Here is a 109691-nt window from a genome sequence, read left to right as displayed (position 1 = left end):
ATCCATCATCGCCGAGTAAAAGATGATGAAATTTGTTGCTTTTGAACAGAGTATCTACATTTGAATGTCGTGTTAAGGTTGATGCCACCAAGTGCATCTAAATTCCGGGATGGTTTTGTCCCGTATGCCGCGCCGAGCACCGGAGTTTTTATCGAGAATTGCCCGAAGGGGTGCGGCATGGATGCCGCACGTCGGCGGAGGGGCTGGGAAGCCCCTTCTGCCGACCCTCGATAAAAACTTCGGCGCGCAGGATCAAAGCGGCATCCGGGTGTCTTTTCTTTTGGGTACTTTTCTTTGGACAAGCAAAGAAAAGTACCTCGGCTGTCGGGCCGAGACCCGACACCCAAAAAATCCGTCGCGATAGCGACACAAATTTCAGGTCTTAATTAGGTTAAACAAATGGCAGTAGGACAAATCGACTTCCCCACCATGCATGCCGTTCCCGGCATCAAACTCGGCACCTGCAATGCCGGCATCAAACAAACCGTCCGCGACGATATTTTAGTAATAGAAATGGCGGAAGGCGGCAGTTGCGCGGCGGTGTTTACCCAAAATGCCTTTTGCGCGGCGCCGGTACATATCGCCAAAGCGCACTTATCGCAAAATCCGCGCTGGTTGCTGGTCAATTCCGGCAACGCCAATGCCGGCACCGGTAAACAAGGTCTGCAAGATGCGTTTGCCTGCTGCGCCAATCTGGCCGGCGAAGTCGAGGCCTTGGCACAACAGGTTTTGCCCTTCTCCACTGGCGTCATCGGCGAACCGCTGCCGGTGGAAAAGCTCACGGCAGCGTTGCCGAGCGCCGTCGCGAATTTGGCCGAAGCGCATTGGGACAAAGCCGCGCGCGCCATCATGACCACCGACACCTTCCCCAAGGGCGCTTCGATCATCATCAATATCGCCGGCCATCCGGTGACGATCACCGGCATTTCCAAGGGTGCCGGCATGATTCAACCCAATATGGCTACCATGCTGGGTTTTGTCGCCACCGATGCCCGTATCGAGCAATCCCTGTTGCAACAATGTTTGTCTGCGGCAGCGGAAAAATCCTTTAATCGTATTACCGTAGACGGCGATACCTCGACTAACGATGCTTGCGTACTATTGGCCAGCGGCAGTAGCGCAGCCCCGGAAATTTTGGCCGACAGCGCGGAGTATGCGACCTTCGCCGAAGCCGTGATGACGGTTTGCAAACGCCTGGCTGAACTGATTATTCGCGACGGAGAAGGTGCGACCAAGCTGATGCGCATCGTCGTCGAGCAAGCCCGCGATAGCGCGGAGGCGGTGCAAGTCGCCAAAACCATCGCCCATTCGCCCTTGGTGAAAACCGCCTTTTTCGCCAGCGACCCTAACTGGGGGCGGATTCTGGCCGCGGTTGGTCGGGCCGGGGTCGAAAACATGGACTTGGATAAAATCGAAATTTATCTGGGCACGGTGTGTATCGTCGAAAATGGAGGCCGAGCCCGCTCTTACACGGAACAAGACGGCCAGCGCGTGATGAATCAGGAGGAAATCGTCGTCACCGTCAGACTGGGACGCGGCGTGATTAGCGAGGAAGTGCTGACTTGCGATTTTTCCTACGATTACGTAAAAATCAACGCTGAATACCGTACCTAAGCGCGGAAAAAACATGTCCATCCCTAACCAGCGCCTGCATGTCGCGGTCGGTGTAATCCGCGACGGCGACGGCAGGATTTTGATTACCCAACGCGCCAAACACGCGCATCAAGGCGGCTTGTGGGAATTTCCGGGCGGTAAACTGGAAGCCGATGAACCGGTACAGCAAGCACTAGCCCGTGAGCTGGCGGAAGAAGTTGGTATTCAGGTAGAAACCGCAACACCGCTGATCAAAATCAACCACGATTATGGCGACAGGCATGTGTTGCTGGATGTTTGGAATGTCAGCGCCTTTGCCGGCCAAGCCAGAGGCTGCGAAGGTCAGGCGATGCGCTGGATTGATGCCGAGCAACTAAAGGAGTTTACCTTTCCGGCCGCCAACATCCCCATCATCGCCGCCGCGCAACTTCCGCATTATTACGCCATCCTGGAAGGCCGCAGCGCGACGGAAGCGCTAGACAATTGCCAACGGATTTTGGCAAACGGTGTCAAGCTGCTGCAATTTCGCGTCAAGTCTTTACCTATTGCCGATTTGCAAACTGTCTTCGAGCAGGTTTCTCAGCTTTGCCGGCAGCAACAGGTTAGCTTGCTGGTCAACGCCGATTTGCCTGTCGATACCACCAATGCGCGAGGCCTGCACCTGAGCAGCCGCGCCTTGCTGGCCTGTCATGAACGGCCAAACGGCTATCGCTGGGTAGCGGCATCGTGTCATAACCTTGATGAACTGAAACACGCGGAAGCGCTGGGCCTGGACTTTGCGGTTTTAGCGCCGATCCAAGCGACCGCATCCCATCCAGACGCCACGCCGCTAGGCTGGCAGGCTTTGAGCGAACTGCTCGAGTACATCAATTTACCGGTGTTTGCTTTGGGCGGTTTGGGTAGGCACGACCTGAACCGAGCCCTTGCCGCCGGCGCTCAGGGCATAGCCGGCATCAGCACCTTTTTAGCGACAGATTAGCCGGATAAAACCCGGCTTAGTAGGATTCGAAATCCGAATATTCGCCGTCTTCGTCAAGCAGTGGCGGACCGGGGATTTTATGGGCTTCGGTAGCCCAATCGCCCAAATCGATCATTTTGCAGCGCTCCGAACAGAACGGCTTGAATAGTTCGGCGGCTATCCAGGCGACCGGCTTGCGACAAGTGGGGCATGCCACCATAGTCGGGGTATTCGTGGTCATCAGAACATGCAGCGGGTCAAAGAAAATTCAATATCGTCCAACGTCTGGCTGGGCCGGTTTTCGTCCACCGATGGATTCATAAACCGGATGCTGAACCGATGCTTGCCGCCGCTGATTTCGGCAAAACACGGGGTGTCAGCCGCTAAGCCAACTCGAAGCAATTGCACCGGATGGTTTTTATTGTCCAGCGCCAATTGGAAAAATCCGGCCTTGGCAAGTTCCTGGGTGGGCACGCTGCTTTGCCGAATAAAACCCAGGATCAAATCGATCGCTACCCGAATGTCCACGAACGGTTGAGTCCAGCGTTCCAGATCTTTTTGTTGCTCGGCCTCATGCTGCTCCAGCCAGTAATGAAAGGCCGGCAAATCGAAGGAACAGCTGCCACCGGGGATGGAGTTGCGCTGCGAGATACTTTGAAACAAATCGCTTTCCATCACGCTGATGCCAATTTTGCCGTTCGCGCTATACAAATTACGGCTGGCTTGATTCAGCTCGAGCAGTATTTCCTGCAATTTCTCATCATCGACGCCATGGCTATGCGCCAGTTGATTCAGTACTTTGGTGTGCCTATCCAGCTCTTTGATCAACTCGGATTTCAAGTCGCTGCGGCTGAAGATCATCAAGATGTCGAGTAAAACCGAAATAGCGGCGCGTTTATCGAAAACCGAAGCGCCCAACATGAAGTGACTGAGCTGTTGAAAGAGTTGCTCCAAGCGCATAAACACCCGAATTCGTTCATTGAGAGGGAATTCGTAGATAGTTTGTGTATTCAAGCCGATTGTGTCCTGACGGTGGCTAATAAAGTGTAGGAATTGTGCAGTCTTTTAACCTGTTCTGCAAGTTGCTCCGGGCCCGCGATATTCTCGATGACATCGTCCGCTTTGCTTAAACGTTCTGGCCGCGACATCTGACTGTCGATGATGGCTTGCACTTGCTGGCGAGTGAGTTTATCGCGCGCGGTAACCCGTGCTATTTGCAAATCCACCGGGCAATCGATCAATAAAACCCGATCCACGACATAAGGATTTTTCGACTCGAGCAGCAGCGGCACGGCAATAATGCAATAGTCGGCCGTTAACTCGCGGACATCCTCCGCGATCTTCCCGTACACCAAGGGATGCATGATGCCATCCAATTCACGCTTTTTGTCCGCATCAGTGAATACCGCATCGCGCAGTCTGGCGCGATTCAAGCTACCGTCCTGGTTAAGCATCTGTTGCCCAAAAGATTTAGCGATCAGCGACAGAACAGGCTGCCCCGGCTCGACCAACTGTCGGGCAATCAGATCTGCATCGACAATAGGAACGCCAAATTCGGCAAACAACCGGCAAACCGTGGATTTACCGCTGCCTATGCCGCCCGTCAGACCAATCTTCAGCATCGCCTACAAACCGGCAGTATGCAGATATAAGGCATTCAGCTCCGGTCCGAACAACATTGCCAACCAGCCGGCCATGGCCAGATAAGGCCCGAAGGGTATCGGTTTGCCGGCATCGCGCTTGCCGAATACGATCATCGCGATACCGATGACCGCACCCACCAAAGATGACAGAAGAATGATCAGCGGCAGATATTGCCAGCCCAGCCAGGCCCCGAATAGTGCCAGCAGTTTGAAATCGCCGTAGCCCATCCCTTCCTTGCCGGTCAGCAATTTAAAAAGTTGATAAACGCTCCACAGGCTCAAATAGCCTGCCACCGCGCCGATGATCGCGTCGTGGCTATTCGTGTATATATCAAACAGGCTTAACAACAGGCCCAGCCACAGCATCGGCAGCGTGATCGAATCCGGTAATAATTGCTGATCGATGTCGATAAAACTCAATGCGATCAAACACCAAGTCAGAGGTAATGCAAACGCTAAAGCCCAACCGTAACCGAAATGCCAAGCCACCACGGCCGAACATAAACCGGTAAACGCTTCGATAAGCGGGTAACGGATGGCGATTTTCACCCCACAATGTGCGCATTTGCCGCCCAACAACAGGTAACTGATGACCGGAATGTTTTGATAGGCTTTGATTTCGGTTTTGCACGACGGGCAATGCGAGGCCGGCAACATCAGGTTGAACACTTCGCTTGCTTCATCCTGCGGGAGCTGCAAATATTCTCGGCATTCGCGCCGCCAACCCGTCTGCATCATGACCGGCAAACGGTAGATAACCACGTTTAGGAAGCTGCCGACCAGAAGGCCCAGCACGCAAACGACGCTGATCAGAAACAGCGGATAGTGTTGTAGAGTGGCAAAAACCATGGGGAAGAGAGAATATCCGTAATTCGGCCCCGGCACTCGGCGCAACGATAAAGAGTACCGGGGAGTAGCAAAACTAAATAGCCGCGCCCAGCTTGAAGATAGGCAGATACATCGCGACGATCAAACCGCCGACCAAAATGCCCAGGATCACCATGATGATAGGCTCCATCAAACTGCTCAAGTTATCGACCAGGTTATCCACTTCTTCTTCGTAAAAGTCGGCTACTTTGTCCAGCATCGCATCAATGGAACCAGACTCCTCGCCGATTGCCACCATTTGCACCACCATATTCGGAAACATGCCGGTGGTCTCCAAAGCAAACTTCAATTGCTGGCCGGTGGAAACGTCGTCGCGCACAGCCATCACCGCTTCGTAAAATAAAATATTGCCGCAAGCCCCGGCCACCGAAACCAGTGCTTCAACCAAGGGTACGCCAGCCGCAGACATGGTGGACAGTGTTCTGGCAAAACGAGCGATGGCCGATTTTTCCAGAATCATCCCGACAACCGGGATTTTCAGCAAAGTTTTATCGAGAAAATGGTTAAACGCCTTCGAGCGCTTTTTAAAATAATTGAACACGTAAGCGGTAATGGCGATCACGCCAATCACCGCCCACCACCATTCCTGCACCCACGCCGACAATTCAATTACAAATTGGGTAAATGCCGGTAGGTCGGCACCAAAGCCTTTAAACAAATCCTCAAACACCGGCACCACGAAAATCAGCAAAATCGCGGTGACGATAAACGCTACGACCAGCACAGCAACCGGGTAGGTTAACGCTTTTTTGACCTTCTTCTTGATCGATTCGGTTTTTTCTTTGTAGGTGGCAATTTTGTCCAGCAGTGTTTCCAGTACACCAGCATGTTCGCCGGCCTCGACCAGATTACAGAACAGGGCATCGAAATACAGTGGCTTACGGTTCAAGGCCTGCGCCAAGGTGTCGCCGCCCTCCACGTCGGCCTTTATCGATAACAGCATTTCCGACATGCTTGCGTTGTCGTGCCCCTTGCCGATAATGTCGAATGACTGCACCAACGGCACCCCGGCCTCCAGCATAGTCGCCAACTGCCTGGCGAACACCGCGATGTCGCCGGGCGTGATTTTCTGCACTCTGGCACCGAACAAGGGCTTGGACTTGGCTTTGATACCGATGACCCGAATGCCCATCCGCCTTAATTCGGTGCGCGCAATGACCTCGCTCTTGGCGCTGATGGTGCCTTTGGTTTTCTTGTTTTGCCTATCGAAACCGTCCCAATTGAACTCGATTTGTTCGTCTTGCTTTGCCATGATTATTCCTTGGTGACCCGGTCAATTTCTTGCAGCGAGGTGACGCCTTGCTTAATTTTTAACAGCCCCGACATTCTTAAATCGTTGATTCCTTCACTTTTCGACAATTCCGCCATTTGCATGGAATTACCGCCGTTCAAAATCAGCGCACGCATTTTTTCGGTGATAGGCATTACCTGGTAGATCCCTACCCTGCCCTTGTAACCGTTATTGCAATGTTCGCAACCCACCGGACCGTAGACTTTAAACGTACCGATTTCCTCCTGCTTAAACCCGGCCGACAGCAAGGTGCTTTCCGGATAATCAACTTCTTGCTTACAATGCTCGCATAAGCGCCGCGCCAGCCGTTGCGCCATGATCAAAATCACCGCCGAAACAATATTGAACGGTTCTATGCCCATTTGCACCAAACGGTTGATGGTTTGCGGCGCATCATTGGTATGCAAGGTAGACAACACCATGTGACCGGTTTGCGCCGCCTTGACCGCGATACTGGCGGTTTCCAGGTCGCGAATCTCGCCAACCATGATGATGTCCGGGTCTTGCCGCAAAAACGCCCGTAGCGCTTCGGCAAAGGTCAGGCCGGCCTTGGGATTGACATTGACTTGGTTGATGCCTTCCACGGTGATCTCTACGGGATCTTCGGCGGTGGAAATATTGGTTTCGATGCTGTTCAGAATATTCAGCCCGGTATACAGCGACACGGTTTTACCGCTACCGGTCGGCCCGGTAACCAGCACCATACCGTAAGGCTTGTGGATCGCCTCCAGAAAATTTTTCTGCTGCTCGGGTTCGAAGCCGAGTTTCTCGATACCAATTTGCGCACTGGTCGGATCGAGAATCCGCATTACCACTTTTTCACCGAACAACGTCGGGCAGGTGTTTACCCGAAAATCGATGGCCCGGTTCTTGGAAATCTGCATTTTGATCCGGCCGTCCTGCGGCACCCGCCGTTCGGCAATGTCCATTTTCGACATGACTTTCAGCCGAGAAATAATCCGGTTGGCAATGCCCACCGGCGGACTAGCCACCTCCGATAAAATACCGTCGGCCCGAAAACGGATACGAAACTTTTTCTCGAAAGGCTCCAGGTGTATATCCGAAACGCCGCGTTTGATCGAGTCCAGCAGGATTTTGTTCACAAAACGGACGATAGGCGCGTCATCAATATCCGAGCCTATTGCTTCGTCGGCCGGTTTGCTGTCGTCGCCTGCGGAAATATCGATATTGTCCAGATCGTCGTCCAACAGATCCTTCATCGACGTATCGGCAGCCTCCAGCGCCGTGTCTATCATGCGGATCAGCTTGTCTTCTTCAACCAGAATATTTTCGGTATTGTGCCGGGTATGAAACTTGATCTCGTCCAGCGCCTGAAAATTGGTCGGATCGGCGGTGGCGACAAACAAGCGGTTGCCGCGCTTGAATAAAGGTAAGGCATGATGCTGGCGAATCAATTTCTCGCTGACTAGTTTGATCGGCAAGAATGAAGGGTCTATGGCATCCAGATCGAAAAACGGCACACCAAACTCCGCCGAAGCCAGCGTAGCCACGGTTTTGCTGTCCGCATACTTATGTTCCACCAAATAGCTGATAAACGCTTGTTTACGCTTCTGCGCCTCCTGCAAACAGGTCGCCGCCGATTCCTCGGTCAACAAACCTTTCTGAATCAGGCATTTGACCAAGCCGCTGAAATGGATGTTAGAGGGTGCTGTCGCCATGAAAAAAAGTCTGGATTGGTTTTACTGCAACTAAGTGCTGCAACTATAGATGAAGTAAGGATTTTATCCAAACTCATCAAGCCATGCCCAAGACTTTAACATGGTTATATTGGCATGCCGCCAAGCGCTGTTTTTAAGCTAGCGATCATTTGGAACGGCCGGCGGTGCCAAGAACAGCACCGCCGACGAATAGGACAAGAATCAGATTTCGTGATAAATCGCAGCACCTTCTTCCAGGAACTGCTTGGATTTTTCTTCCATACCAATTTTCAAGGCCTCGGCTTCTTCCAGACCTTTTTGCTCGGCGTAATTGCGCACGTCCTGGGTGATTTTCATCGAGCAGAAATGCGGACCACACATCGAGCAAAAATGCGCGACTTTTGCGGAATCTTTCGGCAAAGTTTCATCATGGAAAGAGCGGGCTTTTTCGGGATCGAGCGCCAAGTTGAACTGGTCTTCCCAGCGGAATTCGAAGCGCGCCTTGGACATGGCGTTATCGCGGATCTGCGCGCCGGGGTGGCCTTTGGCCAAGTCGGCGGCGTGGGCGGCGATCTTGTAAGTGACGATGCCTTCGCGCACATCCTGCTTGTTCGGCAGACCCAAGTGTTCTTTTTGGGTCACGTAGCATAGCATTGCGCAGCCATACCAACCGATGTTGGCGGCGCCGATCGCCGAGGTGATGTGGTCGTAGCCGGGGGCGATGTCGGTGGTCAGTGGGCCCAGGGTGTAGAACGGCGCTTCGTAACAATCTTCCAATTGCTTGTCCATGTTAACCTTGATCATTTGCAACGGCACATGTCCGGGGCCTTCGATCATGGTTTGTACGTCATGTTTCCAGGCGATTTGCGTGAGTTCTCCCAGGGTTTCCAGTTCGCCGAATTGCGCTTCGTCGTTGGCGTCGTAAATCGAGCCCGGACGAAGACCGTCACCCAATGAGAACGACACGTCGTAAGCCTTCATGATTTCGCAGATTTCCTCAAAGTTGGTGTAAAGGAAACTTTCGGTATGGTGAGCTAGACACCATTTGGCCATGATGGAGCCGCCACGCGAAACAATGCCGGTGAGACGCTTGGCGGTTAAAGGCACGTGATGTAGGCGTACCCCGGCATGGATGGTGAAGTAATCCACGCCCTGCTCAGCTTGTTCAATCAGCGTGTCGCGGAAGATTTCCCAAGTCAGTTCCTCGGCTTTACCATCGACTTTTTCCAGGGCTTGGTAAATCGGCACCGTGCCGATAGGCACCGGCGAATTGCGCAAGATCCATTCGCGGGTTTCGTGAATGTTCTTGCCGGTCGATAAGTCCATGATGGTGTCAGCACCCCAACGGATGCCCCACAGCATTTTCTCGACCTCTTCTTCGATAGAAGACGTCACGGCAGAGTTACCTAGGTTACCGTTAATCTTGACCAGGAAGTTGCGGCCGATAATCATCGGCTCTAATTCGGGATGGTTGATGTTGGCCGGGATAATCGCACGGCCTCTGGCAACTTCGGAACGGACAAATTCTGGCGTGATAAACGACTGAATGTTCGCGCCGTAGGAAAAACCGGGATGCTGACCTTGGTAACGGTCGCGCATTGCTTCGAGATTTTGGTTTTCGCGGATAGCGATGTATTCCATTTCCGGGGTAATGATGCCTTTGCGGGCGTAATGCATCTGGCTGACATTGTGACCGGACTGGGCGCGGCGCGGGTTTCGGGTCAATTCGAAACGCAGGTGCGCGGTTTTCGGGTCGTGTAAACGCTCGTGACCATACTTTGAGGTCGGACCTTTCAATAATTCTGTGTCACCGCGCTCCGCAATCCAGTTACCACGAATCGAACCCAAGCCTTTATGTAAATTCACATCCACATTCGGATCAGTGTAAACCCCGGAGGTGTCGTAAACATAAATCGGTGGGTTTTTTTCCGCACCGAAGTGGGCCGGCGTATCCGACATGCTGATCTTACGCATCGGCACTTGAATATCCGCACGACTGCCCTGGATATAAATTTTCTCGGAAGCGGGGTAGGAATCGATTCTTACACTACTACCGGTGTCGGTAGTAATCTCATTGCGGACAGCGCTCATGCTTATCTCCAAAATCTCAATAAATCGCAAGCGCAGGGAAGATAGGGCTTTCCTACGCCGGTGTTAACCGGTTCAGGTTCGAAGGGTTTTTCTCAGCTTTCCGGGCTTGCATACAGCGGAAAGCACCCCTAGCCTTTCAGGTGACTTGCTAAGTTAAATGATAATCGAGCCAATTGCAAGCGCAGCGCCAAGCTCCCAAGGCGCAAAAAGCTTATAAAACAATGGGTTTTAAAGCTCATCAATCCCTCCCGGCGCTCTTGCTATCATAAGCATTCACAGCCAAACCAGAGCATATGCCGCCGCAGCAATCAACGCACTAAAAAACAGGAGAAAACATGGCATCCCAAAAAAAGCAAAGCAAACGCCTGCTCAACGACATAGAGGACTCAGTAAATCAGTTAGTATTTTTGACCAGCGATTTAAGCTTGCTTGCAGACACAAACAAACTGGCGCTAAACCTAAAAACAAACATCGAGACATTAAACCGCCAATTAGCCGGCTTAAAAAAGGCAGAATTTAACGCCACCCTGGCAGAATCGGAGATACTGGAGATATTGGACGAGCTAATCGATAGCGATCCGATCAGCACACTGGAACAACGACTGTTTGCAGCTCATGCTGATCAAGAATCGGGCGAAGTAGGCGAGTTTTTCCAACAGTTGCTCGATAAAATCGAAAAACTGTATTCGCCGCTACTATCGTCCATCCAGCAACTAACTGCGATGCCGGATAAGCTGTAAACGCTCAGTGACTGCGCTGCACCGAGAAGCGCGCCAACTCTTCAAGAGCCTGTTTGTAATCGGAATCAGGCAGGCATTGTAGTGCGGCAATCGCCTTCGCAGCGGCCCTGTCCGCACATTGCTCTGTGTATTCTATGGCGTTGGTGGCCTTAACTACTTCATAGACATCGTTAAACGCCTCGCGCGAACCTTGCCGGATCGCATCGACCACAATTTTAGCCTGCTGCTCGTTCCCGTGCTGGATGGCATAGATCAACGGCAAGGTAGGCTTACCTTCAGCCAGGTCGTCACCCAAGTTTTTACCCAGTTCTTCGCTATTGGCTTTGTAATCCAATGCATCATCTATCAACTGAAACGCCACACCCAATTGCTGACCATAAACCGCCAACGCTTCTTCCGTAGCCGAGTCTGTCGCTGAAACGACTGCCGCCAAGCGCGTGGCGGTACTGAACAAAATGGCAGTTTTGCGAGCAATAACTTCCAAATACCGGGCTTCGCTGGTCTCCGGATTGTTGCAATTTAACAATTGCAACACCTCACCCTCGGCAATCGCGGTGGTGGTTTTGGACATAATGGCCATCACCCGCATGTTATCGGTGCGGACCATCATTTCGAAGGCACTGGAGTACAAATAATCACCTACCAGCACGCTAGCCGCGTTGCCCCACACCGCATTCGCCGACTCCTTGCCGCGCCGCAGAGCCGATTCGTCGACCACATCGTCGTGCAACAACGTCGCGGTATGGATGAATTCGATCACTGCTGCCAAAATCAGATGATGGTCATCAACCTTGCCCAAGGCTTTTGCCGCCAACAGCAAAAGCATCGGTCGTAATCTTTTTCCGCCATTACCGATTATGTAATGCCCAATTTGATTAATCAGCACAACATCGGAACTCAGTTCCTCTAAAATCAACCGGTCGACGGCTTGAGTTTCCGCACTGGTTAAATTTTTGATGGAATCGAAGTCTATAGTGACTGACGCTGGCGTTGAAACTTTAGCTATCATGTGATGTTGTGAACTTGTCGCTCGTTAGCGTATAACGTGAATAACCGGTCATGCTATGAAGAATACTGATTAGTGTCAATAGTACTCCCCGCATAGACCTGTTAGACAGCAGGCTTCCCCTGGAATTTTAGTTTGACTGTGACTTAAATAAAAAATATAATCCTCTGTTCACTATTAACAGATTATGCTTGATGGAGCTTACGCTGATGTATGCGGTAATTCAAACAGGTGGTAAACAGTATCGGGTCGCAGAGGGTACTACCTTAAAAATAGAAAAACTTGAGTTGGGCGCAGGCGACAGCGTAGAGTTCGACAAAGTACTGATGGTCCAATCCGGCGACTCCGTAAAAGTAGGTCAGCCATTTGTCGAAGGCGGCAAAGTGACTGCAACCGTGGTTTCCCAGGGCAGACACAAAAAAGTCAGAATCATTAAATTCAGAAGACGTAAGCACCACATGAAACAAATGGGGCATCGTCAATACTACACAGAAATCCAGATTACTGGCATTTCTGCTTAATATAACGAGGATAAGAAATGGCTCATAAGAAGGCAGGTGGTAGTACTCGTAACGGCCGCGACTCTCAGGCTCAGCGCCTCGGTGTCAAACGTTTCGGTGGTCAAGTGGTTAAAGCCGGCAACATTCTGGTCCGTCAACGCGGCACCCAGTTTCACCCTGGCACCAATGTCGGTATCGGCAAAGACCACACCTTGTTTGCAACAGTCGATGGCAAAGTGGTTTTTGAAGAAAAAGGTCCTAAAAACCGCAAATACGTCAGCATTGCAGCAGCGTAAATTTCTTGGCTGTGCTGATTGGCACAACTGAAAAGAAAAGCCTCGTTTTCAGCGGGGCTTTTTTGTTTATACCGGTAGATTATGAGATTTGTTGACGAAGCGGAAATCCGCGTAGAAGCAGGCGACGGCGGCAATGGCAAAGCCTCATTTCGCCGTGAAAAGTATATTCCCTTGGGCGGCCCGGACGGCGGCGACGGCGGCGACGGCGGCAGCGTTTATCTGGTAGCTACCGAGAACGTTAACACTTTGGTGGATTTTCGCTATCACTCGGTACATCGAGCCCAACGCGGACAGAACGGCGGCAGCCGCGATTGCACCGGCAAGAAAGGCGACGACTGCTTCGTCCCGGTCCCACCCGGCACCATTGTTTACGAAGCCGAAACCGGCGAAAAAATCGGCGATCTAACCAAACCCGGTCAGCAACTATTAGTCGCCAAAGGCGGATTCCACGGCCTCGGCAACACCCGCTTCAAAAGCAGCGTCAATCGCGCGCCCCAACAAACCAGCAAAGGCTCTGCAGGCGAGCACCGGATGTTGCGCCTGGAATTAATGGTCATCGCCGATGTTGGCTTGCTAGGCATGCCCAATGCCGGCAAATCCAGCCTGATTCGCACGGTCTCTTCCGCACGCCCCAAAGTCGCGGACTACCCATTCACAACCTTACACCCCAACCTGGGCGTCGTGCGTGTCGATGATTTACGCAGCTTCGTCATCGCCGATATCCCCGGCGTCATCGAAGGCGCTGCAGAAGGTGCAGGCCTTGGCTTGCAGTTTTTAAAACATCTATCCAGAACCGGCTTGTTGTTACACATCGTCGACATCGCCCCCTACGAAAGCGACGAAACGCCAGTGAGCGCTGCGCGCAAAATCATCCACGAAGTGGAAAAATGGAGCGATGACCTGTCCAGCAAGCCACGCTGGCTGGTATTGAATAAGATCGACAATGTGCCTGACGACGAAGTCGAGCAACATTGCCAAGCCATCGTCGAAGAACTTGATTGGACCGGTCCGGTATTCCTGATTTCCGCCTTAAAAAATCAAGGCACGCAGGCACTGATGTACGCCATCATGGACTTTCTCGACCAACAAAAGGCCGAGCAGGATCAGCAAGCACAGGAGCCGCGCCATGAGCCGTTCTGAGTTTTCGCAAGCCCAGCGCATTGTCGTCAAAATCGGCAGCTCACTGCTAACCGACGGCGGGCGCGGCCTCAATAAACAGGCCATCGCCGGCTGGGTCGCGCAAATGGCCGCCCTCAAACGCCAAGGCGTCGACGTGGTATTGGTATCGTCCGGCTCCGTTGCGGAAGGCATGTCCCGCTTAAAGCTAAAAACCCGCCCGAAAACTCTGCATGAATTGCAAGCCGCCGCATCAGTAGGGCAAATGGGCTTGGTCAGACGCTTTGAAGATGAATTTCAAATACACGGTCTGCTGGCCGCTCAAGTATTGCTGACCCATGACGACCTTTCAGACCGCCAGCGTTACCTGAATGCCCGCAGCACTTTACTCACGCTGCTGGATTTCGGTGTCGTGCCGGTCATCAATGAGAACGATGCCGTCGCTACCGAAGAAATCCGCTTCGGCGACAACGATACCTTGGGCGCGCTGGTTGCCAATTTGGTAGAAGCCGATTTGCTGATCATTCTTACCGACCAAACCGGCTTATTCGACGCCAACCCTAGCCTGAACCCAAACGCTCGGCTGATTTCCAGCATTAGCGTCAACGAAAACCTGCTTGACGAAGTTGCCGGCGGCAGCATCAGCGGCCTGGGACGTGGCGGCATGTACACCAAAGTCCGGGCCGCCAGACTGGCCGCGCGCTCTGGAGCAGCGACAGTGATCGTATCCGGCAAAATTGACAACGTCATCCACGCGGTATTCGACGGCAATGATTTAGGTACTTATTTAATACCCAACATTGCACCACTGGTGGCGCGCAAACAATGGCTGGCAGGGCAATTGCAACTGAAAGGCCGTGTGGTATTGGACGATGGCGCGGTAAAAATCCTGAAAGATGCCGGCAAAAGCCTGCTGGCAGTCGGCGTAAAGGCCGTACACGGTTCGTTTAAACGTGGCGACCTGGTGTCTTGCCTGGATTTACAAGGCAACGAAATCGCCCGCGGCTTAATCAATTACGGCGCGGACGACACCAATAAAATCGCCGGCAAACCCAGCAGCGAATTCGAAACCTTGCTGGGCTACGCCGACGAAGACGAACTTATCCATCGAGATAATTTAGTGTTGGTCTGAAACCAGGCGACTTAGCTGCTCGCCAAGTCGCCTGCCATCAAGCTCAAGTATTCTGGATAACAATATTCGGAAACCGGCCGCTGTAATCCCGCGCGCGCATCGCCAACTTGGCGGCCATTTTCCGGGCAATCGCTTTGTAGATTTGCGCCGGCCGGCCATCCGGATCGGCCACCACTGTAGGCCTGCCGCTATCGGCGTACTCGCGAATCCGTATATCCAACGGCAAAGACCCCAGCAAATCCAGCTTATTCTTGACCGCCATCGCCACGCCACCACCTTGGCCGAAAATCGCTTCTTCATGCCCGCAATTACTGCAAATATGCACACTCATATTCTCCACTAGCCCCAATATCGGCACGTTGACCTTTTCGAACATCCCCAAGCCGCGTTGTGCATCGATTAGCGCAATATCCTGTGGCGTGGTCACGATCACCGCGCCGCTGACCGGAATCTGTTGCGCCAGCGTTAGCTGAATATCGCCGGTACCGGGCGGCAGATCGATAATCAGATAATCCACATCCTGCCATTGCGTTTGATTCAACAATTGTTGCAATGCCCCGGTAACCATCGGGCCACGCCAGATCATAGGCTGGTCCGGGTCAATCAAATAGCCTATGGAAATGGTCTGCACACCGAACGAGATTTTCGGCAACATGCTTTTGCCGTCCGGGCTATCGGGCTTACCGGACAAGCCCAGCATGGTCGGAATGCTGGGGCCGTAAATATCGGCATCCAGAATACCGACATTGGCGCCTTCCGCCGCCAAGGCCAGAGCAAGATTCACGGAAGTGGTGGACTTGCCCACCCCGCCCTTGCCGGAGGCCACCGCGATGATGTTTTTCACATTCGGCAAGGTTTTCAGCGCCTTTTGCACCGAGTGCGAAACGATATTGAAACTGACCGACACATCCAGTTTGCCAACGTCCGGCAAAGTTTGCAGACGCTGTGTTACCGCCCCCTTCAGTTCTTCAAGATAACTTTTAGCGGGGTAACCCAACTCGATAACGACGCTGACATCATTGCCATCCACACTGATTTTCTTAACGGATTTTGCCGACACCAAATCGGTTTCCACATTCGGATCGATAAAGTGTTTAAGTAAATTTTCGACAGCCGTTTTGTCAATGCTCGCCATGCGGAACTCCGAAGTAAGGGGAAATAATAACCAAGCAAAATAGTGTGAATATGATAACACCTTAAAAGGACGCCATTAAATCCGCCCCATTATTAAAAAATAGTTTTCTCTTGCAGAATAATGCTTTATCGTAACGACTTAACAATTAGCCTTAATAGTTAATTCTTAATTAAGACTTAATGCCGCCTTCATCTGATTTTAATTTGGATCGCTTACCTTCAACCATCCGCTCCGTCACTATCTGCGCCTATCATAAACATGTCAGCAGTCATTCAAAACCGTACTGTTTTACCGATACCGCTAGTCTTCGTTGTGGCAGTCGTCAGCGCCTTGCTTAGCGGTTGCCAAAGCATACCGTTGTTTTCCGACAACCAACCGGAACACATAGTCTGGAACTCCAAACCGGACAGTATTGCCAGTCATGAGTTTAACCTGAGCAGCGGCCAAGGCATGGTCGGTACGCTAGCCAGTATCAACAGCCGCGAAAACGATACGCTGTCCGACATCGGCCGCCATTACGGCTTGGGTTACAACGACATTACCATCGCCAATGCCCATCTCGATCCATGGACCTTGCCCGCCGAGCAAACAGTGTTGCTGCCATTGCGTTTCGTACTCCCAGACGCTCCGCGCAAAGGCATCGTGTTGAATCTGGCGAATATGCGCATGTTCTATTACCCCAAAAATCAAGCCAATACCGTACTGACTTATCCAGTCGGCATTGGCCGCCAAGGCTGGAACACGCCGTTAGGACAAACCCAAATTGTCGCAAAAAAGGCCAATCCGGACTGGACGGTGCCGGAATCGATTCACCGCGAACATCAGGCATTAGGGGACCCTCTACCAAAAGTGATACGTTCCGGCCCGGACAACCCTTTGGGCAGCTACGCCATGCCCTTGGGTTTCAGCGGCTATTTGATCCACGGCACCAACAAGCCTTACGGGATTGGTTTACAAGTCAGTCACGGCTGCGTGCAGCTATATCCTGAAGATATAGAAGTCCTATTCAACAAAGTAGAAGTCGGCACCCCGGTTCGTATCGTCCACCAGCCCTACATGGCAACCTGGCAAGATGACATGCTTTATCTGGAAGCCCATCGACCCCTAGACAAATGGGAAAAACAACAAAAACAGCTGCAAAAAGACATTCGGAAAAAATTGCAACAACTAGCATCCGAAAAGCAAGCAACGGTTGATTGGAGTAAAGTTGAGCGCATCTTGCAACGTGCCGACGGCGTCCCCACTCCAGTACTACCCGGCAGTGCGGATCTACCCGAATTAACAGCGGATGCGGTGCAACTTGCCCATCCTGAGCAATTCTACGGCCAACCGGTCATCAACGAATTGAGCGACAGCGACTGGTCCATTCTGGCCGCCAGCTTCGAAAATGAGACCGACGCCCAAAAGCTGGCAGCCATGCTCAATCACCAAGGACCGCCGATTCCTGCCCGAAAAATTGCCAAAGATGGTGGCTTTCAAGTGGTTGCCGGACCGTTTAAGAACAAGAAAGAAGCCAAAACCGTAGCGCAACGCATCAAGCAGAATTTCGACATGGACGTTAAAGCCATCGATCCGAAACAGGCTGCAAGAAACTAAGTGCGGCCAGGACTTATTGCCGGCCCAGCAAGGACTGCCGCAACAAGGCCGACGCCTGCTCGGCCGGCACGGGTTTGCTGAAAAAATACCCTTGTCCGTAATTGCACTGCTGTCCACCCAAAAAATCCAACTGACTCTGATCTTCGACGCCTTCGGCCACCAGTTCCAGCTTCAACTGGCCCGCCATGGCCGAAATAGCCGACACAATCGCTCTATCGTTGGCGTCGGTGCAAATATCCTTCACGAACGATTTATCGATTTTTAAGGTATCGAGCGGAAAACGTTTCAAATAACTGAGCGAAGAATAACCGGTACCGAAATCATCCACCGAAATCCGCACTCCCAGCTGCTTGATCTGATTCAGCGTGTCCAGCGTCGTATCCAGCTTATGCATCAAGATGCTTTCGGTAATCTCTAACTCCAACAACTCCGGCGAAAGCTCGGTTTCTTTCAGCACATCCAACACTACATCCAGCAGCTGACGCTGATCTTGGAAACGGTGAAACTGCCGTCCGGACAAATTGACCGCAATTCGAATCGGCATACCGGCCAACTGCCAGGCCCGTGCCTGTTTGCATGCAGTTCGCAATACCCAAGCCCCAATTGGCACGATCAGCCCGGTTTCTTCAGCCAAGCCGATGAATTGATCCGGCATGACGATACCCATGGCGTGATTGTGCCAACGAATCAAGGCCTCCATACCGATGATGCAACCGTTATCGATTTTCACCTGCGGCTGATAGTGCAATACAAGTTCGCCCAACTCCAAGGCCTGACGCAAATGATGCTCGAGCTTCAGATAATGCTGAGCGGCGCTGTTCATTTCCGGGGTAAAAAACTGATAATTATTTTTGCCCAATTTTTTGGCGTGATACAAAGCAGAGTCGGCCTGCGCCAGCAATTCGTCGAACGAAAGCGAATTATCCGGATAAATACTGATACCAATACTGGCCCTTGAATAGATTTGATGCTGTTGAACCTGTAAAGGCTCGTTCAAGGCATGTAATATCTTGATGGCCACTTTGGCGGCATCCAGACTATCTGCAATATTGGGCAGCATAATAATAAACTCATCCCCGCCCATCCTGGAGGGCGTATCGCCTTCCCTCAAACAACCGGAAATTCGCTTGGCAACAGCTCTGAGTAATTCATCACCCACGGCATGCCCAAAGGTATCGTTGATCGCCTTGAAATTATCCAGATCGAGAAATAGAAACGCGATAATGCCTTGCCTGCGCTGCGCTTGCGTAATGAACTGCAACGCTCTATCGGTTAACAAAGTCCGGTTCGGCAACTCGGTAAGCGCATCGAAATGGGCAATATAATCCAGGCGTTGCCGTGCGCGTTTCACTTCCTCAATTTCACGGGCATTATCGATTACTAGCGACAACGAATGCGCAAAACTCAACGCCAACTCTTCATCGTTCTTGGTAAACAGCTCACCACTGTATTTATCGCTGAGATAGATACGCCCATACACCCGGCCTTGATGAGAAATAGGCACCGCCAATAAGGATGTCATCTGCGGATGATGCGGTGGAAAGCCGGCGCTGCGCGAGTCCTTGCCCATATCCGCAAGCCTCAAGGAGACGTTTTCCTCAATGACTACCCCCAACAAGCCCCTCCCCTCAGGTAAATGACCTATTTGCTGAGCTTGCTCGTCGCTGATACCGGCATAAATAAACTCCGTCAACGCGCCGCCGTTGTCAACTATCCCAATAGCACCATAACGAGCATCCAACAAATTACAAAGCGCATCAATGCCGGCCTGCAATAACTCGGTTTCGATTGATGTATGGGCCAACACCCCCAGCAAGCTGCGCGCAGCGTCGTTCAATGCGGCCAGACGCCCAACCCAAACCACCGTTTGCTCGTGGTTGGTTTCCGCCGCAATTTTAAGGCGCATAGTCTCTTTCAGCAGCAGTCGCTCACGGTTCAGCAGAACTTCCAAAATACTTTGCCGGGTAACCACGCCGACGAATTGACCTTTGTTGAGCACAGCCAAGGCTCCCAGCTGATTTTCATCCATCAGACATAGCGCTTTGCGGACGCCAAGCTTGGGAGCGACACTAAGCATAGGCCGATGCTCGACCAAATCTGCAAAAATCCAATTGGGATGTTTTGATATATCGTGATCGGTGGCCAAACCGCAAAACTCTTCCACCGGTGCTTCCCGAAAAACGGCAAAAACGATATTGCGCTCAACGCTGCAAGGCCGCTCCTCCTCCATAACCCGACGAACGTGCGGCCATAAACAATCGCCAACCGCCAGTTGTTTCATAACTTGGTATTTAGCTGAACGGAAATATCCATCTCCGCATGCAATATTTCATCGGCACTCATCAAGGGCTTTATCTGAGTCAACACGAAATCGATTAACGCAGCCTTGCTGATACGTTTTAGCAAGCTCTGTCTTACCAAAAGATCACTGATCACATCGTCATCAAACTCAATATGCTCAAACGGCGCTTTTACCAATAGTTCGATTGCCCGGCGCATGGCGATGCAGCCAATCGGAGACTCCTTGCCTAACACCAACATATCTTTTAACGGCGGAATAGCGTATTCGCCCAAGTTGGCAGAAATATGAATTTGATTTTGGCTGGCTTTGTACATGGTCTAATGGCCGAATTATCTGACAAATTGAAAGGTTAATTTAGCAGATTTTCAGTTTTGAGAATTATTTCAGTAGCAGCCGACGCTAGCTCAGAGACTTCACTTGCCGCTCGACCACGTGCTATGGAAATGAAGAAAGGAAGGACTTAAAAGTTACCGCTAAAATCATGCGCTTTAGCGACTATTCATCCGCAGCGACTAAAGAAAGCACTCGGAAAGAGGGAATTTGCATTGCGTTTGCCGGCTTGCCTAATTAGACGACAGCTGTCAACTAAGCACGCCGGTAAACGCTATCCGGACAATCGATTAAAGGAGGTTGCCCGGTCACAAAACAGGCGGCAGTGACCGCCAAAAACAATTATCTCGGTTCAAACCAAACCGCTCAAAACCTCTATCAAACCGACTCTTAAACTCCCTGGATTCGTCATTCCCGAGAAGGTCGCAACCGTTAAAGAATTCTCAGCGAATCCGGGATAGCCGCTGGGCTCCCGCCTTGGCGGGAGCGACGATATGTAAGAATTGGATTAATCGTTTCGTAAAGTCTTGGCCGGCAAGTTGTCGAACCGAATAGGTTCAACGGGTATCAGTTGCCACCTTTGAAGGTAATTTCCAGCGCGTGCAAGGCATTAGCGCAATTAGCGCTGCCTTGAATAGCCGGATCATCGTGACAAGCTTGGTTTTGGGTACGCGCCTCTTTAATGTTGGCCACATACCAAGCGACGGTTTTGACATCCTCGCCAGCCGCTTCATTAGCATTAGTAACATTCAACGCCGTGGTCAAACCCAGCGCGGCAACGGCAGCGGCTATTATCATCATGTGTGCTTTTTTCATAAAAACTCCTTGGCTTCTCGATTATCGGGGGGAACGATTAACGCCCATGCAAACCCGCATGAGCTGGCGATAATCTAGCAAAGAATCCTAACGTTTAAAATGTGGCCGATTGCCGCGCGACAATATGTCTCTACAGTGCGGCATATCACACAATTTTGCACAAAAAGCCCTAAATGCGGCTGACAAAAAGCGTTAATAACAAATGGCCGCAAAACACAGCGGGACAGCCCAGGCAGGTTTGTTGGAGAAAAGACGGCGCAATAAGCCAAAGCCATTGCGCCAGGGATTTATTTGATTTTGACCAGTTCCTTACCATTGCTGGAGAAACTGCAGATACCGGCTGCGAAATAAGTACATTCGTCCGATTGCTCCAGCTTGGCACCGTTAGGCGTCAGATGAATTTTCACGGAGCAAGAGCGCGCTTCGCCCTCAATGTGCTTTTTCAAGACCAATTCGTTTTCACCAACACTTTTAGCCTCATCGGATACCGTTGCGGAACAGGCGTGCTTGCCGGCCTCATCGGGATTGGGTTCGAAATCCACATCCACCGTGGCGTTAATGTCTTTACCCAAGGTCGTAATCTTCAAATGCTGTACATGATTGCCGTCGCGCAACAGATAATGGTCAGTAGCCGCCGCCGCAGTACCGGAAGCCAGCATCGCGATGGCCAGAAACAACGTTTTTCTCATGATGTTACCTCTTCTTATAAGTTTAAGTGATTCAAAAAGGGCTAAGGCCGATCCGACTTTAAGTATGCCATGCCGGACGGTATAGCTCTTAAGCTGGAGGCTTGGTTGGGATTGTACCTTACTGATCCCTATTACCAAACATCCCTAGCCCCCGCATCAGAGTAACGCGCCGGCAATCGGCAAACCGCTGCCCAAACCATGAAAGCCCTGGCGATTTATGCCATAATCCGCCCTCATTTTCCCAGGCTGTTTTAACCCCATGTCTAACCGAAAAATCCTTGTTACCAGCGCCTTACCGTATGCCAACGGCCCTATCCACTTGGGCCACCTTGTCGAATACATTCAAACCGACATCTGGGTGCGGTTCCAGAAACAACGCGGGCACAATTGCTACTACGTCTGCGCCGACGACACCCACGGCACGCCGATCATGCTTAGAGCCGACAAGGAAGGCATTACCCCGGAACAACTGATCGCCGACGTGGAAAAACAACATCGCGCCGATTTCCAGGAATTTGGTGTTGCTTTCGATCAGTACCACAGCACCCATTCGCCGGAAAATAAAGAATACTCCGCGCTGATCTACAAACGTCTGCGCGCCGGCGGCCATATCAGCCAACGCAGCATCACCCAGGCTTACGATCCGGTGAAAAATATGTTCCTACCGGACCGTTTCATCAAGGGCGAATGCCCGAAATGCGGCGCGGCCGACCAATACGGCGACAGCTGCGAAGCCTGCGGCGCCACCTATTCGCCCACAGAACTGAAAAACGCCGTCTCCGCCATTTCCGGCGAGCGCCCCATCGAAAAAGATTCCGAGCATTACTTTTTCGAACTGGGCCATTTCGCCGAGATGCTGCGCGATTGGACCACCGCAGGCCACTTGCAACCGGAAGTCAGCAACAAGATGGCGGAATGGCTGGAGAACGGCCTGCAGCAATGGGACATTTCCCGCGATGCGCCGTATTTCGGCTTCGAAATTCCGGACGCGCCAGGCAAGTATTTCTACGTTTGGCTGGATGCACCGATCGGTTACATGGCCAGCTTCAAGCACTTCTGCGACCGCCAAGGCCTGGACTTCGACCAGTTTTGGCAAAAAGACAGCACCACCGAGCTGTACCATTTCATCGGCAAGGACATCATTTACTTCCACGCCCTGTTCTGGCCGGCCATGCTGCACGGCGCAGACTTTAGAACACCCAGCGCGATCTTCGCCCACGGCTTTTTAACCGTCAACGGCGAGAAAATGTCCAAATCGCGCGGCACCTTCATCAAGGCCCGCACCTACCTGGACCATCTGAACCCGGAATATCTGCGCTATTACTTCGCCGCAAAACTCAGCGCCGGCGTCGATGACATCGACTTGAACTTCGACGATTTCAGCCAGCGTGTCAATTCCGACTTGGTCGGCAAAGTGGTTAATATCGCCAGCCGTTGCAGCGGCTTCATCGCCAAGCGTTTCGACGGCCTGCTTTCGGCGGAATGCGCCGAACCGGCACTATTCCAACAGTTTGTCGACGCTAACAGCACGATTGCCGATTTATACGAAAGCCGCGAGTTCGGCAAAGCGATGCGGGAAATCATGGCGCTGGCCGACAAGGCCAACCAATATATCGACGAGAAAAAACCCTGGCTAATCGCCAAGGAAGAAGGCAAAGACGCCGAGTTACATGCCGTGTGCAGCATGGGCGTGAATCTGTTTCGGATGCTGGTAGCTTATCTGCGCCCGGTGATTCCGACGCTGGCAAACAACGCCGAAAGCTTTTTGAACATCCCGGCGCAAAGCTGGCCGAGCGATGCTCAACCGCTGCTCGACCATAAAATCAACAGCTTCGTACCGTTGATGACCCGCGTAGAGCCGGACAAAATCGCCGCGATTGTGGAAGCCTCCAAAGAAAATCTGGAAAAGACGCCACCGGTTGTAGCCAAGCCAGGCAAACAAGCTGCCGCAGTGGAAAACAATCCCGAGCAAGTAGCAAAAGCGATAGCCGAGCCGATTGCTGAAGCGATAGAGATCGAAGACTTTGCCAAAATTGATTTGCGCATCGGTCGCATCGTCAAAGCCGAATCGGTGGAAGGCGCCGAAAAGCTGCTGCAACTGACGGTGGATTTGGGGACCGAAACCCGCAATATCTTCGCCGGCATTAAATCGGCCTACGCCCCGGAAGAACTGGAAGGCAAATTGACTGTGGTAGTGGCCAATCTAAAGCCGCGCAAAATGCGCTTCGGCACCTCCGAAGGCATGGTGTTGGCGGCTGGACCCGGCGGCAAAAACATCTGGGTGCTGTCGCCGGACCAAGGCGCGCAACCGGGCATGCGGGTTAAATAAAGCAAGAGGCCGCAAGACAGCTTATTGGTCATGAGCGAGCAACACGAGGCATCTCTAGCCGTACAGATCGACGCGCTGCTACCGCAAACCCAGTGCCGCAAATGCGGTTACCAGGGATGCCGGCCGTATGCGCAAGCTATCGCAAACGGTGAAGCCGACATAAACCAGTGTCCGCCGGGCGGTGACCAGGGTGTCCGTCTACTGGCGGATTTCCTGAACGTCCCCGCCAAACCGTTGAATCCGGCGTTCGGTATGACGCAGCCTTTGCAAGTGGCCGTAATCGACGAGGCAAATTGCATAGGCTGCACCAAATGCCTGCCGCCTTGCCCCACCGACGCCATTCTCGGTGCATCTAAGCAGATGCATACCGTCATCGCCACCTTATGCACCGGTTGCGAATTATGCATCGCCCCCTGCCCGGTCAACTGCATCAGCATGATCCCGGCAAACGCCCAATGGACCGCCGCTAATGCGGACCAATCCAGACAGCGCCACCAAGCCAAAAACCGGCGGCAAGCCAAAGCGGAAGCGGAAAAGTCCGAACGGCTGAATCGGCAAAAACAGCTGCTGGCGAAACTTAATAAAGGAACAACCGCTGTTTAAGCCAGGATTGGCAATGACTTTAACGGCATTTAATCTTATAATGACGCGCTTACCCGATTCGGCCCAGTGGCCGATACGTATCCTGAAAAGAAATCCTCTTAGGTTTTCAGGATTAAGGTAAAAAGCCTAAACCGCTTGAATGCAAATCACATAGCGCCCGTAGCTCAGCTGGATAGAGCGCAGCCCTCCGGAGGCTGAGGCCAGAGGTTCGAATCCTCTCGGGCGCGCCATTTGACATGTTTCCCACCCTATCTTGACTCTGCGTGCGATGGTGCTGAGAGGCCTCTAGTAGCAAATAGTCTTTTGCCATGCCCGGCAAATCCGCTTCCGAAACCCTGATCAAATGGGCATTTAATATTAGGGGCTGTTGCCGTTTTACATGGGTAACCAAATAAAAGCGCAGGCCAAAGCGACAACGCCTTCAAAATTGCGTTTCAATTTGTCATATCGCGTCGCGATGGCTCTGAAATGTTTCAATCGCGCAAAGACATTTTCAACGAGGTGGCGATATTGGTAGAGGCACCAATCCATTCCGTCATTCCCGACGATTGAATTTTGTTTTCTAGGAATGATAGGGACACTCCCTTTCTCTCGAATTTGAATCCGTAGAGGTTCACTGTCATAGCCTTTGTCAGCGACCGTGTAGTCAGCCAAAGGCAGTTTAGCCACTAATTCCGGCGCTTCTTTGCAGTCATGGACTTCACCACCGGTGATCGAGAAATGAATAGGCAGCCCACAGGCATCAACGGCCATATGGATTTTCGTGGTGTTACCCGCAACGGATTTCCCAATCGCGGCATCCTGTTCATGAGCCGCACCACTACTATGCTGATGCGCTTTCACGATACTGCCGTCAATAAAGGTCCATTCCAAATCCGGTGCCACAACCAGGCCTCGAAAGATGCCCATCAGTTTTTCTTGCAGTGACCACGCATTAAACCGTTTGTAGACTGCATTCCACTTACCAAACGTGGCAGGCAGGTCTCGCCAGGGGCAGCCGACTCGCATGCGATAAAAAATCCCTTCTACCGTTTGCCTGAGCGAAGGCTTGTCATAAATCCCCAGGCTTAACAGGATGGCTTTGAATTTATTCCAGTATGCATCCGTAAACATTTGTCGCGGCATAGCTCACTTGTCTTCTGATTGAAAAATCAATCAATGAGGCAGAGCCGTTCGATTTCAAGGCTATCGTTTCAAAATGGCAACAACCCCTAGCCTGCCCCTTAACGTCTCTGGAGTCGCCATACCCGCGAAAGCAGAAATCCAAAAAGCTGCTGGGCTATGGTCATAGCTGGAAAATCGATACTTAAAGACTAATAAACAGGCTAATCCGGATTGAAGTCACTCAAGGCGTTTTCAAGTTCCTCCAACAGGGTCTTTAACACTTCGGCTTCTTGAAGCAAATGGCTATTTTCTTGGCGGACGGCTGGCCCCGGAACGGTTTCCGCCTTAATGCTTGATTTATCCGCTGCCGATTTAGCCGGCATATCGGTTAACAATGCTTCAAGCCCGCGGCCCAGGCCGCGTTTGGGTGGAATATTATTCATATCAATTTAATGACAACAACAAATCCGCAGCACTTGCGGCCGCTTAAGGCCATCATCTCCAGCGCATAGACCCTGGTAACTTCGGCGAAGTGTTGCTGCAACATCAAATAAACTCCTCTTCTAATCACGGGGAACCGAGCCAATACAAACTGGGGCAACGAATACCGGAGAACCTCCATTTCGCCGGCGAACAAGGCATTTTAGCAATTTCCCTGCCGGCAAGCCGATCAGAAATAGCGGTTTTAACAGAATACGCCCCGCATTCCATGCCTCGACACTTGCACCAAAGCCACGAGTCGATATGAGGAAGGTCAACAACAAGTCATTCATCCCCGCGGGCGCGGGGAACACCAGGCCAAGCTGGTGGTCTCTGCCGATGCGGACGGTTCATCCCCGCGGGTGCGGGGAACACGCCCCGGGCGTTATATCCAGGGCTTTTGCCAGCGGTTCATCCCCGCGGGTGCGGGGAACACTAAGTGCCATCCGTCATCAGCAAAATTTTTGCCGGTTCATCCCCGCGGGTGCGGGGAACACCGCAAACACAATATCCACCTTCTCATCACCGCCGGTTCATCCCCGCGGGTGCGGGGAACACCCCGTTTAGGCCGCTTTTCCGTGCCAGAATCCCGGTTCATCCCCGCGGGTGCGGGGAACACTGCCGGTTCTTATCAAGTCAAGGCGGCGTGTGCGGTTCATCCCCGCGGGTGCGGGGAACACACCTGATTATTCGGCGCGCGCGTGTTGTGATTCGGTTCATCCCCGCGGGTGCGGGGAACACTAATTACGCTACATTTTGCGGGTCAAACAGTACGGTTCATCCCCGCGGGTGCGGGGAACACGTCATGGCTGCTCTCGCCGGTGTATTTATTGTCGGTTCATCCCCGCGGGTGCGGGGAACACTTGAGACCAGATAGGCAACCATATGTCTATTTCGGTTCATCCCCGCGGGTGCGGGGAACACTAGCGGAATTAATTGCCGAATCACACGGCCTTCGGTTCATCCCCGCGGGTGCGGGGAACACCGAATCTAGTTTGAGCGCGTAACTTTTGTTTTCGGTTCATCCCCGCGGGTGCGGGGAACACTTAACACCAGACCCATTGCAAGACGGACACAACGGTTCATCCCCGCGGGTGCGGGGAACACAAACGCCAGCAGAAACACCGGGCGCGTGGAGTGCGGTTCATCCCCGCGGGTGCGGGGAACACCGACATGCCAACCCCGGCTGCCAATGCCAAATCGGTTCATCCCCGCGGGTGCGGGGAACACGAATTTGTCTAGCGCGGCAATTTCCCAATAATCGGTTCATCCCCGCGGGTGCGGGGAACACCCCTTGCGAGTAGGGTAGGTGCAGCATGGACGCGGTTCATCCCCGCGGGTGCGGGGAACACGGTCACGCGGCCGAATTCGCCGTCGAACAGGTCGGTTCATCCCCGCGGGTGCGGGGAACACACTAATCGTAACTTATTGTTACGCATATAAAAATAACCTGGCTAAATTTCCACCAAATTTTTCGGTATTTTCCAAGTTGTTAAAAAGCTGGCGACTACCCTTACAGCGCCCTATACCCCAACAGGAATTTAGTGCACCTTCACCCCGGCCCTCTCCCGGAGGGCGAGCGAGACAAATCGGCCTCTTCCGGCGGAAAAAACGACACCAGTTTCAAGCCGTCCAACTCTACCGGTAGCCGTCTATTCTTTCCTAAAGTCATAAAATCAAAACCGGATTCGGTATTGGTGGACCAGGCCATCACGGCGTTGCCCTCCTCCAAGCCCTGCTCGACTTGCGACCAGATCATCTCCCGCACCTTGGCCGACAAGTCGCCGACGTAAACCCCGGCGCGGATTTCGATCAGCCACACCGCCAAGCGTCCGCGCAGCCTGGGCGGCACGTTTTCAACTACGATGACCAACATCGCCGATGCCCTCCGCATTGGGAATGGCCGGGGCAATGTTTTCCTCGGCGGGTTTAGGCACTTCCAGTTCGCCGGCCGCCAGCACGTCTTCGATGGTGGGGATGATCTTGCGCAGGATTTTGGATTGGCGAAACACATCGCGGCACATCAGCCGCACTTCGCGTTCCGGGTTGGAGTAGTTTTTGGCGGCGATTTTGAAGGCGTGCGGGACGATGTCGTCGAATTTGAACAGGTCGGCGATGTCGTAAACGAAAGACAACGGCTTGCCGGTATGGATAAAGCCGATGGCCGGCGCGTAACCGGCGGCCAGCACGGCCGCTTCGCAAATGCCGTATAGGCAGGCGGTGGCGGCACTGAGACAGCGGTTGGCGGTATCGCTGTTGTCCCACGCCGTATAATCGTAATTGCGGCCCTTCCAGTCCACGCCGGCCTGCTTGGCCAGCAACTGGTACAACTTCCTGACTCTGGCGCCTTCGATGCCGCGCAGTTGTTCGACGCTACGGCGCTCGGGCGGTTTTTCGCCGAAACGGATTTCGTACATTTTGCGCACCACCTTCAAACGAGCGTCGTCGTCCAGCGCCAGTTTGGCCTGGTAAAGCAAGCGGTCGGAACGCGCGCCGCCGGGTTGGCCGGCTGCGTATAACCTGACACCGGCTTCGCCAACCCAGACCAGCAAAGTCCCTGCTCGGGCCGCCAGGGCGGCGGCGTGATGGGAGACGCGGGTGCCGGGTTCCAGCATGATGCAGGCAATGGAGCCGACCGGAATGTGGGTGCGGATGCCGGTTTCGTCGATGACGACGAAGGCGCCGTCCTTGACATCTATCTGGCCTTTTTCGATAAAGACCAGCGAGACACGTTCTTTCATGGCAATGGGTTTTAGGGGTGGGAGCATGGGTAAAATCATCCTTAATTTTGGGGATCGTTCGGCTAGAGAGCGCCTATCAATCGCTGGGTTAACAGCGTTTGCATATCCCGGCGCCCATCCAGAATGGCATGGACGACCACTTGTTCAGGCATGCGTTGATAGACGATGCGATAGGGTTTTACGATGAGTTGTCGATATTGGCGAATGCCCAAACCCAGTAACCCTTTAGGTACGGTTCCACGCTCGTTCAAATCCGCGAGGCTATTGACGGCTGTTTCGAGGGCGTCGATGATTTTTGCCGCCACCTTATCACTGACTTCCACTAAGAAATAATCATTGATAGCCAGCAAATCGGCCAAGGCCGGTTCGGTCAGCCTTACCGGAACACTCATGCCAAGCCGCGCCGCTTACGTAAACGACTAAACGCCTCTGCGCTGGACACCGTTTTGCCTTCCGCTAGCGCTTGCTGACTTTGCGCCAACATTTTCAGCAAGGCCAGGGTTTCCTGAGTTTGCTCGTAATCGGCAACCGACTGAACTACCATCGCCGCCTCGCCGTTTTGGGTGATGACCATAGGCTGGTGATCGGTTTTTAATTTTTCGATCACCTCAGCGGCGTTGGCTTTTAAGTAACTGATGGGTTTTATGTTTTCGGATAGTTTCATTTGGTTTTGCTCGCAATGAAATAAATTCAGACTGAATTAAGTCCGAATTATAACCGCCGCACCATCAGCAAACCACAACCAAATGCCTTGGCCCGGCCCAGGCCGGTGAACAGGGTTTGGCGAAATTTTTCGGCGTCGGTGATTTGCAGTTCGCCGGTGAAATCGACCGAGCTAAAGCCGGATTTTTCGCCTTTTTTGACAGCCTTTTGCTGCAAGCCGTGCCATGCGTAAGTGCTGTTTTGCAACTTGGGTAAACCGTCATCGCCGCTCAGTAACGTAAATCCGCAACGCTCGCCTTGCTTGATCATCCAACTAGTCAGTGCCTGATCGACGCAGGCTTTGATCGCCCATTCCAACTTATCAGCCAAGCCGGAAATTTGCCCCAAACGCTCGGCGTAGTAACGATCCCCAGCCAATAATTCGGATAATTCAGCCTCCAACGCCGCCCCGCCCTTTTCCAGTAACAGCCTTTTGTAAATACCTTTATCGGTTTTGGCGGGCAAAGAAACATCCAGGCCATGCGATTTGATCAACGACGCCCAAAACTGCAATTGCGCATCCATCGCCACATCATGCTTTTTGCCTTGCCGACTGACCACTGGGTTGACCCGGCAATCGAATTGCAGGCATAGGCCGTTCGCCAATCGTGGGTCGTATTCTTTACTCTCGACCTTGAACAACGATCCTTCAAGCTCAATAGGCTTATTTTGCGAAACGACGTAATACAAGGGCTCGCCGCGTACCGCCGGCGACGGACCAATCTGTTCGCGGGCAATTTCTTCGCGATAGAGAAAAGTCCGTTTGTCCTGTTCCGGGAACAAATCCCATAACAATTGATGACAACCGTAAACGTTGCCTTCCAATTCCCTCGCCAACTGCGACGATTTGTAAATATCCGGCCGTATCCTGACCCTGGAAAAATACATCACTCGCCTCCCTGATAAAAATAATGTTCCTGACGCGGCGCGAATTGCCACCGTTTGCGCGATAAGGGTTGATCGTGGCGAACGCGGGTTTGCCGGAGCTGCAAATCGATGTCTTTGGCAAAGTCATCAGGCTCGCCTTCCCAGTAATAATGGCGCTCACCACCGGCATTCAGCCAATAAGCATCTTGCTTATCGGGTTGGCCCAGTGCGCCATCTGCCTCCTTGTGCGGCAATAACGGTTTATGCAGATAGGCTTTGAACGCCGACAACAGATCGGCTTGCTCGGTCAGCAATTGCGGATGCAACGGCGCGGCCAGCGGACAAGATTTGCGCCCCAAATACAAATGGAACACCGGCTTGCGCAGTTTTTCCTCGATTTGTATCAGACTGAACGGCGCATCCGGTAAAGCGCGCAAAGCCACGACGGCCAGGGCATCGCTACGGTATTCGCGGCTGGACAATATCGTGCCCAAGCGCTCCTTGCCCAACACCAATTCGTCGCGGCGGGTACGGTAAACAAACTTGCCGGCCGAGTCCGGCACTTGCGCAGTATGGTAATCGCGCAGCAATTGGCCGGTGCTGAACACTTCGACGGCCACTTGGTAACCATTCTGCAAGCCGGCTTGTTGCGCTTCGTCGCTTCGCTCTATACCCAGCGCCGCGCCGACCAATCCCAATATCGCCGACTTGCTCGGATAATTGGCGCTATGCCGGCTTTCGCCAACGGCGATTTCACCCCAACTCGCCATCGGCCCGTATAAACGGAATAACAATAGGTCCATTGCCGGCTCCTATTGGCCGACGAAGTCGAGTAATCCGGCCAGTGAAACTGGCGCTATTTGTGACTCTACAGATTGCTCTTGCTGGCGTTTTTTCAATTTTTCAATCACGTCTTTTTGCTGCTCTTGAGTCAAAGCCGACAACAATCGACGATCTTCGGCACATTCGCCATAAACACTATCAAAGGTAAAGCACTGGTCGAGCAAAGCGGCAACGGCTTTAACACTATAATCTTCGTGCGAACGATCAACTGGCTTTAGATACGCTACCGACAAGGAACGCGGCTGCTGATCGCCCTTTTCCGCCAACACGAACGACGCATAAGCCCTGGACGCGAAGCTGTTTTGCTTGCCTTCCGGCGCAACTTTGACGGCGGCTTCGGTCAAGGCGCGAATGGCTTTATTCGCAAGCTCGGCGTTGCCATCCAGGTTTTTGATCAGCAACTCGCGGTTGATGCAGATGTAGGCGTAAAACAAACCGGCTGCGAAGCGGGTTTCGCCGATGTGGGCGGCACCCATGTCGTCCTGGCCGTTGTTTAGATCGTCGACGGCGGTGAAATAATCGTCTTCGATCACCACCGGATGCACGCTGATGGCGTGCGCCACTTGGCAAGCAGCTTCGATGTTGAAGGCCGGGCTGGATGCCAGCATACGGCCGAACAAGGCAATGTCCACCGCCTGTTCCTTGACTCGCAGCAAATTCAATTCGTCTTTTTCCGGCGCTCGCTGTTCGGCAATCAATTTTGCGGTCAGCACATCCAATGCCGACCGTTCCGCAGGACTGACATGCACCAATTGTTCGATTTCCATTTCCGCCAGCGGGTCGCTTTTGTCGGTTTTTTTCAACGCGCCGAATACCTTGGCAATGTCCTTGGTCCATTCCTTGGCGTCTTTTTCTTTAACCCCGCCTGCCAACAGCTTGTTATAAATCTCCAGGCCAAGCAATTTGGTCCGGGTGCCCAAATGGCCGGCAACCGCCGCCTGGAACATGTCCGAGGTCCGCCAGGTTCTTTTCAGGCATTGCGACGACACCCGCAAGCGGTCGTAACCTCCCATCTTCGCGGTTTTCGGGCTGCCTTGATCGTCGCGGTTCAGGTTGGCGGGCGGGTAAGCGGTCAGCAAATGCAGTTGAATGAAACGGCTCATGTGTCTCTCCTTGAAATTAATTTTTGGGTAAGGCGGTGAAATAGTCGGTGGCCCAACGCACAGCAAGGCGGTCTTTGGGATAGCGGCCCAGCGGCTGATTAAACTCCTTATGCCAATGAATGATGTCGTTGGTGAGCGACACAACATTGGCGGTTTTGCCAAGCAAACGAATCGCGCGCAGCATGCGCCGATAAAAGTCTTCGACGGTTGGGCTTTTTTGCAGTTGCTGAAAGCGCAACTCGCTCATTGGCGGCTTGGCTTTATCTTTGGCCGTACCCAACTGAGCGGCAAAACGGGCAGTGGCATCGTTGGTTTCGACATGCGCCAGCAAACCAACAATAGATGCGGCGACCAACAAGCGCTGCTCGGGCGACACCTTTTGCGGAAAATCGTCCGGCATTTGCCGTAAGAAATGGAAAAAGGCGTCGGTCAACAAAATGTCTTCCGGCGCTTCGGCGCGGCGTAAACGGGCGCGGGCGCCACGATTACCACCCCGGTCGCCGTCGTCGCCGTTCAACCAGCGATGCCAGGCCAGCAAAGCCGGTAATTCCTCAGAAGTTAAAAAATAGTTCTCGCTCATTTAGGCAGCCTCCTCCGTTTTGGCATGGGTTTTCAATTGCTTGACGATTTTGTTGCCGTGAAAACGGCCTAACATGGATTTCCGGGCGTTGATAATCCGTTTTAAATCGAGGTCTTCCGGGGTAGTGCTTAAAGTTGCAACTTCAAAAACCTCGATCATTTTCGATCTCAACGCTGCAAACCAATCAGCGTAAATGTCAGCCGGGGCCATACCACCGCCGTCCGACAAGGTAGCCAAGCGTTCCAAGAGGCGGAAAAACTCCGCTTCGCTGGCTTGCCAAAATTGCGCGTCGATTTGGCTCATGTCGCCTTTGGCATCTTCTGGGCGTCGAAACCAGGCGGCTTTGACTTCGCTACGCAAAATCTTCACGGTTTCCCGTGCCGCGGCTATCAATTCGCCAGCCCAACCGACAAGGTTGCGTTGCTGCTGTGCGGACAGATAAAACACCGGAAACCTCGCTTCGTACCAGCAACGCGCCTTCATGTTGTCCATGTCGTAACCGAAGCACCACAATGCCGCTCCGCCCCGGTCGGCCAACTTGCGACCGCGCTCCTGGTTGTATTGGCAAACAATTTTGGCGGCTTTGTCGCCGTTGCTATCGTCCTGCAAGGCCAAGCCCAACCAATGCCGGTAACCCAAACCGCCTTGCTGGCCTTTCAAAGACAACGGTGGATTGACCTTTTTCGGATCGTGACGGTACGGCGTTAACGGATGTTGCCAAGCGCCATCGTAATTGGTGCCATAGTTTTTAGTACGGTATTCGCGGAACAACGTCTTGGCATCGCATCCGCATACATCGCAAATACCCGGCTCAGGAGTTTCGCTCAAGCGAATCCGGCGCGGCATGCCCCAATAAGCGTGCAACGGATGAACGTCGACCGGCGTGGTGATTTGGCCTTTTTCAGAAGTGCGGGTTTTGTCCAACCAGGGCATGATGGATAGTTCCAGTTTGTCCAAAGGTTGCAGGTCTTCCTGATTGAACACGTTCAACCAAAGCTTTTGCCACAACGTGGTTTGGCTAGCCTTAGGAAGCACCAAGGTCGTCAAAGGCCCGCCGCCGCGCAAGCCGACCCGATGTCCGACACCGCCGGATGGCGCGTTGGTTTGCAAGGTAAACAATGCGCTAGCCGCACAGCTTGGGCATAGCTGGTTCGCCGAGCCGCGTTTAATGAAGTGGTCGAGATTGTCTTTCAGCGTTTTACCGCCGGGCGCTTCGATCAGCAACGCCGCGATAGGCTTGGCTTCACCGTCCGGCAGTGCCAAATCCTGCAAAAATGCCGGGCCGTTATCGCCAGTCAGTTCGAACGCTGGCGAAAGTGATGACAAACGACCTTGCAAATCTGTGGAGTCAGGCGCCTCTTCCCAGTATTCCAACCATTGATCTTCGTCTTCGGGTGCAAATCCGGTTTGCAGCAGACCGATCAGGAACTGATACAACGCCCCATGAAAATCCGGCCTCGGCGCGTTGATTTCGATTACCGGGTTTTCGGTCTCGGCGATTTGCCAGGGCGCGGCCAAATCGTGTAAGCCATTTTGGCGAATGACCGGTATCCAGCGATCCGTTATTAAATTCATCTTGTCTCCCTGCTTGAACTTGAAATTACAATTCGGCTTCGCCGATGTCGGCCATCTTCATGATCTGCTTTTGCAAGCCGATCTTTAACGCACTATCGCCATGCACCGGCACGGAGATCCTGGTGATGCTGCCCGCTTTGGCGTAAATATGATGGCTGCCGTTGATTCGTTTTAAATCCCAACCGCGCATCTCCAGCAATCGGCACATGCGCTTGCCGCTGATAGCCTTCACACGGCAATCTCCATGATTCGGTCGTTACTGCCAACGCTGGCCTCATCTATATCCACCGATAAACACCCTTCCACGGCTTCATAAATATTGCTTAGCAACTCGTCAAAGCTTTCGCCTTGGGTTACACAGCCCGGAATCGACGGCACTTCAGCCCAGTAACCGCCTTCTTCGGCTTCGTGAATGATGACTTTTAATTTCATACCAGACCCTCGTAAATGGAATTGAACAATTCATTTTAAACACTCTTTTCAGTCTGCCGGCGTATAGCCAGCAAATCCATCCGTCGCCGAATACAGATTTTGCCCATCGAGCAAAGGCAACACTTCCAGCCAACGCAAGGCTTTTTGTTCGTTTTTCAAGGTTTCGACTTGCTGCTTCAGTTCGTCGGGAAGTTGTTGGCTAACCTTTTTCCATTCGCGTTCCGGCAATTTGATGGTGCTCATCGCCCAGGCGTAACGCTCGACATCGGCGTAAGGTTTAAGCTGACCGTCAACCAGCACAGCCAACGCCACCGAAATACTTTCCTCTTCGGTAAGACGTGTGGGGATTCGGGTTTCCTCATCCCACTCGCCGCTTTTCCGGGTATAGCCTTTGTCCAGCTTCAAGACATTCAAGTCGGCCATGCTCCGCTGTACCATGGTTTTGCCTTCCGCGTCGAAGGAAGCTTCTTGCAATGCAAGCGGTATCCGAGCCTGCGCTTCGTCGGCATACACGCCTTCAATCAATTCCCGCGCATCGTCCGGCATGGCGAAACCGCTTTTATCCTCCAATAATCGGGCCGACAGCCATAGCTGGCCGACATGCGGATAAACCGCCTGGGTACCGGCGTGATCCGGCTTCAGCCAAACGGCGTTTGCATCTTCCGACGGCGCCGGTGCATGCAGATAAAACACCGGTTCGCCGCGGCCATCATCCGCGCCTTGTTCCCGCAAGCGATTGCCTAGCGCATCGCGGACATGGCGGCGCAAGCGGCCGGCGCGTTGAATCAGTAGATCGATGGGTGCCAAGTCGCTGATCAGTACATCGAAATCCAAATCCAGCGATTGCTCGACCACTTGAGTGGCGATCAGAATTTGGCCTTTGCGGGTGTCATGGTCAGATTGCTCGCCGAATGTCTGCAAGGTGCGGTTTTCGATGGCTTGCCGGTCTATCATCGCAAAACGGCTATGGAACAGCGCCACTCGATCGGCAGGAAAGCCTTGGCTGAGCAATGTTTGATAAGCCTGCCGAGCCGATTTGACGGTATTGCGTATCCAACAAACGCAGAGGCCTTGCTCGGCGCTTTGGCGAATTTTGGCAATGATTTGTTCTTCGCTGTCGAGGCGTTGAACGTGAACCGTGCGTTTGACTTCGGATCGGGTATCGATGGGCGTTTCCACAGTTGCCGGAAGTTGTCGCAAAAGTCCCTCACCCTGCCCTCTCCCGGCGGGAGAGGGTTCTGTTTTGACTGTCAGACTACTTTTTGCTGCCGGCGTGTGAGTCGCCAACGGGTAAGCTGCCGGATAGGCCAAACTCGGCGTGTCCAACCCGAGTCCACGATGAAAAGACGCGGTCAGATTTTCGCGCATGGTTTGCGGCAAGGTGGCGGACAGCAATATCGCGCTGCCACCCTGCCGCGCATGAACTTCCAATAATGTCGAAAGTAGTTCTCGCATATAGCTGTCGTAGGCGTGAACCTCGTCCACCAATAGTACTTTGCGGCCCAATCCCAGCAAACGCAAGGATTGATGCCGCGCCGGCAATACCGCCAATAAAGCTTGGTCGAGCGTGCCGACGCCGACATCCGCCAGTAAGGCTTTTTTGCGACTGTCCGCCAGCCAGGCGTTGCAGTAAGCGGTAGCGCTCAGTTCCTGATCTTCCTCGAGTCGGCCGTTCTGATAATCGGTATCTAGATTTGCTTGCTCGGCCAGTAGCACCGAATCACGAAAGGCTTGCGACAATTCCCGAGCACCATGCGCCAGTACCAACGATGGCTGTTCGCCGACTTCATAAAAGCTGCGGTAGACCTTACCCAAGCGCTGGTACATGGCGTTGGCGGTCGCCATGGTCGGCAAGCCGATGTACAGACCGTCAGCCAAACCTTTTGCAATCAAGCGTTGCGTCAAAATCAACGCCGCTTCGGTTTTGCCGGCACCGGTGACGTCTTCGAGGATGAAGAACTGCGGTTGATCGGTCAACGGCTCTTCGGCAGCGTATCGTTGTAACGGCGTAGGCTGCTGGATAAAGGGAAACAGGGTTTGCACGGCTTCGAATTTTCCGGCTACAGGCGGTTTAGGCAAACCGGCAAGCACTTGTTTGGCCTTGGGTAACGCAAAGTTTTGCCAATATTCGGAAAGCAGCATCGGCTTGGCGCAATAAGTGAAATGCTCCTGATTCGAACCCAACCAGTCGGCCAACACGGCTATACCGGCGAATTGCCAGGACAACGGCTTCAGGCGTTTATAAGGGTTCTTGTCCGCTAGGGGCTGAAAGTCGAAATCGGCCAGAAAGCAATCCAGCAAATGCTGCACGAAGACGAACGCGGCCAGCTCGTCGTCGGCCTCGAAGAAATTACCAAGCCGAAAGCTATCCAATTTCGGCGGCATGCCGTGGTGGCCGGTGACGATTTCCAGCCAGGGATCGATTTTGTTGATCCAAGCAGTTTGACCCGCCGGAAGGTGTTGCACCAATTTTTCTTGCAAAACGTCCCGCCAAAGCGCAAATCCTAGGCTATCGTGACGTTCAGAATAAGTCATTCTCGGATTCGTCTTGACCAAATCGCCCGGCATACCAGTTCGCAAGCCTTGGAATGCACGAGCGAATTTGCCCAGATCGTGCAGGATAAGACAAAAGGTAAACCAACGTTGCAGCCATTCCGGCTCGACTTGCAGGCGCATTGCTAGTTGCTTACAAACCGCTGTATTCGGAGCAAGCCAGAGCGATCCTACCGCCGCCACATCCAAACAATGGTAAGGCAATAAATGATAAGCCAGACCGTCATCGGCTTCTGGCTCGGCTTTACCCCAATATTGGAAATACGATGCTGTCACGCTCAGTCCTTGATTTGATTGAAACCCATATCCGACAGATATGTTACGCCGCCAGGTAGTGTAGTCGTTTGCAGGTATTCATAAATGCTGAGTCGATCCGGCACAGCAAGAGTTCGGCGTTTGTTAAGTGCTACGCCGCTGGTGATGCTTACACGCCAATGTTAAAAACCGATGGCCGGTTAAAATCGTTTAGCTTTTGTCAGCGCCAATCATCCTAAAACCAACTTGGCGATGTCACACCATGCCCTGCTCTTGCAGCATGGCGTAGGCGGCGTTGATTTGTCGGGTTTCTTCCTCGGCGAGTTGTTTGATTTTTTCGCCAAACACGCCGACTCGGTCCGGGTGGTATTCGGAAATTTTCTTTTTGTACGCCGCTTTGATGTCTATCGGTATGGCATCAGCAGTTAGACCAAGAATTAAATAACAATCCGCTAACGATTTGATGTGTTGACCCTCTTCAGGCAGTTTTATTTCGGTTATATACACATTCCGATGCTCATCGGTATCCAGTTTGAACTGAGCTTGACAGCGTCGGCATCGCGCTTTGTTACCCTCGATGGGCAACGTAAATTTAATGCGTTGCGCACAGGATGGACAGGAAATTGTCCTTACGTTCGCAGGCGTTCTAAGGGTGGGCTGTTTCTGATTTTGATTTTTTCGTCGAATTTTTCTGGCATTTAAGACCAGCAGCCCGACCAGAATAATGTTTAATATTAGCGATGCGAGCAACGCAATAGTGGTTATCATCCCGGCTAATTGACTGATCGACGAAGTTTAAAATGAAGGGGGTTAAACAGGCGGAGCCCCGTACTCGTTTGCACGGTCATCGCCTTTTGACACCATCCAGATGAAATACGGAATGATGCCGATGATGGTCAGAATAATCAGATACCACCAGCCGCTATGCCCGGTATCGTGTAATCGGCGGATATTAACGGCCAGCGAAGGAAATAGAATAACCAAGTTGGTGATCGCCGTGACGGTAGCCGGCTCGCCGTAGGACGATTGATCAATGACTCCCGCCATCATCGATACCAATAGCGTGAACAGCGCAAACCACCAGTATTCAGCGCGTGATGCTCTACCTGTAAAAACAAATGCCTTTGCAAAACAGCCGGACACCGATTCGGTAAACGTCATATTCCGTCCGTTAGCCACTGGCCCGCGATAGCCGTTATTCACTTGCATGGCTGCGCCACACTCAAGGCAGAAATTTGCATTGTCCGGGTTTTGTTTTCCACAGTTTGGGCAGTACATTTTGCGCTCCGACAGACTCTTTAAGTGACGATATTACTGCGATATGGAAAAATGTGTAGTCCGTGCGCACATTTTTATGCCGTTTCGTTAGTCGCCTTGACGATAGAGATGCAACGCTTTACGAACCTGACCAGCCACCGTGCTTACACTGTACGCCAGTAACTAAACCAATCCCGGCAAATAGCGAACGCACCCTCTCGCCAAGTTTATCGCTGCTTTCAACGACACGGCAGGTCCAGAAAAATCAGGTGGAACCTTGCCTGAATGCGTTTACACAAAACCGCTGGCAGTCCTCCGCGAAAAGGCGGCGTAACACGACTAAACCGCGTTGCACGGTTTACCCGGGTTAACTATTTATTCTGCTCGTCCGCCGCATCGTTGTTGTCTTTCGGCGCGGCATCGACAACGCGCTTTTTCGGCTTCTTAATAGCGGTCTGCTGATTGATCCGTTCAAGCTGGGCTAGAAAGTACGAGTCGTAATTCCAGTTTGGTTTTGCTGCGATGGGTTCGGGCTTGATATCTCTGATGTCGCTCATAGTATTTTCGTTGATTACACTCGTTTGTGGGCAGATTAACTGCATTGACATAAATTAGCGCGCATCGCCAGTCACCCAGAATCGCATAGGCTCTTCGCCTAAAACATAAAGTTTGATTCAGTGGGTTATTTAAACAACTCGCGCTGGACGTATTAAACAGTCGCCGGCTTCAGCATTGAGGTTTTGCCTACCATAATATCCGCGGCTTTCAGCATGCGTTTAAATACCGATTCCTGGCAGTAAGGAATATTATGTTTTTCGCACAGCGCTTTCACTTGCGGCTGCAATTTTTGGTATTGGCTTAGCGGCAAATCCGGCCATAAATGGTGCTCAATTTGATAATTCAACCAACCGTAGAAAAAATCATTGAAATTAGACCCGGTTGGATAATTGACCGAACCCAAAATCTGCCGCAGATAAAACTCGCCTTTACTATGCGATTTTTCATCGAACATCATCACGTCATCGCCGGCATGATTGGGGATCATCACCAGAAAGCTATGCATATTGGTGAAAATTTCCGCCAGAATCGAATTGATCAATACACTGACAGCGGCAAACCCGCCCAGCGGTAAGAATAGCAGCGGTATTAATACAAAACGATACGCGCTATAAGGCAATACGCTTTGCAGCCATAGCGCCTTACCTTGCGGGGTAAACAAGCTCCAGGCACCGATACGTGTGGTCTCGGGCTTGGGTTTACCTTGCAGGCGGGCGGCATTTAAAACCAATTCTTTATGCGTGCGCGGGGTGTAATAAATGATTTTCCAGATACCGGAAAACAACGCCACGATGGCATAGCGTTGCCACATCGGCAGTTTGGATTGCCGCAACCATTCCATATTGTGCTGGGCATTGTTGGGATCGGTCTCCTCACCCAGGTTGTAATGATGCAATAAATCGTGTTCGTGATGCCAACCGGCCGGGGTCATCCAATCCGGCCAATCCAAAAACCGCCGCCAGCCCTTTGCAAACTTCTTGCTGGTGTAGTTTTTGTCCACATCCCGCATTTTATCGAAGGCTTTATGCACGATGGGGTGGCCTACCCCGGTCCAGCGGGAAAAACTACCCTGACTGATCAACAACGCGGAAATCGGGTTGGGAAAAATCCAGGCGGTCGCGTAACCCACGAGAGAGCAAACCTTGCCCCAACGTTCGACTTTTTTTAAATGTTCGAAATCGGCAGGACCAATATCGGCTAACGCTTGTTTGTGAATTTGGCTGATGTCTTTGGCTAATTGTTCGCGATCAACCGACTGGTAACTATTTAAACTCAAAATGTGTTGTCTCTGTAAAGTGCAAGGAAAGGATTTGAATACCTTCGGATAAAAAGTCAGGATTTAAAGCGTCCGGACGGCGCTTAAAATTAGCGGTTGCGGCCTATAGGGTCGGAACTAACCAAAACTGGCCGGCCAAAACGGTATAAGTCTATAGACCATCCGCATCTTTGCACGCGCTATCAAACTCCCCGACATCCCGCGCGCGAGTATAACGAAGCAACTTTTGCAAATGTCTAAAAAGGATAGAGTGTTGATTTAAATGGTGCCGGCAATAGGAATCGAACCTACGACCTTCGCGTTACGAGTGCGCTGCTCTACCTGCTGAGCTATGCCGGCGTGTGATTGTCTATTTGTAGATGGCTTTGGGGTCTTTGAGTACCGGCTCGGTGGCTTGCCATGCACCATCTTTCAGGCTGCGGTAAAAACAGCTTTCCCGACCGGTGTGGCAGGCGATGCCGCCTTCCTGTTCAATTTTAAGCAATATTACATCAGCATCGCAATCCAATTGCATGTCGATGACTTTTTGCCTATGCCCGGACTCCTCGCCCTTGCGCCACAAACGGTTGCGCGAGCGGGACCAATATACCGCATAACCTTCGGCAACCGTCAAGGCCAGTGACTCGCGATTCATCCAGGCAAACATCACCACGCGGCCGCTATCTTGCAGTTGAGCGATGACCGGAACTAGGCCGTCTTCGGTCCACTGGATTTCCTCCAGCCAAGGGATGCTCATAAGCGCACCTCTATACCTCTGGCTTGCATATGTTTTTTGGCTTGCTCTATCGAGTATTCGGCAAAGTGGAAAATGCTGGCTGCCAAGACCGCATCGGCTTTACCTTGGGTAATGCCGTCGGCTAGATGGTCAAGATTGCCGACGCCGCCGGAGGCGATGACCGGAATGCTGACCGCTTCGCTGATCGCACGGGTCAAAGCCAAGTCGAAGCCGGATTTGGTGCCGTCACGGTCCATACTGGTCAAAAGAATTTCACCCGCGCCGTAGTCTTTCATTCTGACGGCCCATTCGACGGCATTGATACCGGTCGGTTTACGGCCGCCGTGGGTAAAGATCTCCCAGCGGTTTTCCTCGCCTTCCTGACTGACTTTTTTGGCGTCGATAGCCACCACAATACATTGCGAACCAAACTTTTCAGCCGCTTCCTTAACAAACTCCGGGCGAAATACCGCAGCGCTGTTGATGCCCACTTTGTCCGCGCCGGCGTTGAGCATGCGGCGGATGTCTTCCAATACCCGGATGCCGCCACCCACGGTCAGCGGGATAAATACTTCGCTGGCCACTTGCTCGACCACATGGACGATGGTGTCGCGGTTGTCGTGGGTGGCGGTGATGTCCAGGAAGGTGATCTCGTCGGCACCCTCTCGGTCGTAGCGACGGGCGATTTCCACCGGGTCGCCGGCATCGCGAATATCGACGAACTTCACGCCTTTGACGACGCGGCCGTTATCGACATCCAGGCAGGGAATAATACGTTTGGCTAGGCTCATGGTTTACGATTTAGCAGCATTAGCTCAGACATCTGCTCCGCCGAAAGACTCGGCCAGTTTTTCGCCTTCGGCAAAATCCAGCGTGCCTTCGTAGATGGCCCGGCCGGTGATGGCTCCCATGATGCCTTCGTGGGCTACCTCGCCCAGCGCGCGAATGTCGTCCAAGTTAGTGATGCCGCCGGAGGCAATGACCGGGATGTGCACCGAGCGCGCCAATTTTGCAGTGGCTTCGACATTGACGCCTTGCATCATGCCGTCGCGGGAAATATCGGTGTAGATAATGGCCGCGACGCCGTTGGACTCAAATTTTTGCGCGAGGTCAATCACGTCGTGGCGAGACAGTTTCGACCAGCCGTCTATCGCTACTTTGCCGTCTCTGGCATCCAGACCGATGATGATATGGCCGGGAAACTCAATCGACACGTCGCGCACGAAATGCGGTTCGCTGACGGCCTTGGTGCCGATAATCACATATTGCACACCGGCTTCCAGATACGCCTGGATGGTGTCTTCATCGCGGATACCGCCGCCGATTTGCACCGGCACATCGGGATAAGCCTGGACGATGGCGTTAATAACCTGGGCATTTTTCGGTTTACCGGCGAAGGCGCCGTCCAGATCGACCAGATGCAATCTCTTCGCCCCTGCTTCAACCCAACGCCCGGCCACAGCCACCGGATCGTCCGAGAATACGGTATCGTCTTCCATACGACCCTGGCGCAAACGGACACATTTTCCTTCCTTCAAGTCAATTGCGGGTATCAGCAACATATTTAAATCTCGACAGTTAAAACACTAAATCTAAAGGTTAGTAAAGCCAACATCTAAGGGTTGGGGAGTTACGCGGTTCCATCCCAGGCCAGGAAGTTTTGCAATAGCTGCAATCCGACAGTCTGGCTTTTTTCGGGATGAAATTGCACGGCAAACATATTGTCTTTTGCCAGTGCGCAGGTAAAGGCTTGCGGATAATCGGCCGTCGCAGCGCTGTGGCGCACATCGTCCGGCGCTGCATAATAGCTGTGTACGAAATAAAAGCGGCTATGGTCCGGGATGTCGTGCCAGAGCGGATGCGGGTTTTGCTTAACCTGATTCCAGCCCATATGCGGGATTTTCAAAACATTACCCTCGGCATCCAGCATGTGATCGGCAAAACGGCGGGCATGACCGGGGAATATATTCAGACAAGCGATGCCATCGTTTTCCTCGCTGTCGGTCAACAAGGCCTGCATCCCCAGGCAGATGCCCAGAAAAGGCTTGCTTTGCGCTACTTCGCGGATCACATCTGCCAAACCGCTATCGTTCAGGGCGTGCATACAATCGCGTATCGCGCCGACGCCCGGAAATACCACGCGATCCGCAGCGCGGATTAACGAGGCATCGGTGGTTATTTGTACGTTTACCCGGCTATCGGCATGTTGAAGCGCTTTGGCAATGGAATGCAGATTTCCCATTCCGTAATCGATAACGGCTACTGATGACATAAAACTAGAGATACAAGGTCGGGGTTTCTAGGCGAAAAGTGTGGGAATTATAGACTGCCCTTGGTGGAAGGCATGATGCCGGCCATCCGCTCGTCATGGCTGATTGCCATCCTGACGGCTCGGCCGAATGCCTTGAAAACGGTTTCGGCAATATGATGAGCATTGCCGCCCTTGATATTATCGATATGCAAGGTCACGCCGGCATGATTCACAAAGCCCTGGAAAAATTCCTTAAATAAATCCACATCGAAACTGCCGATAAAGGCGCGTTTGAACTCCACTTGATAGAACAAGCCGGGCCGGCCGGAGAAATCTATTACCACCCGCGACAAGGATTCGTCCAGCGGGCAATAGGCATGACCATAGCGATAAATACCTTTTTTATCGCCCAGCGCTTTGGCAAAGGCCTGGCCCAGCGTAATGCCGATGTCTTCCACGCTGTGATGGGCATCGATATGTAAGTCGCCATGCGAGACAACCTCTATGTCTATCAAGCCGTGCCGGGCGATCTGATCCAGCATATGATCCAAAAACGGCAAGCCCGTCGTAAAAGAGGCCGTACCGTTGCCGTCGAGATTAATGGAAACTTTGATCTGGGTTTCGAGCGTATTGCGCTCAACCTGAGCGGTGCGTGGGTTCATGCTTAATGCGGATGGCTTATTTCGGCGCTAGTTTACGTGATTGTGACGGCTACGCCAAACTCTTGCTGGCGATCTCATAGACATCTTTGGATAGATGCTCGGTAGCGACGATACGCTGTAATTGCTGTTTCATCAAGCCCTGCCGGGCTGCATCATAACGCCGCCATTGCGCCAACCCGGTCACCATCCGCGAGGCGATTTGCGGATTGAGGGTATTCAGCGCCAACACTTGGTCGGCCAGGAAACGGTAGCCCTCGCCGTTTATGGCATGAAAATGCAGCGGATTGGCTTGGCTGAAAGCGCCAATCAATGAGCGCACGCGGTTGGGCGTTTTCATATCAAAAGCCGGATGTTTCATCAAGGCCTGCACGGTGGCAAAGGTGTTGGGCATGCTGCTTGTAGCTTGCAAGGTAAACCATTTGTCTATCACCAGCGCTTCCTGCCGCCATTGCACGTAAAAACTATCCAGACTTCTGGCCTTGGCCGGATGGTTACTGTTGACGATGACCGACAACGCCGCCAACTGATCGGTCATATTCCGGGCGCTATAAAACTGCTGCTCGGCGATATGATAAACATCCTGATTTTCCAGCTTGCTCAAATAGCTCAAGCAGGCATTTTTCAAGCGCCGCCGCCCGACCGCACCGGCATCGAAACTACCGGATTCGTCGCGGTGATGTTGCTGGTACAACTGCTTAAACTCGGCTTGCAATTGGTCTGCCAAGGTCTTTTTGACAAACTCGCGGGCTTGATGGATAGCTTCAACATCAATAACAGCCATTTGCCCGGATAAATAACTTTCTTCCGGCAGCGCCAGCAACAACGCTTGATAAGACAAATCACCGCCGCTATCGGTCAACACGCTGCGATAGGCATCGACGATAACCGGCTCCAGTTGCAAAGGCCGGCCCAATTCTATCGCATCGATCAGCTTGAAAATTACCTGCACGGCCAGTTGCTGTCCCGCTTCCCAGCGGTTAAATGTATCGCTGTCGTGCCGCAGCAAAAACGCCAATTCTTCCAGGCTACGCTCAATCTTCAAGGTAACAGGCGCGGAAAAACCTCTTAATAGTGACACGACCGGCTGCTGAGATAACTTATCAAAGCTAAAAGTTTGCTCCGCTTCCGTAACATTTAAGGTAATTTCCGCCTGACTGGAACCGTTGTAATGAATCTGCGCAGCCGAACCGTCGGCAGCCAGCAAACCCAGTTTTACCGGGATATGTAGCGGCGCTTTCACCGGTTGATTAGGCGTAGGCGGACAATTTTGTTGAATGGTCAAATGCAGTTGTTGAGATTCGGAATCGTATTGCTGGCTCACCGTCAACACCGGCGTACCGGCTTGCGAATACCAAAGTCTGAACTGCTTCAACTCCACGCCATTGGCGTCTTCCAAAGCCTTGACGAAATCCTCGCAAGTCACCGCCTGGCCGTCGTGGCGCTGGAAATATAAATCACAGCCCTTCCTGAAACCAGCCGCGCCCAGCAAGGTGTGCAGCATCCGCACTACTTCCGCACCTTTTTCATAGACGGTTAGCGTGTAGAAATTGTTGATTTCGATATAGGCTTCCGGACGAATCGGATGCGCCAACGGGCCGGCATCTTCGGCAAACTGCCGGGTGCGCAAAGCGTTGACGTCTTCGATGCGTTTTACCGCCGGCGACGTGCGGTCGCCGCTGAATTGCTGGTCGCGGAACACAGTAAAGCCTTCTTTCAAACTTAACTGAAACCAGTCGCGGCAAGTAACGCGGTTACCGGACCAGTTATGGAAATATTCGTGACCGATCACGCCTTCGATGTGCTCGTAATCGCTGTCGGTGGCGGTGTCGGGCCGGGCCAGCACGAATTTGGTGTTGAATACGTTCAAGCCTTTGTTTTCCATCGCGCCCATATTGAAATGGTCGACCGCAACGATCATGTACAAATCAAGGTCGTATTCAAGACCGTAGGTTTCTTCGTCCCAACGCATCGCGTTTTTCAAGGACTGCATGGCGTGCGCACATTTGTCGACATTGTGCTTTTCGACAAATATTTCCAGTGCGATACGCCGACCGCTCATCGTGATGAACTCGTCGGCGACGCATTCCAGTTGCCCTGCCACCAGGGCAAACAAATAACAAGGCTTGGCGAACGGATCTTCCCAACTCACCCAATGCCGATTGTTATCCAACTCGCCTTGGCCGACCTTGTTACCGTTGGACAGCAAAACCGGATATTTACCCTTATCTCCGGTCAAGGTGGTTTTAAAGCGGCTCATCACATCCGGCCGGTCCAAAAACCAGGTGATTTTCCGAAAACCCTGCGCCTCGCACTGCGTACACAGCATACTGCTGGATAGATACAAACCTTCCAACGCCGTGTTAGCTTGCGGATTGATGACGTTTTCGATGACGATTTGAAACGGCCTGTCCTGCGGTACTTCATGCACGACCAAGGCTTCCTCGCCCAGCAAATACTGGCTCTGCTCCAGCGCTTGGCCGTCTATCGCGATACTCACCAACTGCAATTCCTCGCCGAGCAAGGTTAATGCGGTACTGCTGTCTTGGCTTTGCGGATTGCGGCGTAAACTCAAGGTTGAGCGGACCTGCGTGTGTTGCTCGTCCAGGTCGAAATTCAGTTCAATCTGTTCGATCAGATATTCGGGCGGGGTATAGTCTTTCAGGAAAACAGTTTGCGGGCTTGCATCGCGCATCATTTATCGCTCGTCTTGTTTGACAGGTTGTGGCGGTTTATAGGAAATCAGCCAGTAAGTAAGGCCCAGCGCCACGATGACCGCGGCAATGGCCGTAATGTAAGCCGGATCCAAATCCTTGAAATCCAGCATGATCACTTTTCGGGCCACGGCCATCAAGGCAGTGGCTATGACCATTTTAATCGGTAGCGTGTCGTGTTTGATGTACAGCGTGATGTTGATAAATATCTCTATCGCGATCAACACCGCCATGAATGACCCAAAAATCACCAGTATGTCGGACACCGTCAGCATCAAAAACGGCGCCGCGACCACCCGTTGGTACATCACATAACCCACATCAGCCACGCCCCACAAGATAACCAACACCATCAGCACCGCCAATATTCTGACCGCGAAATGAATGACCGCGTGCAGGACTTTGAGCATGGCATCTTCCGGAATCGGCGGTACTTTTACTTCGTGGCCTTCCTCGCGCAAATTGCGGTTAGCGCTGGGCCGGGAAGATGCCGGTGGCGGCACGGAAGGTCGAACGGGCGGTTTACTGTCCATCTACAACTCCTGGTTTTTCTGCCAAGCCACATAAGCCAACAAGGCCCATGCGGCTAAAAAAGCCAGGCCGCCCAACGGCGTGATCATACCCAGCCAACCGATATTCAATATCGCCAGTAAGTATAGACTGCCGGAAAACAGCACAACGCCCGCCACCAAACACCAGCCGGCCCAGCGCAGCAATTTATGTTCCGGTAACACTGCGATCAAAGCCAGAACCAACACATGCCACATCTGGTAGCTTACCGCGGTTTTGTAAACATCCAGCAGATGCTCGGATAATAAATGCTTCAAGCCATGCGCGCCGAATGCGCCCATCGCTACGCCGATAAAACCGCCAACCGCGGCCAGAAACAAAAAAGGCGGACGCATTATTTCTCCAGCAGGCGCGGCATCAGTTGCACCAGATTACACGGCCGGGTGCGGTAATCCAATTGTTCCTTGATTAAGGAATCCCAGGCAGTCCGGCAAGCACCGGACGAACCGGGCACGCAGAAAATATAAGTGGCGTTGGCCACGCCGGCGATAGCCCGCGATTGCATCGTCGAGCTTTTGATGTCCTGGTAGGAAATCGTCCGAAACACTTCGCCAAAGCCATCCAATACTTTATCCAACAGCGGTTGAATCGCTTCCGGGGTACCATCGCGCCCCGTCACGCCGGTGCCGCCGGTGGTGATAACCGCATTGACCTGCGGATCGGCGATCCATTGACTGACGGCGGCGCGGATTTGGTAAATATCATCGGGAACGATTTTTTTGTCGATCAAGTTATGCCCGGCCGCAGTCAAACCGGTGACCAAGGTTTGCCCGGATACGTCGTCTAATTCGGTACGAGTATCGGAGACAGTCAATACGGCGATATTAATCGGAATAAACTCTCGGGCTTGGCTCACAGTGCGGCTCCAGATAAAGGCTACCGCATTCTATGTAAAGCGCCGCCGGACAAGCAAGCATTGTTTAATTCAACGGCTGTCATACCGGCTTAACCGATAATGCCGTAAACTCCGGATATTGATTCCAATTCAGTTAGCTGCCGCCTACTCGATCATGCCTATCCAGATTTCCCGTTACGAAAAAATCGCCAGTCTGGCGGCCTTGTGCCTGCTGCTATTTGCCTGTTATCAGGTATTAAAACCGTTTATTTTCGATTTGTTGTGGGCGGCGATTCTGTGTTTTGTCACCTGGCCGCTGTATTTGCGTTTGCGCGATTGGAAGCTGACCGCCAACTGGGCCGCCACCGCCATGGTCCTGCCGATAGGCATATTACTGCTGACGCCGTTCGTCGCCGCCACGCTGACATTTACGGAAGACATAAACCACTTGCTGCAATGGCTGAATCAAAGCCGGCATGTGTGGCCGGAACCTCCGGCTTGGTTGCAATCGTTGCCGGTAGTCGGCGACAACGCTGTTGCCGCCTGGCAAAGTGTCGGCGAAGACTCCAGCCGCCTCGTCAATCTGGCCCGGCAATATGCGCTGGGCGCCAGTAGCTGGTTGCTGCAACAAGGCATTGGCTTGGCCGGCGAACTGATGCATATGGGCCTGGCTATTTTGGTGCTGTTTTTTTTCTATCGCGACGGCGAGCATGTTGCTCAGCATGTCGTGATTGGCGTCGAACGCCTGGCCGGCGAGCGCACCCAACGCATCCTGCATATCGTCCGCTCCAGTCTGCGCGCAGTGGTATACGGCATCCTCGGCACCGCGCTGGTACAAGCACTGGCTTCCATCCTGGGCTTTGTGATTGCCGGCGTGCCTTACGCCTTTGTGTTAGGCGTCATCGCCTTCTTTTTGATGATCATTCCAGCGGCCGGCACGGTGATCTGGCTGCCGATTGCCTTGTGGCTGCTGGCAGAAGGCGAAACCGGCTGGGCGGTTTTTATCGCATTGTGGTTTTTGTTATTCGTCGGCACCATCGACAACTGGCTACGGCCGATTTTGATCAGCCGGGAAGTGGAATTGCCGTTCGTGTTGATCGTGTTCGGCATCTTCGGCGGGCTGTTAGCATTTGGCTTTATCGGCGTATTTATCGGCCCGACCCTGCTGGCCACCAGCTATGCCTTGGTGCTGGACTGGCTGATTCGCAATGAACAGCAGGAGCTGGACAGCCAAGCGAACACTGAAGGTAAAGACTGCTAGTTATCCGCTGTCAGTTTGATTTGCCGAGTAACGCCGTCCGCTTGCTCAATTGCCGAAAATCCATCGAAAAAATACAGCATTGTGGCCCAAGGTTTGCTGGCAATCGTGGGGGAGGATAAACAACCATGTCGGTGAAACACCCATTTGCCATCTGCCCTGCTCAACAAGTTCCCGAGCTCGGCAAATTTCCGTTTGAACTGCTCTATCGAGGCTCGCCCCGCTCTGCGGTTCTGGTGCGTTTCCAAGGCGAGGTATACGCTTATCTAAACCAATGCGTCCACATGCCTAGGGCATTGGATTGTGAGAACAGCAACATTTTCGACGAATCGGGACGCTATTTGCAGTGTTCCATGCACAGTATTTGCTATGACCCGATCAGCGGCGAGTCTTTAAGCGAAATTTGCCTGGGCAAAAAACTGACCGCGCTGAAAGTCAAAGAACAAGACGACTGGATTTACTTAGTGGATAAAAGAGCCGCGATTACCGGTTGAGGCTTTGGCCCGGGGCGAAACAATAAGCATCGCCCCATTTGCTTTCAGACGGTTTACGCCGTAAACCCATCCGACCTTAGCCGTGCGCCGCGCCTTCCTTGATCTGTTGTTCCAGCTTTTCGTGCGCGCGTTCCAACTTGGCAAACACTCTTAAAATATCGGTAGCGGACAATATGCCTACCAGTTTGTCTTTTTCCACCACCGGCAGCGCGCCGACGCGGTGTTCCGCCATCATCGCCGCCGCTTCGGACGCTGGCGTTTCCGGGGTAACGGTATAAACGCCGCGATGCATGATATGCACGACTTTTTGCGTGACCACATGCAATTGGGTGCTGTCTTTACTAGCTTCCACCGCATTGGAATTACTTTTGGGGCCCAGGGCTTTATATAAATCCCGGTCGGAAACGATACCGACCAATTTGCCTTTTTCAACCACAGGCAAGTGGCGGATTTTCTCGTAATGGATCAAAAAGAACACGCGATCGATCAGATCGTGAGGTTCGACGGTAAATACCTTGGTGGTCATTAACTCTGCTACGCGCATGCTGTTTCTCCCATAAAAATGTCTGTATAAAAGTAAGTAAATTCTGACGCAATAGTGCCACTATAGCCAGGCAAAATTAAGAAATATCGCTGCTTGATGGCTGCACACAACCATTCATTCGCGAAGCACGGCCGTGAATCCTTCGCCCGCGGCACTTGGATCGACTCAATAAATCGCCCGACCCAAATCCAGACAGGTCAGATAAAGCCGCATGTCGAACTCCCATTGGTGATAGTCCGGCGCCATGTATTCGCATAATTTGTAAAACGCCTTGTTATGCTGCTTTTCACGTAGATGCGCGAGCTCATGAACGACGATCATCTGCAAGAACTCCGGCGGCGCCAGCTTAAAGATCGCGCCAATGCGAATTTCATTTTTTGACTTTAAATTGCCGCCCTGCACCCGCGATACCACCGAATGCAAGCCCAAGGCCTGATGCAATACATCGATTTTGTCGTCGTAAACGACTTTGCTGAGAGGGTTGGATTGCCGCAGAAATTGATTTTTAAGATCCATCGTGTAGACATAAAGCGCCTTGTCGGTCTTTATATCATGCGGCCGGGGATATTTTTTCAGCAGTAGCTCGGGCAGTTTGTCGCTGTCGATCAGCGCATGCACTTGCGCGGTGATGGCAGGCGCATAGCCGGCCAGGTATTTTAACGGGCGCATAAGCTCAAACCGCGCACCGCTTGGTTCAATCCCATGGCGGCTCGTCTCCGTCATAGGCTACAAAGTTTTTATCGCTTGACCGGGTTGTACCGCCGACGACACTGTCGGCTTTTGAACTTTTCGCCTCGCCGCCGGGCAATTGTCCAATCTCGGACTCCATCTGCCATTTGGCAAACAGCGCCACGTCTTTATTGGCGGGGACATACCATTTCTTGACAGCCGCATCCCACCTGGCGCCAAGCGCTTTCGCCGCATCCTTTTCGGCATAGGGTACATTCAGATAAGTTTTCGCGTCAGCCATTTACCGTAGCCGGTCAAAGTTTAATTGCATCGCAATATTGTAAAACATTGCTTATGCAAGCGGCGCGGATAATCCAATCTTACCCAGAAAACCTAACGCTGAAAGCATTTATCAATACATCTCACGCCGCAGAACAATCCAGTCCTACGGTTTTTTGCGGCTCGAACCCATAGTACTGGCAAAAGTAGTCGCCGCGAACAAGGCCGAGGAAACAATAAAATCGCCAGAAATAAACTCGATAACGCCGGTCACAAACACCAGCCCGGTCAAAATGTCTTTATGTAAGCGTTTCATGGTCGCTTCCCGAAGTAATTAAGGCATTTAGACTATATGCCCGCCGACATTAATTAACAATGACACTAAAAACACATTGATTAATCGCTAACAGGAAACAACCCAATAAGCCAAACCGCAAGCCGGTTTAACTGGGCTTATCGACTGCGTAGACGGCGAAACGGCAGCGCCAACAGGCCGACAAAGCCCAACTGCGCACTATCGCGATACTAGGACAAACCTTTCATCATGGCAGTCTGTGCTTCGCGCGCTTGTGGACAATAGGTTTTGAACAATCTATCCCAGCATGACAGCGAGAAGCCGTAGTTGCTGTCGGTTTCCGATTGAAACGCGGAGTGATGAATGCGATGCATGTCTGGTGTCACTATCAAAAAGCGCAAGCCGCGCTCCAGCGCAGGCGGCAAGCCGACATTACCGTGATTGAATAACGCGCAACCGTTCAATATCACTTCAAAAGCGATCACCGCGAGCGGATCGACCCCGAGTAACAGCACCAGCGCGACCTTGTAAAGCATGGACAGCATGATTTCCAGGGGATGAAAGCGCACGGCAGTCGTCGTATCGAAATCCATATCGCTATGGTGTACCTGATGCAGCCGCCAAAACCAGCGCCAGCGATGGGCGGCGATATGTTGGGCGTAAATGGCAAGATCCAGCAGCAACAGGCTCAGCGTTATCGACAGCCAATTCGGCACCGACAGCAAATTGAATACGCCGATTTGTTGCTCGGCAGCCCAGTTCGCCGCCAGCCAAGCCGCGGCACCGATGCTGAGCCGCATCACACCGACATTCAGAATCGCCAAACCCAAATTGACCGGCCAACGGCGGCGGCGCGTTGCCGCCAATCGCCGCTTGGGCCGCAGCCACTCCCAAGCCGCCATTAGCAAAAATATCCCCAAAAACACGCCCAAGCGCACCATTGCTTCCATCACTGCCTCCGATAATACCGCGCTGCCAGTTCATCCGGATGGGCTCCGAAAAAATACCGCAGCCGCAAACACCACATCAATAAGATCGTTCTGAGGATACCGTGTTCTTGCCAACGCCGCGCGGCAGTAACGACCCTAGCCCTTAAACAGCAAGGTTTACCTAGCTTGTTCAGCGCCGCACTGATGGCAATATCTTCCATCAAGGCAATCTCCGGAAAACCGCCCACGGCTCGAAATGCCTGACGAGTAATGAAGATGGCCTGATCGCCGGTAGCAATACCGGTCAAGCGGGAGCGCGCGTTCATCATGCCGGCGATCAATTTAAAAATGGCTTTTGGGCTGTCGAATTGCACATCAAAACGCCCCCACGACCAGCCTTGCGCGACCGCAGACAAAATTAAAGCGATAGCCTGATCCGGCAGCCGGGTATCGGCATGCAAAAACAGCAACACGTCGGCTTGGGCTTGTTGCGCCCCCAGGTTCATCTGCCTGGCCCGGCCAGGCTGACTGGGCAAAATCTGATCGACCAAAGGCTTCGCTATAAGCGGGCTGGCATCACGACTGCCGCCATCGACCACCAATAATTCGCAGCGCGATCTCAGTGCCTTCAAGGCTTGCAATTTGTCCGCAAGCTGCGCCGCTTCGTTGATCACCGGCATGATGATGCTGATTTGCGGTTTCATTGAGCTTGCCCATCCATTTCAACCGCCGCCTTGGTCAGCGGCAATACATGGCGTAGTTATTGATGCGTTCATTCACTGTTCTCCCGGCAAACGGCAATACCTGCGCATGTCATCGCTCATTATTAACTCGGCCCTTAAACTCCCTATAGCCATCATTCCCGCAAAAGCGGGAGCCGTTAGACCGCGCAGCGAATCCATTGTAGCAACTGGACTCTCGCCTGCGCGGGAGCGACGATATTGAAGGGCTGGGTAATAATCCAAAATGCCAAACCGCCTTTTTTAACATATAGCGCCGCGCTGCATTATCGTCTCCGGCCTTGCTTGGTTCATTCATGCCGCGCTAGGGTTACGCAACCCGCTACGACCAACTCAAAAAAGGGGGTTGTGCAAATCAATGCAGTGTGATTTTACTGCCTCAGTTGGCGACTACTCTGCCATTAAGAAACCCGCAAGTCTTGCGGTTAGTAGAGTAACGGTGCTTGGAAATGCCCCGGCTCAGCTGGCCGGGGGAAATAGATTTATACGGTTAAACCCTGTTTCTTGCGCAGATTGCTGGAGCCCATCAGCCCAGCCAAGCCGGTAGCAAACATCCAAACTGCGGCCGGAACAGGCACAACCTGAACTTGACTGCCGATAAAGCTGGTATTGATCGGCAGCGCACCCGGGCTGACGAAACCAACATTGAAGGAGTCAATGTTCAAACTCAGCGCACTGGATTCACCTTGGTTACCCACCACGTTGAAAGTGAAAGACGCCAAAGCAAAATTAGTACCGGCATTTCCTACACTCTTGCCCAGAAAGACGTAGTCGATGAGACCAGTGCCGGCGTTGCCGTCGCTGATAAAACTTGCATCCCACGGCGGATTGGCAATTGCAGTGCCCACATAACTCAATACACCAGGATTCCAAGACAAGGAAAACGCCGCGCCGTCGGGGCCATCCGGAAAGTTTTCACCGATTAGGTCCACGGTAAAGGTATCGCCGGCTGAAACGTTAATATTCTCGCCCTGGCTGAATTTTACTACGCTGGTGGCGATAACGGTGGCCGAAACCGGCGCGGCCGTTAGTAGTGTCGCGGCTAGCGCGCCGATAAGTAAAACAGGATGTTTCATGTAATGCTCCATTCAATTAAAAGTAAACGAGATTGACCGTGCTCGCGGGGGGGCTTTAAACGAGCCCCCCCCGCGAAACTTAGGGCGCGATACCGGTTGGTCCGGGTGCTTTACCCAAATAGGTTTTCAACAGACTCAAGTCGGCGGAATCGACGACCCCATTGCCGTTTAAGTCTTCATTTGCCGACACCGTGCCGAGCTTGGATTTCAGCCTGGACAAATCGGCCGGATCGACGACGTTGTTCTGGTTGAAGTCCGGATCGCAGATATTGCCGAAACTATCGCCGTCGGTATTTCGCTGATTGGCGTTGACGACCAGTTTGCAGTTATCCAGATTGTCGGACACGCCGTCGCCGTCGGAATCCGGCGCTGGCGGTGCAGCGACCGTGCCGGCGAACTCAGCACTGGCTATTACGCTGGACTTTTGCGAGGAGGCATCGAACATGGTTTTAAAGTCCGCGACTTCCGGCGTGGCCGTGTCGCTGAACAAATCCTCGGCATAGGCATGCGACAGGGTTTGATAAACCAGCTCAGCCTTGACCGTATAGTTACCCACCGGCAGACCGCCGATTTGGTAGCTGATCTGATCGCTACCGCCGATGAAGTTGCTGTCGGACGCTGCGGAACCGGCGACCCGCACATCGGCGGGCGCACTGGTTTTATTAAAACCGGGTGGCAGAATGCGGTTATCTTTCAAATACTCCTTACCTCGTAACAAGGTGTAGGTCACTTCGCCTTGGTCGTTGCCCATGATCGCTTCGTAAACTTGCACCTGATCGTCAGCAGTGATTTGATCGTAATGCGGCTCAAAGTTGGCGCCGTTTTCGTCGGCATCAACCCCGACAATACTGCCGTCGGCCCTGACTTTTCCGGACTCCCAAACGATTTGATTCTGCGCGTTGGTCACCACGACATGCACGACAGCTCGCCGCGACGGATAGCTGGTTGGCAGCTTGTGTCCGGTAGTGCTGTTAATCTGCAAGGTAAAGTCCAGCGCATTAGGGGTTGAGCGCTGCTCGGCAACCGTCACCGTCGCCGCGCTTTTCAACATCGCGTCGGTTTTGCTTAAGGTTTCGGCGAAATTATTGGATAACACGCCCAATTGGTTTTTATTGTTGCTGAGAATATCTAGCATCAACTTATTGGCGCCCACCAGATCGTGAATCGCAAAATTGTTGCGTAAACCGGACATACCCATGGTCGAAATTTTCACGCCATCGGTACGGCTCATATGGCAGCCTTGGCAACTTTTTTGACCGACATAGCTGCTTTGTTCCCACTCCATGTATGGCGTTTGCTCGGGGAATTCGCTTTCCGGCGTGGTGCTCAAGATAGTGCCGTTTTGATCGACGTAAGGTGTCTTCAGGTTGTGGCAGGATGCGCATAACTTGGACTCCTTGATCTGCGCGCCATAGGTAGGCGTATAGCCGGTATGCATTATCATCGGCATCGTGAATAGCGCGGTATCGCCGGGACCGCCATAAGGCCCGTAGATGGTTTTGCTATCGTTGATGGCGTAATTGCCGGACATGGTTGCCAGCGTGCCCAAGGCCGGCGTAGCTGGAATCTGATGGCACAAGGTACAACTCACACCGTCCATCGCCGCATCGTGTTTGGCGTGGCCGACGTCGAGAATACCGCCGTCGAAAATGGTTTGGCTGGCGCTGCTACCGTCTTTTTTGGCTTGAGCGTTGGCCATCGGTGCGTGGCATTTGCTGCATTTATCGTTGATGACTGTTTGCAGTTCGGGGTGGCGAGACATCTCGCTACGCACCTTCGCACGCCAGAACGGATCTCTCGATGAATTGGCCATCATCGTCGACGACCAATCGGTGACGATGGAAACGTCTTTACTTTGATTGTCGACTATACCGTTGTGGCACATCGCGCAATTCTGCGAGCCGGAGAAATGGCTGGTGATAAATGCCGGATCGCCCGCATCGGCAGGTAGGCCGACGAAGGGATTGGGTGGTGTGGTCGGTCCGGTTCCTTCTTCCACTACCACCGCATCGATGTCGTAGGTCTTGTAATCGGGCGTCGGCGCACTATTGAAAAACCGCAGTTCCGCCGCAGGATTTGTGGTGCTGGCAGTAAAGGTATACGTCAACAGCTGGAAACTACCGGTCACGCTGGCGAAGGTGGTATTGAAACCGGCAATCGATACTTCCAGCGGCGTGTATCCGGCCGTTGTACCTTTGCGAACCTGAAACGACAAGGTGTAGGTTACGCCGGCCGTGACCGGAAATGTGGTTTTGATGCCGGAACCCTGGTTGATCGCCAAGGCATACAAGCCTTCAAACACCCGGTTGGTATAGTTGCCGCCGGCCCGATTCTTGTACATCAGATACGGCCTTTCGCCAATGGCGTCATCTATCGCCGTCCAGCCGGTGACGCTGGTAGTGTCATTGTTACTGAGGAACTTATAGGTCGTCACTGTCCCCGGACTTTCGAAGCCGCCGTTGCCGAGCAAATTGGCGGCTATTGCCGATGGCAGCGGGAACACCGCCGCCAGTAACAACATGATGGTTTTTATAGTTTTCATGAATTATCTCGCGTCAAATTTGCCCGCAGCATCCTTGCACAATCTGTTGAAAAGCCTCTGTCAAATCAGCTTACAAGGCGGAGCGTTTACGTTTACCCAGTGCCAGCAAACCCATAAAGCCGGTCAGGAATGACCAAGTGGCGGCAGGCAACGGCACTGGCGCGGGTTGAAGAGACACCGCATCCAGATTCCAGATACGATTTCCGCCAGCCGCTAATGGATTAAAAAACTTTAATGTTGCGCCTTGATCCGTAGCCGAGGCGGTAAATTGATATTGGAAGATGGTGAACGCTGTGGTATTTGCAAACGAAGTGCTGAAACCGCCAATACTCACTTCCAGCGGCGATGCGCCTGCAGTATTTGCTTTGGCGGCGAAAGACAGATCGTAAGTAATGCCGGCAGTCAGTGCCACACTGGTTTGTATGGCGTTATTGTTATTCAGCGCCAAACCATAAGTACCCTGATAAACACGCGGAATGTAGCTATTGTTCGAGCGATTGATGTTCATCAGATAAGACTCTTCACCAAGATTGTCGCTAATAGACGTCCAGCCGGTGACGCTGGAGTCATTGTTAGGCAAGTATTGATAACCGGGAGCCGCCGCGAGCGTGCCCGGCTGTTCAAACCCGCCATTGCTCACTAGATTGGCGTGCGCGGCCGGCATAATGGCACAGCCCAACAACAGTATTTTGATTATTTTCATTTTATTGCCTTGATGTCAGTTGACTAAGTGATCTCCGCGTTTTTAGCCGGAGACCTTGTATCGTCTTGCTCTACGCTAAGCGCTTACGTTTTTGCAATCCCACTAAGCCCAACATGGCACTGCCGAACAACCAAACCGCGCCGGGAACGGGAACCGCAGCGACATTACCAACCACATTGCCAACCAGATTTAACGTCAGCTGATGATTTTGTCTGGTGCTGCTGGCACCGAAATCGGCATCGGACAGATTGATTAGATACTGAGCGCTGAAGACGCCAGTGGTCGAAGTCAGCAAATTGGCTATGAATGCCACACTTGAACCCTGTGCCAGATCGTTAAACGCCGTCAGATTCGTGGTCAAGGCCCCGGTATCGCCACTGCCGCTGACGCTATCCAAGTCCAGACCGATCCGGTCAGCATCGGCGAGATTGAACAAGCTAAAACTCAGAGTAGGACCAGTGTTTTGCGCGACCGTGCCAAAGTCCAGGGTTAGCGTATTGTTGGCAGAACTGGCGTCGAAAGAAGCTAGCGAATGCAGCAAATAGCTGTAGTTGGCTTGCAAAGAGCCGGCCCAGTCAACTTTGTAGGTAGCAGATGAACCGCTGCCTGGCTGCCCAGCGGTCGATGACATGGTTGTGGTGGCGGATAAGGTGGGTAAGCTCAATGAAGCATTGACAGAGCCGCCACCTACATAATCCTTAAGATTTTGGTCGTCTGCACCAACCGTCGTATCGGTTGTGGCAGCTGCTGCGGTATTCGGCCCCCAACTGCAATTGACTGGACCGGTTGGACCGTGCGCTAAGGCACAACCGGAGCCGGCTTGAGTCAAATTGGGGACGAAAGCCGCGCTAACGCCTGCCGCGGACATCAAGGCATTGCTGGTGCCGCTGCCGTTAACGGTTCTACCTGGACCATTATTCTTGTTACCCGAGCCGTTGATGGTCTGGGTGCGATTGGATGTAAGTTGTATATCAACGCCGGTAAGTACGCCGTTCGCTACGTCAAACTGACCAAGCGCGACATTGGCGATAGTCGCGCCGTTGTTGGAATTGGTTGTGGAAGCTACCTGTCCCCCGGTTGCCGTGACCGACGCGGAGCCGCTAAAACTGACTGGTCCGCTGGTCACAGTTAATGCCGCTTGTGCGATACCGCTTACGCCCAGCAAAACGGCGATGGCTGTCAATTGAAAATGTCTTGTCATAAAGTGTTCCATTGAAAATAATTAAGGATGTCTGTGATATGCGGCATATGCCGCAGCCCCCTATCACCTTGGAGCAGCTCGGCCAGCTTGCTTTGTCGCAAGCTCCGTAAGTTTCCGAACCCGCTTCGCCACGGGGTTGGCGATTGACGACAGTCGCTTTTGTCTGCACAGGTCACATAGTCGTCTTTGAGAATATTGGAATTCTCTAATTTAAAGACATCAAAATACGTGCCACCCGCCTGATCACCTTGTAAGCCATTGATTACAAATTAGTGACCACTATTTTTGTGCCGACTTAACCGTAACTTTGTTATGGCTTTTACGGCATATTCCGCACACCCTGAGCGAAAACACTGATTTATCAATTTGGCCCTTAAATCGGGTTGCATCCGCTTAAACGGAAGCCGTCAGACCGAGCAGTAAATCTATGCCGGCAACTGGGCTACCGCCTGCGCGGAATCGATGGTCAAAGGGAATTAAAGGCGGGGGAAACTGATTGTGTATAGCCGTCTGCATGAACATTTTCTGCCCATCGCTTGTGAAGGAGCAGCTTAGATACCGCATGTATCAAAAGTACTTTTGTGTAACTCAGGATGATTAAGCCTCTACCAAGAGGCCGATAAGATAGATTAGGGAATGCTGAAGCAGCTCACCAGCGGAAGCAAATAAGCACCAGCAACGGTTGTGCAGGAAGCGTTGAGCAATGCCGCGATTAAAGCACGCCCCGCTCTATCTCTTGCAAATAGATAAATTCCGGGGCTTTTACCCCAGCCTGCTCCCTGATTTCCACCAACTCGGGGGATTCGAAAAAGCGCCGGGCATTATCCAGCGAGGTCCAGGCAGAAAAATGCACGATATTATTGGCATCGTCGTCGTAGCGCAGCAGTTGGTAGCTGATTTCTCCGGCGCGTTTTCTGATCTCGGCGGCCTGATCGAAAATCTGCTTCCAGGCCGGATAGTCGGCGACCTCATGGATGATTAATACGTGTGGCATGCAGACTCCCGTTTTTTAGTATGGCTCGCCGTCTTTATGGGCAAAACGCCAGCTCCCGTCGACTGACATCGCTTGCAAATCGTCGTCCGGGTAAATGACTGCGTCTCCGGCCGTCCTGTCGCCAACTTCCAGATACTGTACCTCTGCGTTCGAGCGGTTCAGCAACTGGTGCGCATTACCGGTGCCGGCTTTAAATCCCGCGCACATACCCGGCGCCAGCTGGGTTTCGCCTGCATCCGTCACCAATGTCGGATGGCCTTGCAATATATAAATAAACTCGTCTTGCCGCGAATGGCTGTGCCGCAACGCCGATCTGGCGCCGGGTGCTAGCGTGCTTAGATTGACGCCGAAGTTTGCCAGATCAAATAAATCGCCAAGGCGGCGCTTCTCCCGTCCCGTCATGCGCGAGGCAAACGGTTCCGGATACAGCGAGGTGGTGCGTGGCTCGACATCTGCCGCCGACACGGCTATTGGAGTGTGTTTATCGTTCATGGTGGCCTGCAAATGGAAGAAAACCGGCTCGAACGGTTTGTTAAAAATCCGGCGGACACTAACCCAAAGCTGCCGAACCGATCTGCTTGCCCTTAGCGCTCCGAGTAAGCGCCTGAACAAGCACAGGACTACCCCAGAGCGCGGATATGATCGGGCTGGCCTCTTCGACCGCGGTGCTGGAAAAAAAGCGGACCTCTGCGGTTCGCGCACTCGGAACAGGCCTAAGATGGCCCTGCAAACGCCGCACCAGCTCTTTTGCCACGGCGGTGGCCGGGTCGATTATCGTCAGATCCGGCCCCACAATGTCCCGAATCAGCTCTGCCAGAAATGGGTAATGCGTGCAGCCTAATACGATGGTATCGGCACCGGCCAACAGCAACGGCGACAGGTAACCAACCAAAAGCTCGCGCGTCGTATCGCTGTGCAATTGGACTTTTTCAACTTGTTCGACCAAACCGGGACAAGGCTGCAACAATATTTCAATGTCTTTACCGTAGGCCGCGCACAACCTGGCGACGCTTGGGCTAGCCAGCGTGCGGCTGGTGGCCAGTACGCCGACCACTCCGGATTGGGTGGTTTGCGCCGCAGGCTTGATGGCCGGCTCCATCGCCACTACCGGCACCGGACACCACACGCGCAGTTTTTCGATCGCGACCACGGTGGCGGTGTTGCAGGCTACCACGATGGCCTTCACACCGGCATCCAGCAGCCGCTCGGTGATCGTTGTCGCCCTATCCGCAATAAACTCCGCGTCACGGTCGCCGTAGGGCGCGTAGCCGGAATCGGCCACATACAACAAGTCTTCCATGGGCAATTCCGCACGGATGGCTCGCAGCACGGACAGGCCGCCGACGCCGGAATCGAATACGCCAATGGGGGCCTCGGTGCGCAACGCTGTCATGGATGGATGCTGTCTATTATCCAATCGATCAGGCCTGGCGCTGTTGCAAATACGCTTCGTTGAGGCGAATGGCTTGCAGGGCTGCCGGACGGGCGTAGATGCGCGCCACATAATCCTCGAACAGCGGACGTTTCTCGATGCTGCCGAACATCATCCCCCAACCCAGCTGCGAGCCGACATACACGTCCGCGGCGGTAAATTGCTCGCCGCAAATGTAAGGTCCGGGCCGCAGGGCTGTTTCGACGGCGGCTAAGGTCGCTTCGTAACTACCGAAACCGACAAAGCCGCTTTTGCCCTCTGGCACTTGCCAACCCAGCGTTTTGGCGGTAACGGCCTGCTCCAGCGGACCAGCCGCGAAAAACAACCAACGGAAATAGTCGGCCCGCGCGGGATGGTTTGCGGCCGGCAGCAGATTTTTCTGCGGAAAACGGTCGGCCAAATACGCGCAAATGGCGGCAGTTTCCGTGACGAACGCTGTGCCGTGTTTCAGCGCCGGCACCTTGCCCATTGGATTGACAGCCAGATAGTCGGCATTTTTCATCTCGGCGCCGAACGCCAACCAGACCGTTTCGTAAGGCTCGCCGATTTCTTCCAGCATCCAGTGAGCGATGCGCCCACGCGACTGCGGATTGGTATAAAACACCAGATCGTTCATTGTGCGTTCTCCTTGGCGGGAATTTGAACTAAAGGCAATATGGCGGCGGATTTTACACCGATAAACTGGACCGGACTCAGACGATGTTTTGGGACCGGCTGTAGACACTGTTCCATCAGGAACAATGTCGAGCGACTATCCCAACGGTTCCAGTGCAGTCAGTGCTTCGGTCATTATCCGTTTGAATTCGGCATCGTCAGCAGGATTTAAACTGTCCTGCTTGAGTGACAGACAAAATCTCGTCGCGGCCTGCTCCACACGATTTGCCCCCAAGTTAGCGGCAACGCCTTTCAAACCGTGCAGCACGTCTCGCGCCTTTTGCAAATCGCGCTTCTCCAGCAAATCATCCAGCGCTATCAAGGTGCTTGCGGTGCTATTTTTAAAACTACCCAGCAACTCGCTCAAAAAGCTTTCGTCGCCATCCAACAAATCCAGCGTGTTGCTGAAATCAAAACCGGGCAAATCTCGTAAGCAAAACGCTGAAACGTCACGCGCATTTGTAACAGGCCCGTTTACCGAAGCGCCAACCGAACTTCGACCTATCTGCTGGCACAACACCTTAACCAACTGCATCGGTTGAATCGGCTTGACCACAAACTCGTTCATACCGCTGGCCAGGCATTTGTCCCGTTCCTCTTGGGTCACGCCAGCACTCAGCGCGATAATCGGTAGCGATTGATACTCGGGGTTAAGGCGGATCTGTTCGGTAGCGGCCAAACCGCTCATCACCGGCATATGAATATCCATCAGCACTGCATCATAAGCGTGCTCTGCCAGCAAGGCCAAGGCGTCGCGGCCGTTACCGGCAAGATCGACACTAACCCCGCATAAGGCCAAAAATTCCTGCAAAATTTTCTGATTGATAGCATGGTCTTCGGCCACCAGAATACGCATGCCCCGCAATGCGCTACCTTGCTCGGCAAGCGTCTTAGACAAGCCACCGGCCTGGGTGTCGTTATCCGGCCGCGCCGCCGGCAAGTCGGCTTGCTGCGCGCTAACGCCCAGCATTAAGTCAAAACTAAAATTCGAACCCTGCCCCGGCTTACTTTCGACATGAAAATCGCTACCCATTAGTTGCAACAACTTTTGGCTGATGCTCAAGCCCAAGCCTGTACCACCGAAGCGGCGAGTAATCGACGCATCCAACTGACTGAAGGAATGGAACAACTTAGGCAGATCCGCTTCGGGAATACCGATACCGGTATCCATCACACTGAAACGAAGCTTGGCCTGAGCATCCTGCCATTCCAGCAAAGCCACTTGCAATGTGACACTGCCTTGCTCAGTAAACTTAAGCGCATTTCCCACCAGGTTGGAGAGAATCTGCTGCAAACGCAGCGCATCACCCACCAAGCTTAAAGGTACGTGTGGCGCAACGTCTATTTTGATGTCCAAGCATTTTTCCGCAGCGTAAAGGGCAAACAGATTATGCAGGTTATCCAACACGTTATTCAGGTTGAATTCGACCTGTTCGAGTCCCAGTTTACCGGCCTCCATTTTGGAGAAGTCGAGAATATCGTTGAGTACGCCAAGTAAACTGACCGAACTGCTGTAAATCTTTTGCAGATAATCCCTTACCTCAGCGGATACCGGCTTATTCAATGCCAACTGCGACAACCCGATCACCGCGTTCATCGGCGTGCGGATTTCGTGGGACATGTTCGCCAGAAACTCCGATTTGAAGGCCGCCATGCTCTCGGCGGTTTCTTTGGCTTCGATCAAGGCCTGTTCCACCCGCTTCTGTTCGCTTAGATCGCGCACCACGCTTTGTAATACCAGGTGGCCGTCCAGACTAACCCGCGCCAGCGTCACCAAAGCCGGAAAAATACGACCGTCGGCACGCTTATGCAGCCACTCGAATTCCAAGTGGCCGTTTTTGATCGCCGTAGCCATATACTCGTTCGCCAATTCTACCGAATCCCTGCCGTTTGCCTGATTTGGCGGCGAAACTTTACCGGGGTGCAAGCGACAGAACTCGGACACAGCGTCGTAACCAAATAAATCCAAGGTGGCCTGATTACAATCCAGAAATCCGCTGCTATCGGCCATCATGACCGCATCGCTAGCGCTGTTGAACAACTTTCGATACTTCAACTCGCTTTGCCGTAGCACTTCTTTATTGGCTTTGGCTTGGGTGACGTCTTCGGCAATAAACCAAATATAATCCTGATCCTCGGTTCCGGCGACTTTGGTGCCGCTTAGTTGCAACGATACCGGCCGCCCTCTTTTATGGATAAACGTCGCTTCGTCCGAACCATACTGCCCGGTTCTGGCTAACCAACTTAATTGTTCGGCCAAACTCTGCTCTTTATCGGCGGATAAGCTCATGTAATCGAGCCGTTGAAGTTCTTCTTCCGTATACCCGGTCATGCGTTGAAAAGCATGATTGAATTCAACGAATTTGCCGTGCACGTCCAGCAAAGCGATGCCTAAGGGCGACAGCTCGTATAAGTCGCGGAGCTTTTGGCCTTTTTCCGCCAAACGAATATACGCATCCTTTAAACTTGAGTTTGCAGCATCAAGCTGAGCGGTGCGCTGATCGACCAGTGCCGCCACCATAGCCGCCCTGCCGGTGGCGGATAACAAGTACACGCTTAGTAGCATGGTAAACAGCAATCCGCCCAATAACACCAGCCACGGTAACCAGGAGGCATGCGTCGCAATGAATACGGCTTCCGGCTGGACAATCACTTCCAACAAGCGATTGCCAAAACGGATAGAATGCCTGGACTCATTAACACCGGTCGTCAATGCTTTCAGCGCTCCGTATAACGGTATAGCTTGGTTTTCCGCATCGTAATACAGTAGCGCCACGTTCATATCGTCAAGATTTAAGTCTTGCATGGCCGCCTTCACCAAGGAGTCGATACGCACCACTGTAGACAAAAACCCGCTAAACGCCGGCTCCGAACTGTTGGCATTAGCCAGGTATACAGGCATCATCAGCAATAGGGCTTGATTGGCTTGCCCGTCCTGCACCAGTTGAATAGGCCGGGTGACGCTGACTGCTTGGCTGGCCCTGGCTTCCGTCAGCGCTGCTCGGCGATTGGCCTCGGAATTCAAGTCAAAACCCAGCGCCAGCTTATTGGTTGATAAAGGCTCGATAAAGGTAACGGGGAAATACTCGGTACGCTCCTGAGCCTTGATGAACTGGCGATCCGCACCTAGTTCCTTGATCGTAAAATCTTTATATCCTTCGTCGCGGATCGATTGCTCGTAAGACGCCCGCTGTTCGCTGGGGATCTGCGATACCCAGCTCAGTGCTTGAATGTGCGGATTCTGTGCCAGCACGCCATTGGCAAAAACGCCGAATTTATCCCGGTCTACCGGTCCGGCCGCTTGGAAGAAACTATTGAGCGAAAAAGACGCTTTTAACACGGCGGAAAAATTGTCTGCCAAGGCTTTATTAACCGCGCCGGCATTGCTGTCAAATTGCAGTTGCAGCCGACTGTCTTCCGCTCGCAAAACCAATAGAAAAGTAATGATCAGCCCGGCCAACATGGCTACCAGCGGCATAGCCACACCTACCAGCCGGGGACGCCAAAGCGCTCTTGGCTCTGCAAACCAGCAAAAAACCAAAGGCGATATAATGATGGCTCCGAGACAATCGCCTATCCACCAATTCCACCAAGCCACCAAAACATTGGCATCGGTTAAAACACCGAATCCAAGCAAGGTGCTGACCCCGACGGTGGCGGCGATCAAGCAAGTCAAAGGCCCGACTAGTAACACATACCGAAAAATGTTTTTGCCTTTATCCAAACGCGGTACGCCGGTCCCTAGAAAGCGTTGCGACAGCCAAGCACCGGTCAATGCTTGCAATGTGCTGCCGATCGCGATGCCCATCGCGACGAAGACCGTCGGCGGCGTTAATTCGCCGCTTAAATCATATCCTTGCGAGAGATTGGTCAGGAACGAGCCGCACCCTATCGCCGGCCAGATTTTCTTACCCCAGAGCAACACCGCTGCCAGCGCAATGCCGGCCGGCGGCCAAATCGGACTGGCATAGCCTGGCGGTAAGGCTAGGCGCAACCCAGCCCAACCCGCCACGGCAATAATTGCTGTCAGAAAAATAAATCGGTAAAAGCTCAAACGCATTCCTTCTCTGCCCAACAAGCCAAGAAAAGTGAGAGAAGGTGATTATAGGTCAAATGTTTTGCTAGGGATGCGGATAGGCCAAAACCTGGGCCATCCGGCATTGCGAGGACTCATCGCTAATCCAGTTTAGCAACTGGGCTCCCGGCTGCGCGGGAGCGACGATATTTAGGAGCTTGGGATAGTGCGTCAGCCCGGCAGGGTCGCCATATCGATCACAAAGCGGTATTTCACGTCGCTTTTCAACATACGTTGATAGGCGTCATTGATGCCGGCCATCGGAATCAGCTCAATATCGGACACGATGCCGTGCTCTGCGCAGAAATCCAGCATTTCCTGGGTCTCACGGATGCCACCGATCAGCGACCCAGCCAGTGCGCGGCGACGGAATATCAGGTTGCCGACGTTCGGCGAGGGATGCGGCTCGGACGGTACGCCGACCAGGCACATCGTGCCGTCGCGCTTCAACAGGCTTAAATATTGATCCAGATCGTGCTGCGCGGCGACGGTATTTAAAATGAAATCAAAGCTGTTTAAATGCTTTTCCATCTCGTCGGCGTTTTTTGAAATTACTACCTCGCTCGCCCCCAAGCGTTTGGCATCCGCTTCCTTGCCTGGCGATGTCGTAAACAGCACGACTTCCGCGCCAAAGGCATGGGCAAACTTCACGCCCATATGCCCCAGACCGCCCAAACCGACGATGCCAACCTTATGGCCCTTGCCGATTTGCCAATGCCGCAAAGGCGAATAGGTCGTAATACCGGCGCACAGCAGGGGCGCTACCGCCGCCAACTCCAGCTTATCGGACACTTGCAACACAAACCCCTGATCGACCACGATCTGATTCGAGTAGCCGCCGTAAGTCATTTTGCCGGTGTATTTGTCCGGACTGTTGTAAGTGAACACCGTTTGGTCGCAAAACTGTTCCTGATGATCAAGGCAATCGGGACAGACGCCGCAGGAATCCACCATGCAGCCTACCCCGGCCAAATCACCCACCTTAAAATGAGTCACTTGGGAGCCGACTTCCACGACCCGACCGACAATTTCGTGGCCCGGCACTATCGGAAATGTCGTGCCGCGCCATTCGTTGCGTACTTGATGCAAGTCGCTATGGCAAACCCCGCAATACAGAATTTCGATACGCACATCCTCGGAACCGGGTTGCCGGCGTTCGAAATGAAACGAGCGCAGCGGGGTTTGCGGGTTGTAGGCAGCATAGCCAACACTTTTGAGCATATCGATCCCCTAAATTTAGATTGTGCGGTACCGGCGCCAGGGCTCAGCCCGTTGATTGATTTTGTTTGCGTCAGGTGCAAATACGCGCCTGACGCTGCTAACGCATGTCAACTTGTCAGTTTTAAATACTTCTTGTACAGACTGTCCTTGTCCTCGACCAAATCCGGGTCTTTATCGATACAATCCACCGGACAAACTTCCATGCACTGCGGCTTGTCGTGATGACCGACGCACTCGGTGCATAGGGACGGGTTGATCACGTATATATCGTCGCCTTGCGAAATGGCGCCGTTCGGGCACTCCGGTTCGCAGACATCGCAGTTGATACAGTCGTCGCTGATAATGAGCGCCATAATTACTCCTCGGAAAATTTTTCGGTTAAGCGTTGTTTGACCACATCGGGCACGAAGCTGGACACATCGCCGTTCAATTGGGCGATCTCGCGGATCATGCTGGACGAGATAAATTCGTATTGTTCGGCCGGGGTCAGAAACACCGTTTCAATATCGGGCGACAAACGGCGGTTCATGCCGGCCAATTGAAATTCGTATTCAAAATCCGACACTGCACGCAAGCCGCGGATGATGACGCTGGCTTGATGTTGCTTGGCACATTCGACCAACAAGGTGTCGAAGCCAATCACGCGGACGTTGCTGAATTCGGTGACCACTTCCTGAATCAACGCCACGCGCTCTTCCAAGGAAAACAGTGGCTGTTTGCCGCGGCTGACCGCGACGGCAACAATCACATGCCGGTAAAGCCGGGAAGCGCGGTGGATCAAGTCCAGGTGACCATTGGTGATGGGATCGAAGGTGCCGGGATAAATCGCGGTAATGTTCATCGGCTTTGGAAACAGGCAAAAGCGGCTTATTTTAAACCATTCGCCGCGGCAAAAGTATCCGATTGCTTTTGCAGCAGGTGGTAGCTGACTTCGCCGGCCGTCTTGGCTTTCAACAATCGCCAGCCGGCCGGCAGATCATCCAACGGCCGCTTGCGCTCACATTCCAGGTAGATTTTGGCGTAATCGGCCAGCCAGCCTTGGGCGTCCAATAGTCGGCAGGTCTGCCCGATCAAACCTTGCCCAAACGGCGGATCGAGGAACACCAAGTCGAACGGTTGAGCCGGCGCGTTTAGAAATTGCCCAACGTCTTGCTGTACCACCTGAATCTGTGTCGCCGCCAGTTTAGCGATGTTCTCGCGCAGCTTTTGGCAACTGGCAGGGTTATTTTCCACTTGCACCACGTGCTTGGCACCGCGCGAGGCAGCTTCGACGCCCAGCGCGCCGCTACCGGCGTACAAATCCAGGCAACGGCTATTCAGAACATCAGCTTGCAGCCAGTTGAACAAGGTTTCCCGCACCCGCGACGGCGTCGGCCGCAAACCCGGCGCGTCGTCGAATACGATTTGCCGGCTGCGCCATTCGCCGCCGATGATGCGGATTTGGTTAGACATTTTATTTACCGGCACCGACCGTCACGGTTTGCAACAACTCCGGTTTTACCCGGCGCTTGAACGCATCCTTGATTTGCTCGATGCTGACAGCTTCGACATTGCTCTGAAAGGTATCCAGATAGTCCAGCGGCTGCTGATAAAACCCAATCATCGCTACGTAATCGGTCAACTTGCTATTGGTATCGAAGCGCATCGCAAAACCACCTGTGATGTTTTGCTTGGCGGCGGTCAGTTCCTTATCGCTGGGGCCTTTATCGAGAAACTCGTTGAAGGTCTTCAGCAACACATCCAAAGCCTGTTCGGTTTGATCGTTGCGGGTTTGCAAACTCATCATGAACGGCCCCTGCCGGTATAAGGGCGCAAACACGCTATAAGCACCATACGCCAAACCGCGCTTCTCCCGCACTTCTTCAAATAACCTGGACACCATGCTGCCGCCGCCCAAAATATGGTTACCTACATACAAGGCGAAATAGTCCGGGTCCTTACGATAGGTGCCGGGCAAGCCGACCAACACATGGGTTTGCGTGGACGGAAACTCGATGTGCTGTTTGCTGGCTTTATTCGGCATCGTCACCGCCGGAATTTCGGCGGGCTTGCTGCCGACCGGCAATTTGCTCAGTACTTGATTCGCGGTTTGTTCGGCTTGCTCGCGACTGACGTCGCCGACGATGACCACCATCGCGTTGGCCGCCACATAGTATTTTTGATAAAAGCTTTTCAAATCGTCAGCGCTAAAACCGGCCACGGTTTCCACCACGCCGGTCTCGGGATGGGCGTAGGGATGATCGCCGTAAAGCGCTCTATTAAAAGCAAGGCCGGCCAGTTCGCCCGGCGATTCTTCCCGGTGTTTCAAACCGGCCAGCGTGCGGGCTTTTTCCCGTTCAAAATCGGCTTGATTAAAAGCCGGCTTGCTCAATACGGTTTCGAAGGTCGCCAAAGCTTTGTCGAACAAGGCTTTTTCGGTCAAGGTCCGTATTGCCAGCCAGGCCATATCCTCGTTGACACCGGCTGAATAATTGGCGCCTACCGACTCGAAACGCTGGGCGATATCGTCGGCGCTCAAGTCGCCGGCCCCACTATCCAGCAAGGCGGAGGTCAGCGCAGCGACACCGAACTGCGCTTCGTCGCGGGCGCTGCCGGCATCGAATACCACCCGCACATCCACCATCGGCAAACCGGCGGTGCGCACGTAGTAAACCCGGCTGCCTTGCGGGGTTTGCCAGTTTTCGATTTTGGCGGCGGACCAGACGGTCTGGCTCAACAGCAATAGTACCAAGCCGATTAAATTAAAACGCATGATGGCCTCCTATGGCTTTTGCGGGTTTGGCGGCTTGGGTGATGGGTTGCGGGTCGAGATAGGCTACGGTCAGCGTGTCTTCGATCAGGTATTTACGCGCCACTTCCCTGACCTGCTCGGCGGTGACTTGATTGATCTTATCGACATACTCGTCAGCTTTCTGCCAACCGATACCCACGGTTTCCAGCGTGCCCAATTGCATGGCTTGATAGAAGTTGGAATCTTTCTGATACACCGCGCTGGCCAATACTTGCGCCTTGATGCGTTGCAATTCATCCTTGTCGATCAACTGGTTCTTGAGTTGATATACCTCGTCCAGCAAAGCATATTCCAGATCAAATACGGTTTTACCTTCGGCGGGGGTGGCTTCCAACAGGAATATCTCGGGCAAGCGCGAAGTGAGGTCGTAACCCGCACCCGCCGATACCGCGATTTGCTTACCCCTGACCAGACGCGAAGACAAGCGGGCACTATCACCACCGTCCAGCACACCCGCCAGCACTTCCAGCGCGTAGGCCTCCCATTCCGGCTTGGCGGTTTTCAGTACCGGCACTTTATAACCCATCATCAGATAAGGCAGTTTGGCGGGGGCTTTCACGGTGATGCGCCGCACACCTCTCTGTTCGCTTTCATCCTGAGGCTTTACCGGCTTCAACACGCTGGGTTGCAGCGGCGCAAAATATTGCTCCGCCAGCTTTTCAACTTGCTGCGCATCGACATCGCCCACCACCACCAGCGTGGCGTTATTCGGCGCGTACCATTGCTGATACCAGGCTTGCAGGTCTTCGACTTTGTAATTGGCGATGTCGGACGGCCAGCCGATCACCGGATTTTGGTATGGGCTGTTGGTGAAAGCAGTAGCCATGAATTGCTCATGTACTTTCGAACGAGGCTGATCGTCGGTGCGCATGCGCCGTTCTTCGGTGACTACTTCCAGTTCTTTTTTCAGTTCCTCGGCTTTCAAGTCCAGATTGCGCATCCGGTCGCTTTCCAGTTTAAAGCTGATTTCCAGACGGGACTTTTCCAGGGTTTGGAAATAGGCGGTGTAATCCTGACCGGTAAAGGCATTTTCGTTGCCGCCGTTTTCGGCGATGATCCGGGAAAACTCGCCGGCCGGATATTTTGCGGTGCCTTTAAACATCATGTGTTCCAACATGTGCGAGATACCGGTGATGCCGCCGGGCTCGTAACTGGAGCCGACCTTGTACCAGACTTGCGATACTACCACCGGCGAACGATGATCCTCCTTTACCAATAGTTTCAAGCCGTTGCTAAAAACATGTTCGTGTACCTTGCCGGCCTCGGCATGCGCCGCGACAGCAGGGCAAAGCAGCGCTAACGCCGCGAGCCTATAGTTCATAAATCCCTCGTTGACTAAAAGATGGTGAGCGCTTGTGATTATTTTAATAATCAATGGTTCACTGTTATTCTATATGTTTAAAGACCCGCAAATCTATTTGGTACTTGATGACCGACACCACTTCAGCGCTATCCTGGAAAGACTACTTAGAACTCTGTAAGCCCAGAGTCGTGGCATTGATCGTGTTTACCGCCATCGTCGGCATGTTGCTGGCCGTGCCAGGGATGCCGCCGCTGGATAACTTTTTCTACGGCAGCATAGGCATCGCCCTGGCGGCATCCTCGGCAGCGGCGATCAATCATTTCATCGACCAAAAAGCCGATGCGCAAATGGGCCGCACCAAGAATAGACCACTACCCACCGGTCATTTGAACTCTCATCAGGTCTTGGTATTCGCCAGCTTTATCGGCCTTGTAGCGATGGCGATATTGACCATCAAAATCAACGTATTGACCGCCTTTCTGACCTTTTTGTCACTGATCGGCTACGCGCTGATTTATACGGTATACCTTAAAAAATTAACGCCGCAGAATATCGTCATTGGCGGCGCGGCCGGCGCAGCGCCGCCGGTGTTGGGCTGGGCGGCGATCACCGGCGAAGTACATCCGCATGCTTTGCTGTTGTTTTTGATTATCTTCGTTTGGACCCCGCCGCACTTCTGGGCTTTGGCGATCGCTAAGCGAGACGAATACGCCAAAGTTGCCATCCCGATGCTGCCGGTGACGCATGGCGTGGAATTCACCCGCCTACAGATTCTGCTTTACACCATTTTGTTGCTGATTAGTACGCTGCTGCCCTATCTAACCGGCATGAGCGGCGTGATTTATTTACTGGCCGCCGTAGTATTGGGCTTGGGTTTTATCTATTACGCCGTGCAAATGATGCGTAAAAAGGACAATAAAACCGCAATGCGCACCTTCGGCTACTCCATTATTTATCTGATGCTGATTTTCGCAGCATTGCTGATCGATCATTATTTTCCATTGTCATTCTCATGAGCTTGTTGACCCAGGAACATCCGTTCGCGGAATTTATCAAGATACTCGGCAAGGGCAAAAAAGGCGCCCGGCCGCTGACCCAAGACGAAGCCTATCGGGCGATGCAAATGATATTGGCCGACGGCCAGGTCGAGCCGATTCAACTCGGCGCATTTTTGATGCTGATGCGGGTGAAGGAAGAAACCTGCGAAGAGCTGGCCGGCTTCGTGCAAGCCGCACGAGAAAGTTTTGCCTTCGAAGCCAAAGTAGCTGTCGATCTGGACTGGTCGTCTTATGCCGGTAAACGCCGCCATCTGCCTTGGTTTTTATTATCCACCCTGCTGCTGGCCGAGAACGGCATAAAAGTATTCATGCACGGCGCCGGTGGTCATACCGAAGGGCGTTTGTACACTGAAAATGTGCTGCAAGCCTTAGGCATCAAAGCTGCAACCTCGATAACCGAAGCCGGCCAGCAATTGGAGCAAGATAATTTCAGCTATCTGTCGCTGGAATATATTTGCCCAAAACTGTACGACATGATCAATCTGCGACCGGTGATGGGCTTGCGTTCGCCAGTGCATACATTGGTCAGATTGTTGAATCCGTTCGATGCCACGGCCAGCATTCAAGGCATCTTCCATCCCAGCTACCGGCAAGTGCATCAAAAAGCCGCTTTGCTGCTGAATCAGAAAAACATGGCGGTGTTAAAAGGCGAAGGCGGCGAAACCGAGCGCAATCCGGACGTGGAATGCCTGGTACAAAGCGTCAATAACGGCGAACTGAACGACGAGACCTGGCCGGCCCTATTCGAACGCCGGCACATGAAAGCCGAAGACATGGACCCGCAGTTATTGGCGCAATGCTGGCGTGGAGAGCTTAACGACGAATTTGGCGAGGCAACCGTGATAGCGACTGCCGCGGTTGCGTTAAAGCTATTGGGCAAAGCCGATAATCAGGAACAAGCTCAGCAATTGGCGACCGAATTTTGGCAGGCGCGTAACCGGCAACGTTTTTGAGTGGCCGACGACGGTTTAACCCTCAGTTCTAGCCGGCTTCCAGAGGCGGATAGCTAAAGTTTGGAATACCCTTGATATAGTCGCGTTGCAAATGCAGATACTGCAAGCCCATCAGCGTGGAAATATCGTCGTGATCGACCCACACTACCTTAACCTCGCCTTCCAGATTCAAGTGCTTGTAATCGAATTTGGCCACCGTACCGTCCGCCACTTCAATTCTGCCCAGCATGCGTATCATCAAACCGTCCACCGAGACATTTTCGGTATTAAACGCATAATCATTGCCGTTGAAGACAATATGACCGGGCGCGGTCATGTTTTTGCGGTAGGCGCGGCGGCTGTAGAGTAAATTATCGGTATCGTAAGACAAGTTGCGAAACTCGATGGCAATTTCAAATCCGCCCTCGGTAGCTTCGGCGCGCACCATTTCCGCCTCTCCAGCCAAGCGCATGCTCGGCAGATAAAAATCGACTATCGGCGAAACTTGCAAAGCATTAAAAATGTCTTTGATGCCATTGACCTGCGGCTCGACCTTCAGCACTGCCAGCAAGCCGGAAAGCGACAGATTCACGACCCAAATTTCGTGCTCTTCAAAGCCTAAATACAGCAATCCTTGGCTAGCCAGGTTTTTGCGATAGGCGCGTTTTTCGGTTGTTGGCATAATAATCCTTCTGTTTGGCAGGGCTTTTTAAAGGTAAATCCTTTTAGCAATCTAATTTATTGGGATATGAAAAGCAGAATAATTTGTCTGGCTAGTCTAGCCGTTTTATCGGCGTGTACAACCATGCCGCCGAAAAACCCGGAAAATATCTGTCAAATCTTCCGGGAAAAAGACGACTGGTATCAAGCAACCTTAAGCTCCGCGCGGCGCTGGGGCGTCCCCATTGCGGTGCAGATGGCGATCATCCATCAGGAATCCAGCTTCGTCGCCGACGCCCAACCGCCCCGACCATTGATTCTCGGCTTTATCCCTTGGTTTCGTTCCAGCAGCGCTTACGGTTACCCGCAAGCCAAGGACGAAACCTGGGCGGACTATCAGCGAAAAGCCGGCAACGGCTGGGCCGATAGAGAAGATTTTGCCGACAGCTGCGACTTTGTGGCTTGGTATTGCGCCACCAGCAACCGCAAGCTGGGCATCCCCACCTCAGACGCCAACAATCTGTATTTAACCTATCACGAAGGCTTAGGCGGCTATCAGCGCAACAGCTTTTTATCCAAGCAATGGCTGATGAATACCGCGCAAAAAGTCCATCAGCGCGCCTTGCGTTACGACGCGCAACTGGCAAGTTGCCGGCAGGAGCTGGAACAAAAAAACTGATAAACTAGCCGCCCCAATCATCTATCGGGAGTTTTCATGAAATCCACGAAACAACGTGTCATCGCCATTTTAATCGCATTTATTACAGGATTTGCTATGTTCTCACTGGCCAACGCCAACGCCCCCACCCCAGCCGAAAATAAAGCCGCCGGGGAAAAATTTCTGGCCGACAACGCCAAAACCGCCGGCGTGGTAACCACCGCCAGTGGCCTGCAATATGTGGTCTTCACCGAAGGCACCGGCGCCCAACCCAAAGCCACCGACAACGTCACCGTCCATTACAAAGGCACCACCATCGACGGCAAGGAATTCGACAGCTCCTACGGCCGCGGCGAACCCGCCACGTTCCCATTGAACCGCGTTATCGCGGGCTGGACCGAAGGCGTGCAATTGATGAAAGAAGGCGCTAAATACCGTTTCTTTATTCCTTCTAACCTGGCTTATGGTGAGCGTGGTGCTGGAAGGGATATTGGGCCTAATGCGGCATTAATTTTTGATGTTGAGTTGATTAAGGTCAACTGAGTTTGTTTTGTCTTTTTAGCTGATGCTGTGTTAGCTAATTTGAAACTTTATTTGAGGTGTCGCTAACGCGACGGCTTGATTTAATGTCGGGTCTCGGCCCGACAGCCGAGATACTTTCTTTTGCTCCGCCAAAAGAAAGTATCCAAAGAAAAGGCGGCCCGGATGCCGCTTATTCCCTGCGCTTCTCGCTTTTGCCGGGGGTTGCCGAAAGGGGCTTCCTGCCCCTTCGTCAACGCGCCGCATCCCTGCGGCGCCCCTACGGGCTATTCACTCGGTACCTCCCTGTACCTCGCCCTTCGGGTGCTGCGCATGCAAATCGGCTATCCTGCCGATTTGTCCCGCCAAAAGCTCCGGTGCTCGGCGCGGCATACGGGATAACCCCATCCCATAATCCTAGATCAAACCAAGGTACGTCGAGCCTCATCTTTAAGCGTGCTGGAACATTGTTTTTGGCTTGAACAAAATCTGAATCCTTTTTCCAGCTAGACTTCCCCCTAAACTGACATAACATGTATATCACCCGATTCGGGGAGATATACAGAAACTTTCTAATCACTTGTTGGCATTTTTAAAGGAGTATCGATGCATCGTTTCTTTATAACCGCAGCCTTTTTGGCGATGGCTGGCCTAGCCCATTCAGCCGAATCCCCTACGCCACTTGCTCCCGGCTTTACGCTGGAAAAGCATTCTGTCGGTGAGTTATCTGCTTCATGGTGGATGTGGGCAATGTCTAGTCCTGATGAAATAAACCCTGTTAGAGATATTTCGGGCAATAACTGCCATGTTGGCCAACAAGGCAATATATGGTTTCTGGCTGGTGGCTTCGGCTCGTCGAAAATCAAAAGAAATTGCGTAGTTCCTGCGGGAAAGAGCATTTTTTTCCCTGTGGTTAATATGGTTTATTACCCGAGAGAGGAAAATAATGGTTTTACATGCGAGCAGGCCAAAGCAAATGCCGCAGTCAATAACGACAAAGCCATAGACTTATTTGTTGAGCTAGATGGCGTTAGTGTGAAGAACCCTAAGCGCTATAGAGCAAGAACAGAAAAGTGCTTCAATATTTTTGAACGGGTCCCAAAAAAATATCAGCCGATAAATGCGTATCCATCTGCTTCTGATGGGTATTGGATTGGGCTTAGTCCGTTAAACAAAGGGAAGCACACGCTCAAGTTTGGTGGACGGTACAACAGTGAAAGCAGCGCTTTTGGTCGTATGGTGCAAGATATTGAATATGAAATCACCGTTGAATGAAATGCTAACCCGGCGCTCAACCCCGTTCGCTTCGCTCTCTGGACGCTGCGCGATAAAGCCGCGCAGCACGGTAGGTCCGATTAGCGCAGCGTAATCGGACGCATGTTGAATCAAATCTATCAAGCCATGTCCTGCCAAAGAATGCTTGGAATATTTTTCTTTCCTCGGAATACGCTTCGCTATTCGGAGCTACTCCACCACATCCAAAAGTATTGTGAAAGCTTTCGAGCCTGGCAGTGTTTGTCCCCCGTATGCCGCGCCGAGCACCGGAGCTTTTGACGGGATCAGCCCGTAGGGGCGCCGCAGGGATGCGGCGCGTTGACGAAGGGGCAGGAAGCCCCTTTCGGCAACCCCCGTCGAAAGCTTCGGAGCGCGGGGGATAAGCGGCATCCGGGTGGCCTTTTCTTTGGATACTTTCTTTTGGCCAAGCAAAAGAAAGTATCTCGGCTGTCGGGCCGAGACCCGACTTCAAAATCAGCCGTCACGCCAGCGACACAAAAACACAAATCCCCTACGCCAACACCCTAGCAAACAGCCTGTGAGAATATTCCTGCTCCCGCTGCAAAATAGTTTCGTTTTTTATATCCTTGAGTTTTTTCACCAACACCTCCCCCGTTTCCGGAAAGAAATACACCTTGCGGGGATAGATACCGAGCATGTCGTCAGCCAGGACCGGAATATTCCGGCCGGCCAGATAACTGCGTAAAAACTGCGCACTACGCGCGCCGACATTGTTGCGTTGCATGCCGTTAAGAATATTACCGCCGCCAAACACTTTGGCTTCCAACTCGCTCTCTTCCGCACCCATGCCGACCAGGTGCTTGATGAAATTGTCCATGCCGTTACTAGCCATGTTCTCCATGCGTTGATTGAGCGGCTGGTCTTCGTTGACGTTCACCACCATGAATTGATACATGCCGCCTATGCCCCGCCGCCTATCTCGGATACAGGCAATCACGCAGGACCCCAGCACGGTGACAATAAGCTCGCCGGAATTGGTGACACAATATTCGCCGGGAGTGATTTTGCAGGCGCGGATGCGTTGGTGCGGGTCGTAGTAGGTTTCGGAGTATTTTTGCGGATGCATAGCCAGGACCATCTTGAGAGTTGCAGAACATTAATACTTATCAAGCAATAAATCGGCCACTATAAAATTTGGTTTCCACCTCAAATCTTTAGCATTTCAGCGCGCCACCTTGCCGAAGCGATTGTAAACCGCTTCGACAACTATTGATTGATTGGGTATCTGTCTCAGCGCGCCGAGACACAAGCACCCGGGCTATCGACAGTCAGAACGAGCAACGAGCCGGAGTGGTGCGTAGCGCTCGCGATTGGCGCACTTGCTATTATCCCAACCCAAGTCATCACCGGCATATCGTTCGGCAGACCGGGCGAACGATGTCGAATGGAACCGTGGTTTGCAATTTTGCTATAAAAATATCCGCCGCAGTCGCAGCACATTTTAGTATCCTAGCCAGCCATTCCGTACCCAGCCGTCAACCATGAGCCAATACCCACTTTTTGCCACCACGCCTAAAGCGATGGAAGGCATCCTTGCCAACGAAATCAAAGCCCTGGGCGGCCAGAACGTCCGCGAAAAAATGGCCGGCGTGGCTTTTGAGGGTGATTTGGCACTGGCTTACCGGGTCTGCCTGTGGTCGCGCACCGCCAACCGGGTGTTTCTGCCCTTGAGCAGTTTCGAGGTCAAATCCCAGCAGGATTTGTACGATGGCGTCAAAAAGATCAACTGGTTCGAACACATCAAACCGGACGACAGCCTGGCGGTATCGTTTAGCAGCAAAAACAATCCGGCCATTAACAACACCCATTTCGGCGCCTTGAAAGTCAAGGACGCCATCGTCGACCAGATGCGCGCCAAGTTCAACAAGCGGCCCAATATCGATACCGACCGGCCCAGCATTCGCGTCAATGTGTATCTGCATAACGAAACTGCCCAGCTAAGCCTGGACTTATCCGGCGAGAGCTTGCACAAGCGCGGCTACCGTGACGTCAACATCGCCGCGCCGATCAAGGAAAACCTGGCGGCAGCAATTTTGCTGCGCGCCGGCTGGCCGAAAATCGCCGAGCAAGGCGGATCCTTGCTCGATCCGATGTGCGGCTCAGGAACGATGCTGCTAGAAGGCGCGATGATCGCTGCAGACTATGCGCCGGGCTTGCAGCGTGATTACTTCGGCTTCCTGGGTTGGAAAAAACACGATGCGCAGTTGTGGCAAAGCCTGCTCGACGAAGCCAAGCAACGCCGCGATATTGGCTTGAGCAAAATGCCGGTCATCGTCGGTTTCGATCAGGATCGGCGCACCGTGGTAGCCGCCTTGCAGCATGTTGAAAACGCCGGCTTGGCGGGCAAGATTCATATCGAACGGCGCGACATCGCCGATGCGACAGCGGCGGAAAGTTGGCCCAAAGGCCTGATCGCCTGCAACCCACCCTACGGAGAACGATTGGGCGACGAGACGGAAACTTCCGAATTGTATCGCCGCTTTGGAGAGGTACTAAAACAGCGCTTCGTCGGCTGGCAGGTGGCGATGATCATCAGCAATCCGGAACTGGGTTTTAGATTGGGCGTACGTTCGCAAAAGCCGATTACCTTGTTCAACGGCGCGCTGGAGTGCAAATTGCTGCGTTTTAATATCGAAGAACAGACCTTCTTCGAACCCAAAGCCAAATCCCAGCAAGAACGCATCGAGCAAATCAGCCGGCGCACCGAAACCGAGCAGCCCGACAATCAGGCGGAGATGTTCGCCAATCGCCTGCGCAAGAATCTGAAAAAAATCGGCAAGTGGGCCAAGCAAAACCACGTTTATTGTTACCGGCTGTACGATGCCGATTTGCCGGAATACGCGGTGGCGGTTGACGTTTATCAGGGGGACAAGACTTGGGTCAACGTCCAGGAATACGAATCGCCGAAAACCATCGATCCGGCCAAGGCTAATCAGCGTTTAGCCGGGGCGATGATGGAAATCCCCAAAGTATTGGAGATACCCAAGGAACAGGTATTTCTGAAAATTCGCCGCAAGCAGAAAAGTACCGATCAATACGAAAAACAAGGCGAATCCGGCCGCTTTCATGTGGTCGAGGAAGGCGGCTGCAAGTTTTGGGTGAATTTTGAGGACTACTTGGACACCGGCCTGTTTCTGGATCACCGGCCGATTCGATTGATGATACAAAAACAGGCCAAGGGCAAGCGTTTCCTGAACCTGTTTGCGTACACCGGAAGCGCCAGCGTGCATGCGGCAGTCGGCGGCGCGGCGTCCAGCGTCACGGTCGATATGTCCAACACCTATCTGGACTGGGCCAAGCGCAATTTTGATTTAAACGGCATCCAAGGTGATCACAAACTGCTGCGCGCCAATTGTGTGGAATGGCTGGCGGAACAAGCCGGCGCCAAGGACAAGCCGCAATTCGACCTGATTTTTCTCGATCCGCCGACCTTTTCCAATTCCAAGAAAATGGACGAAGCCTTTGATATTCAGAACGATCATCTGCACTTAGTGCGCAATGCTACGGCCTTACTGTCTCCGGACGGCGTGCTGTATTTTTCCACCAACTTCCGCCGCTTCAAACTCGATAGACAAGCCTTGGCGGACTTGCAGATAGAAGACATCAGCGCGAAAACCATTCCGGAGGATTTCGCCCGCGACCAAAAAATTCATTATTGCTGGAGGATTACGCGATGAGCGAGTGTCTACACATCATCGTCAAGGGCCGGGTCCAAGGCGTGTATTTTCGCGCCTATACCCAAAAGCAGGCGGTGAAATTGAATTTGAAAGGTTTTGTCAGAAATCTGGCCAACGGCTCGGTGGAAATCGTCGCCACCGGCCATCCTGAAGACTTGCAAAAACTGTTGGCGTGGTGTCACAAAGGGCCGATGTTGGCGAAAGTTTCCGAGGTAATCGTCAGTTCACATGCCGCAAGCGAGCATTTTGAGTTGTTTGAGATTAGGTAGGCACTGCCTGATTAATACGCATTCGTTCGTTAATAGGGAAACAGAACACTAATATTCCCTGAAAGCGCAAACACACAGACGGCGCTGGCAATGGCGGCCAATATGTAACCGCAGACGCGGACTTTTAGCCATAATCCGACTGAAAACAAAACCAGCACCAACAAGGCCAGAGATAAGGCTAGCCAAGAATTGATCTGCACAAAATATATCAACCACCGAGCAGCGATATAAATCGCAATAGCTGCTCCCGCTAGGAGTAGTAAAAGTTCGTACATATTCCAATGGACGCGAATTTAAAATTCGTCTGATTGTTGAAATTAGAGAACTTTAACCAAGAACAACGTTTGAAGCCAATTCTCTCGCCCCATTCCCGCCGTCTCTGCAACGCTTATAACTTCTACCCACCTTCCCCCCTAAATCGGATTACAATAGACAACATTTATTCTCAACAAAGGGCGCAGCTTAGACGCCCGCCAGCAATCGGCAGGAGCAGTTTTGGCAGACAGAATTATTCGCATCGCTACCCGGCAAAGCCCGCTGGCCTTGTGGCAGGCCGAGCATGTCGCGGCACGGCTGCAACAAGCATTTCCCGGCTTACAAACCGAATTGGTCAAAATGGTCACCCGCGGCGATAAAATTCTCGACGCACCGCTAGCCAAAGTCGGCGGCAAGGGTTTGTTTGTCAAGGAACTGGAACAAGGCATGCTGGAAGGCACAGCCGACATCGCAGTGCATTCCATGAAAGACGTACCTGTGGAGTTTCCGGAAGGCTTGCATCTGGCGGTAATTCTGGACAGAGAAGATCCGACCGACGCCTTTGTTTCCAATCACTATCGCAGCCTGGCCGAATTGCCCGCTAACGCGCGCATTGGCACCTCCAGCTTGCGCCGCCAATGCCAAATCAAGGAAAAATTCCCGAATGCGGAAATCCTGAGTTTGCGCGGCAACGTCAACACCCGTCTGGCGAAACTGGATGCCGGCGAATACGATGCAATCATCCTGGCGTCGGCCGGCTTGAAACGTCTGGGAATGGGCGAACGAATCACCGCTCAATTGCAACCGACGGAAAGCCTCCCCGCCATGGGCCAAGGCGCTATCGGCATCGAGTGCCGGATCGACGACGCCGAGATTCATAAGTATTTAAAGGTATTGCACGACGAGGACACCAGCATCCGGGTCGGCGCCGAGCGAGCGATGAATGCCCGACTGAACGGCGGCTGCCAAGTACCGATTGCCGGTTTTGCTGAAATCAAAGGCGAGCGATTATTGCTACGCGGCCTGGTCGGCAGCCCCGACGGTTCTTTATTGTACCGAGCCCAGGCGGAAAGCAGTCTGACGGACTTCGAAGCGTTGGGCAAGGCCGTAGCCGAGGATTTATTGGCGCAAGGCGCTGACAGGATATTGAGCGAGCTGTATCAGTGAATTCCGCTTTAAACGGAGCCCGCATTTTGGTGACGCGCCCGGCCTTACAAGCTGAGAATTTGTGTACTTTAATTGAACAATGCGGCGGTATAGCGGTACGTTTTCCGACACTGGAAATCGTCGGGGTAAAGCCCGATCCGAATTTGCTGGGCCAAGCCGCCGCCGGCGACTGGCTGATTTTTACCAGCAGCAACGCGGTGGATTTTGCTATCAAGGCGTTCGGTGGCAAAATGCCGGCCTTGCGTAAATTCAAAGTCGCGGCTGTCGGCGCCGCAACCGCCAACGCATTGCAGCAAGCGGAATGGCCGGTTGATTGCGTGCCGGCCAGCGCATTCAACAGCGAAGGCTTGTTGGCTGAACCTGAATTGCACGCTGTCGCCGGCATGCGCTGCGTCATTGTGCGCGGAGTCGGTGGCAGGGAGAAACTGGCGGAGAGCTTGCGCAGCCGCGGCGCGGAAGCGAGTTATCTGGAAGTGTATAGTCGCCAACAGCCGATGGCGGACAGCACGGAATTGCGGACAAGCATAGCCCAAGGGAAGCTGGACGCCGTGACGATCACCAGCGTCGAAGCGTTACAAAATTTGTTGGCGATGCTGGATGACGAGTCGATAGTATCGTTGAAATCGATACTTTTAGTCGTCGTGAGCGAGCGGATCGGCCAAGCGGCCGAAGATTTCGGATTTAAACAGATTGCAGTGAGCGCACAGCCCACGGATGCAGCGATTTTAGAGACCTTGACGACGTTATTTAACGGGGAAAACAGTGGCCGAAGTAATTGAAGAACAACAAGAAAATCCAGCTCCGGTAGTGGTGGTTAAAAAGTCTCACGCCGGATTGTGGATAGGCATCACCTCTATCGTATTGGTGATTGCTTTGGCGGGTGCAGGCTTTTTCTTTTTCCAGCAATTGCGCTTCAGTCAAGATACCGAAAACAATCAGGATAACCTGAAGATACTGGAACTGGACAAAGAACTTAACGGCCTGCGCGAACAGCTAAATGGCGTGCAAACGCAAATCGCCAACGTCAATGCCGAAATGACCGGCAAAGATAACCACTTTAATGAAACATTGGCTGATTTTTCCAAGTTGCACGATGAGCGCCTGAGCACGGCGCGCAAAGAGCTGGAAGCCTCCATTGTGGCTTTGCAACGGCAGCTGGGTAAAACCCGCGGCGACTGGCTACTGGCCGATGCCGAATATCTGTTGACCGTTGCCAATCAGCGTTTGCATTTGGTCGGTGACGTCACCACCACCCGCGAAGCGCTGGAAGCGGCCGATCAACGGCTAAGAGAAAGCGGCGACGCAGCGGTATTTAAGGTCCGTGAGCAAATTGCCAAGGAAATCGCCTTGTTAAACGGTGCGACCGTACCGGACATCGTCGGCATCTACAGCGGCATCCAGCACTTACAAGACGCAGTGGAAGGTTTATCGGTGTTTCTGCCGCACGCAGGCAAGCAGCCGGAAAAGCCCGAACCCAATAGCGACTTATCAGAACACGGCCATGAAATCTTGAATACGGTCGCCAAACAGCTGGAAGGCTATGTCGTGTTGCGCCACACCGAACAACCTGTCAACGCCATCCTGACCCCTGAAGAAGCGCACTTTATCAAGCAGCAGTTGAAAGTCAGGCTGGAAATGATCGAAATTGCCTTGGTACAACAAAACGATACCTTGTTTGCCAGCAGCATCGCCGACGCCAAACAATGGCTGAAGAAAAATTTCGCGGAAAATCAGCAAACCGATAACTTCGTGGCTGAACTGGACAAACTGGCGAGTGTGCAAATCCGCAGCCAATATCCGGATGTTAGCGGTTCGTTAAAGCTGCTGAAAGACATCAGTAAATTGCGTATCGAATCCGATAAAGCCGTGCTGAATAATCCGCCAGCGGAAACGGCCTCGCCGGCAATACCCTCTGCCGACCAGCAATAAGCGAGTGGCATTATGAAAAATCTCATGTATTTTCTAGGCTCCTTGCTTTGCGCCGTTCTGGTGGCGTTTTTGCTACACAGCTGGCTGGTCAAACAAAACGATCCCGGTTATGTGTTAATCGGTTTCGGCCACTGGTCGCTGGAAACCTCTTTGACCGTATTCGCCGTCGCGCAAGTAATCGGTTTTTTCGTTCTCTACAATTTTTTCCGCTTGATGGGTGTGTTGATTCGCATGCCCAACCAATTTGCCAAGCGCCGCCGCAATATCCGTTTTAATCGCTCGCAGGAAGCCCTGGTTGCCGGCTTATTCGATGCAGCAGACGGTAATTGGGAGCGTGCGGAGAAAGTGCTGATCAAGCATGCCGCGCATAGCGGTGCACCATTACTACATTACTTGACGGCCGCCAGAGCCGCACAATCGCGCGGTGCGCTGGACAAGCGCGATGAATATCTGCAAAAAGCCAGCGAACAATCCCCGGACACCAATATGACCGTCGGCTTGACCCAAGCCGAATTGCACCTGTCCGAGAAGCAATTCGAACAAGCCTTGGAAACGCTGGGCAAGTTGCACTCCATCAATCCGGGCCATGCACGGGTTTTGAAAATGATGCATCAGGCGTATCAACATCTTGGCGACTGGGAAGGCTTGAGCAAGATACTGCCTTCGCTGCAACAGCATAAAGTGTTGATGGAAACCGAAGTTAAGTTGCTGGAAACGGAAACCTTCAGCCGCCTGCTGAAACAAACCATCGCCCAGGGTGACCGCCAGGCGATTCAAACCTGCTGGGAAGGCATCCCCGATCACATTAAGACTCTGCCGGGCATCGCCAATATCTATTTTGCGGCAATGATTGCCGCCGGCGCCGGCAGTAGCGTGGAATCGGCGATGCTCAAGCAATTGGGCCGGCACTGGGACGACACCTTGCTGGTGTTGGTTTCCAATATTGAAGCCGAAGATAAAGCCAAGCAATTGCAGTCGATCGAACAATGGCTGGCGGTTTACCCCGGCAATGCAGTGTTGTTAAGAGTGCTGGGCAAGCTGGCTTTGAAAGCCGAACAAATGGAGAAAGCCGAACAATATTTGTTGAAAAGCCTGAATACCGAAGCGTCGGTGGCGACCTATCAATTATTGGGCGAATTATTGTTTAGCAAAGGCGACAAGGATCAAGCCTGCGATTATTTCAAACGCGGTATGGAGTTGGCATCATCCGAGCTGATCAGCAGTGTGGAATCGATTCGCACAGCTTAAAAACTTAAAACAACCCGCGATCAGTTCAAATCCCGAATAACCTCGGCGTCTGCATATTCGCTTTTGATAATCAAAATTTCCGGCAAATTCTTTTTTAACAGCGGCGCTAATTTAGGATCAAAATGTTTGCCGGATTCCGAGGCGATATAAGCCAACGTTTCTTCTACCGCCCAGGCCGGCTTATACGGTCGTTGCGACGTCAGCGCGTCAAATACGTCGGCTAGCGCGCAAATTCTGCCGGCAATCGATATATCTTCTTCCCGCAAGCCATTCGGATAGCCGGTGCCATCCCACTTTTCATGGTGATGTTGGGCAATGGTACGCGCGGCCCGCATCAACTCGGTCGGCGAGCCGGATAAAATATTGGCGCCTATTTGCACATGGGTCTGCATGATCCGCCATTCTTCGGGGTCGAGCTTGCCGGTTTTTAACAGAATCCGGTCCGGAATACCGATCTTACCAATATCGTGCATCGGCGCCGCATTCAGAATAATTTCCGCCTCCTGCTCAGTTAAGCCATACGCCAAAGCCAACAACTGCGCATATTTACTCATGCGAATGATATGGTTGCCGGTTTCGTTATCCCGATACTCGGCGGCCAGCCCCAGTCTGCGTATGACTTCCTGACGAGTACGATACAATTCGTCGGTTCTGGTTTTAACCTGTTGTTCAAGAAGGCGGTTTTGATCGCGTATCTGATTATGCATCAAGCGCACTTCCAGCAGATTGTGGATGCGGGTAACGGCTTCCAGTTGATCGAAGGGCTTGGTCAAAAAGTCCTTAGCGCCCAAACTCAACGCTTTCAAGCGGGTCTCCATGTCCGGTTGCGCACTGAGCACCAACACGGGTAAATAGTCGTCTCTGAAACGCTGTTGCAATTGTTCCATGACATCGAAGCCGCTTAAATGCGGCATGCGGATGTCTAACAAAAAGGCATCGAATCGCGTGGTATCACACAGAGAAGTCACTTCGCGAGAATCGCAGGTCGATTGAATATTCCGATAACCCTGGCGCTGCAAAATTTTTTCCAACAATTTGACGTTAGCGGGTTCGTCGTCGACGATGAGAATGGCGGCTTGCAGAATATGCTGTTTTAAGTCCACGTTGCTGTTTTCAAAGAATCATGAAGTTGGGAGCGAAAACCTAGCAGTCCGACTCGTACCGAGCCGTGCCTGCTGAATGGGTTATCCGCGAGATTCTGAGTATAGACAAATTAGTTGAGTCTGCTTTTTACCGCCTGACGCCAGCATTCAATCTAACAGCCGAAAAGATTCCAGAAATAAAAACCAGCCGGCCCAACATCGAAAACATCAGCGGCAGCGAATGGCCATACAGGAAATATCGTCTTGCGCTTCCCGGTTCAGCATATGCGCTTCCAAGGCCTGTTGGATCGCCGCCACTTCAGCGCCAGGCGGTGCCGTTCTGAGAATCTGCAGGACGCGCTCTTGGCCGAATAAAGCGCCGTCAGGATCCAGGGTATCGGTCAAGCCATCAGAGTACATAAATAACTCGCAAGCCTCCCGCCAATGCCAGATTTCGCAAGTATCGTCGAATTGCCGGTTATCGAGAATGCCGGCAGAGGGGTGTGAGGAACGAAAGGTGTGAACCGGCTTGCCATCGCCATCCAGCGCATAAACATCGGGTAAGCCGCCATTCCACAACTCCACCGACTTTTTTTCAGCATCTATCATGCCCAATACCAAAGCCACGAAACGGCCCGTCGGCATCTGGCTGTGCACCAGGCGATTGATCTCGCGGACGATGATGGGTACGGCCAGGCCCTTTTTCGTCATCGCCTGGAATGCCTGATTGACAATCACCGTCGGTAACGCTGCCGCCAAGCCGTGGCCGGTCGAATCGGCGAGCATAAAGTAAATTTGTTGCTTACTGACGCGCCTGGCACAAATCAAATCGCCGCTAAAGCGTTTGGCCGGCAATAACCAAAACTGCAAATGATCGTCTTTCAGATCGCTCTGTTTAATTAACCTCTCAAAAATACTCTGTAAAAACTGCTGCTCCGCTTCGTTTTCGTCGCGATAGGCTTTAAGTAGCTGAGTATCGGCAATAATCAGATTTTGCATATCGATCACACGCTGCACCGAACCCAATTTAGCGGCAAGAACAGCGCGACTGAACGGTTTTTGCAGATAGTCGTCAGCACCGGCTTGCAGCCCATCCAGGACATTTTGGTCATCGGCTAGCGCGCTGAGCACAAAAATCGGCACCCACTTGTCCAGGGTTCGCTCTCTAATCGCTTTGATAGCCTCCAGGCCGTCCATGACCGGCATCATAATATCCATCAGAATCAGATCGGGATTTACGCTGGCCAGAGCGTGAACCGCCTGCTCCCCATTTTCGACCAAAATGACTTCATGCTGCATCCTGCTCAGTAATTTGTCGAGCAATAGCCTGTTTTCGTAGATATCGTCGACAACCAATATTTTCATTAGGAACTGTACCGTTATTCAAGCGAACCGGCAGTCTACCCTAGTTAAATAGGGTATCCCACATAGAATCGACTTTTTTGATGACATCCTCACTCATTACAATCGGACGTCCCCACTCCCGGCTGGTTTCGCCCGGCCATTTGTTGGTCGCATCGAAACCGACCTTGGACCCCAAGCCCGACACCGGCGAAGCAAAGTCCAGATAATCTATAGGCGTGTTTTCCAAAATCGTCAAATCGCGCGCCGGGTCCATGCGGGTGGTAATCGCCCAAATCACGTCCTGCCAATTGCGTACATCGACATCGTCATCCACCACGATCACAAATTTGGTGTACATAAATTGGCGCAAATACGACCAGATACCCAGCATCACCCGCTTGGCGTGGCCGGCGTATTGCTTCTTCATGCTGATCACCGCCATCCGATACGAACAGCCCTCCGGCGGCAGATAGAAATCAACGATTTCCGGAAACTGCTTTTGCAGGATGGGCACGAAGACTTCATTTAAGGCCACACCCAAAATAGCCGGTTCATCGGGCGGACGGCCGGTGTAGGTGCTGTGATAAATCGGCACCTGCCGCTGAGTGATGCGTTCAATCGTAAACACCGGAAATTCATCGACTTCGTTGTAATAACCGGTGTGATCGCCGTACGGCCCTTCCGGCGCGGTTTCTCCCGGATAGATAAAGCCCTCCAAGACAATTTCGGCGCTGGCCGGCACTTGCAAGTCGTTGGACAAACATTTGACCACTTCGGTCTTGCTGCCACGCAGCAAACCCGCGAAGGCATACTCGGACAAAGAATCCGGCACCGGTGTGACCGATGCCAATATCGTCGCCGGGTCCGCCCCCAGCGCTACCGCCACCGGAAACGGCTGGCCCGGATGCGCTTGCTGCCATTCCTTAAAATCCAATGCGCCGCCACGATGTGCCAACCAGCGCATGATGACTTTGTTTTTACCGATGACTTGCTGGCGGTAAATCCCCAGGTTTTGCCGGTCTTTGTTCGGCCCTTTGGTAATCACCAGCGGCCAGGTGATCAAAGGCGCGGCGTCTTCCGGCCAGCAGGTTTGAATCGGGTAAACGCTTAAATCGACTTCGTCACCAACCCGAATCACTTCCTGACAGGGTGCGGAGCTGACTATTTTTGGGGCCATATTCAACACTTGCTTGAATACTGGGAATTTTTCCAGCGCGTCTTTCATGCCCTTCGGTGGCTCCGGCTCTTTCAGATAGGCCAGTAACTCGCCGATGCCGCGCAATTCGGACACATCTTTGGCTCCCATGCCCATCGCTACCCGCTTCGGCGTGCCGAACAAGTTGCCCAGCACGGCAATGTTGGAACCTTTCGGGTTTTCGAACAGCAAAGCCGGACCGCCCTGCTTCAATACCCGGTCGCATATCACCGTCATTTCCAACACCGGATCGACTTCCTGCTTGATGCGCTTCAGTTCGCCCTGCTTTTCCAGTTGGGCGATAAAGTCTCGTAAATCTCTATATTTCATGCATGGTCCTTAAAAGGGGAGGCAGAACTTCGTGTCATGGGGTGCAAAATTAAAGCGGCAATCATACGCTGAGTTAAGCTAGACGAGAAAACCAAAGAGACAAGTAATCAGACTATGATCTCTTATGAGCTAATTTTTTTAATCCGAACCGTTTACATTTGATTATTCCATTGCCAGAAATCAAACCCGTGCCATACTTTTGACGAGGGGTCAGCTTGCCGCGTTAACAGTCGTAGATGTCGGAGCAGCATTTGAGAGCTAGTCCCGAAAGAAAGGTTTAATTTTATTCGTGGAGATTTGTTATGGGATTTGCATTAACTGATGTATGTGGCTTTCGTCCTGCAACTTATGCGGGACGTCCAATTCCAGAAAAAGACTTGGCGAGCGGAGGGCTAGGAAAATTCGACACCCACTTCGGCATCAATGGGGACGTATCGGCGATTGTCAATGATGGCGATATTAATACATACGGCCCTCGCGCAATCGATTTGAATCAACGCGGGGGTATTGTTGCCGAAACGCTTTGGAATAAGTGGCAAGACAATCCATCTGATAGTGACGTATCAGGTTTTTTGACTTTTTTTGAAGAAGTAGGTGGCAGAAAGGCCCCAAAGAACACGCAATATCCGGTAGGAGCGAAGATTAGCGGCGTCGATGTAGGAGGAGATGAAAAATATAAGTTCGGCGCGACCAACAAAAAAACTTCTAGTATTTCCGACGAGAATAGTGAAGGCGCCATGTTTCAGTTGGGTACTCGCTGGTCTAAAGTGGCTTTAGAACATACCGTTAAAAATGGAGGGCGTATTCACTTTCATTTAGATGGGATGGGAGATATTAGCGACCTTTTGAATAAGTTAGGCGATTTTAATTACAACGTCACGACCCGAGAGTTACGCTATGTCTACCGTAATTGGATTAGATTGGGTAAGTCTGCGATTTTTTATAATGGCTTTTCTAAAACTTCGTCTGGAATTTACAAAGCGGTTATCGTCGATAGACCCTGGTAAAAAGCACTAACGTCCAGCGTAGTGAAGGCACTTTTGTGCCGATGGCAATAAGTAGCACCCTCGGCGCGATGTACTCCGAATGTGAAAAATCCATAACCATACAAGCTAACTGGAAACTATTAGACGCTCTTTACTGGAAACTTTTCAAAGCCGTTTGACATATCGCAACCATCGCGAAAAATTTACTGATCAACCATCAACGCCTCAACACTTGTAGCGGTGGTTGATTAACCACCTGCCTAACCCCCCAGTACCCTGCCAGCCCCACCGTTATCGCGCCTATCGCCGGCAATGCACCCCACAAATAGTAGCCGGGACGATAATCGATCTGCATCACACGGGTATACAACGCATACAGAATCGCTTCGCTAGCCAGAGCCGCCATGACGCCAGCCAAGGTGCCGAGCAAGCCAAACTCAATCACGTGCGTGGTACGTAAAAAGCCGCGCCGGGCACCCAAAGTCCGCATCAGCCCACCTTCGTAGATTCGTTGATCCAACGTGGCATAGACGGCAGCAAACAGCACGGTAAAACCAGCCGCCAAGGCAAAATACAGCAGTAGATTGATGGCCTTGGTCAACTGCGTCAGGATCATCTTGAACTGTTTCAAAATCTGATCAACTTCCAATATCGTGATCGCCGGATACTTTTTCAGCAGGGTATTCAACAGAATTTTTTGGGTATCGGCCAGATAAAAGCTGGTCATGTACATGGTCGGAAAGTTATCCAGCGTGCCGGGCGAGAAGATCATGTAAAAATTGGGCCGCATCGTATCCCACTGCACGCTGCGGAGTTGAGCTACCTTGGCGCTGAATTGCGCGCTCCCCACCGTGAAGGTCAATTCATCGCCCAGCTTGATTTTCAAGCTTTCCGCCAGTTTTTGCTCCACCGATACCAGACCCGGCCGATCGACTTGCCAAGCACCGCCATCGGTGGCTTTGTTATCGTCCGGCAATTGCACCGCCCAGGTCAGGCTCAATTCGCGTTGAGTGGCGCCTTCGCCCTGGGTGTCTTTGCTGACCCGGCCTTGCACCGCTTCGTTATTAATCGTCACCAGGCGTCCGCGTACCACCGGATAAAACCGGCTGCTGGGGATTTGCGCCTGCTGCAATTCGCTTTGAAATGCCTGCTGCCGTTCCGGCAGGATATTCAAGGCGAAATGATTCGGCGCCTGTTCCGGCAATTGCTGTTGCCAGTTGTCGATCAAATCGCTGCGCACCGTAAAACTCAGGGCCATGGCGGTGAGCGTGATGCTGAAAGCCAATATCTGGCTGACGCTGGCCTGGCTGTTCCTCAGCAATCCCTGCAAGCCAAAACGCCAATTCAAGCCCATCCTCGGCAACAGCTTGCGCGCCAGCAATAACAAACCATATACCGCGCCACCTACACCCAATAGTGTTAGCGCACCCAACCCCAATATGGTAGATGTCATTTTCGGGTCTTGGGTGTAGCGCCAAATCAAGCCGCCGATAATCGCCAGCGCCAAACCGTAAATCAACCAACCACTGGTGGGTAAGGGTTCCAACTCACGGCGCAATACCCGCAACGGTGAGACTTTTTGCAAGCGCAGCAACGGCGGTAAAGCAAAACCCAGCAAGATTGCCAAGCCCGAAGTCAAGCCAAAAAATACCGCCAACCAGCTGGGACTGGCCAACTCTTCCGGCAACAAGGATTTTAACAGCTCGAATAAACCAAATTGCGCCAACCAGCCCAAGCCGCAGCCGACGCTACTGGCTAACAGGCCCAACACCAAAAACTGCAAACCGTACAGCCAGACAATTTCCGCTTGTTTACACCCCAGGCAACGCAACAAGGCAGTGGCGTTGAAATGCCGCTCGGTGTAACGGCGGGTAGCCATCGCAATCGCCACGCCGGCAATCAAGATCACCACGATACTGGACAAGCCCAGGTAACGCTCGGCGCGCTGCAATGCCGATCCCAGCTCCGGGCGATCCTCATGTATATCCAGGATTTTTTGCGAACTGTTCAGTTGCGGTTTCAACCAGGTTTTAAAGGCAAGTAAAGCCTGTTCGTCGCCGCTGAACTGGAAAGCGTAACGCACATGACTGCCGGGTTGAATGACGCCGGTGGCAGCCAAATCGATTTGATTAATCATCACCCGCGGCGAAAAGCTGTAAAAGTCACCGCGCTTGTCCGGCTCGTAGCTCAACACCCGGCCGATGGTCAGAGGTTTTTCGCCTACGGTTAGCGTATCGCCGATTTTTAGATGTAGAGCCGGTAGTATGCGCTTGTCTACCCAAGCCGAGCCGGGTTCCGGACCCTGGCTGGCGACGATTTCATCCTGCGACTCGGCATCGCTGGTTTTCAATTTCCCGCGCAGCGGGTAGCCGCTGCTGACGGATTTTACCGAAGCCAACAGCATTTCCTGGTTTTCCAGCAAAACGCTGGCAAACTCGCTGGTTTGCGAATGGGATAAGCCCAATTCGCCGGCCTTGGCCAACCAGGTATCGACTATGAGCGCCGGCGCAGCCACCACCAGATCACCGGCTAAAAACTCGGCGGCTTGCACCGTCATGGTCCGATGCAAGCGATCAGCGAATAGCGATATAGCGGTGGAACTGCTGACCGCAATCAGCAAAGCCAGCAGCAATAAGGTCAGCTCTCCGGAACGACTATCGCGCCACAACAGTTTCATGGCTAGATTGACGCGCTTCATACCACGCTCCCGGCGTCCAGGCGAATGGTGCGTTGACAACGTCCGGCCAAAGTCATGTCGTGAGTCACCAAAATCAAAGTGGTATGTTGTTCTTGATTGAGCTCGAACAGCAGATCGATGATGTGCGCACCGGTTTTGCTGTCCAGATTACCGGTCGGTTCGTCGGCAAATAGGATGGTAGGCTGGGTGACAAAAGCCCGCGCTAAAGCCACCCGTTGCTGTTCGCCGCCCGACAATTGTTTGGGGGTATGCGTCAAGCGCTGCGACAAGCCCACTCTATCCAGCAAGGCCCGGGCAGCGCTCGCCGCTTGAGCATGTCCGCTGAGTTCCAGCGGCAGCATGACGTTTTCCAGAGCCGTCAACCCCGGCAGCAGTTGAAAGGATTGAAACACGAAACCGACCAATTCGTTGCGCAACAAGGCGCGGCCGTCTTCGTCCAGCTTGGTCAGATCGCGGCCGTTGACCACCACTCGACCGGTGCTGGGCGTATCCAATCCAGCCAGCAAACTGAGCAGGGTGGATTTACCGGAACCGGACTCGCCGACAATGGCCAAACTCTCGCCCGGATTGATGATTAAATTCACCGAGGACAAGATGTGTAAAATGCCTTCGGAAGTTGGCACCGATTTACCGAGTTGTTCGGTAACGATAATCGGGGAACTGGTCTTATCAATATGAGTATTCAACATGTATAGCGTGGTCCTTGCCGTAATTCTGGGTTTACTACCAATCAGCGCCATGGCGAAATCGATAGTAGTATTGGGTGACAGTATTAGTGCCGGTTACGGCATCGAAGTTCAGCTTGGCTGGGTGGCTTTGTTGCAAAACAAGCTAACCGACCTGCATAGCGGCTATGTTATCAGTAACGAAAGCATCAGCGGCGATACTTCCGCTGGCGGCCTGGCGCGACTGGAGCAAATTTTATCGCGGCATAAACCGGATATTGTGTTGGTGGAACTGGGCGCCAACGACGGCTTACGCGGTTTATCGCCGGCGGAAATGAAAAATAATCTGACCGAAATCACCCGGCGTTCGCAAAACGTCGGCGCCAAAGTGATGCTGCTGGGGATGAAGATTCCGCCCAATTACGGCAAGCGTTATGTCGAGATGTTTTACGAGGTTTTTCCGCAGCTATCCGCGGAATTGAAGATCCCTTACGTGCCGTTTATCCTCGAAGAGGTAGCATTAAACCCGGAGATGATGCAGGCCGACAGCCTGCACCCGAATGAGCTGGCACAACCGGTGATTGCCGAAAAGATTTGGGGATATTTACAAGCCTTGCTGTAGGCAAGTCGCTAATCTGCCGCCAACGTTTGCTTAAACGCCGGCAGTTGCCGATAACCGGCGATTTCGCCGGCCGTAAACATCCATTTCATTTTTTTTTGCAGGCGTTGCTGCTCGCGCGGTTCCAACCAAAAACTCACGATCCTGCTCAGGTAATGCCGCAGCAAATATAGCGGGATACCGGCTATGTTCTTCCCGGCAGGTACATCGGCATAAGCCAGCACCTGACAGCGGGCCACGTCGAACATCCAGCGGCAGACATAGGCTTTAGTCATCCGCTCCGGGATGTTGCAGTGATACAGCAATGCTTCCGGCACATACCAAAACTCGCCGCCACCACGCCGAAAACGGCCCATGTATTCGGTGTCTTCCGTAAACGGTACCGAGGTACCCGGCCCCAGTTCTTCGCGAAACCAGCCGTTTTTGGCTACGGCCTCGGCTCTTAACGCGGTGTTGACGCCACCCGGAATCACCTGTTCATCCAAAATTTGCTGAGACATACCAAAATCGCGGGTATTGGTAATGCCGCGCGGCAAGGCAAACTCACCTTCTGTATGCAGCCAGGCGGGGATGTCGCCCAGCCATTTGGGTAATACTTTGCCGGCAAAACCGTCGATTTCCGGATGCAGCGCGGCGGCATCAATGTAAGCCTGCAACCAAGTTGCCTGCGGTTCGACATCGTCGTCGGTGAACACCAATAACTCAGCTTGCGCTTGCTTGATGGCGCGATTCAAAGCGCGGGACTTACCGGGAATCGGCTCCGAGACGCAATGCACCGGCAACCGACCACGCTCAGCTTCGGCAGAGATCACCGCAACGGTGTCGTCGCTGCTGCCGTTATCAACCATCAGCAATTCCCAGCGGGTCTCGTTATTCAGGCGCATGGCGGCCAATGCGTCGAACAAGCGCGGCAATATCGACGCTCTGTTGCGGGTGCTGATAATCACGGAGGCGTTTAACATAGGCGGCAGACCGAATTTAGAATGTTGGATTGGGCAATATTACAGTGGATGATCAAAATAATCGCCATCGATCCCGCTGCGGTACCAATTTTGCAAAATATTGTCGGCTAGCGGCGGCTCACTGTAGATCCAATACCGATTACCGCGCGACGGCACCTTTTCATAGCCAAGACTGCGGAACAGACTAATCAATGACGGCGAGGCGACTTCCAGGCTCCCCCAACTAACCCCGTTCTCCCGCCAATAAGCAAATAGGTAATACAACAGGGTCTGTAAGGCCGGCTCATCGTCCAAGGGATAAAACACATCGCGCAGTACGGCCATGCTGATAGCCTCTCCAAAGCTTTGCTGATGCCAGATGGCATAAGCGCGCAATTTGCCGGCAGCGTCGCGCAGCGCGAAAAGCCTTAAAGGACAGGTCGGAAAATCGAATAAACGCCAATTCAAGTAGCGGCTACTACGTTCCAGACAAGAGGTGTAGCCCGCTTTGACCCGCTCCCACAACGCATCAAACTCGGTGTCGCAATGCCAAACCTCCGCTAAGGTAAAACCGCCGCTACGCAATTTGACATTCCGTAAGCGCAAGTTGATGTCAAATAGGCTGCCCAACCAATAGCCCAATGATTTGCCGGCGCGTTTCTCCCAGGAGCCGCGATAACCGACGCGCAAACGATAAAAGTCGTTATCGCTACCGCCGATCGGTACGAAGCCGCATTTTTTGAAGGCTTTCTGGGTAATCACGCCGGCAGTCACCGTGCCGTTGAAACGGGCAAATTCGAGGCTGTGTTCGATCAGCTTGGTGGCTAAGCCCTGCCCGCGAAACTGTTCATCGACGCAGGTATTGGAACCGAAGGCAAGCGTTACGGATTCGCCGTTCAACCACCAGGGTTGTACGAACATGGCCCGGAAACCGGCCAAACTCCCATTGTGCCAAACCCCGACGCCGACGCACGGCAAAGCGTTCTGCCAGGGGTTATGCGCGATACGGCGCTCGAACCACTGCTGGATGTATTCGGGGTGTTGCTGAAACTCCTCGAAATTGGCAACGGCAATCCGAATGCAATCCGGAATATCCGCCGGTTGGATAGGTCCATAGACAAAATGGTCTGCAACAGCGGACATAGGCTTTCTCGAAAAAGTGCAGGAAATGATTAGCCAGGCCTAACTATCGTTAGCAAAGGCATCAGCGACAATCGAAAACTATTATCGGTGCAAACTTGCTGCAATACCAAACGACAGCGTCGTTATAACAGGATTGAAGGAGCAGGAAAAGTTGAGGCTTGGGCAACACGCGCACTGCCCAAACCCTCAGCACATCTATAACGGCGCTTACCGGACTGAATTCAAAACCGCTTTGGTATCCAGCAAATTGCTGCGTTTTTTCAAGCCCAGAACACCCAGCATGCCGCTGAGAAAAAACCAGGCCGCCGTGGGTAAGGCGGCTTTCAATTCAGCTGTTTTGCTTTCGTCTATCACTGGCTGGAAAACCGTGCCAAGCAGGCCAAGTAAACCCATTTGCGAAACCATATCGCCAAGCCCTGCTATGTCCGACAAGGCTTGCTGAAATGTTACGACCGCACGGGTCTTGACCCGTGTAAACAGTGTGAGCGCATAGTCCTGCAAGGGCTTATCCGCTACTGGATTCAATGGCTGCTCCTGGTAAGCACTTGGCAAATCCGGCAAAATCGTTTGGAAGGATTCGAGCGGGTTTAACGTATTTTCGGTCGTAGCTGCTTGCGCAAGCTGTATCCCCCAAAACGATAGACCAATAAAAAATAACGCGGAAAGTAACGGCTTGTTTGTGTCCATATTAAAACCCCAGAATTAATCAATTAGTTAAGAGGTGAAACCCTATTCGCACAAACCGGACCGATTACGGCTGGCAACGGCTTATGGTATAGGCATCCATACACAGGAGGATAGCACTATGCGTGCCAATTGCAAGAGGCTGTTTTATATCAACATTTCCCATCCACCCTTTAAACTTGTTGGTATAGAAGCCACAAAAAGCCAATTAAATGCTGCTAACACAACAACTTAGCGGCTAGCGACTTCATCAAAGTCGTAGTAGCCAACATCGCGGAAATAACCAGTATTTTCTGTCTGAATCCAGTGGCCGGCAACACCGCCACCACCCAAGCTAAAGGCTAATCTCCCATCGGCAAACGGCGGTTTTCTTGTTGAAAGATAGCCATAAATTGTTAGAGTAGTAGGCAAGTGACTGAACACTAAGACTCGGGAGCATCATGTTACGCAAAATACTGATCGCCAATCGCGGCGAAATTGCTGTCCGAATCATTCGGGCCTGCGCGGAAATGGGCATTCGTTCAGCGGCTATTTATTCGGAAGCCGACCGCTTTGCCTTGCACGTCAAAAAAGCTGACGAATCGCATTACATCGGCAGCGAGCCGCTGGCCGGCTATTTAAACATCTACGGCTTGGTAGATTTAGCCTTGCGCACCGGCTGCGACGCCATTCATCCCGGCTACGGTTTCCTGTCAGAAAACGCCCAGTTCGCCAAAGCCTGCCAGGAACGCGGCTTGGTGTTTATCGGCCCCTCCGCCGAAGTGATCCAACGCATGGGCGACAAAACCGAAGCCCGCAGCGCGATGATAGCCGCCGGTTTACCCGTCACGCCGGGCTCGGACGGTAACCTGGATAGCGTCGAGCATGCCTTGCAGGTGGCCGAACAAATCGGTTATCCGATCATGCTGAAGGCCACTTCAGGTGGCGGCGGGCGCGGCATCCGGCGTTGCGACACCCCCAACGAACTGCGGCAAAACTATCAGCGGGTAATTTCCGAAGCCACCAAGGCCTTCGGCAGCGCCGACGTGTTTTTGGAAAAATGCGTGGTCAATCCGATCCACATCGAAGTGCAGGTATTGGCGGACCATTTCGGCAACACCATCCATCTTTATGAGCGCGATTGCTCGGTGCAGCGGCGGAACCAAAAGCTGATCGAAATCGCCCCATCACCGCAACTCGATGAAGCGCAACGCCAGTATCTGGGAGGCTTGGCAGTGATGGCGGCGAAAGCGGTCGGTTACACCAATGCCGGCACCGTGGAGTTTCTGTTGGACGCCAACGGCCGTTTTTATTTCATGGAAATGAATACCCGGGTGCAAGTTGAACACACCATCACCGAAACCATCACCGGTGTGGACATTGTCGAAGAACAAATTCGCGTAGCCGCCGGCTTGCCGCTGCGTTTCAAGCAGGAAGAAATCGTCAGACGCGGCTATGCGATTCAATTCCGCGTCAACGCCGAAGACCCTAAAAACAATTTCCTGCCCAGCTTCGGCCACATTTCCCGTTACTACGCCCCCGGCGGCCCCGGCGTGCGTACAGACACCGCAATTTATACCGGATACGAAGTCCCGCCCTTTTACGACTCGATGCTGGCTAAAGTCATCGTCAGCGCGATGACCTGGGAAGACGCGATAAATCGGGGCGAGCGAGCCTTGAAAGATATGGGCTTGTTCGGCATCAAAACCACGATTCCGTATTACTTAAAAATTCTCGGTCATCCGGATTTTCGCCGCGGTCGGTTCAACACCGGCTTTGTCGAAGCCAATCCCGACCTGATCAATTATTCCAACAAGCCGCGACCGGAAATTCTGGCCAGCGTGCTGGCGGCGGTTGTCGCCTCCCATACTGGCCTGTGAACCCAAGGAAACCCCAATGAGCAAAGTTTACGTAACCGACGTTATCCTCCGCGACGCCCACCAATCCCTCATCGCCACCCGCATGCGCACCGAAGACATGCTGCCGGCCTGCGCCATGCTGGACGACATCGGCTATTGGTCGCTGGAATGCTGGGGCGGCGCCACCTTCGACGCCTGTCTGCGCTTTTTAAAGGAAGACCCCTGGGAACGGCTAAGCAAACTGAAAGCCGCGCTGCCCAATACCCGCCTGCAAATGCTGCTGCGCGGCCAAAACCTGCTCGGCTACCGGCATTATTCCGACGATGTGGTGCGTAAATTCGTCGAAACGGCCGCGCGCAACGGCATGGACGTGTTCCGTATCTTTGACGCACTGAATGACATCCGCAACTTGGAAACCGCTATCGAGGCCACCAAAACTGCAGGCAAGCACGCCCAAGGCACCATCTGCTACACCACGAGTCCGGTACACGACATCGCCAGTTTTATCAAATTGGGAAGAGGCTTAGCCGACTTGGGGTGCGATTCGATTGCCATTAAAGACATGGCGGGCTTGTTGACACCTTATATTGCCGGCGAATTAATCAAGGCCCTGAAAGATGCCGTCGATTTACCGCTGCACTTGCATTGCCATGCTACGGCTGGCTTAGCGGAAATGTGTCAACTCAAAGCCATAGAAGCCGGGTGTGAGCACGTCGATACCGCCCTGTCATCTTGGGCCGGCGGCACCAGCCATCCGCCGACGGAGTCCTTGGTCACCGCTCTCCGCGGCACTGATTTCGACACCGGCCTGGATTTGGATAAACTGCAAGCAGTGAATCAGTACTTTCTGGACGTACGAAAAAAATACCGCCGCTTCGAAAGCGAATTTACCGGCATCGACACCCGCGTTCACATCTTTCAAGTGCCTGGCGGCATGATCTCCAACCTGGCCAACCAGTTAAAAGAACGCAATGCCCTGGACCGCATGGCCGAGGTGTACAAAGAAATTCCCGAAGTCCGCAAAGACTTAGGCTACCCGCCATTAGTCACGCCCACCTCGCAAATCGTCGGCACCCAGGCCGTGTTGAACGTGCTGACCGGCAAGCGCTATGAAACCATCAGTAACGAGGTGAAGCGTTACATGCACGGCGGCTACGGCAAAGCGCCGGCACCGGTCAATCCGCAACTGCAAGCCAAGGCAGTGGGCAAGGAAGAAGTCATCGAGTGTCGTCCTGCAGATTTACTCAAACCGGAATTCGAGCATCTGCGCAACGAAATCGCCCACCTGGCGATGAATGACGAAGACGTGCTGAGCTTCGCGATGTTCCCGGAAATTGGTAAACAATTTCTGGAGCTGCGTTCCACCGACAGTCTGGTCGCCGAACCCTTGGAATTGGACGAAGCCCCGGCGTCCGCCGAAGTGAAAAAAGCCCCCACCGAATTCAACGTGGCACTGCACGGCGAGTCCTATCACGTCAAAGTGACTGGCGCAGGCCCGAAAAACCAGAGTTTGCGGCATTTTTACTTCACCGTAGACGGCATGCCGGAAGAAATCGTCATCGAAACCCTGGACGAAATCGTGCTAGACGGCGGCGCCCAAGGCGCGGTGCAAAGTGCCATCGCCAGCAAACGCCGCCGCCCCAGCGAGCCGGGCGATGTGGTCACCAGCATGCCCTGCAATATCATCGACGTATTGGTCAAGGAAGGTCAAAAAGTCAATGCCGGTCAATCTTTGCTGGTGACTGAAGCCATGAAAATGGAAACCGAGATCACCGCGCCGATAGCCGGCATCGTCAAAGCCATTTATGTGGCAAAAGGTGATGCGGTTAACCCTAATGAGGTGCTGGTCGAAATTAATTAGGAGAAAAGACTAAAGGCGAAAGGTAAAATGGCGTGTTTGCCGTGAGGATGGCTTTCATATATTTGTAGCTGTTTACTTTGGCAAATGAATTCGCCACTACAATTATGCCGGCTGCTCGTCTTTTTAGATTTTTATCTTTCGCCTGATTACTTTGAATCCTAAACCCGTCACCGAAGAATCCATCCGCCACGCCGTCGAGCTATTACGGCAGGGGCATTTGGTCGCCTTTCCGACCGAGACCGTTTACGGACTGGGCGCGGATGCCGCCAATCCCGATGCGGTTGCCAAAATATTTGCCGCGAAAGGCCGGCCGGCCGATCATCCCCTGATCGTGCATATCGCCAGCGCCGCGCAAATCAACGATTGGGCGGAAGCCGTGCCGGAGGCGGCATTAAGGTTGGCTGAACACTTCTGGCCCGGCCCGCTGACCATGATATTGAATAAAAAATCGACCGTACCTGCCGCCGTTACCGGCGGTCAGGATACGGTGGGTTTGCGGGTGCCGGCCAATCCGGTCGCGCTGCAATTATTGCAAGCCTTCGGCGGCGGCATCGCGGCGCCGTCGGCCAATCGCTTCGGCCATATCAGCCCCACCCAAGCCGAACATGTCGCGGAAGAACTCGGCGACAGCGTGGGTTGCATCCTGGACGGCGGAGCTTGTTCGGTGGGCGTGGAATCGACTATTATCGATCTCAGCGACGGCATCCCCGCCATCCTCAGACCCGGCCGGATTACCCGCAGCCAACTGAAAGCCGTACTGCATACCGACATTCGGCTGTCGTCGCAAACCAAAATTCGGGCGCCGGGCATGATGGCGGTGCATTACGCGCCCAATACCATGGCCTTGCTGTGCCCGGCCGACACCCTGATCGCAATGACCGACGATTTGTGCGCGCAAGGCAAACACATCGGCATTCTGGCCTTCAGCACGGAAATCGCCGAAATTCCCTGCCTGCATTTACTCAGATTACCGGCCGATGCCGAGCTTTACGAACCGGCTTTGTATAGCTCGTTACGCGCGTTGGATAATCTGCAGCTCGATACCATCTTGATCGAGCAACCGCCCGACAACGAAGCCTGGGCAGCGGTCAACGACCGCCTGAATAAAGCCACGGTTTAACATGACCGACGAGGAATGGCTGCGCCATGCCATCCGTCTGGCGCAGCGCGCCGAAAGCCAAGACGAAGTGCCGGTCGGCGCCGTGCTGGTTTATGAAGGCCGCTGCATCGCCGAAGGCTGGAACCAACCCATCCAGAGCAACGATCCCACCGCCCACGCGGAAATGGTCGCGCTACGCAAGGCCGGCCAAGTCTTAAACAACTACCGACTGATTGACACCACGCTCTACGTCACCTTGGAACCCTGCGTGATGTGCATGGGCGCCATCGCCCACGCCCGCGTCAAACGTCTGGTATTCGGCGCTTACGATCCCAAACGCGGCGCGGTCTGCCATGCGCTGCAACTCAGCGACGCGGCGTTCTTAAATCATCGCGTGGAATGGACCGGGGGGATTCTGGAGGCGGATTGCGCGGAACTGCTCAGCGATTTTTTCAAGGCCAGACGCCAGCAATCGAAAAACCGATAATACATCCGACCCGAACAATTTGTTCTATTGGCCTATCTGCTAGCGTGTCGAATAGCTGCCTGCCGATTGCCTGGATCCGCTTGCAGTTATTGATGCGTAAAGTACCTTGATAACAACCCTCTTAACTCTTTTATGCTTTGGCGAGCAGGCTTTTTTATTGATTATGCCTGCCTAAACTGTCTTCAACTCTCAATTACACAGCCTGTTTACTTTATTTGCGTCGATTCTGAATGTCTATTCTCGGGCTCTTCGGCTACATTTTCCAAATGCCGATGAAACATAAAACGTTGTAGCGTACCGGTATACGTCACACCCGAGTGGTAATCGTAAAGCTCCACTTCAGATTCTTCCTCGGTTTGCAATGGCGCTTTGAGCGTGGCATTTTCATGATGTTCCGCAATAGCGGCACCTGTTAATCCCATACTCAAAACGGCAAATATGGCGAGTTTTATCGTGTTTTTAACTCGTTTCATGATGATCACTCCTATCCAGTAGCAAACGATCCAGGCGTTTTCGAGACTTTGCGAATTGACGATAGTTCCTAAATCCACTGTTGATTAAAAACACACGTATCTGACTCGCTTGAAATTTGCTAAACGCGCTCCCATTTTGCCGTCGTAGCGGCTCAGTGGAATTGAATATCCCGCGCTGCCGCCGTTTAAAACAGTATTGATCTGTTCGCACGATTCTGGGTAGGAACCAACAAACCGGAGGCCGACATGCAACATCCCAATCATCCCGATTCGCCCGATGTATTCATTAAACGTGTATTCGCCGCCGGTGCAGTCGCCGCAGCGCTGATATTGCTTTGGCATTGGCAGCCGGGAGCACCGGCGACCGAATCCGCCCCGGTCAGAACCGTCGCCGCGCGCGGCGACTTGGCAGCGGACGAAAAAAGCACCATCGAACTGTTCGAAAAATCGCGAGATTCGGTGGTTTACATCAGCACCGCCGCGCTGGTGCGCAATGTCTGGACCCGCGACGTATTTTCAGTGCCAAAGGGTACCGGTTCCGGATTTATCTGGGACGAAGCCGGCCACGTGGTGACCAATTTCCACGTCATCGCCGGCGCCAACGAAGCCACGGTAAAACTGGCCGACGGCCGCGATTACAAGGCCACTCTGGTCGGCGCCAGCCAGGTGCATGACATTGCGGTGTTGAAGATCGGCGTCGGCTTCAAACGGCCGCCGCCGGTACCGGTCGGCACCAGCCGCGATCTGAAAGTCGGGCAGAAAGTGTTCGCTATCGGTAACCCATTTGGTTTGGACTGGACTTTGACCGGCGGTATCGTCTCCGCGCTGGACCGCTCCCTGGGCGGTCAGGAAGGTCCGGCCGTCGAACATTTAATTCAAACTGACGCGGCCATTAATCCCGGCAACTCCGGCGGCCCGCTGCTGGATTCCGCTGGTAGGCTGATCGGCATCAATACGGCAATCTACAGCCCGAGCGGCGCCTCGGCAGGCATCGGCTTCGCGGTGCCGGTGGATACGGTGATGCGGGTGGTGCCGGAACTGATTAAACAAGGCAAATACATCCGCCCGGCCCTGGGTATCGAAATAGACCAACAGATGAACGAGCAATTGGCGGCTTTGACCGGCACGGCCGGCGTCGCGGTATTGCGAGTGCAACCCGGTTCGGCGGCCGAGAAAGCCGGTTTACAAGGCGTATCGATAACTGCCAACGGGATGGTGCCGGGCGACATCATCGTCGCCATTAACGGTAAGGACGTCGATACGCTCTCAAAACTGTTCGCCCGCCTGGACGACCAGAAGGTTGGCGATGTCGTGAAAATCCAGGTCGTCAATAACGGCAATAAGCGGGAAGTCGAAGTAACCTTACAGCCAGGAAATTGATTCTTCGGCATGGCGCCGATCTCGCCATTTCGGGATCGGCTGGTATGCTCGGAAGCTATATTCCTTAAGCAGACCAAGCCATGCCGACCGCCAAATCACCCAGGCTGAACCCGAACAAATTACTGCTCAGCAAATGGACCGCCGTTGCACCGCAACACAAAGAAAAACACTTTATCGTCAGTAAATTACTGCTGCCGGACGACCCTGACGCGCCGTTGGAAATGATCGAACTGGAGGCAGTGTTTAGCAAAAGGGTGCAAATCATGCCGTGGCGGGATTTACGCGACACCAACAGCTGGCGCCAGGGCTGGCATTAAGCGATGAGCTACAACCTGGTCTGGTTCAAGCGCGATCTGCGGGTACACGACCATGCACCGCTGCTTTACGCCAGCCGCAACGCGCCGGTGCTGTGTTTGTTCATCATCGAACCCAGCTTGTGGGCGGCCGACGACGTTGCCACGCAACACTACCAATTTCTACGCGAAAGCCTGCTTGATTTGGACATAGCCTTGCGTAAACGCGGCGGCGGTTTGCGTATCGAAGTGGGCGAGGCGCTGGAAGTATTGGACCGGCTTTGGCAGGAAGCGCCCTTCCTGGCTGTGTATTCGCATCAGGAAACCGGCAACTGGCTGAGCTTTCAGCGCGACTTGGCCGTGCAACGCTGGTGCCGGGCGCGCAGCTTAAAATGGTATGAATTTGCGCAATTCGGTGTGGTGCGGCGCTTGCAAAATCGAGACTTGTGGAAAGCGCATTGGGAAGCGCTGATGGCGGAACCCTGCCTGGAACCTCCCTCTTCTGATTGGCTAGCAGCACCTCAACCGCCGATCTTGCCCGATCCGCAAGCTCTGGGCTTACTTCAGCCCGACCTGCCGCTAAGACAACTGGGCGGCCGCCGCCAAGGCATCGAAACCTTGCGCGATTTTCTATTCGCTCGTTGCAACTCTTACCGAGGCGGCATCTCCTCGCCCTTGTCCGCACCAACGGCCTGTTCGCGGCTTTCTGCTTATTTGGCCTTCGGCTGTTTGAGTTTACGGGAGATCGTGCAAGCCACCCGCCGCCAGTTGGCTGCTTTACCGCGCGGCGATGCCCGTCGTGCCGGTTTGACGGCCTTCATCAGCCGCTTGTATTGGCATTGCCACTTCATGCAAAAGCTGGAGAGCGAACCGGAACTGGAGTTTACCAATCTGCATCGCGGCTATGACGGCCTGCGCGAAGCGGACTGGAATCCGGTGCATTTTCAGGCCTTAAGCGCAGGCCAGACGGGTTGGCCGTTGGTCGATGCCTGTGTGGCGATGCTACAGCAAACCGGTTGGCTGAACTTCCGCATGCGGGCGATGCTGGTATCGGTAGCGAGTTATCCGCTGTGGCTGCATTGGCAACCGGTCGGCACTTGGCTGGCCCGGCAGTTTCTGGATTACGAACCCGGCATCCACTGGAGCCAGATGCAAATGCAGGCCGGCACCACCGGCATTAACACCACGCGGGTGTATAACCCGATCAAACAGGCCCGCGACCATGATCCGCACGGCCATTTTGTCAGACATTGGCTGCCGGCCTTACGCAGCGTGCCCAAAGAATGGCTATTCGAACCCTGGCGGATGCCGGTAAAACTGCAACAACAATGCGGCGTGAGGGTCGGTGTGGATATTGCCGAACCGCTGGTCGATCTGGAATCCGCTACCCGGCAGGCCAAAACCCGTCTTTACCAAGTGCGAGGCCGCGCCGACGTGAAAGCCGCCAAGGCGGCTATCGTCGAGAAACACGGCTCGCGAAAGCAGCCCACCCGCCGCCGACCAACCCAAGCCGCAGCCGGCGACTGGGTACAAACCCAGCTGGATTTTTAATGCACCAAAAAGCCTTGCTGCCTGCCAAGCTCTGCGCAGTCTGCGGTCGCCCCTTCTTGTGGCGTAAAAAATGGGCCCGAGACTGGGATACGGTGAAATATTGTTCAGAGCGTTGCCGCCGGCAACGCGGCACGGCGAAAACCGCATGACGACCTTGCGGCTCATTCTGGGCGACCAGTTAAATCCGCGGCACAGCTGGTTTGGGCAAACCAATGGCGACGTGGTTTATACGCTGATGGAAATCCGCCAGGAAACCGATTACGTCTTGCATCATGCGCAAAAAATCATCGGCATTTTTGCGGCAATGCGCGATTTTGCTCAGCATTTGTCGGCCCAAGGCCATCGCGTGCACTACCTGCCAATTGACGATAGCGGCAACCGCCAATCGCTGACTGCCAATTTGGATGCGTTGATTACGCAGTATCGGGTTAAGCATTTGGAATACCAACTCCCCGACGAATGGCGTTTGGATCAGCAATTGCGCAGCTATTGCCAACAGTTGGCCATCAGCAACCGAGCCTGCGACAGTGAGCATTTCTATAGCCAGCGCGAGGAAGCCGCAGAGCTGTTTGGCTCTCGGCCGCATTGGCTGATGGAAATGTTCTATCGGCGCATGCGCGTCAAACACCGGGTGTTACTGGCAGACAATCAGCGCCCGATGGGTGGACAATGGAATTACGACCACGACAACCGCAAAGCCTGGCCCGGCACGCCGCCGATACCCACTGACACTCGGCCCCGCCACTACCACACAGCAATTTGGCAAAGCATCCTCGCGGCTGGCGTGAATAGTTTCGGCGTAGCCGACGCCGATGATTTCCGCTGGCCGCTGAATCGCACCGAAGCCTTGCAACAACTAGACACCTTTATCGCCGACGGCCTGCCGCAGTTCGGCGATTTTCAGGATGCGATGAGCCGGCGCAGTTGGCGGCTGTTTCATTCGCTGCTGTCGTTTGCGCTGAACACCAAAATGCTCAATCCGCGTGAAGTGGTCGAACGCGCCGAACAGGCTTATCGCCAAGGCCATGCGCCACTGGCGGCAGCCGAAGGCTTCATCCGGCAGATTCTCGGTTGGCGCGAATATGTGCGCGGCGTGTATTGGGCAAAGATGCCGGACTATGCCGCGCACAATTATTTCGACCATGACCGACCATTACCCGTCTGGTTCTGGACCGGCGAAACCCGGATGAATTGTCTGGCAGCAGCCACCGGCCAATCGCTGCAATATGCTTACGCTCACCACATCCAGCGGCTAATGGTAATCGGCAATTTCGCCCTACTGGCGGGCCTGGCACCGGAAGCCGTGCATCGTTGGTATCTGGGCGTGTATATCGACGCCTTTGAATGGGTGGAATTGCCCAACACGCTGGGCATGAGCCAGTTTGCCGATGGCGGCTTACTGGCCACCAAACCTTATGTATCCAGCGCCGCGTACATCGACCGGATGAGCGATTATTGCAAGGGCTGCCACTACGACAAAAAAGCCCGCACTGGCGAGCGAGCCTGTCCATTCAATGCGCTGTACTGGGATTTTTTTATCCGCCATCGCGACAAGCTAAATCACAACTCGCGCCTGAGTATGGTCTATCGCAATCTGGACCGGTTTGCGGCGGCTGAGCTTGAGGCGATAGCCCGGCGCGCGGAAACAGTGTTAGAGGATTTGGAAAGGCTTTGAAAACAAAGACTATACCCGATTGCCGCCGCTCGGTGATTCATCGCTATAGGCGTGATATAAACTCTCCTTCTCCCTCCGGGAGAAGGCTAGGATGAGGGGAAAACCATCAATGATCGTTCGAATTCTCTGCGTTGATTAAACCTGCTGGATACTGTTTTTGTAAACTTAGCGAATACTTGGAATGATGAATTTAACAATTAAACCGGCCAATCCTCAGGGAAAGGGAGCTGTTGCTGTATTGGAAAGTTTGCAGCAAGCCAAAAAGCAGCTGATTGCCCCCGCCAAAACCATTCAGCAGATCAGCAGCGATTTATTTACCTCTCTGTTTGTTCTCAATAGCCAAATTCGGTTTAAACCGACCACGGGGCAAGCGTATTGGATGTATTTTAAGGATGAGCAATACCGCCTGTCGTTGATTGCCCCGGAACAATGGCTGTCAAGCCAGTCCGGCCGATTCATAGGCACTTGCGAATTGCAGTCGGATTTAACCTGGACTTTGGCCTTATCCGAGGCTTGCGCCAATGACGGTGCGTTTATCCAAGAGATTGCGGATCAGCGCCGGCAACTGGAACAGACACTGCAACAAGCCGAAAAAATCGACGATGTATTGCCGGTCTATATGGAAACCCTGCCTTACTATTCCCGAGTACTTGCCGCGACGCTGGCCTATTCGCTGAAGCAATCCATGCAAAAATCGGGTATTTTGGGTTTGAATTTTCGGCAAGCGGAAAAGTTACTGATAAACCGTATCGATTAAATAATCTTGCAGACGATTCGATCCAAAGTCGTTGATTTTGAGGCGTTAAAATCGGTAGTCGAGCCTAAAGCGACAGTCAGTTGAGCTTCCCAATGACCGCTAATGGATACTAATCTGAATCTGGTTTGTGGAAGTAGGCTGGGTTGAATGATAATGAAACCCAGCTAGAAGCCATTAAAGCTGAGTATCGCTGGCTCTCCACCCAGCCAACGGCCCTGAAGGGTTAATTATTTGAGATTTTTTTAATTAAATTAAAAATCTCTTTTGGATATTCACTTTTAAGCTGTTGTAATTTTGATAGATGCTCTCTAATACGCTCCCCATTCTCATATTTTTCAAGCTTTACTTTGAATACTTGATCTTCAACTAACGAAAAGTATTCTTTAGGATACATGTAACCTTTAACAAAACCATAGCCAGATTTCACTAAGGTTATTGCAATTTTATCTTCATACAGCTCAACTTGTAGCCCTTTATGTCGTTCATGTATATTTTCTGCGTAACCAGCGCTTGGCTCTGCATCCAGATAATCTCCATTCCAAGTATATTCTTCGAATGGGCCTGCTCCATTGATATGCGAAAATGCTTCAGAATTCAGACAGGCGGTTTTCCAAGAACAGAATGGATGTTTAACATTTTTATTCAGAACCTTGGTTAAGAAAGCCATAGCAATTACCTTTTTAAAATTAAATAATACAATAAAAACAAACACATATAGTGTATTGCGGCATTCGTTATTGGTCAATAAGGTGATTTTTCTGTTAACAGTAGATAGCGGAGTGCTAAATAAACATATATGAACTAGTGGTTGTTATTTAGGATACATATTTCGGTATCCCTACTAGTTAATGTTGCAGCGAGTTATTAATAACAAGGTGTGAAGCTAGTCTTATTAGTAGCTTATTGTTAGTAGAACACTAGCAAGTAGCCTCGATGAAAT

General features: G+C 52.8%; 108 protein-coding genes, 2 tRNA genes, 1 CRISPR repeat array and 1 riboswitch. Of the genes, 35 read left to right on the top strand and 75 right to left on the bottom strand.

Annotation, left to right across the window (positions count from 1 at the left end):
* The first annotated feature begins 399 nt into the window (after positions 1–399).
* Together argJ and CWO84_RS00840 are read left to right on the top strand one after the other, a co-directional pair.
* Complete coding sequence (argJ, locus tag CWO84_RS00845; RefSeq protein WP_101051502.1) at positions 400–1614, top strand: bifunctional glutamate N-acetyltransferase/amino-acid acetyltransferase ArgJ; 1215 nt, start codon at positions 400–402, stop codon at positions 1612–1614.
* 13 nt (positions 1615–1627) lie between these two features.
* Positions 1628–2572 (top strand): Nudix family hydrolase, encoded by a 945-nt coding sequence (locus tag CWO84_RS00840; protein WP_101051501.1) that lies wholly within the window; start codon positions 1628–1630, stop codon positions 2570–2572.
* Between the two features lie 16 nt (positions 2573–2588).
* Here the strand turns inward: CWO84_RS00840 and yacG are convergent, their stop codons facing one another.
* The 7 genes from yacG to thiC all read right to left on the bottom strand — a co-directional run bounded on the left by yacG (position 2589) and on the right by thiC (position 10122).
* On the bottom strand, positions 2589–2792 hold the full coding sequence (yacG, locus tag CWO84_RS00835) for a DNA gyrase inhibitor YacG (RefSeq protein ID WP_101051500.1): 204 nt from the start codon (positions 2790–2792) through the stop codon (positions 2589–2591).
* Positions 2792–3565 (bottom strand): cell division protein ZapD, encoded by a 774-nt coding sequence (zapD, locus tag CWO84_RS00830; protein WP_051669750.1) that lies wholly within the window; start codon positions 3563–3565, stop codon positions 2792–2794. Before zapD ends, yacG begins: the two co-directional genes overlap by 1 nt.
* The gene (coaE, locus tag CWO84_RS00825) at positions 3562–4173 is read right to left on the bottom strand and encodes a dephospho-CoA kinase (RefSeq protein ID WP_101051499.1); all 612 of its coding nucleotides are present in this window, start codon (positions 4171–4173) and stop codon (positions 3562–3564) included. The genes zapD and coaE overlap by 4 nt, the downstream gene beginning before the upstream one ends.
* Before the next feature lie 3 nt (positions 4174–4176).
* Positions 4177–5043: an A24 family peptidase gene (locus CWO84_RS00820; RefSeq protein WP_101051498.1), complete on the bottom strand. Its 867-nt coding sequence runs from the start codon at positions 5041–5043 to the stop codon at positions 4177–4179.
* Positions 5044–5116: 73 nt separating this feature from the next.
* Positions 5117–6334 (bottom strand): type II secretion system F family protein, encoded by a 1218-nt coding sequence (locus tag CWO84_RS00815; protein ID WP_101051497.1) that lies wholly within the window; start codon positions 6332–6334, stop codon positions 5117–5119.
* A 2-nt stretch (positions 6335–6336) separates the two neighbouring features.
* A complete protein-coding gene (gene pilB, locus CWO84_RS00810; RefSeq protein WP_033155841.1) occupies positions 6337–8052 on the bottom strand; it encodes a type IV-A pilus assembly ATPase PilB in 1716 nt (571 codons plus the stop codon).
* 201 nt (positions 8053–8253) lie between these two features.
* On the bottom strand, positions 8254–10122 hold the full coding sequence (gene thiC / locus CWO84_RS00805; protein WP_033155840.1) for a phosphomethylpyrimidine synthase ThiC: 1869 nt from the start codon (positions 10120–10122) through the stop codon (positions 8254–8256).
* A 32-nt stretch (positions 10123–10154) separates the two neighbouring features.
* Positions 10155–10262, bottom strand: a riboswitch (TPP riboswitch).
* 195 nt (positions 10263–10457) lie between these two features.
* On the opposite strand from thiC, the gene CWO84_RS00800 reads away from it, so the two are divergent.
* Positions 10458–10862, top strand: coding sequence for a hypothetical protein (locus tag CWO84_RS00800; RefSeq protein ID WP_033155839.1), 405 nt, complete (start codon positions 10458–10460; stop codon positions 10860–10862).
* 4 nt (positions 10863–10866) lie between these two features.
* Here CWO84_RS00800 and CWO84_RS00795 read toward each other — a convergent pair whose 3' ends face one another.
* Complete coding sequence (locus tag CWO84_RS00795; protein WP_051669748.1) at positions 10867–11871, bottom strand: polyprenyl synthetase family protein; 1005 nt, start codon at positions 11869–11871, stop codon at positions 10867–10869.
* Between the two features lie 206 nt (positions 11872–12077).
* Between CWO84_RS00795 and rplU the strand changes: the two genes are divergently transcribed.
* From rplU to proB, 4 genes are all read left to right on the top strand, one after another.
* Positions 12078–12389, top strand: a complete 312-nt coding sequence (gene rplU / locus CWO84_RS00790; RefSeq protein WP_033156113.1) for a 50S ribosomal protein L21 — start codon at positions 12078–12080, stop codon at positions 12387–12389.
* A 17-nt stretch (positions 12390–12406) separates the two neighbouring features.
* Positions 12407–12664: a 50S ribosomal protein L27 gene (gene rpmA / locus CWO84_RS00785; RefSeq protein ID WP_020484554.1), complete on the top strand. Its 258-nt coding sequence runs from the start codon at positions 12407–12409 to the stop codon at positions 12662–12664.
* Positions 12665–12745: 81 nt separating this feature from the next.
* Positions 12746–13804 carry an Obg family GTPase CgtA gene (cgtA, locus tag CWO84_RS00780; protein ID WP_033155838.1) on the top strand — a complete coding sequence of 353 codons (1059 nt, stop codon included), beginning with the start codon at positions 12746–12748 and terminating at the stop codon, positions 13802–13804.
* Positions 13791–14912, top strand: a complete 1122-nt coding sequence (proB, locus tag CWO84_RS00775) for a glutamate 5-kinase (RefSeq protein ID WP_033155837.1) — start codon at positions 13791–13793, stop codon at positions 14910–14912. The genes cgtA and proB overlap by 14 nt, the downstream gene beginning before the upstream one ends.
* A gap of 43 nt (positions 14913–14955) precedes the next feature.
* Here the strand turns inward: proB and apbC are convergent, their stop codons facing one another.
* Positions 14956–16047, bottom strand: a complete 1092-nt coding sequence (apbC, locus tag CWO84_RS00770) for an iron-sulfur cluster carrier protein ApbC (RefSeq protein ID WP_101051496.1) — start codon at positions 16045–16047, stop codon at positions 14956–14958.
* Positions 16048–16305: 258 nt separating this feature from the next.
* On the opposite strand from apbC, the gene CWO84_RS00765 reads away from it, so the two are divergent.
* Positions 16306–17643, top strand: a complete 1338-nt coding sequence (locus CWO84_RS00765; protein WP_033155835.1) for a L,D-transpeptidase family protein — start codon at positions 16306–16308, stop codon at positions 17641–17643.
* Positions 17644–17656: 13 nt separating this feature from the next.
* On the opposite strand, the gene CWO84_RS00760 is transcribed toward CWO84_RS00765, so the two are convergent.
* The 4 genes from CWO84_RS00760 to CWO84_RS00745 all read right to left on the bottom strand — a co-directional run bounded on the left by CWO84_RS00760 (position 17657) and on the right by CWO84_RS00745 (position 21780).
* Complete coding sequence (locus tag CWO84_RS00760; RefSeq protein WP_033155834.1) at positions 17657–19924, bottom strand: EAL domain-containing protein; 2268 nt, start codon at positions 19922–19924, stop codon at positions 17657–17659.
* Positions 19921–20259 (bottom strand): hypothetical protein, encoded by a 339-nt coding sequence (locus CWO84_RS00755; protein WP_033155833.1) that lies wholly within the window; start codon positions 20257–20259, stop codon positions 19921–19923. Before CWO84_RS00755 ends, CWO84_RS00760 begins: the two co-directional genes overlap by 4 nt.
* Positions 20260–20842: 583 nt before the next feature.
* A complete protein-coding gene (locus CWO84_RS00750) occupies positions 20843–21091 on the bottom strand; it encodes a hypothetical protein (RefSeq protein WP_033155832.1) in 249 nt (82 codons plus the stop codon).
* Positions 21092–21378: 287 nt separating this feature from the next.
* Positions 21379–21780, bottom strand: a complete 402-nt coding sequence (locus CWO84_RS00745; RefSeq protein WP_033155831.1) for a hypothetical protein — start codon at positions 21778–21780, stop codon at positions 21379–21381.
* A gap of 259 nt (positions 21781–22039) precedes the next feature.
* Here CWO84_RS00745 and metG point away from each other — a divergent pair, with 259 nt between their 5' ends.
* The 3 genes from metG (at position 22040) to CWO84_RS00730 (ending at position 24942) form a co-directional block, all read left to right on the top strand.
* Positions 22040–24109 carry a methionine--tRNA ligase gene (gene metG, locus CWO84_RS00740; protein ID WP_101051495.1) on the top strand — a complete coding sequence of 690 codons (2070 nt, stop codon included), beginning with the start codon at positions 22040–22042 and terminating at the stop codon, positions 24107–24109.
* A 30-nt stretch (positions 24110–24139) separates the two neighbouring features.
* On the top strand, positions 24140–24712 hold the full coding sequence (locus CWO84_RS00735; protein ID WP_101051494.1) for an RnfABCDGE type electron transport complex subunit B: 573 nt from the start codon (positions 24140–24142) through the stop codon (positions 24710–24712).
* Positions 24713–24865: 153 nt separating this feature from the next.
* Positions 24866–24942, top strand: a tRNA-Arg gene (locus CWO84_RS00730).
* A gap of 145 nt (positions 24943–25087) precedes the next feature.
* Here the strand turns inward: CWO84_RS00730 and CWO84_RS00725 are convergent.
* From CWO84_RS00725 to moaB, 28 genes are all read right to left on the bottom strand, one after another.
* Positions 25088–25837 carry an IS5 family transposase gene (locus tag CWO84_RS00725; protein WP_033159547.1) on the bottom strand — a complete coding sequence of 250 codons (750 nt, stop codon included), beginning with the start codon at positions 25835–25837 and terminating at the stop codon, positions 25088–25090.
* A 200-nt stretch (positions 25838–26037) separates the two neighbouring features.
* The gene (locus tag CWO84_RS00720) at positions 26038–26259 is read right to left on the bottom strand and encodes a hypothetical protein (protein WP_101051493.1); all 222 of its coding nucleotides are present in this window, start codon (positions 26257–26259) and stop codon (positions 26038–26040) included.
* A 322-nt stretch (positions 26260–26581) separates the two neighbouring features.
* A CRISPR array of direct repeats spans positions 26582–27709; the repeat unit is 29 nt; unit sequence CGGTTCATCCCCGCGGGTGCGGGGAACAC.
* A gap of 139 nt (positions 27710–27848) precedes the next feature.
* Positions 27849–28172: a type I-E CRISPR-associated endoribonuclease Cas2e gene (gene cas2e, locus CWO84_RS00710; RefSeq protein WP_101051491.1), complete on the bottom strand. Its 324-nt coding sequence runs from the start codon at positions 28170–28172 to the stop codon at positions 27849–27851.
* Entirely contained in the window at positions 28153–29037 is an 885-nt protein-coding gene (gene cas1e / locus CWO84_RS00705; RefSeq protein WP_240617927.1) for a type I-E CRISPR-associated endonuclease Cas1e, read from the bottom strand. The genes cas2e and cas1e overlap by 20 nt, the downstream gene beginning before the upstream one ends.
* A gap of 62 nt (positions 29038–29099) precedes the next feature.
* Positions 29100–29429 (bottom strand): type II toxin-antitoxin system RelE/ParE family toxin, encoded by a 330-nt coding sequence (locus CWO84_RS00700; RefSeq protein WP_101051490.1) that lies wholly within the window; start codon positions 29427–29429, stop codon positions 29100–29102.
* The gene (locus CWO84_RS00695; protein WP_101051489.1) at positions 29426–29701 is read right to left on the bottom strand and encodes a type II toxin-antitoxin system Phd/YefM family antitoxin; all 276 of its coding nucleotides are present in this window, start codon (positions 29699–29701) and stop codon (positions 29426–29428) included. The genes CWO84_RS00700 and CWO84_RS00695 overlap by 4 nt, the downstream gene beginning before the upstream one ends.
* A gap of 47 nt (positions 29702–29748) precedes the next feature.
* Positions 29749–30627, bottom strand: coding sequence for a type I-E CRISPR-associated protein Cas6/Cse3/CasE (cas6e, locus tag CWO84_RS00690; RefSeq protein WP_101051488.1), 879 nt, complete (start codon positions 30625–30627; stop codon positions 29749–29751).
* Positions 30627–31409, bottom strand: a complete 783-nt coding sequence (gene cas5e / locus CWO84_RS00685) for a type I-E CRISPR-associated protein Cas5/CasD (protein WP_101051487.1) — start codon at positions 31407–31409, stop codon at positions 30627–30629. Before cas5e ends, cas6e begins: the two co-directional genes overlap by 1 nt.
* 9 nt (positions 31410–31418) lie before the next feature.
* Positions 31419–32552 carry a type I-E CRISPR-associated protein Cas7/Cse4/CasC gene (gene cas7e, locus CWO84_RS00680; RefSeq protein ID WP_101051486.1) on the bottom strand — a complete coding sequence of 378 codons (1134 nt, stop codon included), beginning with the start codon at positions 32550–32552 and terminating at the stop codon, positions 31419–31421.
* Between the two features lie 16 nt (positions 32553–32568).
* A complete protein-coding gene (gene casB / locus CWO84_RS00675) occupies positions 32569–33132 on the bottom strand; it encodes a type I-E CRISPR-associated protein Cse2/CasB (RefSeq protein ID WP_101051485.1) in 564 nt (187 codons plus the stop codon).
* The gene (gene casA / locus CWO84_RS00670; RefSeq protein ID WP_101051484.1) at positions 33133–34707 is read right to left on the bottom strand and encodes a type I-E CRISPR-associated protein Cse1/CasA; all 1575 of its coding nucleotides are present in this window, start codon (positions 34705–34707) and stop codon (positions 33133–33135) included.
* Between the two features lie 25 nt (positions 34708–34732).
* Positions 34733–34939, bottom strand: coding sequence for a type II toxin-antitoxin system HicA family toxin (locus CWO84_RS00665; protein WP_101051483.1), 207 nt, complete (start codon positions 34937–34939; stop codon positions 34733–34735).
* Complete coding sequence (locus CWO84_RS00660; RefSeq protein ID WP_033158589.1) at positions 34936–35139, bottom strand: type II toxin-antitoxin system HicB family antitoxin; 204 nt, start codon at positions 35137–35139, stop codon at positions 34936–34938. Before CWO84_RS00660 ends, CWO84_RS00665 begins: the two co-directional genes overlap by 4 nt.
* Positions 35140–35187: 48 nt before the next feature.
* Positions 35188–37968, bottom strand: coding sequence for a CRISPR-associated helicase/endonuclease Cas3 (locus CWO84_RS00655; RefSeq protein WP_101051482.1), 2781 nt, complete (start codon positions 37966–37968; stop codon positions 35188–35190).
* Between the two features lie 234 nt (positions 37969–38202).
* On the bottom strand, positions 38203–38454 hold the full coding sequence (locus CWO84_RS24250; RefSeq protein WP_165786248.1) for a J domain-containing protein: 252 nt from the start codon (positions 38452–38454) through the stop codon (positions 38203–38205).
* Between the two features lie 303 nt (positions 38455–38757).
* Positions 38758–39156, bottom strand: a complete 399-nt coding sequence (locus CWO84_RS00645) for a DUF805 domain-containing protein (RefSeq protein ID WP_240617926.1) — start codon at positions 39154–39156, stop codon at positions 38758–38760.
* A 419-nt stretch (positions 39157–39575) separates the two neighbouring features.
* Positions 39576–39761, bottom strand: a complete 186-nt coding sequence (locus CWO84_RS00640) for a hypothetical protein (protein WP_133120630.1) — start codon at positions 39759–39761, stop codon at positions 39576–39578.
* Positions 39762–39913: 152 nt separating this feature from the next.
* Complete coding sequence (locus CWO84_RS00635) at positions 39914–41038, bottom strand: fatty acid desaturase (RefSeq protein ID WP_033158586.1); 1125 nt, start codon at positions 41036–41038, stop codon at positions 39914–39916.
* Between the two features lie 263 nt (positions 41039–41301).
* Positions 41302–41377 (bottom strand) — tRNA-Thr (locus CWO84_RS00630).
* Between the two features lie 10 nt (positions 41378–41387).
* Positions 41388–41774, bottom strand: coding sequence for a phosphoribosyl-AMP cyclohydrolase (gene hisI / locus CWO84_RS00625; protein WP_101051478.1), 387 nt, complete (start codon positions 41772–41774; stop codon positions 41388–41390).
* Positions 41771–42544, bottom strand: coding sequence for an imidazole glycerol phosphate synthase subunit HisF (gene hisF / locus CWO84_RS00620; protein ID WP_101051477.1), 774 nt, complete (start codon positions 42542–42544; stop codon positions 41771–41773). Before hisF ends, hisI begins: the two co-directional genes overlap by 4 nt.
* Before the next feature lie 24 nt (positions 42545–42568).
* Complete coding sequence (gene hisA, locus CWO84_RS00615; protein WP_026147134.1) at positions 42569–43315, bottom strand: 1-(5-phosphoribosyl)-5-[(5-phosphoribosylamino)methylideneamino]imidazole-4-carboxamide isomerase; 747 nt, start codon at positions 43313–43315, stop codon at positions 42569–42571.
* 68 nt (positions 43316–43383) lie between these two features.
* On the bottom strand, positions 43384–44025 hold the full coding sequence (hisH, locus tag CWO84_RS00610) for an imidazole glycerol phosphate synthase subunit HisH (RefSeq protein ID WP_101051476.1): 642 nt from the start codon (positions 44023–44025) through the stop codon (positions 43384–43386).
* Between the two features lie 47 nt (positions 44026–44072).
* Complete coding sequence (hisB, locus tag CWO84_RS00605) at positions 44073–44666, bottom strand: imidazoleglycerol-phosphate dehydratase HisB (protein WP_101051475.1); 594 nt, start codon at positions 44664–44666, stop codon at positions 44073–44075.
* A gap of 49 nt (positions 44667–44715) precedes the next feature.
* Positions 44716–47358, bottom strand: a complete 2643-nt coding sequence (pepN, locus tag CWO84_RS00600; RefSeq protein WP_101051506.1) for an aminopeptidase N — start codon at positions 47356–47358, stop codon at positions 44716–44718.
* A gap of 3 nt (positions 47359–47361) precedes the next feature.
* Positions 47362–47910, bottom strand: coding sequence for a phosphate-starvation-inducible PsiE family protein (locus tag CWO84_RS00595; protein ID WP_051670349.1), 549 nt, complete (start codon positions 47908–47910; stop codon positions 47362–47364).
* Entirely contained in the window at positions 47911–48282 is a 372-nt protein-coding gene (locus tag CWO84_RS00590; protein WP_033158581.1) for a DUF423 domain-containing protein, read from the bottom strand.
* Positions 48282–48803 (bottom strand): molybdenum cofactor biosynthesis protein B, encoded by a 522-nt coding sequence (gene moaB, locus CWO84_RS00585; RefSeq protein WP_033158580.1) that lies wholly within the window; start codon positions 48801–48803, stop codon positions 48282–48284. The genes CWO84_RS00590 and moaB overlap by 1 nt, the downstream gene beginning before the upstream one ends.
* Before the next feature lie 154 nt (positions 48804–48957).
* Here moaB and CWO84_RS00580 point away from each other — a divergent pair, with 154 nt between their 5' ends.
* Positions 48958–50043, top strand: coding sequence for an AI-2E family transporter (locus CWO84_RS00580; protein ID WP_033158579.1), 1086 nt, complete (start codon positions 48958–48960; stop codon positions 50041–50043).
* A 125-nt stretch (positions 50044–50168) separates the two neighbouring features.
* Positions 50169–50534, top strand: a complete 366-nt coding sequence (locus CWO84_RS00575) for a Rieske 2Fe-2S domain-containing protein (RefSeq protein WP_033158578.1) — start codon at positions 50169–50171, stop codon at positions 50532–50534.
* A gap of 76 nt (positions 50535–50610) precedes the next feature.
* On the opposite strand, the gene CWO84_RS00570 is transcribed toward CWO84_RS00575, so the two are convergent.
* The 21 genes from CWO84_RS00570 to CWO84_RS00475 all read right to left on the bottom strand — a co-directional run bounded on the left by CWO84_RS00570 (position 50611) and on the right by CWO84_RS00475 (position 72000).
* Positions 50611–51078 carry a CBS domain-containing protein gene (locus CWO84_RS00570; RefSeq protein ID WP_033158577.1) on the bottom strand — a complete coding sequence of 156 codons (468 nt, stop codon included), beginning with the start codon at positions 51076–51078 and terminating at the stop codon, positions 50611–50613.
* A gap of 165 nt (positions 51079–51243) precedes the next feature.
* Complete coding sequence (locus tag CWO84_RS00565; protein ID WP_033158576.1) at positions 51244–51747, bottom strand: YgjP-like metallopeptidase domain-containing protein; 504 nt, start codon at positions 51745–51747, stop codon at positions 51244–51246.
* A 25-nt stretch (positions 51748–51772) separates the two neighbouring features.
* A complete protein-coding gene (locus CWO84_RS00560; RefSeq protein WP_033158575.1) occupies positions 51773–52048 on the bottom strand; it encodes a DUF5710 domain-containing protein in 276 nt (91 codons plus the stop codon).
* 144 nt (positions 52049–52192) lie between these two features.
* The gene (locus CWO84_RS24245) at positions 52193–52342 is read right to left on the bottom strand and encodes a hypothetical protein (RefSeq protein ID WP_165385908.1); all 150 of its coding nucleotides are present in this window, start codon (positions 52340–52342) and stop codon (positions 52193–52195) included.
* A gap of 209 nt (positions 52343–52551) precedes the next feature.
* The gene (locus tag CWO84_RS00555; RefSeq protein WP_240617925.1) at positions 52552–53271 is read right to left on the bottom strand and encodes a sterol desaturase family protein; all 720 of its coding nucleotides are present in this window, start codon (positions 53269–53271) and stop codon (positions 52552–52554) included.
* On the bottom strand, positions 53271–53954 hold the full coding sequence (locus tag CWO84_RS00550; protein ID WP_033158574.1) for a TIGR04283 family arsenosugar biosynthesis glycosyltransferase: 684 nt from the start codon (positions 53952–53954) through the stop codon (positions 53271–53273). The genes CWO84_RS00555 and CWO84_RS00550 overlap by 1 nt, the downstream gene beginning before the upstream one ends.
* Before the next feature lie 518 nt (positions 53955–54472).
* Positions 54473–55066 carry a cohesin domain-containing protein gene (locus CWO84_RS00545; protein WP_033158573.1) on the bottom strand — a complete coding sequence of 198 codons (594 nt, stop codon included), beginning with the start codon at positions 55064–55066 and terminating at the stop codon, positions 54473–54475.
* A 79-nt stretch (positions 55067–55145) separates the two neighbouring features.
* Positions 55146–57608 carry a dockerin type I domain-containing protein gene (locus CWO84_RS00540; RefSeq protein ID WP_051670347.1) on the bottom strand — a complete coding sequence of 821 codons (2463 nt, stop codon included), beginning with the start codon at positions 57606–57608 and terminating at the stop codon, positions 55146–55148.
* A 70-nt stretch (positions 57609–57678) separates the two neighbouring features.
* Positions 57679–58311 carry a DUF642 domain-containing protein gene (locus tag CWO84_RS00535; protein ID WP_033158572.1) on the bottom strand — a complete coding sequence of 211 codons (633 nt, stop codon included), beginning with the start codon at positions 58309–58311 and terminating at the stop codon, positions 57679–57681.
* Between the two features lie 70 nt (positions 58312–58381).
* The gene (locus CWO84_RS00530; protein WP_033158571.1) at positions 58382–59512 is read right to left on the bottom strand and encodes a hypothetical protein; all 1131 of its coding nucleotides are present in this window, start codon (positions 59510–59512) and stop codon (positions 58382–58384) included.
* A gap of 712 nt (positions 59513–60224) precedes the next feature.
* A complete protein-coding gene (locus CWO84_RS00525) occupies positions 60225–60506 on the bottom strand; it encodes an antibiotic biosynthesis monooxygenase (RefSeq protein WP_101051474.1) in 282 nt (93 codons plus the stop codon).
* Between the two features lie 15 nt (positions 60507–60521).
* A complete protein-coding gene (locus tag CWO84_RS00520; RefSeq protein ID WP_101051473.1) occupies positions 60522–60998 on the bottom strand; it encodes a cupin domain-containing protein in 477 nt (158 codons plus the stop codon).
* Between the two features lie 58 nt (positions 60999–61056).
* On the bottom strand, positions 61057–61899 hold the full coding sequence (murI, locus tag CWO84_RS00515) for a glutamate racemase (protein ID WP_101051472.1): 843 nt from the start codon (positions 61897–61899) through the stop codon (positions 61057–61059).
* Between the two features lie 28 nt (positions 61900–61927).
* The gene (locus CWO84_RS00510; protein ID WP_101051471.1) at positions 61928–62554 is read right to left on the bottom strand and encodes a glutathione S-transferase family protein; all 627 of its coding nucleotides are present in this window, start codon (positions 62552–62554) and stop codon (positions 61928–61930) included.
* 135 nt (positions 62555–62689) lie between these two features.
* Complete coding sequence (locus tag CWO84_RS00505; protein ID WP_101051470.1) at positions 62690–66652, bottom strand: CHASE domain-containing protein; 3963 nt, start codon at positions 66650–66652, stop codon at positions 62690–62692.
* Between the two features lie 186 nt (positions 66653–66838).
* Positions 66839–67888, bottom strand: a complete 1050-nt coding sequence (locus CWO84_RS00500; protein WP_033158566.1) for an NAD(P)-dependent alcohol dehydrogenase — start codon at positions 67886–67888, stop codon at positions 66839–66841.
* Positions 67889–67995: 107 nt separating this feature from the next.
* Positions 67996–68241: a YfhL family 4Fe-4S dicluster ferredoxin gene (locus CWO84_RS00495; protein ID WP_033158565.1), complete on the bottom strand. Its 246-nt coding sequence runs from the start codon at positions 68239–68241 to the stop codon at positions 67996–67998.
* Positions 68242–68243: 2 nt separating this feature from the next.
* Positions 68244–68729: a pantetheine-phosphate adenylyltransferase gene (coaD, locus tag CWO84_RS00490; RefSeq protein WP_033158564.1), complete on the bottom strand. Its 486-nt coding sequence runs from the start codon at positions 68727–68729 to the stop codon at positions 68244–68246.
* A 26-nt stretch (positions 68730–68755) separates the two neighbouring features.
* The gene (gene rsmD, locus CWO84_RS00485) at positions 68756–69340 is read right to left on the bottom strand and encodes a 16S rRNA (guanine(966)-N(2))-methyltransferase RsmD (RefSeq protein WP_033158563.1); all 585 of its coding nucleotides are present in this window, start codon (positions 69338–69340) and stop codon (positions 68756–68758) included.
* A 1-nt stretch (position 69341) separates the two neighbouring features.
* The gene (locus CWO84_RS00480; protein WP_033158562.1) at positions 69342–70640 is read right to left on the bottom strand and encodes a pitrilysin family protein; all 1299 of its coding nucleotides are present in this window, start codon (positions 70638–70640) and stop codon (positions 69342–69344) included.
* A complete protein-coding gene (locus CWO84_RS00475; protein WP_101051469.1) occupies positions 70630–72000 on the bottom strand; it encodes a pitrilysin family protein in 1371 nt (456 codons plus the stop codon). The genes CWO84_RS00480 and CWO84_RS00475 overlap by 11 nt, the downstream gene beginning before the upstream one ends.
* 107 nt (positions 72001–72107) lie before the next feature.
* Here CWO84_RS00475 and cyoE point away from each other — a divergent pair, with 107 nt between their 5' ends.
* Together cyoE and CWO84_RS00465 are read left to right on the top strand one after the other, a co-directional pair.
* Positions 72108–72998, top strand: a complete 891-nt coding sequence (cyoE, locus tag CWO84_RS00470; RefSeq protein WP_033158560.1) for a heme o synthase — start codon at positions 72108–72110, stop codon at positions 72996–72998.
* Positions 72995–73993 (top strand): glycosyl transferase family protein, encoded by a 999-nt coding sequence (locus CWO84_RS00465; protein ID WP_033158559.1) that lies wholly within the window; start codon positions 72995–72997, stop codon positions 73991–73993. Before cyoE ends, CWO84_RS00465 begins: the two co-directional genes overlap by 4 nt.
* Positions 73994–74021: 28 nt before the next feature.
* Here the strand turns inward: CWO84_RS00465 and CWO84_RS00460 are convergent, their stop codons facing one another.
* Positions 74022–74654 (bottom strand): PilZ domain-containing protein, encoded by a 633-nt coding sequence (locus tag CWO84_RS00460; RefSeq protein ID WP_033158558.1) that lies wholly within the window; start codon positions 74652–74654, stop codon positions 74022–74024.
* 66 nt (positions 74655–74720) lie between these two features.
* Between CWO84_RS00460 and CWO84_RS00455 the strand changes: the two genes are divergently transcribed.
* The 3 genes from CWO84_RS00455 to CWO84_RS00445 all read left to right on the top strand — a co-directional run bounded on the left by CWO84_RS00455 (position 74721) and on the right by CWO84_RS00445 (position 77084).
* Positions 74721–75311, top strand: a complete 591-nt coding sequence (locus CWO84_RS00455) for a lipoprotein (RefSeq protein ID WP_033158557.1) — start codon at positions 74721–74723, stop codon at positions 75309–75311.
* Between the two features lie 36 nt (positions 75312–75347).
* Entirely contained in the window at positions 75348–75833 is a 486-nt protein-coding gene (locus tag CWO84_RS00450; RefSeq protein ID WP_033158556.1) for an FKBP-type peptidyl-prolyl cis-trans isomerase, read from the top strand.
* Positions 75834–76415: 582 nt separating this feature from the next.
* Positions 76416–77084, top strand: a complete 669-nt coding sequence (locus tag CWO84_RS00445) for a hypothetical protein (protein WP_051670343.1) — start codon at positions 76416–76418, stop codon at positions 77082–77084.
* Positions 77085–77595: 511 nt separating this feature from the next.
* On the opposite strand, the gene CWO84_RS00435 is transcribed toward CWO84_RS00445, so the two are convergent.
* Positions 77596–78171 carry a chemotaxis protein CheD gene (locus CWO84_RS00435; protein WP_033158609.1) on the bottom strand — a complete coding sequence of 192 codons (576 nt, stop codon included), beginning with the start codon at positions 78169–78171 and terminating at the stop codon, positions 77596–77598.
* A gap of 415 nt (positions 78172–78586) precedes the next feature.
* Here CWO84_RS00435 and rlmKL point away from each other — a divergent pair, with 415 nt between their 5' ends.
* The 6 genes from rlmKL (at position 78587) to CWO84_RS00400 (ending at position 85650) form a co-directional block, all read left to right on the top strand.
* A complete protein-coding gene (gene rlmKL, locus CWO84_RS00430) occupies positions 78587–80782 on the top strand; it encodes a bifunctional 23S rRNA (guanine(2069)-N(7))-methyltransferase RlmK/23S rRNA (guanine(2445)-N(2))-methyltransferase RlmL (RefSeq protein ID WP_101051467.1) in 2196 nt (731 codons plus the stop codon).
* Positions 80779–81051 (top strand): acylphosphatase, encoded by a 273-nt coding sequence (yccX, locus tag CWO84_RS00425; protein WP_033158553.1) that lies wholly within the window; start codon positions 80779–80781, stop codon positions 81049–81051. Before rlmKL ends, yccX begins: the two co-directional genes overlap by 4 nt.
* Positions 81052–81546: 495 nt before the next feature.
* Positions 81547–82473 carry a hydroxymethylbilane synthase gene (gene hemC / locus CWO84_RS00415; protein ID WP_033158551.1) on the top strand — a complete coding sequence of 309 codons (927 nt, stop codon included), beginning with the start codon at positions 81547–81549 and terminating at the stop codon, positions 82471–82473.
* A 29-nt stretch (positions 82474–82502) separates the two neighbouring features.
* On the top strand, positions 82503–83252 hold the full coding sequence (locus tag CWO84_RS00410; RefSeq protein WP_240617929.1) for a uroporphyrinogen-III synthase: 750 nt from the start codon (positions 82503–82505) through the stop codon (positions 83250–83252).
* On the top strand, positions 83236–84402 hold the full coding sequence (locus CWO84_RS00405) for a uroporphyrinogen-III C-methyltransferase (protein WP_033158549.1): 1167 nt from the start codon (positions 83236–83238) through the stop codon (positions 84400–84402). The genes CWO84_RS00410 and CWO84_RS00405 overlap by 17 nt, the downstream gene beginning before the upstream one ends.
* Positions 84403–84414: 12 nt before the next feature.
* Positions 84415–85650: a heme biosynthesis HemY N-terminal domain-containing protein gene (locus CWO84_RS00400; RefSeq protein WP_051670340.1), complete on the top strand. Its 1236-nt coding sequence runs from the start codon at positions 84415–84417 to the stop codon at positions 85648–85650.
* A 20-nt stretch (positions 85651–85670) separates the two neighbouring features.
* On the opposite strand, the gene CWO84_RS00395 is transcribed toward CWO84_RS00400, so the two are convergent.
* From CWO84_RS00395 to ubiD, 3 genes are all read right to left on the bottom strand, one after another.
* Positions 85671–86753 (bottom strand): HD domain-containing phosphohydrolase, encoded by a 1083-nt coding sequence (locus tag CWO84_RS00395; RefSeq protein ID WP_033158548.1) that lies wholly within the window; start codon positions 86751–86753, stop codon positions 85671–85673.
* A gap of 207 nt (positions 86754–86960) precedes the next feature.
* Positions 86961–88097, bottom strand: a complete 1137-nt coding sequence (locus CWO84_RS00390; protein ID WP_033158547.1) for a SpoIIE family protein phosphatase — start codon at positions 88095–88097, stop codon at positions 86961–86963.
* Positions 88098–88137: 40 nt separating this feature from the next.
* The gene (ubiD, locus tag CWO84_RS00385) at positions 88138–89601 is read right to left on the bottom strand and encodes a 4-hydroxy-3-polyprenylbenzoate decarboxylase (RefSeq protein WP_033158546.1); all 1464 of its coding nucleotides are present in this window, start codon (positions 89599–89601) and stop codon (positions 88138–88140) included.
* A 302-nt stretch (positions 89602–89903) separates the two neighbouring features.
* Here ubiD and CWO84_RS00380 point away from each other — a divergent pair, with 302 nt between their 5' ends.
* Positions 89904–90608: a hypothetical protein gene (locus CWO84_RS00380; RefSeq protein WP_033158545.1), complete on the top strand. Its 705-nt coding sequence runs from the start codon at positions 89904–89906 to the stop codon at positions 90606–90608.
* Between the two features lie 196 nt (positions 90609–90804).
* Here the strand turns inward: CWO84_RS00380 and CWO84_RS00375 are convergent, their stop codons facing one another.
* Together CWO84_RS00375 and CWO84_RS00370 are read right to left on the bottom strand one after the other, a co-directional pair.
* Positions 90805–93285 (bottom strand): FtsX-like permease family protein, encoded by a 2481-nt coding sequence (locus tag CWO84_RS00375; protein ID WP_033158544.1) that lies wholly within the window; start codon positions 93283–93285, stop codon positions 90805–90807.
* Positions 93282–93974, bottom strand: coding sequence for an ABC transporter ATP-binding protein (locus CWO84_RS00370; RefSeq protein WP_033158543.1), 693 nt, complete (start codon positions 93972–93974; stop codon positions 93282–93284). Before CWO84_RS00370 ends, CWO84_RS00375 begins: the two co-directional genes overlap by 4 nt.
* Here CWO84_RS00370 and CWO84_RS00365 point away from each other — a divergent pair.
* A complete protein-coding gene (locus CWO84_RS00365) occupies positions 93973–94572 on the top strand; it encodes an arylesterase (RefSeq protein ID WP_084153408.1) in 600 nt (199 codons plus the stop codon). The genes CWO84_RS00370 and CWO84_RS00365 overlap by 2 nt on opposite strands.
* An 8-nt stretch (positions 94573–94580) precedes the next feature.
* On the opposite strand, the gene CWO84_RS00360 is transcribed toward CWO84_RS00365, so the two are convergent.
* From CWO84_RS00360 to CWO84_RS24080, 4 genes are all read right to left on the bottom strand, one after another.
* Positions 94581–95531: a glycosyltransferase gene (locus CWO84_RS00360; RefSeq protein WP_033158542.1), complete on the bottom strand. Its 951-nt coding sequence runs from the start codon at positions 95529–95531 to the stop codon at positions 94581–94583.
* Positions 95532–95570: 39 nt separating this feature from the next.
* On the bottom strand, positions 95571–96653 hold the full coding sequence (locus tag CWO84_RS00355) for a GNAT family N-acetyltransferase (RefSeq protein WP_033158541.1): 1083 nt from the start codon (positions 96651–96653) through the stop codon (positions 95571–95573).
* 207 nt (positions 96654–96860) lie between these two features.
* Positions 96861–97340: a hypothetical protein gene (locus CWO84_RS00350; protein WP_033158540.1), complete on the bottom strand. Its 480-nt coding sequence runs from the start codon at positions 97338–97340 to the stop codon at positions 96861–96863.
* A gap of 228 nt (positions 97341–97568) precedes the next feature.
* Positions 97569–97748 (bottom strand): hypothetical protein, encoded by a 180-nt coding sequence (locus CWO84_RS24080; protein WP_133120629.1) that lies wholly within the window; start codon positions 97746–97748, stop codon positions 97569–97571.
* A gap of 29 nt (positions 97749–97777) precedes the next feature.
* Between CWO84_RS24080 and CWO84_RS00345 the strand changes: the two genes are divergently transcribed.
* The 4 genes from CWO84_RS00345 (at position 97778) to tadA (ending at position 102622) form a co-directional block, all read left to right on the top strand.
* Positions 97778–99196, top strand: a complete 1419-nt coding sequence (locus CWO84_RS00345; RefSeq protein ID WP_033158539.1) for an acetyl-CoA carboxylase biotin carboxylase subunit — start codon at positions 97778–97780, stop codon at positions 99194–99196.
* 16 nt (positions 99197–99212) lie between these two features.
* Entirely contained in the window at positions 99213–101036 is a 1824-nt protein-coding gene (gene oadA / locus CWO84_RS00340) for a sodium-extruding oxaloacetate decarboxylase subunit alpha (protein ID WP_033158538.1), read from the top strand.
* A gap of 151 nt (positions 101037–101187) precedes the next feature.
* Entirely contained in the window at positions 101188–102156 is a 969-nt protein-coding gene (locus CWO84_RS00335) for an L-threonylcarbamoyladenylate synthase (RefSeq protein ID WP_033158537.1), read from the top strand.
* 1 nt (position 102157) lies between these two features.
* Positions 102158–102622, top strand: coding sequence for a tRNA adenosine(34) deaminase TadA (tadA, locus tag CWO84_RS00330; protein ID WP_033158536.1), 465 nt, complete (start codon positions 102158–102160; stop codon positions 102620–102622).
* Positions 102623–102828: 206 nt separating this feature from the next.
* On the opposite strand, the gene CWO84_RS00325 is transcribed toward tadA, so the two are convergent.
* Entirely contained in the window at positions 102829–103095 is a 267-nt protein-coding gene (locus CWO84_RS00325; RefSeq protein ID WP_033158535.1) for a hypothetical protein, read from the bottom strand.
* 246 nt (positions 103096–103341) lie between these two features.
* Between CWO84_RS00325 and CWO84_RS00320 the strand changes: the two genes are divergently transcribed.
* The 5 genes from CWO84_RS00320 to CWO84_RS00295 all read left to right on the top strand — a co-directional run bounded on the left by CWO84_RS00320 (position 103342) and on the right by CWO84_RS00295 (position 108751).
* Entirely contained in the window at positions 103342–104475 is a 1134-nt protein-coding gene (locus tag CWO84_RS00320; RefSeq protein WP_033158534.1) for a trypsin-like peptidase domain-containing protein, read from the top strand.
* A gap of 80 nt (positions 104476–104555) precedes the next feature.
* Entirely contained in the window at positions 104556–104792 is a 237-nt protein-coding gene (locus CWO84_RS00315; RefSeq protein WP_033158533.1) for a TIGR02450 family Trp-rich protein, read from the top strand.
* 3 nt (positions 104793–104795) lie between these two features.
* Positions 104796–106319, top strand: a complete 1524-nt coding sequence (locus CWO84_RS00310; protein WP_033158532.1) for an FAD-binding domain-containing protein — start codon at positions 104796–104798, stop codon at positions 106317–106319.
* 70 nt (positions 106320–106389) lie between these two features.
* Positions 106390–107994, top strand: a complete 1605-nt coding sequence (locus CWO84_RS00300) for a cryptochrome/photolyase family protein (RefSeq protein ID WP_084153406.1) — start codon at positions 106390–106392, stop codon at positions 107992–107994.
* Between the two features lie 184 nt (positions 107995–108178).
* Positions 108179–108751 carry a DUF2452 domain-containing protein gene (locus CWO84_RS00295; RefSeq protein ID WP_225892980.1) on the top strand — a complete coding sequence of 191 codons (573 nt, stop codon included), beginning with the start codon at positions 108179–108181 and terminating at the stop codon, positions 108749–108751.
* Positions 108752–108974: 223 nt separating this feature from the next.
* Here the strand turns inward: CWO84_RS00295 and CWO84_RS00290 are convergent, their stop codons facing one another.
* Positions 108975–109418, bottom strand: a complete 444-nt coding sequence (locus tag CWO84_RS00290) for a hypothetical protein (protein ID WP_129871325.1) — start codon at positions 109416–109418, stop codon at positions 108975–108977.
* Between the last annotated feature and the right edge of the window lie 273 nt (positions 109419–109691).

Origin of the sequence: Methylomonas sp. Kb3, from assembly GCF_002834115.1 — a bacterium.
In the GTDB taxonomy this organism is placed as follows: Bacteria; Pseudomonadota; Gammaproteobacteria; order Methylococcales; family Methylomonadaceae; genus Methylomonas; species Methylomonas defluvii.
The sequence above is the reverse complement of the archived record's forward strand: the minus strand, read 5'-3'. Positions and strand labels throughout refer to the sequence as shown.

Excerpts from the sequence above, each read along its gene's own strand:
- CWO84_RS00545 (WP_033158573.1), bottom strand. The coding sequence starts at position 55,066 with ATGAAACATCCTGTTTTACTTATCGGCGCGCTAGCCGCGACACTACTA.
- casB (WP_101051485.1), bottom strand. The coding sequence starts at position 33,132 with ATGAGCGAGAACTATTTTTTAACTTCTGAGGAATTACCGGCTTTGCTG.
- CWO84_RS00725 (WP_033159547.1), bottom strand. The coding sequence starts at position 25,837 with ATGCCGCGACAAATGTTTACGGATGCATACTGGAATAAATTCAAAGCC.
- CWO84_RS00540 (WP_051670347.1), bottom strand. The coding sequence starts at position 57,608 with ATGAAAACTATAAAAACCATCATGTTGTTACTGGCGGCGGTGTTCCCG.
- CWO84_RS24245 (WP_165385908.1), bottom strand. The coding sequence starts at position 52,342 with ATGAAACGCTTACATAAAGACATTTTGACCGGGCTGGTGTTTGTGACC.
- CWO84_RS00315 (WP_033158533.1), top strand. The coding sequence starts at position 104,556 with ATGCCGACCGCCAAATCACCCAGGCTGAACCCGAACAAATTACTGCTC.
- CWO84_RS00820 (WP_101051498.1), bottom strand. The coding sequence starts at position 5,043 with ATGGTTTTTGCCACTCTACAACACTATCCGCTGTTTCTGATCAGCGTC.
- CWO84_RS00700 (WP_101051490.1), bottom strand. The coding sequence starts at position 29,429 with ATGAGTGTTCCGGTAAGGCTGACCGAACCGGCCTTGGCCGATTTGCTG.
- casA (WP_101051484.1), bottom strand. The coding sequence starts at position 34,707 with ATGAATTTAATAACGGATCGCTGGATACCGGTCATTCGCCAAAATGGC.
- CWO84_RS00755 (WP_033155833.1), bottom strand. The coding sequence starts at position 20,259 with ATGTACAAAGCCAGCCAAAATCAAATTCATATTTCTGCCAACTTGGGC.
- CWO84_RS00400 (WP_051670340.1), top strand. The coding sequence starts at position 84,415 with ATGAAAAATCTCATGTATTTTCTAGGCTCCTTGCTTTGCGCCGTTCTG.
- CWO84_RS00570 (WP_033158577.1), bottom strand. The coding sequence starts at position 51,078 with ATGCGCGTAGCAGAGTTAATGACCACCAAGGTATTTACCGTCGAACCT.
- CWO84_RS00575 (WP_033158578.1), top strand. The coding sequence starts at position 50,169 with ATGTCGGTGAAACACCCATTTGCCATCTGCCCTGCTCAACAAGTTCCC.
- CWO84_RS00555 (WP_240617925.1), bottom strand. The coding sequence starts at position 53,271 with ATGGAAGCAATGGTGCGCTTGGGCGTGTTTTTGGGGATATTTTTGCTA.
- CWO84_RS00465 (WP_033158559.1), top strand. The coding sequence starts at position 72,995 with ATGAGCTTGTTGACCCAGGAACATCCGTTCGCGGAATTTATCAAGATA.
- CWO84_RS00295 (WP_225892980.1), top strand. The coding sequence starts at position 108,179 with ATGAATTTAACAATTAAACCGGCCAATCCTCAGGGAAAGGGAGCTGTT.
- CWO84_RS00640 (WP_133120630.1), bottom strand. The coding sequence starts at position 39,761 with ATGAGCGACATCAGAGATATCAAGCCCGAACCCATCGCAGCAAAACCA.
- yacG (WP_101051500.1), bottom strand. The coding sequence starts at position 2,792 with ATGACCACGAATACCCCGACTATGGTGGCATGCCCCACTTGTCGCAAG.
- CWO84_RS00645 (WP_240617926.1), bottom strand. The coding sequence starts at position 39,156 with ATGCAAGTGAATAACGGCTATCGCGGGCCAGTGGCTAACGGACGGAAT.
- CWO84_RS00815 (WP_101051497.1), bottom strand. The coding sequence starts at position 6,334 with ATGGCAAAGCAAGACGAACAAATCGAGTTCAATTGGGACGGTTTCGAT.
- cyoE (WP_033158560.1), top strand. The coding sequence starts at position 72,108 with ATGACCGACACCACTTCAGCGCTATCCTGGAAAGACTACTTAGAACTC.
- yccX (WP_033158553.1), top strand. The coding sequence starts at position 80,779 with ATGAGCGAGTGTCTACACATCATCGTCAAGGGCCGGGTCCAAGGCGTG.
- CWO84_RS00460 (WP_033158558.1), bottom strand. The coding sequence starts at position 74,654 with ATGCCAACAACCGAAAAACGCGCCTATCGCAAAAACCTGGCTAGCCAA.
- rlmKL (WP_101051467.1), top strand. The coding sequence starts at position 78,587 with ATGAGCCAATACCCACTTTTTGCCACCACGCCTAAAGCGATGGAAGGC.
- CWO84_RS00840 (WP_101051501.1), top strand. The coding sequence starts at position 1,628 with ATGTCCATCCCTAACCAGCGCCTGCATGTCGCGGTCGGTGTAATCCGC.
- proB (WP_033155837.1), top strand. The coding sequence starts at position 13,791 with ATGAGCCGTTCTGAGTTTTCGCAAGCCCAGCGCATTGTCGTCAAAATC.
- tadA (WP_033158536.1), top strand. The coding sequence starts at position 102,158 with ATGACCGACGAGGAATGGCTGCGCCATGCCATCCGTCTGGCGCAGCGC.
- CWO84_RS00505 (WP_101051470.1), bottom strand. The coding sequence starts at position 66,652 with ATGCGTTTGAGCTTTTACCGATTTATTTTTCTGACAGCAATTATTGCC.
- CWO84_RS00390 (WP_033158547.1), bottom strand. The coding sequence starts at position 88,097 with ATGAAAATATTGGTTGTCGACGATATCTACGAAAACAGGCTATTGCTC.
- CWO84_RS00530 (WP_033158571.1), bottom strand. The coding sequence starts at position 59,512 with ATGACAAGACATTTTCAATTGACAGCCATCGCCGTTTTGCTGGGCGTA.
- CWO84_RS00580 (WP_033158579.1), top strand. The coding sequence starts at position 48,958 with ATGCCTATCCAGATTTCCCGTTACGAAAAAATCGCCAGTCTGGCGGCC.
- CWO84_RS00455 (WP_033158557.1), top strand. The coding sequence starts at position 74,721 with ATGAAAAGCAGAATAATTTGTCTGGCTAGTCTAGCCGTTTTATCGGCG.
- cgtA (WP_033155838.1), top strand. The coding sequence starts at position 12,746 with ATGAGATTTGTTGACGAAGCGGAAATCCGCGTAGAAGCAGGCGACGGC.
- CWO84_RS00435 (WP_033158609.1), bottom strand. The coding sequence starts at position 78,171 with ATGCATCCGCAAAAATACTCCGAAACCTACTACGACCCGCACCAACGC.
- CWO84_RS00720 (WP_101051493.1), bottom strand. The coding sequence starts at position 26,259 with ATGAATAATATTCCACCCAAACGCGGCCTGGGCCGCGGGCTTGAAGCA.
- CWO84_RS00300 (WP_084153406.1), top strand. The coding sequence starts at position 106,390 with ATGGGCCCGAGACTGGGATACGGTGAAATATTGTTCAGAGCGTTGCCG.
- CWO84_RS00560 (WP_033158575.1), bottom strand. The coding sequence starts at position 52,048 with ATGGCTGACGCGAAAACTTATCTGAATGTACCCTATGCCGAAAAGGAT.
- pilB (WP_033155841.1), bottom strand. The coding sequence starts at position 8,052 with ATGGCGACAGCACCCTCTAACATCCATTTCAGCGGCTTGGTCAAATGC.
- pepN (WP_101051506.1), bottom strand. The coding sequence starts at position 47,358 with ATGCGCGATGCAAGCCCGCAAACTGTTTTCCTGAAAGACTATACCCCG.
- CWO84_RS00370 (WP_033158543.1), bottom strand. The coding sequence starts at position 93,974 with ATGTTGAATACTCATATTGATAAGACCAGTTCCCCGATTATCGTTACC.
- CWO84_RS00735 (WP_101051494.1), top strand. The coding sequence starts at position 24,140 with ATGAGCGAGCAACACGAGGCATCTCTAGCCGTACAGATCGACGCGCTG.
- CWO84_RS00345 (WP_033158539.1), top strand. The coding sequence starts at position 97,778 with ATGTTACGCAAAATACTGATCGCCAATCGCGGCGAAATTGCTGTCCGA.
- hisF (WP_101051477.1), bottom strand. The coding sequence starts at position 42,544 with ATGAGCCTAGCCAAACGTATTATTCCCTGCCTGGATGTCGATAACGGC.
- CWO84_RS00525 (WP_101051474.1), bottom strand. The coding sequence starts at position 60,506 with ATGCCACACGTATTAATCATCCATGAGGTCGCCGACTATCCGGCCTGG.
- hisA (WP_026147134.1), bottom strand. The coding sequence starts at position 43,315 with ATGTTGCTGATACCCGCAATTGACTTGAAGGAAGGAAAATGTGTCCGT.
- CWO84_RS00795 (WP_051669748.1), bottom strand. The coding sequence starts at position 11,871 with ATGATAGCTAAAGTTTCAACGCCAGCGTCAGTCACTATAGACTTCGAT.
- CWO84_RS00365 (WP_084153408.1), top strand. The coding sequence starts at position 93,973 with ATGTATAGCGTGGTCCTTGCCGTAATTCTGGGTTTACTACCAATCAGC.
- argJ (WP_101051502.1), top strand. The coding sequence starts at position 400 with ATGGCAGTAGGACAAATCGACTTCCCCACCATGCATGCCGTTCCCGGC.
- coaD (WP_033158564.1), bottom strand. The coding sequence starts at position 68,729 with ATGAACATTACCGCGATTTATCCCGGCACCTTCGATCCCATCACCAAT.
- murI (WP_101051472.1), bottom strand. The coding sequence starts at position 61,899 with ATGACAGCGTTGCGCACCGAGGCCCCCATTGGCGTATTCGATTCCGGC.
- cas2e (WP_101051491.1), bottom strand. The coding sequence starts at position 28,172 with ATGTTGGTCATCGTAGTTGAAAACGTGCCGCCCAGGCTGCGCGGACGC.
- cas5e (WP_101051487.1), bottom strand. The coding sequence starts at position 31,409 with ATGGACCTATTGTTATTCCGTTTATACGGGCCGATGGCGAGTTGGGGT.
- CWO84_RS00535 (WP_033158572.1), bottom strand. The coding sequence starts at position 58,311 with ATGAAAATAATCAAAATACTGTTGTTGGGCTGTGCCATTATGCCGGCC.
- CWO84_RS00320 (WP_033158534.1), top strand. The coding sequence starts at position 103,342 with ATGCAACATCCCAATCATCCCGATTCGCCCGATGTATTCATTAAACGT.
- CWO84_RS00660 (WP_033158589.1), bottom strand. The coding sequence starts at position 35,139 with ATGAAATTAAAAGTCATCATTCACGAAGCCGAAGAAGGCGGTTACTGG.
- rplU (WP_033156113.1), top strand. The coding sequence starts at position 12,078 with ATGTATGCGGTAATTCAAACAGGTGGTAAACAGTATCGGGTCGCAGAG.
- CWO84_RS00510 (WP_101051471.1), bottom strand. The coding sequence starts at position 62,554 with ATGAACGATCTGGTGTTTTATACCAATCCGCAGTCGCGTGGGCGCATC.
- CWO84_RS00800 (WP_033155839.1), top strand. The coding sequence starts at position 10,458 with ATGGCATCCCAAAAAAAGCAAAGCAAACGCCTGCTCAACGACATAGAG.
- CWO84_RS00350 (WP_033158540.1), bottom strand. The coding sequence starts at position 97,340 with ATGGACACAAACAAGCCGTTACTTTCCGCGTTATTTTTTATTGGTCTA.
- coaE (WP_101051499.1), bottom strand. The coding sequence starts at position 4,173 with ATGCTGAAGATTGGTCTGACGGGCGGCATAGGCAGCGGTAAATCCACG.
- cas7e (WP_101051486.1), bottom strand. The coding sequence starts at position 32,552 with ATGAGCCGTTTCATTCAACTGCATTTGCTGACCGCTTACCCGCCCGCC.
- CWO84_RS00360 (WP_033158542.1), bottom strand. The coding sequence starts at position 95,531 with ATGTTAAACGCCTCCGTGATTATCAGCACCCGCAACAGAGCGTCGATA.
- hisH (WP_101051476.1), bottom strand. The coding sequence starts at position 44,025 with ATGTCATCAGTAGCCGTTATCGATTACGGAATGGGAAATCTGCATTCC.
- CWO84_RS00750 (WP_033155832.1), bottom strand. The coding sequence starts at position 21,091 with ATGAAAAAAGCACACATGATGATAATAGCCGCTGCCGTTGCCGCGCTG.
- CWO84_RS00480 (WP_033158562.1), bottom strand. The coding sequence starts at position 70,640 with ATGCGTTTTAATTTAATCGGCTTGGTACTATTGCTGTTGAGCCAGACC.
- thiC (WP_033155840.1), bottom strand. The coding sequence starts at position 10,122 with ATGAGCGCTGTCCGCAATGAGATTACTACCGACACCGGTAGTAGTGTA.
- hisB (WP_101051475.1), bottom strand. The coding sequence starts at position 44,666 with ATGAACCCACGCACCGCTCAGGTTGAGCGCAATACGCTCGAAACCCAG.
- CWO84_RS00355 (WP_033158541.1), bottom strand. The coding sequence starts at position 96,653 with ATGTCCGCTGTTGCAGACCATTTTGTCTATGGACCTATCCAACCGGCG.
- CWO84_RS00520 (WP_101051473.1), bottom strand. The coding sequence starts at position 60,998 with ATGAACGATAAACACACTCCAATAGCCGTGTCGGCGGCAGATGTCGAG.
- apbC (WP_101051496.1), bottom strand. The coding sequence starts at position 16,047 with ATGGCGAGCATTGACAAAACGGCTGTCGAAAATTTACTTAAACACTTT.
- CWO84_RS00695 (WP_101051489.1), bottom strand. The coding sequence starts at position 29,701 with ATGAAACTATCCGAAAACATAAAACCCATCAGTTACTTAAAAGCCAAC.
- CWO84_RS00765 (WP_033155835.1), top strand. The coding sequence starts at position 16,306 with ATGTCAGCAGTCATTCAAAACCGTACTGTTTTACCGATACCGCTAGTC.
- CWO84_RS00550 (WP_033158574.1), bottom strand. The coding sequence starts at position 53,954 with ATGAAACCGCAAATCAGCATCATCATGCCGGTGATCAACGAAGCGGCG.
- CWO84_RS00565 (WP_033158576.1), bottom strand. The coding sequence starts at position 51,747 with ATGCGCCCGTTAAAATACCTGGCCGGCTATGCGCCTGCCATCACCGCG.
- CWO84_RS00375 (WP_033158544.1), bottom strand. The coding sequence starts at position 93,285 with ATGAAGCGCGTCAATCTAGCCATGAAACTGTTGTGGCGCGATAGTCGT.
- CWO84_RS00500 (WP_033158566.1), bottom strand. The coding sequence starts at position 67,888 with ATGCTCAAAAGTGTTGGCTATGCTGCCTACAACCCGCAAACCCCGCTG.
- hisI (WP_101051478.1), bottom strand. The coding sequence starts at position 41,774 with ATGAGCATCCCTTGGCTGGAGGAAATCCAGTGGACCGAAGACGGCCTA.
- CWO84_RS00475 (WP_101051469.1), bottom strand. The coding sequence starts at position 72,000 with ATGAACTATAGGCTCGCGGCGTTAGCGCTGCTTTGCCCTGCTGTCGCG.
- cas6e (WP_101051488.1), bottom strand. The coding sequence starts at position 30,627 with ATGTATTTTTCCAGGGTCAGGATACGGCCGGATATTTACAAATCGTCG.
- metG (WP_101051495.1), top strand. The coding sequence starts at position 22,040 with ATGTCTAACCGAAAAATCCTTGTTACCAGCGCCTTACCGTATGCCAAC.
- CWO84_RS00495 (WP_033158565.1), bottom strand. The coding sequence starts at position 68,241 with ATGGCGCTCATTATCAGCGACGACTGTATCAACTGCGATGTCTGCGAA.
- CWO84_RS00290 (WP_129871325.1), bottom strand. The coding sequence starts at position 109,418 with ATGGCTTTCTTAACCAAGGTTCTGAATAAAAATGTTAAACATCCATTC.
- CWO84_RS00445 (WP_051670343.1), top strand. The coding sequence starts at position 76,416 with ATGCATCGTTTCTTTATAACCGCAGCCTTTTTGGCGATGGCTGGCCTA.
- CWO84_RS00325 (WP_033158535.1), bottom strand. The coding sequence starts at position 103,095 with ATGAAACGAGTTAAAAACACGATAAAACTCGCCATATTTGCCGTTTTG.
- rpmA (WP_020484554.1), top strand. The coding sequence starts at position 12,407 with ATGGCTCATAAGAAGGCAGGTGGTAGTACTCGTAACGGCCGCGACTCT.
- CWO84_RS00760 (WP_033155834.1), bottom strand. The coding sequence starts at position 19,924 with ATGAAACAACTGGCGGTTGGCGATTGTTTATGGCCGCACGTTCGTCGG.
- oadA (WP_033158538.1), top strand. The coding sequence starts at position 99,213 with ATGAGCAAAGTTTACGTAACCGACGTTATCCTCCGCGACGCCCACCAA.
- CWO84_RS00745 (WP_033155831.1), bottom strand. The coding sequence starts at position 21,780 with ATGAGAAAAACGTTGTTTCTGGCCATCGCGATGCTGGCTTCCGGTACT.
- CWO84_RS00595 (WP_051670349.1), bottom strand. The coding sequence starts at position 47,910 with ATGGACAGTAAACCGCCCGTTCGACCTTCCGTGCCGCCACCGGCATCT.
- CWO84_RS00380 (WP_033158545.1), top strand. The coding sequence starts at position 89,904 with ATGGGATTTGCATTAACTGATGTATGTGGCTTTCGTCCTGCAACTTAT.
- CWO84_RS00450 (WP_033158556.1), top strand. The coding sequence starts at position 75,348 with ATGAAATCCACGAAACAACGTGTCATCGCCATTTTAATCGCATTTATT.
- CWO84_RS00310 (WP_033158532.1), top strand. The coding sequence starts at position 104,796 with ATGAGCTACAACCTGGTCTGGTTCAAGCGCGATCTGCGGGTACACGAC.
- rsmD (WP_033158563.1), bottom strand. The coding sequence starts at position 69,340 with ATGTCTAACCAAATCCGCATCATCGGCGGCGAATGGCGCAGCCGGCAA.
- CWO84_RS00590 (WP_033158581.1), bottom strand. The coding sequence starts at position 48,282 with ATGCGTCCGCCTTTTTTGTTTCTGGCCGCGGTTGGCGGTTTTATCGGC.
- cas1e (WP_240617927.1), bottom strand. The coding sequence starts at position 29,037 with ATGAAAGAACGTGTCTCGCTGGTCTTTATCGAAAAAGGCCAGATAGAT.
- ubiD (WP_033158546.1), bottom strand. The coding sequence starts at position 89,601 with ATGAAATATAGAGATTTACGAGACTTTATCGCCCAACTGGAAAAGCAG.